Annotated in this window: 89 protein-coding genes and 3 tRNA genes (2 of these 92 cut by a window edge); 48 read left to right on the top strand and 44 right to left on the bottom strand. The window is 36.4% G+C overall.

What is annotated here, in order from left to right; genetic code table 11:
* Positions 1 to 636: the final stretch of a hypothetical protein gene (locus tag B2Z27_RS09215; protein WP_286813431.1), read on the top strand. It extends 795 nt beyond the left edge of the window; 636 of the gene's 1,431 nt are visible here — the last part of the coding sequence; its start codon lies beyond the left edge, outside the window; the stop codon is at positions 634 to 636.
* Positions 637 to 720: 84 nt separating this feature from the next.
* On the opposite strand, the gene B2Z27_RS09210 is transcribed toward B2Z27_RS09215, so the two are convergent.
* The 6 genes from B2Z27_RS09210 to tgt form a co-directional block, all read right to left on the bottom strand.
* Positions 721 to 1,983 carry an asparagine synthetase B gene (locus B2Z27_RS09210; RefSeq protein WP_071341715.1) on the bottom strand — a complete coding sequence of 421 codons (1,263 nt, stop codon included), beginning with the start codon at positions 1,981 to 1,983 and terminating at the stop codon, positions 721 to 723.
* A gap of 170 nt (positions 1,984 to 2,153) precedes the next feature.
* Positions 2,154 to 3,704, bottom strand: coding sequence for a replicative DNA helicase (gene dnaB, locus B2Z27_RS09205; protein ID WP_058103396.1), 1,551 nt, complete (start codon positions 3,702 to 3,704; stop codon positions 2,154 to 2,156).
* Between the two features lie 166 nt (positions 3,705 to 3,870).
* Entirely contained in the window at positions 3,871 to 4,824 is a 954-nt protein-coding gene (locus B2Z27_RS09200) for an acetyl-CoA carboxylase carboxyltransferase subunit alpha (RefSeq protein ID WP_058103397.1), read from the bottom strand.
* Positions 4,825 to 4,873: 49 nt separating this feature from the next.
* Positions 4,874 to 5,773 (bottom strand): DMT family transporter, encoded by a 900-nt coding sequence (locus B2Z27_RS09195; protein WP_058103398.1) that lies wholly within the window; start codon positions 5,771 to 5,773, stop codon positions 4,874 to 4,876.
* Positions 5,760 to 6,842 (bottom strand): LptF/LptG family permease, encoded by a 1,083-nt coding sequence (locus B2Z27_RS09190; protein WP_058103399.1) that lies wholly within the window; start codon positions 6,840 to 6,842, stop codon positions 5,760 to 5,762. The genes B2Z27_RS09195 and B2Z27_RS09190 overlap by 14 nt, the downstream gene beginning before the upstream one ends.
* Positions 6,842 to 7,972, bottom strand: coding sequence for a tRNA guanosine(34) transglycosylase Tgt (gene tgt / locus B2Z27_RS09185; protein WP_091609021.1), 1,131 nt, complete (start codon positions 7,970 to 7,972; stop codon positions 6,842 to 6,844). Before tgt ends, B2Z27_RS09190 begins: the two co-directional genes overlap by 1 nt.
* Before the next feature lie 238 nt (positions 7,973 to 8,210).
* On the opposite strand from tgt, the gene B2Z27_RS09180 reads away from it, so the two are divergent.
* Positions 8,211 to 8,801, top strand: a complete 591-nt coding sequence (locus B2Z27_RS09180) for a porin family protein (protein WP_058103400.1) — start codon at positions 8,211 to 8,213, stop codon at positions 8,799 to 8,801.
* A gap of 71 nt (positions 8,802 to 8,872) precedes the next feature.
* Here the strand turns inward: B2Z27_RS09180 and B2Z27_RS09175 are convergent, their stop codons facing one another.
* The gene (locus B2Z27_RS09175; RefSeq protein ID WP_099188916.1) at positions 8,873 to 9,832 is read right to left on the bottom strand and encodes an FKBP-type peptidyl-prolyl cis-trans isomerase; all 960 of its coding nucleotides are present in this window, start codon (positions 9,830 to 9,832) and stop codon (positions 8,873 to 8,875) included.
* Positions 9,833 to 9,910: 78 nt separating this feature from the next.
* Between B2Z27_RS09175 and B2Z27_RS09170 the strand changes: the two genes are divergently transcribed.
* The gene (locus tag B2Z27_RS09170) at positions 9,911 to 10,339 is read left to right on the top strand and encodes an RNA-binding S4 domain-containing protein (RefSeq protein WP_074674750.1); all 429 of its coding nucleotides are present in this window, start codon (positions 9,911 to 9,913) and stop codon (positions 10,337 to 10,339) included.
* Positions 10,340 to 10,387: 48 nt separating this feature from the next.
* Positions 10,388 to 10,885 carry a phosphoribosyltransferase family protein gene (locus B2Z27_RS09165; protein ID WP_058103403.1) on the top strand — a complete coding sequence of 166 codons (498 nt, stop codon included), beginning with the start codon at positions 10,388 to 10,390 and terminating at the stop codon, positions 10,883 to 10,885.
* Here B2Z27_RS09165 and B2Z27_RS09160 read toward each other — a convergent pair.
* On the bottom strand, positions 10,877 to 11,401 hold the full coding sequence (locus B2Z27_RS09160; RefSeq protein ID WP_339634410.1) for a shikimate kinase: 525 nt from the start codon (positions 11,399 to 11,401) through the stop codon (positions 10,877 to 10,879). The two genes, B2Z27_RS09165 and B2Z27_RS09160, sit on opposite strands and share 9 nt — an antisense overlap.
* Before the next feature lie 133 nt (positions 11,402 to 11,534).
* Here B2Z27_RS09160 and B2Z27_RS09155 point away from each other — a divergent pair.
* A tRNA-Lys gene (locus B2Z27_RS09155) sits at positions 11,535 to 11,607 on the top strand.
* Positions 11,608 to 11,706: 99 nt separating this feature from the next.
* Positions 11,707 to 11,779, top strand: a tRNA-Lys gene (locus tag B2Z27_RS09150).
* 160 nt (positions 11,780 to 11,939) lie between these two features.
* Here B2Z27_RS09150 and B2Z27_RS09145 read toward each other — a convergent pair.
* From B2Z27_RS09145 to B2Z27_RS09135, 3 genes are read right to left on the bottom strand one after another with little or no spacing between them, the layout of a single operon-like run.
* A complete protein-coding gene (locus B2Z27_RS09145) occupies positions 11,940 to 13,892 on the bottom strand; it encodes an OmpA family protein (protein ID WP_286813429.1) in 1,953 nt (650 codons plus the stop codon).
* A gap of 11 nt (positions 13,893 to 13,903) precedes the next feature.
* Positions 13,904 to 14,842 carry a PorP/SprF family type IX secretion system membrane protein gene (locus B2Z27_RS09140; protein ID WP_058103407.1) on the bottom strand — a complete coding sequence of 313 codons (939 nt, stop codon included), beginning with the start codon at positions 14,840 to 14,842 and terminating at the stop codon, positions 13,904 to 13,906.
* 29 nt (positions 14,843 to 14,871) lie between these two features.
* On the bottom strand, positions 14,872 to 28,665 hold the full coding sequence (locus tag B2Z27_RS09135) for an Ig-like domain-containing protein (RefSeq protein ID WP_286813428.1): 13,794 nt from the start codon (positions 28,663 to 28,665) through the stop codon (positions 14,872 to 14,874).
* Positions 28,666 to 29,054: 389 nt separating this feature from the next.
* On the opposite strand from B2Z27_RS09135, the gene B2Z27_RS09130 reads away from it, so the two are divergent.
* From B2Z27_RS09130 to B2Z27_RS09075, 12 genes are all read left to right on the top strand, one after another.
* A complete protein-coding gene (locus tag B2Z27_RS09130; protein ID WP_286813427.1) occupies positions 29,055 to 29,639 on the top strand; it encodes a TetR/AcrR family transcriptional regulator in 585 nt (194 codons plus the stop codon).
* A gap of 138 nt (positions 29,640 to 29,777) precedes the next feature.
* Positions 29,778 to 30,866, top strand: coding sequence for a sensor histidine kinase (locus tag B2Z27_RS09125; RefSeq protein ID WP_058103410.1), 1,089 nt, complete (start codon positions 29,778 to 29,780; stop codon positions 30,864 to 30,866).
* 2 nt (positions 30,867 to 30,868) lie between these two features.
* The gene (locus B2Z27_RS09120; protein ID WP_286813426.1) at positions 30,869 to 32,188 is read left to right on the top strand and encodes a sigma-54-dependent transcriptional regulator; all 1,320 of its coding nucleotides are present in this window, start codon (positions 30,869 to 30,871) and stop codon (positions 32,186 to 32,188) included.
* 310 nt (positions 32,189 to 32,498) lie between these two features.
* On the top strand, positions 32,499 to 32,927 hold the full coding sequence (locus B2Z27_RS09115; protein ID WP_074672936.1) for a GreA/GreB family elongation factor: 429 nt from the start codon (positions 32,499 to 32,501) through the stop codon (positions 32,925 to 32,927).
* A gap of 35 nt (positions 32,928 to 32,962) precedes the next feature.
* Entirely contained in the window at positions 32,963 to 33,322 is a 360-nt protein-coding gene (locus tag B2Z27_RS09110) for a hypothetical protein (RefSeq protein WP_058103413.1), read from the top strand.
* A 127-nt stretch (positions 33,323 to 33,449) separates the two neighbouring features.
* Positions 33,450 to 34,070 carry a hypothetical protein gene (locus B2Z27_RS09105; RefSeq protein WP_286813425.1) on the top strand — a complete coding sequence of 207 codons (621 nt, stop codon included), beginning with the start codon at positions 33,450 to 33,452 and terminating at the stop codon, positions 34,068 to 34,070.
* A 241-nt stretch (positions 34,071 to 34,311) separates the two neighbouring features.
* The gene (locus B2Z27_RS09100; protein ID WP_286813424.1) at positions 34,312 to 35,601 is read left to right on the top strand and encodes a Glu/Leu/Phe/Val family dehydrogenase; all 1,290 of its coding nucleotides are present in this window, start codon (positions 34,312 to 34,314) and stop codon (positions 35,599 to 35,601) included.
* Between the two features lie 164 nt (positions 35,602 to 35,765).
* The gene (locus B2Z27_RS09095) at positions 35,766 to 36,185 is read left to right on the top strand and encodes a GreA/GreB family elongation factor (RefSeq protein WP_286813423.1); all 420 of its coding nucleotides are present in this window, start codon (positions 35,766 to 35,768) and stop codon (positions 36,183 to 36,185) included.
* A gap of 120 nt (positions 36,186 to 36,305) precedes the next feature.
* Entirely contained in the window at positions 36,306 to 37,154 is an 849-nt protein-coding gene (locus B2Z27_RS09090) for a universal stress protein (RefSeq protein WP_286813422.1), read from the top strand.
* A gap of 72 nt (positions 37,155 to 37,226) precedes the next feature.
* Positions 37,227 to 38,477 (top strand): mechanosensitive ion channel family protein, encoded by a 1,251-nt coding sequence (locus tag B2Z27_RS09085; RefSeq protein ID WP_286813421.1) that lies wholly within the window; start codon positions 37,227 to 37,229, stop codon positions 38,475 to 38,477.
* Between the two features lie 179 nt (positions 38,478 to 38,656).
* A complete protein-coding gene (locus B2Z27_RS09080) occupies positions 38,657 to 39,685 on the top strand; it encodes a hypothetical protein (protein ID WP_286813420.1) in 1,029 nt (342 codons plus the stop codon).
* A 65-nt stretch (positions 39,686 to 39,750) separates the two neighbouring features.
* Positions 39,751 to 40,380 carry a chloramphenicol acetyltransferase gene (locus B2Z27_RS09075; RefSeq protein WP_286813419.1) on the top strand — a complete coding sequence of 210 codons (630 nt, stop codon included), beginning with the start codon at positions 39,751 to 39,753 and terminating at the stop codon, positions 40,378 to 40,380.
* Between the two features lie 29 nt (positions 40,381 to 40,409).
* Here B2Z27_RS09075 and B2Z27_RS09070 read toward each other — a convergent pair whose 3' ends face one another.
* Positions 40,410 to 42,635: an FUSC family protein gene (locus tag B2Z27_RS09070; RefSeq protein WP_286813418.1), complete on the bottom strand. Its 2,226-nt coding sequence runs from the start codon at positions 42,633 to 42,635 to the stop codon at positions 40,410 to 40,412.
* A gap of 233 nt (positions 42,636 to 42,868) precedes the next feature.
* Here B2Z27_RS09070 and B2Z27_RS09065 point away from each other — a divergent pair, with 233 nt between their 5' ends.
* Genes B2Z27_RS09065 through B2Z27_RS09055 form a run of 3 tightly spaced genes read left to right on the top strand, consistent with a single transcriptional unit; the run spans position 42,869 to position 48,738 of the window.
* Positions 42,869 to 45,958, top strand: a complete 3,090-nt coding sequence (locus B2Z27_RS09065; protein ID WP_286813417.1) for a hypothetical protein — start codon at positions 42,869 to 42,871, stop codon at positions 45,956 to 45,958.
* 1 nt (position 45,959) lies between these two features.
* Positions 45,960 to 47,207 (top strand): hypothetical protein, encoded by a 1,248-nt coding sequence (locus B2Z27_RS09060; protein WP_286813416.1) that lies wholly within the window; start codon positions 45,960 to 45,962, stop codon positions 47,205 to 47,207.
* A complete protein-coding gene (locus B2Z27_RS09055; RefSeq protein ID WP_286813415.1) occupies positions 47,188 to 48,738 on the top strand; it encodes a cellulase family glycosylhydrolase in 1,551 nt (516 codons plus the stop codon). The genes B2Z27_RS09060 and B2Z27_RS09055 overlap by 20 nt, the downstream gene beginning before the upstream one ends.
* A 97-nt stretch (positions 48,739 to 48,835) precedes the next feature.
* Here B2Z27_RS09055 and B2Z27_RS09050 read toward each other — a convergent pair whose 3' ends face one another.
* The 5 genes from B2Z27_RS09050 to B2Z27_RS09030 form a co-directional block, all read right to left on the bottom strand.
* Positions 48,836 to 50,065, bottom strand: a complete 1,230-nt coding sequence (locus tag B2Z27_RS09050; RefSeq protein WP_286813414.1) for a glycosyltransferase — start codon at positions 50,063 to 50,065, stop codon at positions 48,836 to 48,838.
* A gap of 63 nt (positions 50,066 to 50,128) precedes the next feature.
* On the bottom strand, positions 50,129 to 51,385 hold the full coding sequence (locus B2Z27_RS09045) for an oligosaccharide flippase family protein (protein WP_286813413.1): 1,257 nt from the start codon (positions 51,383 to 51,385) through the stop codon (positions 50,129 to 50,131).
* 39 nt (positions 51,386 to 51,424) lie between these two features.
* Entirely contained in the window at positions 51,425 to 52,564 is a 1,140-nt protein-coding gene (locus B2Z27_RS09040; RefSeq protein ID WP_058103430.1) for a response regulator, read from the bottom strand.
* Positions 52,565 to 52,824: 260 nt separating this feature from the next.
* The gene (locus tag B2Z27_RS09035; protein WP_286813412.1) at positions 52,825 to 54,054 is read right to left on the bottom strand and encodes a glycosyltransferase; all 1,230 of its coding nucleotides are present in this window, start codon (positions 54,052 to 54,054) and stop codon (positions 52,825 to 52,827) included.
* A 253-nt stretch (positions 54,055 to 54,307) separates the two neighbouring features.
* Complete coding sequence (locus B2Z27_RS09030; RefSeq protein WP_286813411.1) at positions 54,308 to 55,147, bottom strand: hypothetical protein; 840 nt, start codon at positions 55,145 to 55,147, stop codon at positions 54,308 to 54,310.
* Positions 55,148 to 55,372: 225 nt separating this feature from the next.
* Here B2Z27_RS09030 and B2Z27_RS09025 point away from each other — a divergent pair, with 225 nt between their 5' ends.
* From B2Z27_RS09025 to B2Z27_RS09015, 3 genes are all read left to right on the top strand, one after another.
* Complete coding sequence (locus B2Z27_RS09025) at positions 55,373 to 57,433, top strand: tetratricopeptide repeat protein (protein ID WP_286813410.1); 2,061 nt, start codon at positions 55,373 to 55,375, stop codon at positions 57,431 to 57,433.
* 258 nt (positions 57,434 to 57,691) lie between these two features.
* Positions 57,692 to 59,479, top strand: a complete 1,788-nt coding sequence (locus tag B2Z27_RS09020) for a sensor histidine kinase (protein ID WP_286813409.1) — start codon at positions 57,692 to 57,694, stop codon at positions 59,477 to 59,479.
* Between the two features lie 4 nt (positions 59,480 to 59,483).
* Positions 59,484 to 59,897, top strand: a complete 414-nt coding sequence (locus B2Z27_RS09015; RefSeq protein ID WP_071341684.1) for a response regulator — start codon at positions 59,484 to 59,486, stop codon at positions 59,895 to 59,897.
* Between the two features lie 22 nt (positions 59,898 to 59,919).
* Here B2Z27_RS09015 and B2Z27_RS09010 read toward each other — a convergent pair whose 3' ends face one another.
* From B2Z27_RS09010 to B2Z27_RS08960, 11 genes are all read right to left on the bottom strand, one after another.
* Complete coding sequence (locus tag B2Z27_RS09010; protein WP_099188961.1) at positions 59,920 to 60,630, bottom strand: LytR/AlgR family response regulator transcription factor; 711 nt, start codon at positions 60,628 to 60,630, stop codon at positions 59,920 to 59,922.
* A complete protein-coding gene (locus B2Z27_RS09005) occupies positions 60,631 to 60,951 on the bottom strand; it encodes a histidine kinase (protein ID WP_083365623.1) in 321 nt (106 codons plus the stop codon).
* A complete protein-coding gene (locus B2Z27_RS09000) occupies positions 60,948 to 62,012 on the bottom strand; it encodes a sensor histidine kinase (protein ID WP_286813408.1) in 1,065 nt (354 codons plus the stop codon). Before B2Z27_RS09000 ends, B2Z27_RS09005 begins: the two co-directional genes overlap by 4 nt.
* Entirely contained in the window at positions 62,012 to 63,142 is a 1,131-nt protein-coding gene (locus B2Z27_RS08995; RefSeq protein ID WP_058103439.1) for an FIST signal transduction protein, read from the bottom strand. Before B2Z27_RS08995 ends, B2Z27_RS09000 begins: the two co-directional genes overlap by 1 nt.
* 7 nt (positions 63,143 to 63,149) lie before the next feature.
* Positions 63,150 to 65,129, bottom strand: a complete 1,980-nt coding sequence (locus tag B2Z27_RS08990) for a PAS domain-containing sensor histidine kinase (protein ID WP_286813407.1) — start codon at positions 65,127 to 65,129, stop codon at positions 63,150 to 63,152.
* Positions 65,122 to 65,664, bottom strand: a complete 543-nt coding sequence (locus tag B2Z27_RS08985) for a heme NO-binding domain-containing protein (protein WP_286813406.1) — start codon at positions 65,662 to 65,664, stop codon at positions 65,122 to 65,124. The genes B2Z27_RS08990 and B2Z27_RS08985 overlap by 8 nt, the downstream gene beginning before the upstream one ends.
* An 81-nt stretch (positions 65,665 to 65,745) precedes the next feature.
* Positions 65,746 to 66,147: a response regulator gene (locus B2Z27_RS08980; protein WP_058103442.1), complete on the bottom strand. Its 402-nt coding sequence runs from the start codon at positions 66,145 to 66,147 to the stop codon at positions 65,746 to 65,748.
* 120 nt (positions 66,148 to 66,267) lie between these two features.
* Positions 66,268 to 67,518, bottom strand: a complete 1,251-nt coding sequence (locus B2Z27_RS08975; protein ID WP_286813405.1) for an NAD(P)/FAD-dependent oxidoreductase — start codon at positions 67,516 to 67,518, stop codon at positions 66,268 to 66,270.
* Between the two features lie 17 nt (positions 67,519 to 67,535).
* On the bottom strand, positions 67,536 to 68,543 hold the full coding sequence (locus B2Z27_RS08970; protein ID WP_286813404.1) for a 4-hydroxyproline epimerase: 1,008 nt from the start codon (positions 68,541 to 68,543) through the stop codon (positions 67,536 to 67,538).
* A 34-nt stretch (positions 68,544 to 68,577) separates the two neighbouring features.
* A complete protein-coding gene (locus B2Z27_RS08965; protein ID WP_286813403.1) occupies positions 68,578 to 70,161 on the bottom strand; it encodes an aldehyde dehydrogenase (NADP(+)) in 1,584 nt (527 codons plus the stop codon).
* Between the two features lie 117 nt (positions 70,162 to 70,278).
* Positions 70,279 to 71,196 carry a dihydrodipicolinate synthase family protein gene (locus B2Z27_RS08960; RefSeq protein WP_286813402.1) on the bottom strand — a complete coding sequence of 306 codons (918 nt, stop codon included), beginning with the start codon at positions 71,194 to 71,196 and terminating at the stop codon, positions 70,279 to 70,281.
* A 132-nt stretch (positions 71,197 to 71,328) separates the two neighbouring features.
* Between B2Z27_RS08960 and B2Z27_RS08955 the strand changes: the two genes are divergently transcribed.
* The 6 genes from B2Z27_RS08955 to B2Z27_RS08930 all read left to right on the top strand — a co-directional run bounded on the left by B2Z27_RS08955 (position 71,329) and on the right by B2Z27_RS08930 (position 76,113).
* Positions 71,329 to 72,174 (top strand): AraC family transcriptional regulator, encoded by an 846-nt coding sequence (locus B2Z27_RS08955; RefSeq protein WP_091605697.1) that lies wholly within the window; start codon positions 71,329 to 71,331, stop codon positions 72,172 to 72,174.
* Between the two features lie 84 nt (positions 72,175 to 72,258).
* Positions 72,259 to 72,342 (top strand) — tRNA-Leu (locus B2Z27_RS08950).
* 110 nt (positions 72,343 to 72,452) lie between these two features.
* On the top strand, positions 72,453 to 73,352 hold the full coding sequence (locus B2Z27_RS08945) for a MerR family transcriptional regulator (RefSeq protein ID WP_286813401.1): 900 nt from the start codon (positions 72,453 to 72,455) through the stop codon (positions 73,350 to 73,352).
* Positions 73,353 to 73,363: 11 nt separating this feature from the next.
* The gene (locus B2Z27_RS08940) at positions 73,364 to 74,821 is read left to right on the top strand and encodes a phytoene desaturase family protein (protein WP_286813400.1); all 1,458 of its coding nucleotides are present in this window, start codon (positions 73,364 to 73,366) and stop codon (positions 74,819 to 74,821) included.
* A gap of 6 nt (positions 74,822 to 74,827) precedes the next feature.
* Positions 74,828 to 75,667: a phytoene/squalene synthase family protein gene (locus B2Z27_RS08935; protein ID WP_058103450.1), complete on the top strand. Its 840-nt coding sequence runs from the start codon at positions 74,828 to 74,830 to the stop codon at positions 75,665 to 75,667.
* Positions 75,667 to 76,113, top strand: a complete 447-nt coding sequence (locus tag B2Z27_RS08930) for a sterol desaturase family protein (RefSeq protein WP_058103451.1) — start codon at positions 75,667 to 75,669, stop codon at positions 76,111 to 76,113. The genes B2Z27_RS08935 and B2Z27_RS08930 overlap by 1 nt, the downstream gene beginning before the upstream one ends.
* Positions 76,114 to 76,117: 4 nt before the next feature.
* On the opposite strand, the gene B2Z27_RS08925 is transcribed toward B2Z27_RS08930, so the two are convergent.
* The 6 genes from B2Z27_RS08925 to B2Z27_RS08900 form a co-directional block, all read right to left on the bottom strand.
* On the bottom strand, positions 76,118 to 76,672 hold the full coding sequence (locus tag B2Z27_RS08925) for a TlpA family protein disulfide reductase (RefSeq protein ID WP_074672861.1): 555 nt from the start codon (positions 76,670 to 76,672) through the stop codon (positions 76,118 to 76,120).
* Between the two features lie 78 nt (positions 76,673 to 76,750).
* Entirely contained in the window at positions 76,751 to 79,024 is a 2,274-nt protein-coding gene (locus B2Z27_RS08920) for an aconitate hydratase (RefSeq protein ID WP_071341671.1), read from the bottom strand.
* Positions 79,025 to 79,185: 161 nt separating this feature from the next.
* Entirely contained in the window at positions 79,186 to 81,960 is a 2,775-nt protein-coding gene (locus tag B2Z27_RS08915; protein ID WP_058103454.1) for a bifunctional aconitate hydratase 2/2-methylisocitrate dehydratase, read from the bottom strand.
* Positions 81,961 to 82,324: 364 nt separating this feature from the next.
* Entirely contained in the window at positions 82,325 to 83,278 is a 954-nt protein-coding gene (locus tag B2Z27_RS08910) for an AAA family ATPase (RefSeq protein ID WP_058103455.1), read from the bottom strand.
* 3 nt (positions 83,279 to 83,281) lie between these two features.
* On the bottom strand, positions 83,282 to 84,742 hold the full coding sequence (locus tag B2Z27_RS08905; RefSeq protein WP_286813398.1) for a peptidylprolyl isomerase: 1,461 nt from the start codon (positions 84,740 to 84,742) through the stop codon (positions 83,282 to 83,284).
* Positions 84,711 to 85,610, bottom strand: a complete 900-nt coding sequence (locus B2Z27_RS08900) for a peptidyl-prolyl cis-trans isomerase (RefSeq protein ID WP_286813397.1) — start codon at positions 85,608 to 85,610, stop codon at positions 84,711 to 84,713. The genes B2Z27_RS08905 and B2Z27_RS08900 overlap by 32 nt, the downstream gene beginning before the upstream one ends.
* A gap of 206 nt (positions 85,611 to 85,816) precedes the next feature.
* Here B2Z27_RS08900 and B2Z27_RS08895 point away from each other — a divergent pair, with 206 nt between their 5' ends.
* The 4 genes from B2Z27_RS08895 to B2Z27_RS08880 all read left to right on the top strand — a co-directional run bounded on the left by B2Z27_RS08895 (position 85,817) and on the right by B2Z27_RS08880 (position 89,385).
* The gene (locus tag B2Z27_RS08895) at positions 85,817 to 86,056 is read left to right on the top strand and encodes a hypothetical protein (protein ID WP_286813396.1); all 240 of its coding nucleotides are present in this window, start codon (positions 85,817 to 85,819) and stop codon (positions 86,054 to 86,056) included.
* 135 nt (positions 86,057 to 86,191) lie between these two features.
* Positions 86,192 to 87,202, top strand: a complete 1,011-nt coding sequence (locus B2Z27_RS08890) for a serine hydrolase (protein ID WP_286813395.1) — start codon at positions 86,192 to 86,194, stop codon at positions 87,200 to 87,202.
* Between the two features lie 19 nt (positions 87,203 to 87,221).
* Positions 87,222 to 87,965 (top strand): 23S rRNA pseudouridine(2604) synthase RluF, encoded by a 744-nt coding sequence (gene rluF / locus B2Z27_RS08885; protein WP_286813394.1) that lies wholly within the window; start codon positions 87,222 to 87,224, stop codon positions 87,963 to 87,965.
* 106 nt (positions 87,966 to 88,071) lie between these two features.
* Positions 88,072 to 89,385: a carboxypeptidase-like regulatory domain-containing protein gene (locus B2Z27_RS08880; protein WP_414673394.1), complete on the top strand. Its 1,314-nt coding sequence runs from the start codon at positions 88,072 to 88,074 to the stop codon at positions 89,383 to 89,385.
* 91 nt (positions 89,386 to 89,476) lie between these two features.
* Here the strand turns inward: B2Z27_RS08880 and recQ are convergent, their stop codons facing one another.
* Positions 89,477 to 91,687, bottom strand: coding sequence for a DNA helicase RecQ (recQ, locus tag B2Z27_RS08875; RefSeq protein ID WP_236973291.1), 2,211 nt, complete (start codon positions 91,685 to 91,687; stop codon positions 89,477 to 89,479).
* A gap of 174 nt (positions 91,688 to 91,861) precedes the next feature.
* On the opposite strand from recQ, the gene B2Z27_RS08870 reads away from it, so the two are divergent.
* From B2Z27_RS08870 to lptB, 4 genes are read left to right on the top strand one after another with little or no spacing between them, the layout of a single operon-like run.
* A complete protein-coding gene (locus B2Z27_RS08870) occupies positions 91,862 to 92,839 on the top strand; it encodes a KpsF/GutQ family sugar-phosphate isomerase (protein WP_071341663.1) in 978 nt (325 codons plus the stop codon).
* Entirely contained in the window at positions 92,839 to 93,699 is an 861-nt protein-coding gene (tatC, locus tag B2Z27_RS08865) for a twin-arginine translocase subunit TatC (protein WP_058103462.1), read from the top strand. The genes B2Z27_RS08870 and tatC overlap by 1 nt, the downstream gene beginning before the upstream one ends.
* Entirely contained in the window at positions 93,683 to 94,033 is a 351-nt protein-coding gene (locus B2Z27_RS08860) for a carboxymuconolactone decarboxylase family protein (RefSeq protein WP_071341661.1), read from the top strand. The genes tatC and B2Z27_RS08860 overlap by 17 nt, the downstream gene beginning before the upstream one ends.
* 51 nt (positions 94,034 to 94,084) lie before the next feature.
* Positions 94,085 to 94,825 (top strand): LPS export ABC transporter ATP-binding protein, encoded by a 741-nt coding sequence (lptB, locus tag B2Z27_RS08855; protein WP_058103464.1) that lies wholly within the window; start codon positions 94,085 to 94,087, stop codon positions 94,823 to 94,825.
* Between the two features lie 10 nt (positions 94,826 to 94,835).
* On the opposite strand, the gene B2Z27_RS08850 is transcribed toward lptB, so the two are convergent.
* Genes B2Z27_RS08850 through B2Z27_RS08840 form a run of 3 tightly spaced genes read right to left on the bottom strand, consistent with a single transcriptional unit; the run spans position 94,836 to position 96,989 of the window.
* On the bottom strand, positions 94,836 to 95,216 hold the full coding sequence (locus B2Z27_RS08850; protein WP_286813393.1) for a DUF4345 domain-containing protein: 381 nt from the start codon (positions 95,214 to 95,216) through the stop codon (positions 94,836 to 94,838).
* Positions 95,203 to 96,477, bottom strand: coding sequence for an MFS transporter (locus B2Z27_RS08845; protein ID WP_286813392.1), 1,275 nt, complete (start codon positions 96,475 to 96,477; stop codon positions 95,203 to 95,205). Before B2Z27_RS08845 ends, B2Z27_RS08850 begins: the two co-directional genes overlap by 14 nt.
* The gene (locus B2Z27_RS08840) at positions 96,474 to 96,989 is read right to left on the bottom strand and encodes a GyrI-like domain-containing protein (protein WP_286813391.1); all 516 of its coding nucleotides are present in this window, start codon (positions 96,987 to 96,989) and stop codon (positions 96,474 to 96,476) included. Before B2Z27_RS08840 ends, B2Z27_RS08845 begins: the two co-directional genes overlap by 4 nt.
* Before the next feature lie 130 nt (positions 96,990 to 97,119).
* Here B2Z27_RS08840 and B2Z27_RS08835 point away from each other — a divergent pair, with 130 nt between their 5' ends.
* Positions 97,120 to 98,817, top strand: a complete 1,698-nt coding sequence (locus B2Z27_RS08835) for an alkaline phosphatase D family protein (protein WP_286813390.1) — start codon at positions 97,120 to 97,122, stop codon at positions 98,815 to 98,817.
* Between the two features lie 50 nt (positions 98,818 to 98,867).
* Here the strand turns inward: B2Z27_RS08835 and B2Z27_RS08830 are convergent, their stop codons facing one another.
* Genes B2Z27_RS08830 through B2Z27_RS08805 form a run of 6 tightly spaced genes read right to left on the bottom strand, consistent with a single transcriptional unit; the run spans position 98,868 to position 104,978 of the window.
* On the bottom strand, positions 98,868 to 101,048 hold the full coding sequence (locus B2Z27_RS08830) for a B12-binding domain-containing radical SAM protein (RefSeq protein ID WP_286813389.1): 2,181 nt from the start codon (positions 101,046 to 101,048) through the stop codon (positions 98,868 to 98,870).
* Positions 101,049 to 101,107: 59 nt separating this feature from the next.
* Positions 101,108 to 101,617 (bottom strand): hypothetical protein, encoded by a 510-nt coding sequence (locus B2Z27_RS08825; RefSeq protein WP_286813388.1) that lies wholly within the window; start codon positions 101,615 to 101,617, stop codon positions 101,108 to 101,110.
* 39 nt (positions 101,618 to 101,656) lie between these two features.
* Positions 101,657 to 102,601, bottom strand: coding sequence for a tRNA dihydrouridine synthase (locus B2Z27_RS08820; RefSeq protein ID WP_286813387.1), 945 nt, complete (start codon positions 102,599 to 102,601; stop codon positions 101,657 to 101,659).
* Positions 102,602 to 102,611: 10 nt separating this feature from the next.
* The gene (locus tag B2Z27_RS08815) at positions 102,612 to 103,673 is read right to left on the bottom strand and encodes a flavin monoamine oxidase family protein (RefSeq protein WP_286813386.1); all 1,062 of its coding nucleotides are present in this window, start codon (positions 103,671 to 103,673) and stop codon (positions 102,612 to 102,614) included.
* A gap of 26 nt (positions 103,674 to 103,699) precedes the next feature.
* Positions 103,700 to 104,215: a DinB family protein gene (locus B2Z27_RS08810; RefSeq protein ID WP_286813385.1), complete on the bottom strand. Its 516-nt coding sequence runs from the start codon at positions 104,213 to 104,215 to the stop codon at positions 103,700 to 103,702.
* 25 nt (positions 104,216 to 104,240) lie between these two features.
* The gene (locus B2Z27_RS08805; protein WP_286813384.1) at positions 104,241 to 104,978 is read right to left on the bottom strand and encodes a CDP-alcohol phosphatidyltransferase family protein; all 738 of its coding nucleotides are present in this window, start codon (positions 104,976 to 104,978) and stop codon (positions 104,241 to 104,243) included.
* Positions 104,979 to 105,374: 396 nt separating this feature from the next.
* Here B2Z27_RS08805 and B2Z27_RS08800 point away from each other — a divergent pair, with 396 nt between their 5' ends.
* From B2Z27_RS08800 to secA, 9 genes are all read left to right on the top strand, one after another.
* Positions 105,375 to 108,827 carry a pyruvate carboxylase gene (locus tag B2Z27_RS08800; RefSeq protein WP_286813383.1) on the top strand — a complete coding sequence of 1,151 codons (3,453 nt, stop codon included), beginning with the start codon at positions 105,375 to 105,377 and terminating at the stop codon, positions 108,825 to 108,827.
* 168 nt (positions 108,828 to 108,995) lie between these two features.
* On the top strand, positions 108,996 to 110,180 hold the full coding sequence (locus B2Z27_RS08795; RefSeq protein WP_286813382.1) for a DUF4105 domain-containing protein: 1,185 nt from the start codon (positions 108,996 to 108,998) through the stop codon (positions 110,178 to 110,180).
* Positions 110,181 to 110,197: 17 nt separating this feature from the next.
* Positions 110,198 to 112,069: an ABC-F family ATP-binding cassette domain-containing protein gene (locus B2Z27_RS08790; RefSeq protein WP_286813381.1), complete on the top strand. Its 1,872-nt coding sequence runs from the start codon at positions 110,198 to 110,200 to the stop codon at positions 112,067 to 112,069.
* Between the two features lie 153 nt (positions 112,070 to 112,222).
* Positions 112,223 to 112,483 (top strand): hypothetical protein, encoded by a 261-nt coding sequence (locus tag B2Z27_RS08785; RefSeq protein WP_286813380.1) that lies wholly within the window; start codon positions 112,223 to 112,225, stop codon positions 112,481 to 112,483.
* Between the two features lie 144 nt (positions 112,484 to 112,627).
* Positions 112,628 to 113,122, top strand: a complete 495-nt coding sequence (locus B2Z27_RS08780; RefSeq protein ID WP_074672813.1) for a hypothetical protein — start codon at positions 112,628 to 112,630, stop codon at positions 113,120 to 113,122.
* 30 nt (positions 113,123 to 113,152) lie between these two features.
* Entirely contained in the window at positions 113,153 to 113,299 is a 147-nt protein-coding gene (locus B2Z27_RS08775; RefSeq protein ID WP_167342528.1) for a hypothetical protein, read from the top strand.
* A 77-nt stretch (positions 113,300 to 113,376) separates the two neighbouring features.
* Positions 113,377 to 113,952, top strand: a complete 576-nt coding sequence (locus B2Z27_RS08770; protein WP_071341645.1) for a cob(I)yrinic acid a,c-diamide adenosyltransferase — start codon at positions 113,377 to 113,379, stop codon at positions 113,950 to 113,952.
* Positions 113,953 to 114,086: 134 nt separating this feature from the next.
* Positions 114,087 to 114,311, top strand: coding sequence for a DUF2795 domain-containing protein (locus B2Z27_RS08765; protein WP_027064442.1), 225 nt, complete (start codon positions 114,087 to 114,089; stop codon positions 114,309 to 114,311).
* A gap of 215 nt (positions 114,312 to 114,526) precedes the next feature.
* A protein-coding gene (gene secA, locus B2Z27_RS08760; protein ID WP_286813379.1) for a preprotein translocase subunit SecA crosses the window boundary here: on the top strand, positions 114,527 to 115,343 show its start. The gene runs 2,543 nt beyond the window's last position; only the first 817 of its 3,360 coding nucleotides appear in the window; its start codon is at positions 114,527 to 114,529; its stop codon lies beyond the right edge, outside the window.

The raw sequence follows: 115,343 nt of genomic DNA, 5'->3' as shown, positions 1-115,343 counted from the left end.
AGAGATGAAGAAAATGCAGCTGATCTTGAAAGTGATAGCGATTATGAGATTTTAGGTTCTAAAACGATAGTAGTAGATTATCCTTCTTTGGAAAACCCTATAATAATCACTTCTACAGTAGGACATGGAAACACTAATGGTTACCGTAGCATTAACGCTTTTGAATACAATGGAAGTGTTTATCAAGCCAATCAAAGTGACCCAGAAGGTTCTCATATCCTAAAAATTGGAGCAGACAATTTATATGATGATTCTTATGATTTTAATCTAGATGCTGCTTTAGGTGTTACCGGTGCTTATGTTTTAGCCTGGAGACCTGCTGCCAATGGTAAAGCTGTTTTAGCTTACCGTCATGATGGGTCTGCAGAAGGTATTTCCGGTAGAGGGGAAAGCTTTTTTGCCTTAGTTGATTTGAACGCAAAGACAGCAACCTTAATCAACGATATTCCTTATGAAGTAGATTTTGAATTGTTTCAATACCAAGGGTATGCAGTTGATGGAACAGAAATCTATCTTACTCAAGCTCCAGTTGGTCAAAATGGAAACATTTACATTGTAGAAACTGAAACCGGTGAAGTAACTAAAGGTGCGGAATTAATCAATTCCACAGGTAGTCATTTCATTGGCGCTTGGTAATCTTTAAAATTAACAGTTTTAAAATACCATTATCGGCTATTACCGGTAATGGTATTTTTTTTTGGAAATCTCTTAAAATAAAAATCAGGTCTTTTGTTTTTTCTTTTTTGCTGCCGGAAACAAAACATTGTTCAGTATTAATCTATAACCAGGTGATGTAGGGTGCAACTCCAATTCCGTTTTTGGATCCCCTACCCTATGTTGATAATCTTCTGGATCGTGTCCGCCATAAAAAGTAAAGAATCCCTTTCCTTTAATGCCGTGAATGTATCTTGCTTCCTCGTTTATTTTATTCTCACCTAACACTAAAACAGTCGGCTTTATTTCAGAGCGTGTAAAGGCAGTTGTTTGCCCCATGAATCCTTTTACCAAAGAAGTATGGTTCTGACATAACATAGTAGGCACAGGGTCCCATTTTGCAGAAAAATCCATCAAAGAAAAATAATCTGACTCCTTAGGCACATTTCCCCTTTTACTGGTCATATCAATAGTAGAAAATTCATATTTAAGAGGGCTACGTTCCAATATAAAATCTGTGAACGCAAAAGTTTTACCATAATCTAAATTAGCCTGGTAATTTGGATCAGACGCATCGCCATCGAACATAGGTTCAACTATATCTATACCATCTGCCGCCAAAGCAATATCAAAACTATCTGTGGCGGAGCACATGGCAAACATAAAACCACCGCCGATCACATAATTTCTAATCTTTAATGCTACAGCTCTTTTTTCCTCTGAAACCTTATCGTAACCTAACTTTTTAGCCAATTTTTCGGCATTTTTCTTTCCTTCTATATACCATGGGGTTGCTCTATACGCGCCATAAAATTTACCATACTGGCCGGTAAAATCTTCATGATGCAAATGCAACCAATCATACAAAGCTAGTTTATCCCCAAGTACCTCTTCGTCATAAATGGTGGTATAAGGTATTTCTGCATAGGTCAAAGCCATTGTTACGGCATCATCCCAAGGTTGTTTATCCTTTGGGGAATACACCGCAATACGTGGCGCTTTTTCCAATATAACAGCATCTTGATTTTTTGATGGGCTACTAATTTCATCCAAAATAGCATTAGCCTGTCCATCAGAAATTATTTCAAAGCTTACTCCCCTTATTTGACATTCTTTTCTAATACTTTCCCCATCTGGCAATAAAAAAGAACCGCCTCTGTAATTCAGTAACCATTGTACTTTTTGCTGTTTGGACAAAACCCAATAGGTTATGCCGTATGCTTTTAAATGATTTTTTTGAGTATCGGCATCCATAGGTATTAAAATTGATGAAGCAAATACTTGTACCGATAGTAAAAGAAAGAAAATTGAACTTACAATTTTAGACATATTATTAATTTCATTCACTCAAAGATAGAGCAAATAATAAGGTAGAATAACCAAGAACTTGTTAAAGCCACTATAGTTAAGATAACGAACAGTAATGAAAAACAATTGCAACAAAATAAAAAAAGTCCTCTAAACGAGGACTTTTTTAAAAATATTAATTGAACCGAAACTTAGAACGGTACATCATTATCCTCTTCAAAATCTGGACTATTGTTCATACTACTGCCAAAAGCGTCATCTGCACTTGGTAAATTTTTAGTTGCGAACGGATTCTCTTCGTTTGCGTTCATTTTCGATTGAAATTCAAAAGGAGAGTCAAAATCATCAAGGTTGTCAAACTTACCTTGATTACCGATAAACTTAAGTCTAATGTTTTCTAGTCCACCATTACGGTGTTTAGCTACAATAAATTCTGCCTGACCTTGAGTTGGTGTATGCTCCTCATCATCCCACTCTTCAATCTTATAGTATTCTGGTCTATAAATAAATGATACAATATCCGCATCTTGCTCAATTGCACCAGATTCCCTCAAATCTGATAATACCGGTCTTTTACTACCTCCACGTGTTTCTACCGCACGAGACAATTGAGATAGTGCAATTACCGGAACGTTCAATTCCTTTGCAAGGGCTTTTAAGTTTCTAGAAATAGTAGAAATTTCCTGTTCCCTGTTTCCTCCTTTTTGACTACCACCAGCTGTCATTAATTGCAAGTAATCGATCATGATCATTTTAATGCCATGCTGAGAAGCCAATCTTCTTGCTTTGGCACGTAAATCGAAAATAGAAAGTGACGGGGTATCATCAATAAACAAAGGTGCCTTTTCCAATGATTTCACCTTTACGTTCAACTGCTCCCACTCGTGTTTTTCCAGTTTACCGGTTCTCAATTTTTCTGAAGACAACCCTGTTTCAGATGAAATTAACCTGGTAATAAGCTGTACCGATGACATTTCCAATGAAAAGAAGGCTACCGGCATATTTGAGTTTACCGCCATATTCCTTGCCATAGACAAGGTTAATGCCGTTTTACCCATACCAGGTCTTGCCGCTACAATGATCAAATCACTTGGCTGCCATCCTGAGGTAAGTTTATCTAGTTTGTCAAAACCAGAAGGTATACCACTCATCCCCTCTTTACCAGCAATCTCCTCTATTCGCTTTTTTGCTTGGATCACCAAATCCTGAGCGGTCTCTGCAGATCGTTTTAAGTTTCCTTGGGTAACATCATAAAGTTTAGCTTCAGCAGTATCCAATAAGTCAAAAACATCTGTAGCTTCATCGTAGGCCTCTTCAATTATTTCACCGGATATCTTAATAAGACTACGTTGAATATATTTTTGAAGTATAATACGGGCATGAAACTCAATATGCGCCGAAGATGCTACTTTTTGGGTCAGTTTTATAAGGTAAAAATCACCTCCACAAACTTCTAATTTGCCAGATTTCTTCAATTGGGAAGAAACGGTTAATAAATCTACAGGTTGTGATTCTTCAAACAAAATAAAGATGGCTTCATAGATGAACCTATGAGCATCTTTATAGAAAACATCGGGGTGCAAAATATCGATAACTTCATCGACACCCTTTTTATCTATCATCATAGCACCAAGCACAACCTCCTCTAAATCAACGGCTTGTGGTGGTATTTTACCTTTCTCAAGGTTTATAATAGTAGATTTGTCGATCTTTCGACCAACAAAAGGTTTTGTGTTCTCCATAATGCGAAAGTATACAATTAACCTTTAGTTAACGTGAAAAACATAGATTTCGATGTTCACAGTTGACTAACAATTGACTGTTAATAAATTACGATTTTCTGTTGATAACATAAAAAAACCGAGGAATAAAATCCTCGGTATATTTTTTTGAAGCCTAAAATGCAGATTAGCCGTTGAAAACACCCATTTGTGCATATTTTTCCATACGCTGATTTACCAATTCTTTTGGTGATAACTTTTGCAATTCTTCAAAATGGGCAGAAATTTTATTTTTTACCGTATCAAAAGTTTTTTCTCTATTGGCATGCGCCCCACCTGCAGGTTCGCGAATAATTTCATCAATTAGCTTTAATTTTTTCATATCGGTAGCAGTCAATTTCAACGCTTCTGCAGCTCTTTCCTTATACTCCCAGCTTCTCCATAAAATAGAAGAGCAAGACTCTGGTGAAATTACCGAATACCAAGTATTCTCTAACATTAACACCTTATCTCCAACACCTATACCCAAAGCTCCACCAGATGCACCTTCACCGATAATAACAACTATAACTGGCACTTTTAAACGTGTCATTTCAAGTATATTTCTTGCAATGGCTTCACCTTGTCCTCTTTCTTCTGCCTCAATACCTGGGTATGCACCCGGAGTATCTACCAAACAAACCACAGGAACCTGAAATTTTTCAGCAGATTTCATTAAACGCAATGCCTTTCTATACCCTTCTGGGTTGGCCATACCAAAATTTCTGTATTGACGAGTTTTGGTATTATACCCTTTTTGCTGACCAACGAACATATAACTCTGATCACCAATTTTACCTAAACCACCAATCATGGCCTTATCATCTTTTACGGTACGGTCACCGTGCAGCTCTAAGAAGGTATCGCCACATATAGCTTTGATATAATCTAAAGTGTAAGGTCTATTTGGGTGTCTTGACAACTGTACGCGCTGCCAAGCAGTTAAGTTCTTATAAATCTCCTTTCTGGTATCAGAAAGTTTTTTTTCTATCTGCTTACAGGTCTCAGTAACATCTACATCACTTTCTTCACCAATTACCATGCACTTGTCCAATTGCTCTTCCAATTCTTTAATAGGAAGTTCAAAATCCAAATATTCCATATTTCAATAAAGTTTCTTTAGTTGCGGCTCAAAGATAAAACTTTAATACCTAAATCTTGGGTACCCTTTTTTTAATATTTGCTCTTTGTTTCAAAATACCGTTCGCAATGACGGTACTGAGTATAATTAAGGCTCCCACATAAAACATAGGTTTCATTTTTTCTTCTGAGCCAAATATAAACCATGCTAGCAAAATACCGTACACAGGTTCTAAATTTGTGGTAAGCATAACTGTATATGGCGTTAAAATCTTCATCACCTTGACCGAAGCTATGAAAGCATAGGCAGTACATACAACAGCTAAAATGGACAAATAGATCCAATCCGAAGTAGGTAAAACAACCAAGGACATATTCCAATCTCCTTTAGCAATTAAAACGATGGACAAAAATAAAACCCCTACTCCCAATTCATAGAATGAAATAACAGAGGGTCTATGGTTCTGAACCAATTTACCATTGATCAACGAAAACACTGCGGCCAAAAAAGCAGATATCAATGCTATGGTCATACCAAATACATATTGCGCCTCAACTTTAAATATTAAATAAAGCCCTACTACCACCAAAAGCCCGAAAAAAATCTCGTACCCTATAATTTTACGTTTATACCAAAAGGGCTCCATTAATGCCGTAAAAAAAGCACCTGTAGACATCATGGCAAGAGCAACCGATACCGTAGAAACCTTTATTGCCAAAAAGAAAGTTACCCAATGTAATGCTACCACAACGCCACCACCCAGCAACCACCAAAATGTTTTTCTTGAAATTTTTATACTAAACTTTGCAAACAATAAATAAATCGCAATAAAAAGTGTTGCCAACCCCATTCTGATCCAAACCAATGGTAAGGAATCAATTGTAATCAACTTACCTAAAATAGCGGTAAAGCCCCAAATAAAGACAATGAAATGTAAATGCAGTAGATTTAATATTCTATCTTTTTGCATTTTGAAGTAGATAAAAAGCCAAACATCCAAATACTACATTAGGGATTATTACGGCGAGCAATGGAGAAAAACCAGACTGCTCTGCCAAAGTCCCAAATACCTTATCAAAAAAGATAAATATAAAAGCAATTAAAATACCAAAGGCTAAGTTTGCTCCCATACCACCACGTCTTTTTACAGATGAAACCGATACGGCTATTATCGTTAAAATAAAAGCAGTTAAAGGCAATGCCCATCTTTTATATTTAACCAGTACATATGTATTTATATTAGAAGCCCCTTTTCTTCTCTGATCCTTGATAAAAGTATCCAATTCAAAAAGATTTTTTGTCTCGGCCACATAAGAAACAGGCGTAAGATCACCTATATCAAAAGCAAATATGGTATCTAACCTACGTTTACTTTCTATAATTGCCGTATCACCTAAAACAGTTCGTTTTTTGTACGATGTTAAGCGATAGCTAGAATCTTTGTCTACCCAACGAATATTGGCTGCAGAAATCTTAAAATCCAGTTCATTATTCTCCTTAAAACGTTCAAAAGTAAAGTTGTGCCCCAATTGACGTGCCGGATCAAAACTACTCACATATATAAAATCCGTTTCGTTCAACTGATTAAATATGTTGTTGGTTACCCTATCTTGTTTTCCCTTCTTTAAGTATTTGTATTTAAATTCATTGAAACCTACACTGGCATTGGGTACAATGAACATGGTCATAAAGAACATGAGTACCGCAATCATAGAAGCCCCTATAATATAAGGTCTTAAAAACCGACCGTAAGACACCCCGGAACTTAATATGGCAACAATTTCTGTGTTATTAGCAAGTTTAGAAGTAAAAAATATAACCGAAAGAAACAGGAAAATAGGAAATAATAGATTGCCTATGTAAATGGTAAAGTTCACATAGTACATAACAATTTCATCCAGCGGGGCTTCATTATCGATCATTTTACCGATCTGCTCTGCCAAATTCACCATTATACCAATGGGAATGAACAACAAAAGCATCAACGAAAAAGTTGCCAGATACCGCTTTAGAATGTATTTATCTATTATTGATAGCATTATAGCCTTTTATCCATTTGTTTTACCATCATATCTTTCCAAGTTCTAAAATCACCTGCTATGATATGTTTACGAGCTTCGCGCACCAACCACATATAAAACCCTAAGTTATGAATTGTTGCTATTTGCTTACCTAAATACTCATTGGCGGCAAACAAATGTCTTAAATATGCCTTAGAATACTCATGATCCACAAATGTAGTGCCCATTTCATCAATTGGGGAGAAGTCATCTTCCCACTTTTTGTTCTTTATGTTGATCGTACCATGCGCTGTGAACAACATTCCGTTTCTAGCGTTTCTTGTAGGCATCACACAATCGAACATATCTATACCCAAGGCAATATTCTCCAATATATTAATAGGGGTACCTACTCCCATTAGATATCTTGGTTTGTCTTCTGGTAAAATTTCACAGACTACCTCTGTCATACCATACATTTCCTCCGCTGGTTCACCAACGGACAGTCCTCCAATTGCATTACCCTCAGCGCCTGCATTTGCAATATATTCAGCAGATTGTCTTCTAAGGTCTTTATAAGTTGACCCTTGCACAATAGGAAAAAAAGTTTGTGCATAATCATATTCAAATGGAGTTTTCTCCAAATGGTTTATACATCTATCTAGCCACCTATGCGTCATGTGCATAGAACGCTTGGCATAATTATACTCACAAGGATAAGGTGTACATTCATCAAAAGCCATGATAATATCTGCACCTATCACTCGCTGAATTTCCATGACATTCTCAGGTGTAAACAAATGCATAGATCCATCTATATGCGATTTAAATTTTACCCCTTCCTCCTTTATCTTTCTATTGCCTGATAAAGAATATACTTGATACCCTCCGCTATCGGTAAGAATATTTCTATCCCAGCCCATAAATTTATGTAATCCGCCCGCTTTTTTTAAAATCTCTGTTTTAGGACGTAGAAATAAATGATAGGTGTTGCCCAAAATAATATCTGGGTTTATTTCTTCTTTCAATTCTTTTTGGTGCACACCTTTAACCGAGGCAACCGTACCCACAGGCATAAAAATTGGGGTTTCAATTACGCCATGATCAGTAACGACAGTTCCTGCCCTAGCTTTTGATTGTGTATCTGTAGTGTGTAATGTAAATTTCAAACTTTCTAATTCTAGCTGCAAATATAATGAACTGTTGGTGGTAAAAACTTAATAAAAAGCAAAGATGTTCATCAACAAATTAAATTACATTACCCTCATTTTTGCTTTAAATGAATTGAAATTGACCCAATTGAATAGTAAAACAATAAAGATATTTTACCTCCGTTCTCATGGTATAACGAGAAATGAAACTTCTGGTATTGTATTTGATACGAGTTTCACATAAAACAACAACGATATGAAAAAAACAATTTTAGCAGCTTTTTTAGCTCTTTCTGGATTTTATGGGATTGCCCAAAGCGATTCTGGATTTGGAATTAAAGGAGGATTAAATTACAGTGCGAACGGAGATTATTTTGAATCTGTTGGAGATGCAGCAAGAAACCCGGATAGAAACATAGGATACCATCTTGGTGTTTTTGGGAAAATTGGAGCATCAAAAGTATACTTGAGACCAGAATTGGTATATACCAAAACAAAATCTGATTATGATGGAGCAGATTTTGATATGAGTAAATTAGATGTTCCGGTACTTTTAGGAATTAACGTTGTAGGCCCTTTACACGTTTTTGCCGGACCAGCTTTTCAGTACATTTTAGACACTGAATTTGACGGAATAACCATTGATGATGTAGAAAACGATTTTTCAGTTGGAATGAATATTGGTGCTGGGGTAAGTTTAGGAAAACTTGGAATTGATTTACGGTATGAAAGAGGGTTTAACGATAACGAAGCTTCCTTTATCAATACAAATATTACAAATGTAGGTCCAAGTAGAATAGACACCAGACCAGACCAGCTAATTTTGAGTTTGTCTTTAATGTTATAAAGAAAACAATAAATAACAAAAAACCTCTTAAGTACACTTAAGAGGTTTTTTTTATGTTTTAAATGATTTTTCTACAAATCATTATCCAGGTGATCAGGAATACCATCACCATCCGTATCTAGGAAGCCAACAAAATTACCATCGGCATCCAACTCAATTTCATCAATAGTCAATATACCATCACCGTCATCATCAACATCATTATGGTTAGCTGATCTGGCAAAAATAGACTCTAGATCAATATCTGTATTATCATCATTAAGGTTCCCATTTCCATTTAAATCCTCTAGGATCGAAGGAATACCATCACCATCTAAATCTGAATCTGGTTCATAAGAAAAGGCATCTACCTTAAAAATCAATGGTGAATATGTTGGCACGTCTGAATTTGGAGACGAATCAAAATAAGCCAATGCCGCAGGCATAAAAATAGCACCTATACCATAGCCTTCATAACTTACCGTGCCATCACCGTTTTCAATTGGACCATTTCCTGTCTGAAAATTTTTCATTCCATTACCAAAACCTTGCACAACCGAAGAAAGGTTAAAACGAATAGGTTGATTTGTAGAGGCGTCAAAAAGAGTACCATCTAGCAAAAGCCCCTCATATCTTAAAACAGAAAAATCACCAATGGTGGGTTTACCTTCCACAACACCTTGTCTAGCTACTAACGTATACAGTGTTTGATCAATAACTTCATTATCATCTTCTCTTCCCAAGTCTTCAGAATCAACCGTAATGGTTTGTGTAATTAAATTAGGACTATCATAAATTGATCGTTTAGTGCTATTTTCACCAGCAATAGTATCAAACCTTATTTTAAAATCGAATCCTTCAGGTGGAGTCTCAAACTCATCTTCATTGTAGAAATGCGTTTTTAAAAACTCAATTATCTCGGCATCATCCTCTTCGGTAACCTCACTTAATAACCTTGGCGGCACAATTTCACCAATAGCATCATCATCATTTTTACATGACCCCAGTATAAGCAAACCAGCTATTAACAAATAAGCATTTCTCAATTTCATCAATAATTTATTTTAAACGCGCAAGATACAATTTTCCCTTATTTTTGTTTGGAAGTTAACAAAGAAATGCCGGTCATAATGCGCATAGACAAATTCTTGTGGAGTACACGCTATTTTAAAACTAGAAACATTGCCACCAATGCCTGTAAGAAAGGTCACGTAAAAATAAATGGTATTACCGCCAAACCAGGTAGGGAAGTATATCCAATGGATGAAATTGTAGCACGAAAAAATCAAATTGACTACAAATTAACGGTACTTGACATTCCGCCCAGTCGTGTAGGTGCTAAATTGGTGAATATTTATAGAAAAGATACCACACCAAAAGAAGCCTTTGAACATAATGAGCTTTTGCAATATTCTAAAGATTATTATCGTAAAAAAGGTATTGGAAGACCTACAAAAAAAGACCGTCGTGATATTGACGACTTTTTAGACACTCCCTCAAACGAAAATAAAGAAGAAAACCAAACGCCCGATAATTCAAGTAAAGAATCTCACGATTAGCAAATACTTTTAAAAACATAACTATCTTTATTGTTTTAAGAAAAACCCATGCAACAAAATATACTTTCACATCAACAGATTCAACATAAAATTGAACGTATAGCCTATCAAATTTATGAAGCCAACGTTTATGAAGAAGAAATTATAATAGCGGGTATAGAAGGTGGCGGACTGCAGTTTGCAAAAAAAATCGTGGCAAAACTTAAGAAGATTACTGAAGCAAAAATTGTACTTTGCAAGTTATCAATGGATAAAAAAGACCCCCTAACAAGCGGTGTACGTACCTCAATTGCCGAAGAGGAATTCGTGAATAAATCCGTTGTATTAGTAGATGATGTCCTTAATTCTGGTACTACATTGATATATGGAGTTCATCATTTTCTTAAAACACCTTTAAAACAGCTTAAAACTGCAGTCTTGGTAAATAGAAACCATAAAAAATACCCTGTAAAAGCGGATTATAAAGGAATTTCACTATCCACCTCATTACAGGAGCATGTAAACGTTCATTTTGAAACCAAAAATGATAGGGTGTATTTAGACTAATTTATTTACGATCATCTCCGCGATTTCTGTTGGGGTATTCCTATTACTTTTAATTTTATGGTGCGCTTTGTTATAAAAGTAACTTCTTTCAAATAAGTGCATGCCAATAAACTCAGTTAACTTGTCATCTTCTAAATGAGAAATCATAGGTCTATGCTCTTTTTCCTTTGCCAAACGCTCTTCAAGTTCATTTATGCCAACGTTTAAATAAAAAGAATTAGGTGTCTTACTATTTATGAACTCCATATTATTTCCAAAACAAGGCGTACCTCCACCTAATGATAGCACAAAACTCTCATCTTTTAAAAATACTTTATTGAGATATTCTATTTCTTTTTTTCTGAAATAGACCTCTCCTTTTTCTTTAAAAATAGATGCTATGCTCATTTTCTCACCTTCCTCTATAAAAGCATCTAAATCTAAAAAATTAACATTCAAATGGTTAGCAACGATTCTACCCACAGTGGTTTTACCACTTCCCATGTAACCTACCAAAACTATTTTCACTTCTTTCATTTGTACAAAATTGGACTAAATAATAGGGTTTTCAAAAAAAAATAAATTTATCTCTAAAATGACTTGCAAAATAAAGTTATCGACGTATATTTGCACCCGCATTGAGGGAAACAAATTTCTAAAATGACTTATTGACCTGGTAGCTCAGTTGGTAGAGCATCTCCCTTTTAAGGAGAGGGTCCTGGGTTCGAGCCCCAGCCAGGTCACAACTAAATATTAGCCTCTTCAAAAAAAAGAGGCTTTTTTATTTAAACCTTTGAGTTGATTCAATCTCTCATTGACCTAGTACGTTCTTTTTAAATTTTGACCTGGTAGCTCAGTTGGTAGAGCATCTCCCTTTTAAGGAGAGGGTCCTGGGTTCGAGCCCCAGCCAGGTCACAAAAAACCTTTCAATTTTCTATTGAAAGGTTTTTTTGTTTAAAGTCGATACTTAAAATATATAATTTAAGAAGGTTTGCTAACAGCAAAAATTTTAATTAAAAAAAAGTGGAAAAGAACTGAGTTCTTTTCCACTTTTTTATTTTTTTTATTTTAATGTTTATTCTACAACTATAAACTCTGATCGCCTATTTAGTTGATGGCTTTCTTTGCTACAAGGCACATTGTTGCTACAGTTATTTACCAACGCTGTCTCACCATATCCTTCATACGTAATACGGTCACTGGATATGCCTTTTTTAATTAAATAATCTGCAGTTGCCTTAGCCCTCTTTGCTGAAAGGTTTTTATTGTACACATCATTCGCACGAGAATCTGTATGTGAGCGTACCTGTACCTTAACAGATGGAAATTCATTTAAATAAGCCAATACCTTATTAATACTGATACTTGCATCTTCTCGTATAAAATACTCGTCAAAGTCGAAGTAAATTGGATCTATGTTCAAGTATTTAGCAAGGTCTGTGCCCACTGGTGCAGATTTGTCAATCTGCGTTAAAATAATTTCTATATCATTGAAATCTTTACCTTTTTTCGTAACTACGATTTTTTCGCCTTCTTCGTAATCTTTTTTGAAAGCCAAAATCTTATAGTTGCCTTTTGCACAATTGCCTTCAGTGGTAAACATTCCAGTACCATTGGTATTTGAACTAGATACTAATTCATTCTTACTATTGTATACCTTAATATCCGCATCTTTTAAAGGTCCACCTGTTTTTTCATCTTTGACCACCCCTGTAAGTTCTGTACTACATTGTAGATCTAAAGGTCTTGTTTCTGTAAAACTATAGATATCATCACTACCAACACCACCCTCTCTACTAGATGCAAAATATCCTTTTTTTAACTTTTGGTCCATAATGAATGAAAAATCATCTTGCACACTATTTACAGGTTCCCCAACATTTAAAATATATAAGGCATCCATATCATCAATTTTGGTGGCAAATATATCTAGACCACCTAGTCCTGGATGCCCGTCAGATGCAAAATATAGTACCTCATCTTCGGTAATAAAGGGGAATGTTTCTCGACTTTCTGTATTTATTTCATTGCCTAAATTTTTGGGTGTTCCAAAAGTGCCGTCCTCGTTGATATCAACAACAAAAATATCCGATTGCCCATAAGTTCCTGGCATATCACTAGCAAAGTAAAGTTTTCTCTCATCATTGCTTAAAGTAGGGTGTGCTACCGAATAATTCTCGCTGTTGAAAGGAAGTTCCATAATATCTTCCCATTCGCCATCATTTAAAGTTGCCCTATAGATCTTTAATCTACTTAGACCTTCTTTATCCCTAAGAAAATTTCCATTTTTAGAATTGTTTCTTGTAAAGTAAACAGTTGAACCATCTTTTGTAAAAGCAGTAGAACTCTCATGGGTCTTTTTATTCAATTTTTTGGACAACCTTTCAGCAACACTAAATTCACCATTCTCGGTTACTTTGGTAGTATACAAATTTGTAAATGGCTTATTATTCCATTTATGAACACTTTTTAAAATTCTACCGGTATCTCTCGCCGTAGAAAAAATTAATTGCTCTCCGAAAAAGGACGGGGCAAAATCAGCAGAAGCAGAATTCACGGGAATATTCTTTATATCATATCTTTGACTATTTTCCTTTATTTTATCTAAATAGTCTTTATTTTCCTGGAATTTAATAGCTCTTATATCTCCTTTTTTTTGTTCTGCGAACTTTTGCATCCAAACGTGAGATAGTTCGTAGTTCCCACTTGATTTTAAGGTCTGAGCATATTTATACAAATATTCAGTATCCACATTTATCTGTGGCTCTGCAAATAATTGCTCATACCAGTATGCTGAGGCATTATAATTTCCTTTTTGATAATACGCATCTCCCAAATTCTTATGAATCTCTTCTGAAGTATAACCTTCTTTTACCAATTCCTCGTAAGATTCAATGGCTTCTGCATAAGCATAACTATTAAAATCCGCTTTGGCCCTTTTTGTTTTCTTATCCTGTGCATTAAGCATACTGCCAAATGATAATGCTATGACTAGTAAACACTTTATATTATTTATTCTATACTTCATAATTAATAGGTTTAAAAGAATCTTGGTGCCAATATATTTTTATAGCGGGTTAAAAATTCAAATCTTAGAAAGATTTCAAATGACCCATCGTTAAACGATGTACTTCCCAATTCGGTAATTTCACGGTCATATGCAAGACCTAACATTAATTTTTCGTTCAACTGAAATCCCACAAGTGCACTCATGGCTGCATCCCATCTATATGCCGCACCCAAGGAGAATGTATCATTAAGTAAAACGGTTGCAGAAAGATCAGCTTGCAATGGCGCACCTTCTACAGCCTTAAAAAGTAATGCCGGTTTTAATTTTAAATCAGGATTAATATCAAAAACATAGCCTGTTATCAAATACCAATTCATTCTTTCTTGAGCTATATAAGAATTACTATTTCCACCAGAATCAAAATGCTCCGTTTCTAGAAAATTGGGTATTGAAAGTCCTGCATAAAACTGTTCCGTATGGTAATAAACTCCGGCTCCAAAGTTAGGTGAGAACTTGTTATCTATATTGGTTTGCCCAACGGCCGCATTAGACGGATCATAATTTCTTAGTCTATTAAAGTCTATGTTCAAAAAATGACCGCCCGCCTTTAACCCAAAAGATAGTTTACCTTCTTCGGATGTAGGTACGGTATAAGAAAATACCGCATCAAAATAAGTATCTTGGTTTGTACCGTTTCCTATTTCATCGTTTACGATAGACAGTCCAAGTCCCACTCTATCCGAAATAGGGCTATTTATATTCAAGGTCTGCGTTGTTGGTGCACCGTCTAACCCTACCCATTGTGATCGATGTAAGGCTGCAATACTAAGAACTCCTCTTGACCCTGCATATGCCGGGTTCACAGCAACGGTATTATACATGTACTGTGTATATTGGGCATCTTGTTGCCCCCTTATCGTCCAAAAGGATGCTACAAGTAAAAATAAAGTTATAAATAGATTCTTCATAGTTAATTTATTGTTGGGGGTTCTTTTTTTTATCTGTTAATATATAAGTAACCGTTCATTGATTTAGACTGTTGGTCATTGGCGTAATCAATTATATAGTAGTATACACCAACTGGTAATTCATCATTCTTTTTCACCGTTACCCTACCATTGGAAATACCTCTAAATGCATTACCATTGTTATCATATCCGTTAGTTTCAAAAACCAGCACACCCCATCTATTATATATTCTCACTGTATTATTTGGGAATGATTCTATATTATTGATTGTAAAGACACCACCGTTAGTGTTTGGATTCACAAGGTCACTTTCAATGCTAATATCACACGCCGTACCTTGTGGTGGAGTACCGCCAATAGAGCTACACCCATCAAGTGGATCGGTACTGTCCTCTATTTCTTGGCCATCATTGATGCCATCACCATCAGTATCCTCATTTTCAGGATCAGTACCCAAAGAATTTTCTTCATCGGTAGTCAATCCATCATTATCACAATCAGAAGTTCCAATAGGGGTTCCATTTATAGAATCGCAAGCATCTAAAGGATCAGTATTATCCAAAACTTCTTGACCATCTGTAATTCCATCACCATCGGTATCGGGATTGTTTGGATCTGTACCCAAGTCTACTTCCTCACCATCGGTTAAACCATCATTATCAGTATCAGGGTTATTAGGATCGGTTCCTAATGTCACTTCTTCTTCTGTGGTCAATCCGTCATTATCACAATCACTTGCTCCCAAAGGCATACCATCAACATGGTCACAATCATTTAAAGGATCGGTATTATCAACCAAAACTTCTTCTCCATCAACAATACCATCACCATCAGAGTCAGGATTATTAGGATCTGTTCCCAAATCACTTTCCTCGTTATTGGTAAGTCCATCATTATCAGAATCCTCAGATATCGTAACCGTACCATTACCAGAATTACCAGAAGCATCGGTAACAATTATTTCTATAACATCCTCATCAGTAAGAACAGGGAAATTACCAGACGTAGGGGTTGCCATACCCGTATCTAAACTCCATTCGCCATTAGCATCCGCAATTACGCTATAGGTTACATCCGTTAATCCATCACCATCCGTATCTAGTTCAATAACAAGAGATTCATTGGCACTTGCATTACCTGTCAATACCGGATCAATATCGAATGTACTAAAGCTATCAGCTATTGGTGCGGTGTTATCAAGAATTACAGTTTCGGAATCAACAGCATTATTGCCCGGTATGTCAGACACTTCTGCATTTACTAAAATAGATCCATTTGTCAATGTCGAAATATCTGCATCGCTAGCAGTCCATACTCCAGATATTACAGTTGCGGTTGATGTAACTGTATTTACACCGTCACCAAAAGTAATTGTAACAATCTGATTATCTTCAACACCGGTGGTTGTACCTGTTATAACAACATCATTATCTTCAACTGCATTAACAATATCATCTATTTCTATAGGTGTATCAATATCGATTCCAATTACTACATCATGAACGATGTCTCTAGTAACCGCCACTGCAGGATTACCAGCTAGGTCACTCACATTGGCTGTAATAGTCTCATTTACATTCAAGGCCTGTGCATCTGTTGCCGGAATATCCAAGCTCCAAGTTCCTCCTGTTACGACTGCGGTGTACGACTGTCCGTTCAGGGATACTGTTACGATCTGTCCGTCTTCCGCATCCGTAGTACCGCTGATCGTTACATCGCTATCATCCTCAACTGCATTGATGGTATCATCGTTAGATACCACATCTATAGTAATGGTAGGTGCCGTTACATCATGCGTTATTTCACGTGTAGCTTGCGGTGCAGGGTTACCTGCTATATTAAATACATCAGCAGTAATGGTTTCATTTACATCCAATGCCTGGGCATCTGCTGCAGGTAGATCAAAACTCCAGGTACCTCCTGTTACGATTGCAGTGTAAGACTGTCCGTTCAAGGTCATTGTAGCAATCTGCCCGTCCTCGGCATCCGTAGTACCACTGATCGTTACATCGGTATCATCTTCAACCGCATTGATAATATCATCGGTAGATACCACATTTATAGTAATGGTAGGTGCCGTTACATCATGTTCAATGTCCCTTGTTGCCTGTGTGGCAGGATTACCAGCTACATCACTTACATCTGCAGTTATAGTTTCGGTTGGGTCCAAAGCCTGAGCATCGGCAGCTGGTAGATCAAAGGTCCATGTACCTCCCGTTACCGTTGTCGCATATGTCTGTCCGTTCAACACTACTGTCACAATTTGCCCGTCCTCTGCTCCAGTGGTCGTACCATTTATAGTAACGTCACTATCATCTTCTACAGCATTGATAATATCATCGGTAGAAACCACATCTATGGTTATCGTCGGTGCAGTTATGTCATGTTCGATATCCCTAGATGCCTGAGTGGCAGGGTTACCGGCTACATCGCTTACTTCTGCAGTGATCGTTTCGGTTGGATCCAATGCCTGAGCGTCTGTTGCAGGTAGATCAAAACTCCAAATACCGCCAGTTACACTTGCTGTGTAGGTCTGACCGTTTAAGATTACAGTCACAATTTGACCGTCCTCTGCATCGGTAGTACCACTGATCGTTACATCACTATCATCCTCTACCGCATTGATGATATCATCGTTAGATACCACATCTATGGTAATGATCGGTGCAATAACATCATGTTGAATTTCCCTAGTTGCCTGTGTGGCAGGGTTACCGGCAACATCAATTACGTCAGCAGTAATGATTTCCGTTGGGTCCAATGCCTGAACATCTACAACTGGTACATTCAGACTCCAAGTACCACCCGTTACCGTGGTCGTATATGTCTGTCCATTCAAGGTTACCGTCACGGTCTGTCCGTCTTCCGCATCTGTAGTTCCGTTAATGGTTACATCACTATTCTCTTCGAATGCATTTATGATGTCATCCGTAGACACTACATTTATAGCTATTGTAGGTGGAGCCACGTCGTGCTCGATATCCCTTGTTGCCTGAGTGGCAGGGTTACCTGCTACATCGCTTACATCCGCAGTGATAGTTTCGGTTGGGTCTAAAGCCTGTGCGTTTGCCGCAGGTAAATCAAAGCTCCAAGTACCGCTAGTCACTACAGCAGTGTAGGTTTGTCCGTTCAAGGTTACCGTTACGGTTTGCCCGTCCTCGGCTCCGGTGGTAGTACCACTAATAGTAACGTCACTATCATCTTCTACAGCATTGATAATATCATCGGTAGATACTACATCTATAGTAATGGTCGGCGCTGTAACATCATGTTCGATATCCCTGGTTGCCTGTGTGGCAGGATTACCTGCCACATCACTTACATCTGCAGTGATCGTTTCGGTTGGATCTAAAGCCTGAGCGTCTGCTGCAGGTAGATCAAAACTCCAAGTGCCGCCAGTTACACTTGTTGTGTATGTCTGTCCGTTCAACACTATTGTCACAATTTGTCCGTCTTCGGCATCTGTAGTTCCACTAATGGTCACATCGCTATCATCTTCAGCCGCATTTATGATGTCATCGGTAGATACCACATCAATACTAATGGTAGGTGCAGTTACGTCATGTTCTATATCCCTAGTTGCCTGAGTGGCAGGGTTGCCCCCTACATCGTTTACATCCGCAGTGATCGTTTCGGTTGGGTCTAAAGCCTGTGCGTCTGCCGCAGGAAGATCAAAGCTCCAAGTACCGCCAGTTACACTTGCTGTGTATGTCTGTCCGTTCAAGGTTACCGTCACAGTTTGCCCGTCCTCTGCATCTGTAGTGCCACTGATCGTTACATCGCTATCATCTTCAACCGCATTGATGATATCATCGGTAGATACCACATCTATAGCAATGGTAGGTGCAGTTACATCATGTTCAATATCCCTAGTTGCCTGAGTGGCAGGGTTGCCCGCTACATCGCTTACATCTGCAGTGATCGTTTCATTAGCTCCCAATGCCTGTGCATCTGTAGCAGGAAGATCAAAGCTCCAGGTACCTCCTGTTACGATTGCAGTGTATGTCTGACCGTTCAAGGTTACCGTCACAGTTTGCCCGTCCTCTGCATCTGTAGTACCACTGATCGTTACATCACTATCATCTTCCAATGCATTGATGATATCATCGGTAGATACCACATCTATGGTAATGGTCGGTGCAGTTACATCATGCTCTATATCCCTAGTTGCCTGTGTGGCAGGGTTACCTGCTACATCGCTTACATCTGCAGTTATCGTTTCGGTTGGATCCAATGCCTGGGCATCGGCTGCAGGTAGATCAAAGCTCCAAGTACCTCCTGTAACAGTAGACGTATAGGTTTGTCCGTTCAAAATTACGGTTACTGTCTGACCATTTTCGGCACCAGTGGTCGTACCACTTATAGTCACGTCACTATCATCTTCTACAGCATTGATAATATCATCGTTAGATACTACATCTATAGTAATGGTCGGCGCTGTAACATCATGCTCGATATCCCTAGTTGCCTGTGTGGCAGGGTTACCTGCTACATCGGTTACATCTGCAGTTATCGTTTCGGTTGGATCCAATGCCTGAGCATCCGCCGCAGGTAGATCAAAGCTCCATGTACCACTAGTTACACTTGCCGTGTATGTCTGACCGTTCAAGGTTACCGTTACGATCTGCCCATCCTCGGCACCTGTAGTAGTTCCACTGATCGTTACATCACTGTCATCCTCTACCGCATTGATAATATCATCTGCAGAAACAACATTTATAGCTATAGTTGGGGCAATAGCGTCATGCTCAATATCCCTGGTCGCCTGTATGGCAGGGTTACCAGCATCGTTGCTCACATCAGCCGTTATTGTATGTGTAGTACCCAATGCTTGAATATCCGCAGCAGGCACATCTAATGTCCAAACACCACCAGTTAACGTAGTTGTATATGTTTGCCCGTTCAGCACTACAGTTACTGTCTGCCCGTCTTCAACATCTGTTGTTGTTCCGTTTATGGTAACATCATTATCATCTTCAACTGCATTTATGATGTCATCTACAGCTACAACATTTATTGTTATCGTTGGTACCGTAACATCATGTTCAATATCTCTTGTTGCCTGTGTAGCCGGATTACCCGCAACATCATTTACATCTGCCGTAATGGTTTCCGTAGGATCCAATGCCTGTGCATCTGCCGCAGGCACATCTAAAGTCCATGTTCCACTAGTTACGGTAGTGGTATATGTTTCTCCGTTCAAGACTACTGTAACGGTTTGCCCGTCCTCGGCAGTTGTTGTACCGTTTATTGTTACATCGGTATCATCTTCCAAAGCATTAATAATATCATCATTAGCCACTACACCAATTGTAATGGTTGGCGGCGTAATATCATGAATAATATCATGATTAGCCTGAGTTGCCGGATTACCAGCAAAATCACTTACATCTGCAGTAATGGTTTCTGTAGGATCCAGTGCTTGTGCATCAGTTGCAGGCACGTCTAAAGACCATACACCACCAGTTACCGTAGTCGTATACGTTTCTCCGTTCAAAATTACTGTTACCGTTTGACCATCCTCAGCTCCAGTAGTCGTTCCACTTATAGTAACATCACTATCATCTTCAAGAGCATTAATGATATCATCGTTAGATACCACGTCTATGGTTATTGTAGGTGCGGTATCATCATGCTCAATATCCCTTGTTGCCTTTGTTGCCGGGTTTCCTGCCAGGTCACTAACATCTGCAGTGATTGTTTCCGTAGCATCTAAAGACTGTGCATCCACTGCCGGAATATCCAGCGACCATACACCACCCGTTACCGTGGTTGTATATGTTTGTCCGTTCAAGGTTACTGTTACCGTCTGACCGTCTTCAGCCCCTGTGGTTGTTCCACTAATGGTAACGTCACTATCATCTTCAACCGCATTGATAATATCATCGGTAGAAACTACATCTATAGTAATAGTCGGTGCAGTTACATCAATAGTCAGTAAAGCAACATCAGACGTTAACGGAGAACATACAAAAGTTAAATCTGTAATTATCACCCTATACTCAAATCCGTCTTGAGCTACGGTAGCACCGGTCAAGGTTAATGTCTCCGTTGTACTACCCGTGTAAATATCTGTTCCATTTGCATCATCTATAGCTTCAAAACCTCCACCTGATTGATCATCTACCTCCCATTGATATGCCAAGGAAATTCCAGATGCCGTTACGGTAAATGTTTCTGGTGAACTGCCATTGGTTAAAACATCTTGTGGTTGTTCAGCACTTGATGCAATTGTAGCCGTCTCCCCTGGTTGTTGAAAGTCGAAATCAGTATTAGTAGCACTATCCACATTATTTGGCGTAGTATATCCGTCAACCACATTGGTTCCGGTCACAACCCCATCAGTATCTACCACAAGCGCACCATCTCCTAAAACTCCGTCTGAATCATCATCTGTAAAACCTGCCTCTATAACATCATTACATAAATCTCCATCCGCATCCAACTCTAAGTAATCAGCAATACCATCTGGTGTTGCCTCAGAATCCAGCAGTGTATAATTCACTGAACCACTATCTTGTTGACCACTAGCCTGAACAGAATCTGGAATACCATCCGTACCCACAGCTCCGTCTAACCTTCCACTGGTAAAGGGTTGACCACTGCCAGATTCTACCACATCATAAATACCATCATTATCAGCATCCAAATCAAAATGGTTTGGAACACCGTCACCGTCGGTATCAAAACTATCAATAATACCGTCTCCATTATCATCTACACCTAAATCAGGATCAAGATAATTGAGTACCCCATCTGCATCTGCATCTGCACTTGGATCTAAACCGGACGGACTTTCTTCCGTATCCAGTAAACCATCATTATCATCATCTAAATCAACAGAATCCGCAATGCCATCCAAATCATTATCATCTATACCGTCTTCTCTGTAATCTACTTCTGAGGTGGTAATCACCGCGTTGTTCGGTAGATCAGATGCCCCATTGTCTTGATCATCATTAGAATCGAACGGTAAACCTGTAGTATCTACATCATCATAATCATCAAACAAACCATCATGATCATTATCCAAATTATTGGACGCCGTTGTAAAACCAGCTTCTTCAGTATCCGAAAGTCCGTCGCCATCGGTATCCAAATCCAGATAATCCGGAATTCCGTCACCGTCTGTATCTACCGGGGAAACACCTTCATCCCCTGCTCCTTCATATTCGTCACCTAAACCATCGCCATCAGTATCATCATTGCCATTGCCATCTGTATTTGCATTTCTTGCTACGTAACCACTTGTAGTTTGTGCTTCTACATTATCTGGAATACCATCGTTATCAGAGTCAATATCCAAATGATCTTCTATACCATCATGATCACTATCTATACCTTCATTTATAGTGTATACCGGTGCAGACCCAGGACCCGATTGCGTTCCCGAGGGAGAACCAGCAGAGTTAGCAGCCATAGTATTATTCGATGAAGTGAACAAACCGTTGATATCACAAGTTTGAAACAAAATGGAACCTAAATAATCATTTGATGAAAATCCTGGTTGTAGTTCACCCGAAAATGTTACTGTGAAATTGGTAGTTTCATAATAATTGAAATATACAGCCAATCTTGGTCCAAAATCTACACCTGACCATGTTTGTGGAGGTCCTTCAAATGTTGTGGTACCCGTTGCCAAATTCTCTGAAATATTCAACAAAGTATTACCATCAACAGCATATAAACCAGGTCTTGCAAGTGTAACGCTTTCTTCGGTATTAGCTCCATCAATATCATAAATAACACCTCCGAAACGAATAAGGTTTACCTGAAAATCCGTGCCGGTAGCCACCAACCTAATATTAAAGGTCATACTACCAACATCACCGACACCACCACCTACATCAAAACTAGGTTGCCAAGCGTCATTGCTGCCAAAACCACCATTATCAATAGAAGTTAAGGTTGCATTGTCAATATCGGTTATAGCTACAATTGCATCTAACACCCCAAGAGATGAAGTCACCACTGTAGAGAAACGATACTCGGCACCAACAGTACCCGGACCACTACCGGTAGAAGATATATAAGAACCACCTACAAAGGAACCGGGGGGAATACCACAATCATCTCCTTTGGTATCGGTAGGTTCAAAACCTAATGATTCCACATAATCTAAAATACCATCATTGTCATTATCCTTATCTACACTATTATTAACACCATCACCATCAGTATCTATAGGAGTCAAGTGCACATTGGCATCCCTAAAATCTACTTCACTAGTAAAAGGATCTTGATCATTAGGAAAATCATTTACATTTTGGTTGTTATTTGTTGCCCCGTTAGTATCTTCAATACCATTTGATCCCGTAATAACCAAATCAAAAGCATCATCTAGACCATCATTATCAGCATCTGTTCCTGAAGGTGTAGTATCCGCAATATTATCTCCATCTATATCATATGCTTCAACCGTATCACTAACACCATCATTATCTGAATCAGTATCCCTAAAATCTGGACTACCTTGACCATCGGAATTTTCAGGTTCATTAATGGATTGTCCAGAACCGGCTGGCGGAACTTCATAATTATCAGCTAAACCATTTCCGTCTGAATCTGTACCAGGTGATTGGTAACCAGACGTGGATTGCCATTCAATATTATCTATAATACCATCATTATCACTATCCAAATCTAAATAATCCAGATGAACATCTCCATCTGTGTTTACCGGTGAATTGGTAAAACTTCCTCCTTGATCAACATCAAATGCATCATCAATACCATCATTATCCGTATCATCACCAGAAGCTTGAACCAAACCAGCATCGGGCTGTGATTCTACTAAATCTTTTATACCATCATTATCTGAATCTATGTCCAAAAAGTTTGGACCGCCTTGATTATCGCTATTCAAAGGAGTGCCAGAAACACCTGCTCCATCAGTACCACCATCTTCAGCAACATCTGGAATACCATTAGAACCATGATTACTTTCACCAGGATCTATAGATCCGTTTCCGTCAAGATCTAAACTACCATTGCCTGTTTCCACAACGTCAGGTATACCATCATTGTCACTGTCCAGGTCTTCATTATTAGGAATGCCATCACCATCAAAATCACCGGTACCTTCTACAGCATCAAGTATACCGTCATTATCATCATCTTCATCGTTACTGTTACATATTCCGTCTCCATCAGTATCAATACCGTCATTTGCCGGATCAAAATTAGCCCCTGCAGAAAAATCATTGCTTGCCGTTGCCCCACAATCATCACAACCGTCACCATCCAAATCTTGACAAACCGAAGGATCTAATGGATCGGTATCCGAGCCATCAAGAACCCCATCATTATCATCGTCGGTATCACCAGAATCACACAAACCATCACCATCAGTATCCGTACCATCATTTGCAGGGTCAAAATTAGCACCTGCAGAAAAATCATTGCTTGCCGTAGCGGAACAATCATCACAACCATCGTTATCCAAATCTTGACAAATTGATGGGTTTAGTGGTGCATCATCATCAACATCTAAAACACCATCATTATCATCATCGTCATCACCAGAATCACATAAGCCATCACCATCTGTATCCGTACCGTCATTGGCAGGGTCAAAATTAGCTCCCGGAGAAAAATCGGTACTTGAGGTGCCGGAACAATCATCACAACCATCGTTGTCCAAATCTTGACAAATTGATGGGTTTAATGGTGCAGTATCTGAACCATCTGCCACACCGTCATTATCATCGTCTAAATCCGAAGAATCACAAATACCATCGCCATCAGTATCTACACCATCATTGGCAGGGTCAAAATTATTACCTGCAGCAAAATCATTGTTTGCAGTAGCTGAACAATCATCGCAACCATCACTGTCCAAATCTTGACAAATAGAAGGATCAAGAGGTGCAGTATCTGAACCATCTTCTACACCGTCATTATCATCATCAGGGTCACTAGAGTCACAAAGTCCGTCACCATCAGTATCTACACCATCATTGGCAGGGTCAAAGTTTGCTCCTGCAGTAAAATCATTGTTTGCCGTTGCAGAACAATCATCACAACCATCACCGTCCAAATCTTGACAACTGCTTGGATCTAACGGTGCATTATCATCACCATCTAGAACACCATCATTGTCATCATCAGTATCACCAGAATTACAAATTCCGTCACCATCGGTATCTATACCGTCATTTGATGGATCAAAATTATTGCCCACAGAAAAATCATTACTTGCCGTTGCCGAACAATCATCACAACCGTCACCGTCCAAATCTTGACAACTACTAGGATCTAATGGTGCATTATCATTTACATCAAGTACGCCATCATTATCATCATCGTCATCACCAGAATCACAAATTCCATCTCCATCAGTATCGGTACCGTCATTGGCAGTATCAAAATTAGGTCCCGCAGAAAAATTGTTATTTGCCGTGGCAGAACAATCATCACAACCATCGTTATCCAAATCTTGACAACTACTAGGATCTAATGGTGCATTATCATTTACATCAAGAACACCATCATTATCATCATCGTCATCACCAGAATCACAAGTACCATCTCCATCAGTATCGGTACCGTCATTGGCGGGATCAAAATTAGCACCTGCTGTAAAATCAGTGCTTGCCGTAGCCGAACAATCATCACAACCATCGTTATCCAAGTCTTGACAACTACTAGGATCTAAAGGTGCATTATCAGCTCCATCCAAAACGCCATCGTTATCATCATCATCATCACCAGAGTCACAAATTCCGTCACCATCAGTATCTATACCATCATTTGATGGATCAAAATTATTACCTACGGAAAAATCGGTATTTGATGTAGCGGAACAATCATCACAACCGTCACCATCTGCATCTTGACAAACACTTGGGTCTAAAGGTGCATTATCAGCTCCATCTAAAACACCGTCATTGTCATCATCAGGATCGCCAGCATCACATAATCCATCTCCATCTGTGTCAAGTCCATCATTTGATGGGTCAAAATTATTACCCGCAGAAAAGTCGGTACTTGACGTAGCGGAACAATCATCACAACCATCGCCGTCTGCATCTTGACAACTACTTGGGTCTAAGGGCGCATTATCATTTACATCTAAAACTCCGTCATTATCATCATCAGTATCACCAGTATCACAAATTCCGTCACCATCTGTATCAAGTCCATCGTTTGCAGGGTCAAAATTAGCACCGGCAGAAAAATCGGTATTAGCCGTTGCCGAACAATCATCACAACCATCACCATCCGCATCTTGACAACTACTAGGATCTAAAGGTGCATTATCATTTACATCTAAAACTCCGTCATTATCATCATCCGTATCACCGCTATCACACAATCCGTCACCATCGGTATCCGTTCCGTCATTGGCAGGATCAAAATTATTACCCGCAGAAAAATCCGTACTTGCGGTAGCGGAACAATCATCGCAGCCATCGCTATCCAAATCTTGACAACTACTTGGATCTAATGGTGCATTATCATCACCATCTAAAACTCCGTCATTATCATCATCTGGGTCACCAGCATCACATAATCCATCACCATCCGTATCCGTACCGTCATTTGCAGGATCAAAGTTAGCGCCTACAGAAAAATCATTATTAGCTGTAGCAGAACAATCATCACAACCATCATTATCCAAATCTTGACAACTGCTTGGATCAAAAGGTGCATTATCATCACCATCTAGGACACCATCGTTATCATCATCGTCATCACTAGAATCTGGCGTACCATCACCATCGGTATCCGGATCATTGGTTACCGTAATATTAACCGTTGCGGTTTCACAAACATCTGGGTCCGGATCGGTATTACAGACCTCGTAAATTACCGTCACTGTTGACCCATTCTCTGTCAATAAAGGGGTATATGCCAATTCACCAGTAAGAGCATCTAAAATAGCCGTACCGCCTGCAGTACCACCAACTCTGGTTATTGCAGTTGTTCCTTGATTATTAGCATCATTATTTGGCAAATAATCATCATTACTTAAAATATTAATATTTGTAGCTACGCCTAAGGTAGCATTGGCACTTTCATCTTGAGCCGTTGGTGCATACGGATTTGGATCCGTGGCATCTAAATGACCATCACCATCACTATCTATATCTAAATGATTAGGTAAACCATCATTATCCACATCGTAAGCGTCAGGAACTCCATTGCCATCTGCATCTGTATATATTGTAGTGGTACCATCACCGGTATTTCCTACATCTTGGCTTACATCCTTAAAGTTTAAGATTCCATCACCGTCTTCATCACCAAAAGGATCAAGACCTGCATATTCATCTACATCTAAAATGGTATCATTGTCATCATCCGTATCATTGTTATCCGTTGTACCATCACCGTCACTATCTCTTGGATCTCTCCAATCTCTTTCTCCACCAGCTGGGTCATCATCTGGAAAAGTATTTGGAGTTTGATTATTGTTCGTTGCTGCATCTGGGTCATCTATTCCGCCAGCATTCTGATCAAAATTATCATCAATACCGTCTAAATCTGTATCATTACCTGACAATGTTATCTCCGGAATATCATCTCCATTGGTATCATATGCTTCTACCGTATCTGGTATTCCGTCATTATCACTATCTGGATCTAAAAAATCTGGAACATTATCCGATGTTACAAAAGCAGCATCTGTATTAACAGGTATTAATCCTTGGTTACCTGTTCCTTCATAATTATCATCTAAACCATCGCCATCGGAATCGTTACCAGACGGTGCTACATAAGTACCTGTAGCTTGAGCTTCAATATTATCTGGAATACCATCATCGTCAGAATCCAAATCTAAATGATTTGGAAAGCTATCATTATCTTGACTAGCCTCATAAACGTCCGGTACACCATCAGAATTTGCATCTGTATAGTTGGTAACACTACCATCGGCATTAGCATTATATGTAGGAACCCCATCCCCAGAATTATCTAAAACATCTTGATAATTAGGTAGGCCGTCACCATCAGCATCTCCATTGGGATCATTACCATTAGATTCAACAATATCCAAAATTCCGTCATTATCATCATCAATATCAACATTATCAAACACACCATCGCCGTCAGAATCACCAACACAAACAGAGTACAAAAATGTATTGATCTGATATTCACTTTGGTTGAGATCAAATTCTTTTATAAATCCAGGGTTGGCATAAATATCAAATTCGATAAAATTTACATCATTAAACTCGAACATTAAATTACTTTCAGGACCATTTGCTTCAGATTCCGTACCTGCCGACAAAAGTGTTGGCGGCGTTGTGTCTATTGCAATATTCGTGGGAATATCAGTAGCCGTAAAACGTACGGAGTTACTACAGTCTGTACCCACCGCTTCATTTTCTATGGGTACATTAGGATCAGCAGGAGCCGGGGTACCATCAATATCATTTATAATTATCCTAAAATCATTTACAGGTATCAAGGTCGTCTGATCCGCTTGTAAAAAACTAATTCTTATTCTTGAAGGTGCATTGGTATTACTGTTCGAAGGATTCAAATAAAAGAAATTATCTACAGTATTAGAATATGCAATCTGTCCATTACCTGGCGCACCGCCAATTTTTTGAACTCTTACAAAAGCCAATGCCGGTATAGTAGGTGAAGTAGCATTAAAATAGGCATCTTCAACGGTACCACTTGAAACACCCGTTATAGATACGCTTTCAAAATTCTGTCCATTGGCATCAATTGCAAAAAACAGCACAATTGCAACCAGACAAGATTGTAAGTATGCAGGGCTTTTATATTTAGAATATGTATTTGTCTTTAACAGATTAGCACATAGACTTAAAAGTCTACTAAACAAAAAATTAAATCTGTTCATTTTCGTCTTCTGTGAATTTCTCTGTCTTGTGAAGTAAGCGTGCATTAGTTTCATATTCCGCGAATTCTTTACTTAAAAGATTATTGTCTTAATTTTTACATGAACAAGCGTTCATTAAAAAATTAATGATAAATCAAAAATAACAATGGTTTTATAAGGGTATTATTATTTGTTGTCAAATAGCCCTTTCTGTATGTGAATCTAAGATATAATGTATTTTCTTACAAAAGTATACAGACAATAATTATTGTTTTAGTGATCATTTCGTATGAAACGGATAAAAATCAAATAATTTCTTACATATTTAAATGTTAAAATGAAATAAAATTATATTTATACTGTTAATTAAAAGAATAACGTTTGTTAATTACTTTTATAATGTTTGTATTATGATGGCGAAGAGTGTAAAAAAGGATTTATTTTTCAAGGAAACCTTGAGATTGATTCATGAAAAAGGATTTAGAGCCACTACCATGCGAGATATTGCAGAACGCATGAACTTTGAGGTAGCTAATATTTATAATTATATAGACTCTAAAGATGCCCTCTTAGAAAATTATGTGATTGGGATTACCAAAGAATTTCAAACCTATATGGATAATATTATAGATTCAACTTTTTCACCAAAGGATAAGCTGAGAATGGTAATTTCCAAACACATACAATTCACATTTGAAAAACCATACCAGCTGGCACTTATGGCAAATGAATGGAGAAATTTAAAGGAGCCTGCACTTAGTGAATATGTAGCCAAAAGATCAGACTATATTTTTAAAATTGCCTCTATTTTGGAAGACGGTGTAGAGAAAGGAGAATTTAGACCTATGAACATTGAAATTGCCACAAATAGTATAGTGTCGTCATTGAGATGGTCTTATAACAAGTATGTAGACAATAGCAATACTAGTATTAACCCTATTGAACTTGAAAAGCAATTTATGGATTTCATTTTTAATGGTGTAAAAGCCTCTTAAACCTTCACATATCTTTTAAAATTTTTAATTATCTAGTTTACCATAATTTGAATGAAAATAGCAAGGTTTAACCTATTGCACATTTCATTTCTGCCAAATATTGTTGACCTTTATAAAGCAAATTGAACAACAATAGTTATGACATCGGCAGAGGCAAAATTAAAGGAACGCGTAAAAGAACTAACCTGTTTATATGAGGTAACTTCTATTATCGTAAATGCAGATTATGATCAAATTGATGCATCTTTAGAAGCCATTGTTTATTGCTTAAAACGGGCATGGCAATTTGAGCAAGTAACCGAAGTTTTTCTAAAAGTTGGTGAATACACTGTACAAACAGACGACTTTAAGCCAAATATGGTCTGTTTATCTTCAAAAATAAAAGTCTTTAATAAGTTAGAGGGTGAGGTAATGGTTGGCTATCCTTCAGAAAAATATAGTATTGATGACTTTTTAATAGAGGAACAAACGTTGTTGAACAACGTTGCCTTAGATGTTGGCAATCTTATAGAACGTAAACAAATTCGTGACAGTGAAGCTCTTACAAGACGAAAAATGGAGCGAACCGATCGTTTGCACATATTAGGTGAGATTACAGCTGGCATAGCTCACGAATTAAATACCCCATTGGCCAATATACTTGGCTTTGCCGAACTTCTTACCGATAAAATGACGGATAAGCAGTCTGTCAGAGATCTTGAAAAAATTATGGACAGTGCCATTTTTAGTAGAGAAATCGTTAAAAAACTTATGTTCTTTGCTTGCGAAATGCCGCAAGAAATGAAAAGGGTTCAATTAATTCCTATTGTAACAAGCGTTATAAAATTACTAGCACCATCATTACGTGATAAAAAAATTAAACTAGTAACAACTTATGAAAATGAAGATCTGGTTTTACAGGCAGATACAGTACAATTGACCCAAGTATTGTTCAACCTAATTATGAACGCCATTTATTATTCCCCAGAAAATGGTATTATTTCAGTAAAAGTCCTAGATACAGAAAATCATATTCTTTTAAAAATTGCCGATCAAGGAGAAGGTATACCAAAAGAATTGGAAGATAAGGTTTTTGAACCCTTTTTCACTACCAAACCTATAGGTGAAGGTACTGGTTTAGGCCTTAGTGTAGTTCATGGTATTATTACGAGCCATAAAGGTACCATAGAGCATGAACAGAATACGCCTAAAGGAACTATTTTTACGGTCAACTTTCCTAAATTGTAATTATGGATTTGCGCAAAGAGAACATACTCATAGTAGATGATGATATAGATATTCTAGAGCTTTTGCAAAGGCATTTACAAGCTATGGGATACCATACTTATAAGGCGGTGTCAGTTAAAGAGGCCTTGTTTATTTTGAAGGATACTTTTATAGATCTTATTATTACTGATATTCAAATGCCAGAAATTGATGGATTACAATTACTGAAGTTTGCAAATGAACATTACCCGGAGATTCCTAAATTGGTGGTAACCGGCTACCCTTCTGTAGAAGACTCCTTAGAAGTCATAAAATCTGGTGCCACAGATTATTTGACAAAACCTTTTACTAAATCCGAACTTAAAGACGCTATAGAGAAAGCATTTGAACAAAATGCCCACAGAAAAAACCATAATTTTACCACTGCCTCCCCTAACCTATATTCAGATATGGTAGGAGAATCAGTCGCTTTTAAAAAAGTGACGAATATTATAGAAAGGGTCAAAGACAACAAAGCTACCATTATAATTACCGGTGAAAGCGGAACCGGAAAAGAACTGGTTGCAAGGGCCATACATTATTCTGGTAAATTCTCTAGAGAACCTTTCATTGCAGTAAACTGTGGGGCTATTCCAGAAAACTTACAAGAAGCGGAACTGTTTGGATACATAAAAGGTGCCTTTACCGGTGCAAATGAAAATAGAAACGGTTTTTTTCAAGCTGCCAAGGGCGGTACACTCTTTTTAGACGAAATAGGCACTGCTTCACTGGCAGTACAGACCAAGTTATTGCGTGCCTTACAGGAAAAGGAAATTACACGGGTAGGATCTCAAAAAGTTGAAAAAGTAGATATAAGGATTATTGCCGCTACGAATGCTAATTTAAAAGATGAAATAAAAAACGGCTCATTTAGAGAAGACCTTTACTATAGGTTAACCGTTGTAGAGATCAACGTGCCACCACTTAGGGAAAGAAAATCCGATATTTCTATTTTAGCCGATAAGTTTATACGAAAATATGGCATAGAATTTAAGGACCGCCTTCTCCGTATTGCCCCTGAAGCGCTTCAAATTCTTGAAAGATATAATTGGCCCGGTAATATAAGGGAGCTTGAAAATATTATTCAACGCGCCGTAATAATGTCCGATGGTATTATTAAAGTAAAAGATTTGCCAGAAGCCTTAAAATATCAAATTGATTTTCCTGATAATGGGTTACGTCCACTTTATGAAATGGAAAAAGAATACATACAACGTGTATTGGTTCATACGAAAGGAAACAAAACCAAAGCCGCTCAAATTCTTCAGATTGATCGTAAAACTTTACGCGAAAAACTAAAATAAAACACCTCAGAGCATGCCCATGAGGCATTCAAAAGGAAACAAACTTTTAAATTCGAGACAAGCCTCAGCGTATTATACCCTTTGGCGGTGCCAATAAAATCGGGGAAATTCTACCCAATCGGGTAAATACTCCCCACTTCAGGTATTATCAAAAATTATTTTTAATATTGTAAATTATTGATAATCAATAATTTACAATACATATTTTCAAATAATCACTTTAAGGGCATACCCTTTGCATTTTCTATTGCGAACAATAAAGCTACTACCACTTGTTTGGTAATACGTAGTACAATTAAAAATGCAGTAGATGAAATACGGTAGTCTAGTTTTGGAAGAGAGCGAATTCATCGCTATTAAAAATCATCTAGAGAATAATCTTTCTATTGAAGATTATGCGCATAAAAACGCGTTAGAACTTCTAGCTCAAAATATGGGTATTGCCATGGTTTTGAATACTGCAGATATCCCTTTTGACATAGTAACTATTAATTCAACCATAAAAGTTACCGGAGCATCGGGCGTACATCAAACTTTTACCATAGTACCACCTGAGCAAAGCAATGCTAAACAGCACAAAGTTTCAGTAATCAGCAGTTTAGGTGCATCGGTAATAGGTCGCGCCGTAGGTGATAGAATTTCATTTGGGCTACCCGGTGAAATGATGTCCCTGGTCATAGAAAAAGTTATCCAACCAAACCAAGCCAACAAAATCACTCCTAAAGTTTCAACCATTTAAAAACAAATATTAATTAATTCTAAAATTATTCAGTTATGATAAAATATGCAATTGCCCTGTTATTTTCAGTAAGTATGTTAACCGCTCAAGACAACACTTCTACACAACCAGAGGTTCGTGTTGGTGATGTTTTTGAAATAGGAAAACCCGAATCGCACAAGTACAAACACATAGATTTTCCAAGAGAAAATTTTATAATCAAACGTGGTGGTATTGCCAACTATAGGCAGGCCCATGGCGAGAAAGTTGTAGTTACCTCAGTTAAGGAAAAAAAGGACGGTACTACACAAATTAAAATTAAAAGAAATGATGGTGGTCGTTTTTTTGGTAGTCATACAGTAGTAACTGCAGACTACAAAGACGCTATCAACTCAGGCGAATTACAAGTCCTTTAATTTTTTTTAGTTGGTTGATGTAATCCACTTGGCTTCTATAAATAGGTTGGCTGATTTATTAAGAAAACACCAAGTGGATTCCTATTAACGCAAAATGTACAATCATAATATAAACTCTATAACACTTATGTTCTCAAAATTAAAAACACAGCAAAGAATGCATGCCATCTTTATTTTAGGCATCACTTTTTTGTTGGTTTTGGGTTCAAATAGATTGTACCAAAGACATTTTACTACGTTGCAAACAACGGTAAATACCGTGTATGAAGATAGGGTTAAGGTTCAAGATTTTATTTATCAGCTAAATAACATCTTCCATGAAAAAGAACTAAGACTTACAGCTCATGATTTTATTTTAAACCAAGAAGAAAATAAAAAAGTAGAAAATCTATTGAATGAAGTGGCACTTACAGAACTGACCACTACCGAATATAATACCTTAAATACCCTGACCGACAAATTTAAAAAGCTAAGAATATTGGAAGATAAAGAGCTACAATCCAATAACGGTATTCAAAGCAGCATAAGGTCAACCTCATTAAAAACTCTTTCCGAAATAGATGATAATTTAAATATACTAGCAAAAATACAATTAGAAGAAAGCAAACAACTTACTCAACTTTCCAATAAAACTTTAGACAACAATATTCTAATGTCCAAACTGGCATTTGCCTTATTAGTACTTATTGGCATTACCCTTTTGGCGTTAATTTTTTATCCTTTTAAACCTCAGACGGTTTTAGAATAACAAACAACAGTAAGAACACTTTAATACATCATAATATGAGCTCGATGAAAAATTATATGCGCAGCATATGCTCCACTTGTACGCACCATTCTTATTGTTCGATCACAAAAGATAAATATAACATTCATTCGTGCAGTGAATATGTTCATTTTATGGATTTCACCAACAAACCCATTACCGTGATATCCAATGAAATGTCTAGCAGTGAATTAAATAATGAATTAGTATTAAACTACATATAATGATAGCAAAAGTAGCTCCAAAAAAAGCACCTAAACAAGGTATGCTAGAAAATGTAATGCGACAGTTTGATAATGCCGCAGACATTATTGACCTTAATAAGAACATTAGAAAAATTCTTGAGGTTACCAACAATGAATTTGTTGTTCATTTTCCTGTACGAATGGACAATGGTGAAGTTGAAATCTTTACCGGTTACAGAGTGCAGCATAACAACTCTCTTGGCCCATACAAAGGTGGGCTACGTTACCACCCAACAGTAGATATAGATGCTGCCAAGGCTTTAGCAATGTGGATGACCTGGAAAACTTCTTTAGCAGGTTTGCCCTATGGTGGAGCCAAAGGAGGAATACAGTTAGACCCCACGAAATATACAGATTCCGAATTGGAACGTATTACCAGAAGATTCACCTATGCCTTGGGCGACAATATTGGACCTGAGTTAGATATTCCTGCTCCAGACGTGAATACCAATTCGCAAACCATGGCATGGATACTTGATACCTACATGTCTACCAAATCACCGGCGGAACGCTCCACCAATATGCATGTAGTTACCGGTAAACCAATTGGTGCAGGCGGTTCTAAAGGAAGGGATAGAGCTACGGGCTACGGTGTTTTTCTAACTATAAAATTCTGGGCAAAAAATAACAACATTGACCTAAAGGACAAAAAATTCATTGTTCAAGGTTTTGGTAACGTAGGGTACTGGGCTGCCTATTTCTTAGAAAAAGAAGGCGCTATTTTAACTGCCGTACAAGACGCATATGGTTGTATTACCAATGAAGAAGGTATAAACGTAGACCAATTGCTGGCCTATAGTCAAGGTAATAAGGGAAGTATTTTAGGTTTCTCTAAAGCAAGAACCATTGATAGCGCAGACTTTTTCTCGTTAGATTGTGATATATGTATTCCTGCCGCATTGGGCAACCAGATAACGGCAAAGAACGCCAATAAGATTAAAGCGTATTTAATTGCTGAAGGTGCAAATGGACCGACCGATGTAGACGCCGAAAACATACTACTAAAAAAAGGGATTGAAATTATACCCGATATTCTTTGCAACTCTGGTGGTGTAATAGGTAGTTATTTTGAGTGGCTACAGAACCGTAATGGCGAAATATGGTCGTTAGACGAGGTTATGGAGAAATTAGAAAAGAAAATGTCAACCTCTTTCACCACGGTTGTCGAGACCTCTAAAAAGCGAAATGTGGATATGCGTACCGCCGCATTCATCATTGCTATTGAAAGATTGGAAGAAGCTTATGTACAACGAGGTATTTTTCCTTGATATACATAGTTGATCAACAAACAATAAAAAATTTTAATATGTAATACTGCCACAACGAGCGTGGTCGAAATTATTTGAAATAAGCTAGCCAATGTTCTCGGCTACGCTTAGAATGGCAATGGACAAGCTATTAAAATTAAATGTACAACCATAAAACACAGCATATGAAGTACGGAAATCTGGTTATAGAAAAAAAAGAGTTTGTAGTACTTAAAAGATTAATGAACCTATCTGGGTATTACAAAGATAACACCTTGCGTAAATCTGTTAAAAAGCTGGCATCAGAACTAGAAACTGCTATTATTTTAGACGCTAACGATATGCACGAAGATGTAATACGGTTAAATACTATGGTCACCATAGTTTCTGATAGCGGTTGGCACAAAAAGTTTAAACTGGTAATGCCTACGGACAGTGATATTAAAAACAATAAAATCTCAATTCTTACACCTATGGGTGCAGCAGTTATGGGATATAGTGAAGGTGATACCGTTCAATGGGAATTTCCGGTCGGGGAACAAAAACTTACTATTGAAAAAGTGGAGCAAGAAAACGAACATATTAACCTGAACATGGCATTATGACTACAACAAACCATTCTATGTTGATAAACAAAATTTAAACATTATGATTGCCTAAGACAAGTATACTAGTCATGGATTGAATTTAATAAAAGAATATTAACAATAACTAAAACGTACAGTATGGAAAGCAGTATATTAATACCCACAGATTTCTCAAAAAATTCATGGAATGCCATGCTTTACGCTATAAAGCTGTTTGAAGATAGAAAGTGTAGCTTTTACATATTGCATGCCTATGCCAAAGAAACATATGGTCTTGATAGTTTAAGCCTTCTTGATCCAGATGAAGCGTTCAATAAAACATCAGAAAACAATTCTAAAAAAGGTTTAAGAGAAACCATTGCCAGATTACATAGCTTAAACAAAAATACCAAGCATAGTTTCTATGCAGTATCTGAGTCTATGTCACTTTTAAGTGCAGTCAAAAACCTGAACAAGAAGATACAATTTGATTTACTTGTATTGGGAGCTAAAGGCTCGGCAAACAAAAACGAAGCAGCATATGGTCAACATACCTTGGAAATTTTAAAGAACGTAAAGGAAAATCCAATATTAATTGTTCCCGGCAATGTAGATTTCAATCAACCCAAAGAAATTGTATTGACCACTAATTTTAATACGAACATTAAAAAATCTGAAATTGAATATTTGGTTACTATTGCCAAACTAAGCAACGCAAGCATACAAGTACTTAGTTTAGAACAGCCGAGCAACCTAAGTTTTGGTCAAAAGAGGAACAAAGTAAAACTACGTAAACAGCTTAAAGACGTAGCCCATAGCTTTAACACCTTGCGCAATGTTAAAATGGCCATTGCATTAAATTGTTTTGTAGCTATAAGGCATTCAAATATGATCAGTTATGTAGACAAAAAACCGTCATTTTGGGAAAGATTTGGTTTTGGGAGACTATCATTGAACAACCTGGGCTATTATGCAGAAGTACCCGTACTGGCCATACATAGTAAATAATAAAATTACCTTAACAGTTTAACTTGTTGCTTTCACAAATAGTACCTTTGTATGGTTGAAAGAACATGATAAATGAACGACGATTTTCATAAAATACTCTTTAATTATCTTACAGAAGCTGGACTAAGCACTACTGCCGCATCATATCTTAATTTAGCCATATTATTAATAGTTGCATTAGTGTTGGCTTGGTTTTTAGATCTTTTGATCTGGAAAGTTCTACGTTCAGTTTCATTAAGGCTAGCAAGAAAATCAAAAACCAATTTCGATAATTTTTTGGTAGCCAATAGGGTGCCCAGATATTTGGCTCATATTGTTCCGTTAAGCATATTAATAGAATTTGTACCCTTTGCCTTTATTGGCTTTGACTATGCCGCAGAAATTGTTTTAAAATTTTTACATGTACTTTTTGTAGTGCTTGCATTGTATGTAGTTAAAAGTGTTTTTACCAGTATTAATGATTATTTAAAGACCAAGCCAAGGTTTAGAGATAAGCCTATGGGCAGTTACATACAGGTATTTATGATTTTTGCCTGGATCGTAGGCATCTTCACTATTTTCGCCATTATCACCGAAATTCAAGTTTGGAAGTTCTTTACCGCACTGGGTGCCGGCTCTGCCGTTATTCTACTTATTTTCAAAGATTCCATACTGGGGTTGGTGGCTAGTATACAAGTAAGTATCAATGATATGGTGCGTATAGGCGACTGGATCAGTTTTGATAAGTTTGGTGCAGATGGCGATGTTATTGAAATTTCATTGGCGACGGTAAAGGTTCAGAATTTTGATAAAACAATTACGACCATTCCTACCTATGCCTTAATATCAGATTCTTTCAAGAACTGGCGTGGTATGCAAGATTCTGGCGGAAGACGAATTAAGCGCGCATTGATCTTAAGTCAAAAAAGTATACATTTTCTTTCTGAAACAGATCTGGAGGAATTTGAAAAAATACAATTAATTGCGCCATACCTTAAAACCAGAAACGAGCAGATCAATTCTTACAACACCTCTAACAACATCAATAAAGACCTTGCCATTAACGGTAGAAATTTGACCAATATAGGAGTGTTCAGGAAATATGTAAACGATTATTTAGAAACCCACTCTGCCATAAATAAGGGAATGACCTTAATGGTTCGTCAATTACCACCTACGCCACAAGGCATACCCTTAGAAATATATGCATTTAGCTCAGATAAACGTTGGGAAAACTATGAGTATGTTATGGCAGATATCTTTGACCATTTACTGGCCGCACTACCCTATTTTCATTTACAGGTTTATGAAATTCCCGTTTCTCTTTCTGCCGTTGAAAATTAATTTTTCACTTTAATTGCCAAAATCAAATTGGTGAATTTTAATACTCTTTCTTTTTTTGAAATGGTTAGAAACCATCTGTATTTTTCTTTTAAATACGCTAAATAATAACTAGCAGTTCTTCTATTATTCTAAAAATACCGATAACTTTAAACAAGTTAAAATAACCAACACATTTAAAAATGAATATCAATCCTTTTAAAACCATCTTACCTTTTCTAGTTTTATTTTTAGTTTATAGTTGTGGAGAAAATAAACCAAAAAACAAAACCGATGAAAGCACAACCGTTTTAACGGCGAAAGCATATAAGGGCACCGCAAGCGTTACCCAAGGTATTGCCACTACCCTGCTAGAAGATATTTACGAATGTGATCGTGGTAGAAAAACAGATGTTGGTGAAATTACTTCTACAGATGGAAAAAAATGGACCGTGCCGGCAGAAACCAACTATACTAATGAAAATTTTCCGTTTGCCATAGATTTATACAACGCGTGCGAAGGAAAAAATTATAATACTGCTCAAGAAGCTATGTCTCATTACAATGATTTGGATATTGTTGAAATAGATAATGATGGGGAAGTTTTTACCGCATATATCTTTGCCGACAATTATTTTGAAATGTATGTCAATGGTAAACCCGTAGGCAAGGATAAAGTTCCGTTCACGCAATTCAATTCAAGCGTTATTAAATTTAAAGTAAATAGACCATTTACCATAGCCATGAAATTGGTAGATTGGGAAGAGCACCTTGGTATTGGTTGTGAAGAAAATAGGGGAAAACCTTTTCATGCAGGTGATGGCGGTATGGTGGCTGTCATTAAAAATAGAAAAGAAGAAACAATTGCCATTACGAACAAAGACTGGAAAGCACAAACATTTTATACGGCTCCTATCATAGATTTAAATTGTACTTCTGAAGATGGTGCATATAGATATTCTAAAAACTGTGATACCAATGGCAGAAAAGACGGCAGCAAATTTTACGCCTTACATTGGCAAATACCAGAAGGATGGATGCATACCAATTTCGATGACTCTGATTGGCAAGATGCATCAACATACACAAATGAGACCATTGGTGTGGACAACAAACCTTCGTATACTAATTTCACCACGCTATTTGATGACCCTATTAAGAATGCCCAATTTATTTGGACTACCAATGTCATTTTAGATAATGAAGTTCTTGTTAGACATACCGTTGAATAAACATTTTATTACTCAAAATAACCAATATCTTGCAGTTCAATATCTCATTGAGCAAAAATTATACTATGCGAAAAGAACTTAATATCCATGAATGGTCTAGAAAAGAACACTTTAATTTTTTTTCAAAATTCAGTGAACCGTTCTATGGCATTACCGCTAAAACAGATTGTTCAACTGCCTACAAAAAATCAAAAGAAAACGGATATTCCTTTTTCATGTATTATTTGCATAAATCATTAAAAGCCGCAAACAGTATTACAGCATTTAAATACCGTATTGAGGGTGATAAGGTTTATGAATACGATGTAATAAATGCATCGCCCACTATTAACAGATCAAATGGTACTTTTGGGTTTTCCTACCTTGATTATCATGAAGATTTTAATACTTTTTGCGACCTGGCAGCACCTAGAATTGAAGAAGTAAAAAACTCCAAAAGTCTAATGCCAGCTTTATCAGGTGAAAATGTAATTCATTTTTCATCATTACCTTGGATAGATTTCACATCACTTTCCCATGCTAGGCATTTTGATTTTCCGGACAGCTGCCCAAAAATTAGTTTTGGTAAAATGAATACGGTAGATGGCATTCAAAAAATGCCCGTATCGGTTCATGTTCATCATGGTTTGGCAGATGGTCTACATGTTGGGCAATTCTTTGAAAAACTACAGGAATTTATGGACTTTGATGATTAATATAAAAACCTATTTCCTAAATACACTGTTTATAAACTAGAGGTCAATTTCATCATATTGACACTTAAAGAATACAACCATCGTAACTGTTCCCAAATCAGTTGTTCTTCTTGATGGTTTCTTTTGTATTTATGTGAATCGTCTGCACTTAAATTCACCTCTTCAGATTGAAATTTGGGCAGTTGTTTCTCAAACGATATTACCTCATCTAAATTTATAACTTGTTTATCCGCAGCATCAATAGATAACATTTTCAATACCGATTCTAAGTTCTCATCGATCTTAGTAATAATATTGTTTAAACGTTCAGAAGCCTCTGTAGTTGTATGGTGCTGTATATAAATACTCCATGATGCCAAAGAGGATAAGAAATTATGGTTTAGCTCTACCAATTGATAAATTTCATTTAAGTTTTTCTGCTTGGAATGCGGTTCTTGCGTCATTCTTTGAAAAGCAGAACTAAGATTGGAAGTCTCTAAAAATGCATTTTTTCGTGCCAATCTATAACTTGTAGGTACATTGCCTTTATGAATATAAAAATTTGCAATCTCAGACAGATATGTTCTATTCGCCTCCACACTTTTGACAACATCTTTACGTATCTCTTGAAAACTCCAACTAGGCCATAAAAACAAAAAACCTAGGTACGAGAGCACAGCCCCCAAAAGGGTATCTAAAATACGGTATTGTATTACGGTCATTACATCTGGTTGAAGAATACCGTAAATAAAAACAATGCTGAGCGTTACGTATATTGCCGATGCCTTATAATTCTTTTGAAGCATAGATAACGCTATTACAAAAGAGATGAGCGCCAAAATCGCATATGCATAAACATCTTGTACCAAAAACACAATGACAGTGGCTATGAGTCCGCCAATGATAGTTCCTACAGTTCTATCTTTAGAGCGCGCTTTGGTTAAACCGTAATTAGGTCTCATTATTAAAATAATGGTCAATAAGATCCAATACGCATTCTGAAAAGAAAATAGGTTACCCAAAACAAAACCGATCATTAAGGTAATTGCCATGCGCAACGAATGCCTAAAAATGGTAGATCTAAAACTTAGGTTACGCAACAAAATACGCGGGCTATAATCTTGGGAAATTAAAAAGTGTTTTAATATTTCTTTATCTATAAACTCTTCAGACGCAACATCATGATCACTTAATAACCACTTGATTCTTTTAATTTTATCGAACTGTTTTTCTTGGTAATCCAGAAAATTCTGAAACATGATAAAAGCTTCATAGGCCTGTGCATCTTTTATGCCTCCTAATTCTTGAATCTTGTAATCCAAATCGTTAAACAGCGTTTTCAGCTTATTGTGCTTGGGAATTTTTGTTGGCTTATTTCCAATTACAGCGATCATCTGTAACTGTTCTGCCATTTCTGAAATAATATGTTGAAACAGTTTTGCAAACTCAGGATAACCTTGAAATTGCTCATCCATTTTTAAATAATTAACAGGGTTTGCACCAGCATTTTCCAACATTTCTATCAATTGAGCCAAAACCAAAACCCGCTTTCCGTTATATACCGATATACCAGAATTCTTACGTGAAAGAATAAGTATTTCACGTAACGTGTTGTGCTGTTCAGTTAATTCGCTCTGTAGTAAAAAAAGACTTTTTTTGAGTTTTTTCCTATTGGCTTTTTTACCTATTAATTTACCTCTCTTTTTTAATAGCTTACCGGTATTCCCAATAGTTTCATATAAAACTTCCTCGGTCTGCCCTTTTGGGTTTATCTTATACCATAAAAGGGACAGGGCCAGATACCACATACCTCCAAGACCTACCAATAAAGAGAATTCATAAATTTTTAACTGGTCTGGAGTATGCGCAAAACTGATGACCAATGCCAATAGACCGGAAAAACTAATAAGAGAAGCCCTAAATCCGTAGGCGGAAATCATGGAAATTGCAAAGCTGACCACACCTAAGATTACTACTGACAACCATGGAGAATAATGCAAGTAACCCCCTATAAAACTAACGACCATAACCAAAGCGGCAGAAAATAATATGCCATATACCTTGTGCTTAAAACTGCCATGAACATCACTTGGGTTACACCAAAAAGCACCAAAACAAATAGCCACACCTATTTCCGCATAACCCGTAGAAATACCTATACCCAGTGGTGTAATTACGGCAATTACAGTCAATACCGACTTGGTAAAATGAGTGCTGCCCAAATATTGGAATAGCTTTTTTAATGTATCTAAAATAAAAACTTGAATCTTGCTCAACACCTATTAAATCAAATACAAAGATAGACTATGAAAAGAAGTTTCTTTCAAAAACACCTTTAAGAAATACACATTTGGACATTGGTGACCATATTAAATATCATCACTACGATTAAGCTCATTATACAACCATGTAAGTATTATATTACTAATATTTTGAATTATCGCTTTCCTATGTAATCTTCAACTGCTATATTTAGTACTTTTAATTGACTTTGATGCTTATATAAACTTTGGAGAAAAAAACCAACACCCTCTTAATATTAGCTTTAATCGTAGGGCTAGCTTTTCATGGTTCTGCCATTTTTTTTACTCTAGAGTCTACCTACGATGCATTGATTCACCTATTTTTTGCTGACCATTATGCCAATAGCTGGTTTGATCCTTGGGAGTATAGATGGTATACCGGTTTTACAGTACAATCTTACCCACCGTTAGTACATCAATTAATTGGAATTCTCTCATACATTGGCGGACTCAAATTTGGCATGTATGCTGTGGCACTCATAGCCATCGTACTCTTTATAACTGGTGCCTATAGGTATACCCTTCTTATGACAGGCAGCAGAAGAATTGCCGGTTACGGTGCCGTAATGGCCGTATTTTCATCAACATTTGTAGAAACCTTGCACATTTTTGGGCAACTGCCAAGTGTTTCTGCATTGTCGATATTATTACATGCAATGACCGAAATTTACCTTTGGATAAAAACAGGTAAAACAAGATATTTTATAACCTCGGCCACCATGCTTGCGGTTACGGTAACCTCACATCATGTTACCCCTTTGTTCGGCATGGTGTTCTTTATAGCTCCATTAATGGGTATGGCTGTTATGGATGCTGCAAGAGAAAAAGTAAACTCTTATAAAGCGCTTACCTTTAAAGTCTTTTGGGGTACTACTTTACAGCATTTTTGGCGTATAGCCAAGTTTGGCGGTACCGCAATTTTTTTACTGGTTTTCTGTATTTTTCCCTATTGGTACAATTCTAAAAGAAACCCCATTACCCAAGTTGCCATACCACATGGATCTAGAGATAATTTCTTAGAGGTAACCTCATCTGGACTGGTATTTTTTATTATTCCTTGGGGTGTATTTCTATTTATACTCCCTTATTTCTTTTACAGATATTTTAGCAAAAGATATGTATTCTTCGGATTGTCATTTGCCCTTTTGACCATTCTGGGAACCGGTGGTACTACGCCTATTCCGTTAATGATGTTAGGTGAAACTGCATTTAATATTCTTACCCTAGATAGATTTACATTATGGGCTACCATTATGGCATTGCCCATATTTGCAGAATTTGCCTACCGTATGGTAGAAGGAGACCTTAAGGTACTTATACAATCTAAATTTGGTGGTGTATACCATAGGGTCTTAGGCGGTCTCATTGCAGGCGGAATGCTATTCATGGTGCTCTTTACCATGACCTTGGGGTATTTTAGACCATCGCAACCCGCTAAAATTAAAATGTTGCCCATTGTCAACTTTTTGGGTGCAGATTCGCATGACTCATGGCGATATCTACCACTGGGCTTTGGTGATCAAATGGCATGGTTATCTGCCCAGAGCGGAGCCATGACGGTAGATGGCAACTACCATTCCGCAAGGCGATTGCCCGAATTGACTACAAGGGCCATTGAAAGAATTGAGAACTCTAAATTTAGAGGTGTAGAAGGTATAGGTTCTTTACAACAGTTTTTGACCGTACCCGAGAAATACAACTTAAAGTATATTTTCTCCAATGATAAGTTCTATGACCCTATACTCTATTATTGCGGTTGGCAGCGCTTGCAACAATTAGAAAATGGAATCATGGTTTGGGAAAAACTTAATGTTGCACCCATACCCCAAATTATGCCCAAACAAGATGTACCTACCATTATGAAGATCATGTGGGGCGTAATACCGTTAACCACCGTGCTCATTGCTATATTTGTAAATATCCAAATGATATGGGTTAGACTGTTAAAATCCAGAAAGACACCGGTACATTCTTTCATGAAATTAGAATTGCCGTACAACAGATTTCCTCCTAAATTATTAACCTTTTCTCATTGGTGGGCATTGCTGATACTTATCTGCTTAGGATATGGTATGTATATATTCTACGTGAAAAATGTTGCTCAGTTGTCACCCACTAACGTAGTAGAATCCTATTATGATGCATTGGACTTTAAAGAATTCTCTACGGCACACTCTTATATTGACCCAGAAGACCATATTGATATAGCCCAGTATATGCTAGAAGTTTCAGTTACCGATGGTATACTAAGTTCTTATGCAAAACTGGATTCCTTAGGCATTGAAATTTACGATGAGACTGAAAATAGTGCAAAGGCCAAAGTAGCTACAAGATGGATTACCCCTTTGGAAAATGTTTTCAATAATGATTATCATGAATTGGTAAAACGTAAGAACAAATGGTACATTAAATCTGTTAAGGTGGATAATGATATTCCGCCAGACCAATTATTTACAGCTAACGGCACAACCTATTACAATCATGGTAGACGAAAGATTACCACACAAGAAACCTACCATGAAGATGTTCTAAAACAACCCGTATTAGAAATTTTATCTGCCAAATTGGTAAAATACAAGGGGCAATACAGTGTAATTGGAGAGCTACAAAATGTAGATAATACACCCGCAGATGTAGTAATAAAAGCAACATTATACAATGATAATGATAAAGAACTGGCTAATTATAACGCCAAACATCAAATTAAGCATAAGCTAATGCCAAAAGAAACTACTACCTTTAAAATTAACTTTGAGGGTATAGCATGGTCATCTACAAAAGACACCTTACCCCCTACTTTTGATCCAGACCAATTTACGCCGGTCAGTTTTGAAGAACAACCGACCAAGTTTAACTTACAGTCTGCTGGTAATACCGCAAATACCGATTTATATAAACACGTTGCATTACAAGATCTAAAATATACGGATCAGGGTTTTGAGGGTGTTTTGTTCAACTCCGGTGTACAAGAAGTTACCATACCACAATTGATCATTTCTTATTATGATGAAAATAGCGAGTTACTTTGGGTAGATCATAAATTTATAACAGAAGGGGTACGTATTCAACGTAAACAATTCTTTAATTACAAACCCCTGGCATTAGATAGTTTAGAAGTTATAAGTAGCAGTTTGGAAAATTGTTTTGTCAATGGGTTGCCCAATAAAGCTATTGCAGATAAAATTTTTCCGGACAGAAAATTGATTCATGGCAAACAGCAGAGCCAACCTTTTAAAGGCAAAGGTTATGACTATGTGAAATTTGAGATTAACAGTTATATAGGTAATCCAAAATAATATGCGCAGTACAGCCTTATACATATTAGCACTTATATTACTTGGTTGTTCAGGTAAAAAAGAAGAATACCTTACCGAATTCTCTCAACCTACCGTTGAAATAGTTTCTAATGTTACTCATAGCGTTGCGGGTGATGCTATTTCAATGGTATTCAAAACCGATATTGACATTGATAATTTTAAACTACACATTAAAAATGCCTTTGGAAGTGTGCTTTTGTCCCCTGAGATATCCGAAAAAGAAAACATGGTGTTCCATATTCCTAAAAACTATACCAGAGTTGCCGGTCCGTGTAGATGGGAACTTCTAATGGATGGACATATGATAAAACAGGGAAAATTTGATATTGCCACGAACGCCCCAAAAGACACTTATATAGAATCTTATTTTGGTCCTCGGAGTGTTACGGCTGGCTACAATGATTACTCTATGTTGACCGTTGCCCCCACAGACGCTTTTGACAACCCATTAGACGATGGCACTAAGGTCACCGTAAAATACCAGTTTCAGGATAATATCGATGAAGTAGAAATTGAAACTGAGAGTTTTTTCGCATTTTATAATGTTAGGTCAACTTTAAAATCAGGCAGAATATTAGTTACGGCCGAGTGTAACGGTACAACCTCTAAAGAACTTGCCACAATAGTTTACCCAAATAATGCAACAAATTTTTCCATTAGCAGTGCTAGCGCTCATAATTATGCAGATGGAAACCAGATCATCACTTTTACATCGGACATTATTAAAGACGAATATGGCAACATAGTAACCAATGGCACATTGGTAACCTTTGTAATAAAAACAGATCAAAATGCCTACCTGTATACTTTAGGCACAACCATAAACGGAATTGCAGAAGCAAAAACATTACACCCGGATAAAGCGGCCGAGTGGGAAATACAAGCATTTGTCACCGGAGCAGCAGAAAGTAACACCACCAACTTTACCTTTAACGCTGCCATTAAAGACTATCCTGTTCACTTTTCAAAAGGAAATAGAAATATAGATATTGGACCATTTGAAAGTTTTATGAAGCAGTTAATACCAGATGGTTTGCTAGTGCAATTAGACATCTATGATATGGATGATGTTTTTATTTCCTCTAAAAAAACCACTACCAAAAATGGTGTATGTAACATTTTTCTTGGTGAATATTTTTTAGCGGAAGGTAAATACAAACTTAAAATTAACGCTGCAGGTATAACCAAAGAATTTATAAAAAATATAGATGGCGATACAGTTGAATAAAACATTGTACAGAACAGTACTCATAATTACTTTTTTAGCTATCAACGGACTAGTTCTTTATGGTATTGGCGCTGCATGGGCATTTATGAATACGGGTGCAGATAAGACTTCCATGTTACATTTAGAAGTTCCCATGGAGGATGTCTACAAACCAAATCTTGATTGGGTCAGTTTAGACAATCCCGGTAGACCTATGGAAAAACAAGCTCTGGCAGAAATCACTAATGACTATATGAACGCATGGCACGTGAGAAACATAGCCTATAAGAAAAATGACCGATACGGAATAGAGGATTTTTATACCGATAGCGCAAGGGTAAGGCTTTATGATAATATAGACCTCAACAAAAAAAACAATCATTGGTACAAGCGCACTACACTAAACCACAACTCTGCTTTAGACTTTTATACGGCGGATGGTACCATGGTCGTTTTTAAAGACTATAACGTTGAAGAATACCAAGAAATCTATGAAGGAGAAACTTTATTGTTGACCGAAAGAGATACCACCAGCTATCAAGTAATGATGCTTTTGGAGGATGGTTTTTGGCGGATAAGACATTTAAAGGAAATTCCCTCACCAGTTGATACAATGCCTATTGAGCCAAGAAACATTGATGACCAATTAAAGAAAATCAACCAGATCAAAGGAATTAACTACTACCCTAAAGATTCGCCTTGGGATACGTTTGGCAAGAAATTTAATGATACAATTATAGAGCAAGATTTTAAGATCATACAAGATATGGGGCTCAACACCATTCGTATATTCATACAGTATGAAGACTTTGGCAAAAATAAAGTTGATCATAAAAAACTGCAGCTGTTAAAGACACTTTTAGACAGCGCTGAAGCCCACAATTTAGACGTTTTAATCACTTTATTCGATTTCTATGGGGATTATGATGTTTCTAACTGGACTTTAACACACAGGCACGCCCAGCAAATAGTCAATGCCGTTAAAGACCACCCCGCAGTACTAGGTTGGGATATTAAAAACGAACCAGACCTGGATTTTGAATCCCGCGGACGTTTACGGGTCCTAAACTGGTTAGAGCAAATGATTGCAAATATCAAAAAATGGGACAAAAAACATCCGGTCACTATAGGTTGGTCTACCCCAGAAGCCGGTATAGAACTTGCCGATAAAGTAGATTTTGTATCCTTTCATTATTATAAGGATATCGAAGATTTCAAAACAGCTTATGACACCTTGAATTCAGCTGTGCCCAACAAACCTAAATTACTTCAAGAGTACGGTATATCATCATACAAAGGTGCGTGGAATTTTTATAGAGGTGCAGACCAAGAAGGGCAAAAAGAATACTATAGTCAAATGCAACAGGTATTGAAAGAAAACGAAGTCCCATATATGTTTTGGACATTATATGATTTTGAAAAAGTACCAAGTGCCGTGGCAGGAAGCTTACCCTGGAAAACAAAAAAACAGCACTATTTTGGCTGTATAGATACATTGGGCAATAAAAAACCTTCGTATTTTGAATTGGTGGAACAGATTAAAAAGGAGTAATTATCTATTTCATTTTATCCTATTATATTAAGGTAAATGAAAACATAGAAAAAGGGCTGGTGACAAGTCAGCCCTTATAACACTAACCATATCGATTCTAATGAACCAATTTCTTCTCCATAGTCGAAATATCAATATTAAATCCGGTTTCCTTAGACTTCTGTATCGCCTTAAAGTAATCTATATACATTTGTGTAATATCGGACATCGGTAATGAGCATGCCGCTTTATAATTTTGTTTTGCCAATTGAATTCTATAACTATCATCGGTAATGATCTTTTCAATTGCATTGGCTAAAGATGATGTATCGTGCGCATCAAAAAACTCGCCTACATAACCTTCTTCTTTTACTAAAACACTTAAGTCTCCTAAATCTGGTAAAGCAACGGCATTACCATAACTACCAGCCTGGTGTAGAACACCTGAACTCCCTGTAGTAGATGTGTAAGGAAAAACGGTAACCGCACTTTCCCCAAATATTTTAGGCACGTCCTCTTCCGCTACATAACCAGTAAACCTGATCTGCGGCACATGGCTATATTTCTGTTTCATTTCATCAAGATAACCTGGTGTATTAGGACTATCCGTTCCTGCAATTACAATTTCAATATCGGCATTGCTTCTAGCGCGGATTTCTTCAACCGCCTCTATAAGAATCTCTACTTTTTTATACGTTCCAAACTTACCAAAAGCCATAACCTGTTTTGGTCCTTCAGGAAGTTTAAAATCTGGCTCTGGCGGAGTTTCAAAAGCACCATGTGGAATTAAGGCCACATTCTTAACCTTATATTTTTGCTCTAAGGTTGTTACATATTTACTTATGGTTACCGCAAGAATATCTGAAGCCAATACAAATTTGGTCAACGTAGTGCCAATAAAGTTGTATATACTTTGTAATAATTTATTTTTAGTAAAACCTGCATTTTCCAAATCTACTTGCTCAAGAATATTGTGTAACAATGATATGGTAGGTATTCCTTTAGATTTACAAATGAAGGGTAGCATTAACCCTAGTGCAGCAGGTATTTTTTTATCCCCGAACTTTAAAAATTGCAGATTAAAAAGTACGGCATCTGGCTTTGTTTGTGATATGGTCTTACTAATGCTAAATATGTTGCTGTAGTTATTAAAACTCCAACATTCTTTGACCGTAATCTTACAACCATCACCTTCAAAATTCAAGTCTTTTGGTTCATTTGTACGATCGGTAATCAGTATCAACTCAGTTACTTCTTTTTGAAGCCTAAAGTGTTTCACTAAATAATAACCATATTCTGTTAAGGTTACTTTACTGGGCGGATATGCGGTTACAATTGCTAATTTCATTGTGGTTAATTTTAATAGACTAGGTTATATAAAGTGACATGAGGTATATGAAAACCCTATTTTTTATTTCGTTATAATTTTTGTTTCAGTTTTGTTCTTAATGATGAAAAATAATAGTTGCGCAACCAATAATATGACCATTGCTATTATCTGCATATGTACCACAGTTTCAAGTCCACCATGGTAAAGCATGATCAATGCTACTTGTGAAAAGCCCAATAAGCCCGATAATATTACCGGCGAGTATTGGTTAAGTGATAAAAAGTAATAAGCAAAAATATTGGAGACGGCAAACAACGAAGTTGCCAACGCATATTTCCAAAGTAGCGGAGCAATACTTAAATAGGCATCTCCGAACATTAAAGTGATGATCAAATTGGGCAGTAAATAACATACCGCCACAATGAATGCAGATAATGTTCCAATAAAAAATACGTATTTAAAAAGTACGGGTGCCGTTGGTTCACCATCTTTTTGTTTTTGAATTACCGTAGGCATTAAAAGCATTACAAACATCCAGGCAACAAAGTATACTACCCTACCAATTAAGGCCAGTGATGAATATAGACCTGCTTGTTTATCATCAAAATAATGCTTCACCAATAAGATGTCGCTATTATTAATAATGATTTGAGTAAGTTCATAACCAGCGGTCAAACCAATAAAAATCCATACTTGTTTTAAATCCACTGCAGGTAATTTATCTTTTGAGAAAACCTTAACTCCTTTAAAATCTGAAGGAAAAAGTCCAAATACAAAAGAAAGAGAAATACCAACTGCAATTAAAATTCCAGATTCCAAGGGTACCAATATTAGTAGGGCGAACGTTAGTAATAACCTACTCCACATTTCTGTTTGATATGTACCCGCCAATTTTCCAAAATCATGACCTCCTTGAAACCTACCCCTGTTTACGCTCATAACAAAGTATAAGGGTATGGCAACGGCAAAAATCATGAACATATAATGGTTCTGCGTATTGAACAATGCTTGCAGATGTTTTGAGAAAATTAGTACTAGAATACCGGTAAACACCCCAAAAACAAGTGTATATCTATACATGGTATTCTTAAAGGCAACCCATGTTTGATCGGTAAATAAAACTGCAAATTTGGTGGTAGCCAATTGGAAGGTCATACCTACAAAAGACAAAACCAAGAGTAATGTCACCAATAAAGCCGCATCTGCAAAAGCTTCTGGACCTAATAACCTACCTAATAGCAAATTATAAAGGTAATTACCGCCATTTACCAGCAAAGCGCTAACCATAAACAATTGTTTAGGGGAAATTCGCTTAAGTGCTAACTTTATTGTTGACATAATGATAGGGTGGTTTAAGAGGGATTTGTGATATAGATATTATCTGTAAACGATAGCTATTTTTGCCAATTGGCCAACAATTTTTACGGAATCTTTCATAGAAAGTTTAGAACCATCTGCATGGATCCAACGTTTTAACGGCTGCTCACAAATAAGTTTTTTAGCCTCTACCTTACCATAATGCTTACGCATACGTATGAACATTTCAACATCAAACAACCATTTGGTAATAAACGGTTTATTAAAAAGCAATGGTACTACAGAGCGATCCATAACTTTAGCCCCACATTGGGTATCGTTAAAGGGCATTCTTAAAATAGTTCTGATAATAAGGTTGATGGTCATACTAATAACCTTACGTGCAGATTCCTTAGTAATATCTGCACCCATTCTGCTCATTCTAGAACCACTAACTATTTTAAAATTGGATTTATCCAGGGTTTCCACTAAATCATCAAAATCCCTAAAATCCGTAGAAAGATCGGCATCTAAAAAGCCTATATAGTCTAATTGCGGATCTTTGGCCATATGAAGCATTCCTAAACGTACCGCTTCTGCCTTACCGCCATTTTTTTCACAATCGTAGATACTGATATTACTCTCGTTCCCTTTTCTGAGTTCCTCTAAAACTTTTAAGGTGTTATCCGTACTACCGTCATTAACAAAACAAAGGTGATAGCCAAGGTTGCTATGTGCAAAATCTTTAAACTCGGTGCCAGAAAGACGTTCTTCTTCATTATAACAAGGAATAACAACACCAACACAGTTTTTTTGGAGCATTCTACCGCCAGTAGAAATTTCAGTTTTTAGTTCAACAACCGGTGCTCCAATTAGTCTTTTAATACGTGCAGACATTTCTGATAAGCTCACTGGCTTTTTCATATAGTCATCTATGCCCAGCGTAAAGCCATCCATAATAATAGCTTCTTCCGTGTTGCCCGACATTACTAAAACAGGCGTAGCATTTCTTTCGCCCCCTTTAATATGTTTCACAACTTCTAAACCAGAAATATCTGGCATGTTTATATCAACAAGGACCAAATCTGGTTGAAAAGAGTCATACAACTCAATTCCCTTCTGGCCAGAATCAGCAGTCATCACATCATAGCCAAGTTCAGTTAGTCTTTTTTCAACAGATAAGAGTATCAACTGTTGATCATCTATGGTTAGTATTTTCATGATTTAAAAAGTAAGATTTAACCTACATATAACGCAGTATTTTTAAAAAATTGTAAGTATTTAAGAAAATTTTAGTATTTAAAAAAATCATACACCAGCTAAATCACTGGTTTTAAGTTGTAAGCGTTTCTTTCTTAATAGTCATTTAAGTAAGAATCTAATTGATCTTGATTATTTAATTTCAACCATTGTAGTCCCTATTAATAAAAAGGAGTAGCTAACCACACTACTCCTCTTTGCACTTAACCTAACCAAAAAGTTTAAAACACTATATTCTTTTCTACCAACGGAACATCTAAGGTGAAACCTTTAGATTTGGCCACTTGTATTACCTTAAAGTATTCTATATACATTTTCACCACTTTTGACATGGGTATAGCGCTTGCCGCTCTGTAATTAGCTTTGGCCAAATACTCGCGGTAAGAATCATGAGCCAATATATTTTCTATGGCATCTGCCAATGATGATACACTTTTTGAATTATAAAATTCACCCTTATACCCTTCTTCTTTAATTAACGTACTTAAATCACCAAGCTCAGGCAAGACAACAGCTTTACCATAACTACCTGCCTGATGTAGTACACCAGAGCTACCTGTGGTAGAAGTATATGGAAATACCACAACTGCACTTTCTTCAAATATTGTAGGCACGGTGTCTTCTTCAACATAACCGGTAAAGCATAATTGATCAACATGTGCATATTTCTTATTAACGCTTTCTAAATACACAGGAGTATTAGGGCTATCTGCACCAGCTATGACAATCTCCAAATTTTGATTAGTACGCCTTCTGATCAACTCTATGGCTTCGATCATTATTTCCACCTTTTTATATGTACCAAATTTTCCAAAAGTCAATATCTTTTTTGGTCCGGCAGGTAAAGTAAAATCAGGTTCTTCTGGCGTTTCAAAAGATCCGTGAGGAATTAAGGCCACGTTTCTAGATTGATATTTGTTTTCCAGAATAGTTTGATATTTACCCATAGTTACTGCAACAACATCTGAAGTCAGCACCAGTTTTGTTAATAGATTACCTATACCGCTATAAATTTTTTGAAAAAATTTATTTGAAGTAATACCTGCAGTATTTAAATCTACCTGCTCTATAATATTATGCATTAATGATATGGTAGGTATACCTTTCATCTTACACAATAATGGTAACATTAAGCCTAACGCTGCCGGTATTTTTTTATCTCCGAACTTTAAAAATTGTAAGTTAAAAAGTACAGCATCTGGTTTGGTAGAAGCAATGACTTTATCGACCTTAAATACATTGGTGTAGTCATTAAAATTCCAGCATTCTTTAACTGTGACTTTACATCCTTTTTCTTCAAAATTCAAATCTTTTTCACCTTTGGTCTTATCGGTAATAAGAATAATTTCTGTGACCTCTTTTTGTAATCTAAAGTGTTTTACCAAGTGATATCCATACTCGGTCAAGGTTACTTTACTAGGGGGGTATGCGGTTACAATAGCAAGTTTCATAAGGTTAAGTTTTAAAATCTATTGGGTTATTTCTGGTACAAATATCCAGCAAATACAAAGCTTTAAAGATGGATTTTAGGTGGATGAAGCATTACTGTAGACGAACGGGAGCTATTATAGGTTAAGCAAAAACACAGAACACAAACAACACAAAATCAACCAGTTAAAAACAATCTTCAATCACTACAACAAACTAACTGAGCCATATAAGCAGGAACTTAAGAGCTATTTGCCCACTTCTAAAAGCTAAATTTCAACTAACCTTTTTTAGTATTAGATTATGGCTTACATAAAGAAGTTGCGCAACAAGAAGCGCTACCATGGCTATAACATAAACTTGAATTATAACTACCAAGCTGTTATGAAAAAATGCCAATAATATAATCTGTGAAAGACCTACCACACCCGATATTATTACGGGAAGATACTTACCCAATGATAAATAGTAATAGGTAAACACACTAGAGATAGCAAACAATAGTGTACCCAAAACATATTGAAATAACAATGGTGAAAAGTCAACAATATTTAAAAGAGTTTCTGAAAATGAAACGCATACCATTGCAATAATGGAACTGACCATTACAGCATACAAAGAATATTTTAAGGCTTTTGAAATGGTAATCTTAAACTTTCTATCGTTTTCGGTTACATTGGAAATCAAAATTACCGAGACTACCCAAAAAACGAAATAAACAAAATGTCCGATCAAAGCCATTGATGCATACACCTTTGCTTCTATAACACCTAAGTAGTGCTTAACTAAAAATAAATGTATATAACTGATTGTTACATGTATGAGCTCATAACATGCTATCAACACTATAAAGTTTTTAAATCTATTAAATGCCATAGCGTTATTGACACCAATAGTTGAATCTTTTGATATTATTTGGTGATACGAAAAGCCAAACAAAACCAACATCAGTACTAAGCTTATGAGCAGGAAGGGCATACCATATGCCGTACCTGCTAAGAACCCACTTAAAAATTGATTGGCAATATAATTACCCCCAATGACAAAGACAGATACGCTCGTCATTAATAATTGTTCTGGAGATAATTCTGTAAGTACTACTTTATTTGTTCCCATTATTATCATTTTAGTGTCTGTGTAAATAATTTCATTTGACATCAAATTTCTGAACAACTGCCCTTTATTTTGTGGTGGTTTAGGTGGTTTACGCATTACTGTAGACCAATGGCAATTATCTTACTTCTAGAATAATAGGAGACCTTTTAACTTTACATTATTCTTCTAAACAAATAAATCGCAATAATTACCGTTAGGTATTTGTAGTATTAATCTGACTTTTAAATGATCCGAAAAATAATATTTCTATTTCTGGTAACCACATCTGTGTTAACCGCGCAATCTGATATGACCAAAGGCTTTGGTTTACTTGAGCAAGGTAACTTTCAAGAGGCCGAACTATTTTTTGGAGAATACCTTAAAGAAGATCCCAACAATAAAACCGCAAAGTTATGTTATGGCAGGGCCGTTGGCCTAAGCGGTGAGCCTAAAAAAGCCACAAATTTGTTCTCTGAGCTATTAAAAGAATACCCGGGCGACTTTGAAATTTTAATTAATTATAATGAGTCTTTTCTATGGGCAAGAGAATATGAACAGGCCAAGCCTTTATATGCTGACTTAGTGGAACAATTTCCTGAAAAATTTGGTGCCGTTTTAGGTTACGCAAATACGTTAAGTAACTTAAAAGAGTACAAATCAGCTTTAAGTTGGGTAGAAAAAGCTATTGCCCTTCAGCCAGAAAATGAAAGTGCCAAAATTTCCAGAAAGTTTATGAGACTGGGCTATGCCAATAGTTTTGTAAACAATCAACAATATAAACAGGGAGAGCAAACGCTTAAAAAAGTCTTTGAGGATTTTCCTAATGATAAAGATGTATTACTTAATCTAGCCAATCTCTATTTAATAATAAAACAAGGAGATAAGGCTAAGAACATGTACGCACGTTACGCAACAAATCAAAAAGATTCTATTACCGCCTTAAATGGCATAGCTTTGGCAGAACATATAAATGAGAACGATAAAGAAGCTTTAAGAATCTCAAAAACTGCAACGGTTAAGGTAGATCAAATTGATGATGTTCCCTTAACAGAAAGTACTTATGACCGATATGTACAAGCGCTGATCTGGAATAGAAAATTTATTACGGCAAAGAAAAAAATAGATAGCTTAGAAGTGCATTATCAAAACAGAAATTGGATACATGCGTTGAGGGCAACCTTAGGTTTATATACCGGTGATGCAAAATCTAGCGTTAAAAGCTACGACAGGATCTTGGCCAATGACAGTGCGTCATTTGATGGTAACTTAGGTAAGGCAAATGCGCTTTTTGCATCTGATAGAATTATTCCTGCATACAAAATGGCCAATCAAACTTTAAAGTTTTATAAGAATCAAAAAGATGCTAAAGGCTTTATAGAAAAGCTAAATTTGATGCACACCACCACCGTAGAAGAACATGCTGCCTACACTTTTGATAATGGTAACAATACCGCTTTCTTTACCAATACCACTGTAGACGTCCCTTTTTCAACCAAGTTTAAAACAACATTATCATACCTTTATAGAACTACCGAAAATACTGTAACTGTCAATAAGGCAAACTCTCATGTGGTAGTAGCCGGGCTTCATTACAAATTGTTTCCAAAGGGGCTTTTAAAAGCTAATGTAGGTATCAACAACTCTAGATTTTTAGATGATTCTTACACCCAACCCGTAATTGATTTAAAGTTAGACCTACAGCCGTTTAAAATGCAGAACCTAACTTTAGGATATCAACGTGAAGTGCAAAACTTTAATGCCGAACTAATTGAGCGTGAAATTATTCAGAATCATTATGGGTTGAATTACAACCTTGGTACCAATGTTAATTTTGGGTGGTACACACAATTAATGCATACCCAGCAAAGCGATGAAAATGTAAGAAACCTTCTATTTACCTCATTATATTACAATGTGCTTAGAAAACCTGCTTTGAAAATGGGATTGAATTATCAATATATCACCTTTAAAGATCAGGTGCCAACTATTTATTTTAGTCCAGAAAAATACCAAGCCGTAGAAATATTTGCAGATGTTAGAGGAAAGATTTCGGAGAAAACCACCTATGCTGTTAGTGCCGCAACAGGGATACAAAAAGTAGAGGAAGACCCAAATACTAATATCTTTAGAGCAGAAGCCTCTGTTAAACATCAATTTTCAAAAAGATTTAGTTTAAGTGTATATGCCAAATACAGTAATATTGCATCTGCTACAGCCGCTGGTTTTGAGTTTACAGAAATTGGCTTAAAAGCGAAATGGTTGTTTCTTAAAAAACCACTATTCCATAAAAAATTAAACTTTGACTAGTTCACTTGGATACCAAATAAATTTCGCATTTGAACATTTTATTTAAACGCAAAATAAACATAATTGTAGGGTTATAAAATTTACATTTCTCTTTTCCTACAAAATACATTGCCAATCCATTAAAAAATCAACATTATTTTTGAAATACGATAATAACATAGTAATAAATGTAAGAATTTTACTTACTTTAGCGTAAGATATACATACACTTCCATAGCCAAGAATTACTAATTAAAATGAAACTCTAATTGATATTTTATGTGGAAGAGAGTTTTAAAAATGTTTTTAGGATTATACCTACCGTTGTTGGCCCTTACGCTATATGTCTTTTACGCTCAAAAAGAAAAACAGATTGCAGGATTATCTGAATACCAAAAGCGCGATGCTAAAATAAAAAAAGAGTACTTTCTTGAGCAATGTAATACGTTACTTCACGATACCAAGTATTGGTCCAACTTAGCATACCCCGTTAATTTTGACCCCATGAACAAGCATACTGCATTCATGGATCGTTATATAGAACTAATAAAAGAAATTACCGATTATGACCAATTTCGTTTCATTGATTTAAACGGAAAAGAGTTTTTTAGAGCTGTAAGAAATGGTGCAGACTCCGTTACCATTGGTAATCTACAGAATAAAGAAAATCATTTATACGTAAAAGAAGGGCTGGCACTACAAAAGAATCAACTATACCTTTCACATATTAGTCTTAACAGAGAAAATGGTGCAATTGAGAAACCACATAAACCCGTCATTAGAGCGGTAGCACCCATATTTGACACCACTGAAACTAAAATAGGCTTGGTAGTCATAAACTTTAAAATGAAAAGGGTTCTTGACCAACTTAAAAACAAAATAGCCGATACCGAACTATACCTCTTAGATGAAAGCCAACGTGTAATTAGCAGTAGCCTACACAAAGAAGACTTACCCTATGAATCTGGTAAAGTAGATGATCTTTTACCTAAAAATCTAATATCCATAGCTGTAGGTATTACCCGTGACAGTACTATAATAGAAAAAGAACACATTTGGCGCTTACAGCCCATTATACTGAATGGAACGTCCAATTCTTTTGGATCAGCAACCAATATAGCATCTGAAATAGTTACGCCTACCAATTGGTTTATGATCGTGGAAATTCCTCCAAGGCTCATAGCTGCAAATACAAAACCTTTATACGACAGCCTAATAACGTTTAATGCAATTTCAATTGTAAGTCTATTGACATTGTGTTATGTTTTTCAAAAAAAGAAATTAGAGAAAGAACTTTTTTACAAAGAGCTAGAAAGCAAAAATATATTGTTGACCAGAAATAAAAATAAATTAGAAGAAAACAATATCAAGGTCATCAAAATGAACAATAGGTTGGAAATTAGAAACAAGCAGCTAAGCGATTTTAACTATTTAATTTCCCATAATCTGCGTTCTCCTGTTACCAGTATGTCTGTTATTGTTGAAATGATACAGAAAGAAAAAAATCCAGAAATACTAAATCAATTACTTCCAAAGTTAGATCAAGTTGCAAAAAGTATTACCAACTTAACCAAAGACATTAATGAATATGTGTCTATTTTGGATAATAAAGAAATTAAACAGTCAAATATTGACCTAGCGGAACTTATTGAGGAAGTAAAGCATGAGTTTACCGAAACGCTTTTAGATGATAGCGATTTTAATGTATTGGTGAAATTAGATGTGTGGAACCAAATAACCTTTTCAAAGTTCTATTTACAAAGTGTAATACAAAATTTAGTTTCTAATGCTATTAAATATAAGAGGGACAATGTTGCTTCACATATTGAATTTGAATCGGCTATAGAAAATAAACATAAAGTGTTATATGTACGTGATAACGGTATGGGACTAAACCTAGAGAAACATGGAGAAAATATTTTTAAATTATATAAGAGATTTCATAGAAACATCTCTGGAAAGGGGATGGGACTCTTTTTGATAAAATCTCAATTAGAGGCTTTAAATGCGACTATAACAATTGACAGTAAAGTAGGAGAAGGAACAACGTTCAAAATAAAATTTTAAGATTATGGATACAAAACCGAATATATTGCTAGTAGATGATGATGAGCTCTACTTATATTTAATGGAAAAGACAATTCAGCAATTATCAAAAGAACTGATCGTCACTACATTTACTGATGGTGAACAGGCCGTGGAATACATTGCTGAATGTACTGCGCAAAAAATGGAACTCCCTGAAGTCATCTTTTTGGATATCAATATGCCATTTTTAGATGGTTGGGGCTTTTTGAACGAGTTTAAAAAACTTAAACCAAAAATTATAAATAACATAAATATTTATATGGTAAGTTCATCTATGCGAGATAGCGATATTAAAAGAGCATCTCACTTTGAAGAGCTAACCGGCTATGTTGTAAAACCGGTTAACAAAACACAATTAGCAGAGATATTCAAAAAGATTTACCACGAAAATTGGTAAAACACTGACCTGAAATCATATCTTATAATAAGTTTAACCTGCGCATTAGCTCGGGGCGGTTAGAGCGGCTTATAGGTACAACGTTCTTGGCTATCAATACACTATTATCTTCAATATCAATAATTTTAGTGAAATTTATAATATAGGAACGGTGAATTTGCAAAAACAGCCTTTCAGGTAATTTTTCTTTTATTTTCTTTAATGTAGTGTGAACCCTGTAATCTTCCTTCTCTGTTTTAACGTCAATATAATCACCCTTAGCTTCAATGACTAAAATCTCCTTTAACTTTAATTTAATAAGCCTTCTATCTATATTGATATAAAGATCTTCGCCCTCTTCCTTTTCTTTACCTGGTGCTACTGTTTGCATAGGTTTATGAGCTGGTAAGCTTGAAATCTTATCAATACACTTTTCAAACCGCTCTTGGGTAATTGGTTTAACTAAATAATCAACAATACTTTCATATTCGTAGGCAGCAATAGCAAAATCGGTATCAGAGGTAGTTAATACAATTTTTGGTGGATCTTTTAAGGTCTGTACAAAGTCAACACCACTAAAGCCAGGCATGTGTATATCTAAAAATATAACATCTATAGTTTGTTGGTTTAAAAACTTAATGGCCGATATGGCATTATCAAACTCTTCAATAACATCTAAATCCGGAATCTTTGAACACAATTGTCTAACAATTGCCCTAGCCATAGCTTCGTCATCAATAATAATACAGTTCATTTATATTGTTTTAATATATTCATCAATAGTTTGGAGAACTTTTATGAATTTTGACTTACTATCTTCTTTTCCTTCTAACAATTCCATTTCATAGGCTACCGCAAGTTTGTATGATTCTTGCATTCCTAAAATATTGAACTTGTGCTTTAACTTATGTACAATTTCTGCTGTTTCCTTAAATCTTGTATTGGTTACATGACCAAAATACTCTTCTTTCTCTAATGGAAACTCTGTTTTTATAATATCTATGAACTGACCTCTAAAGGCAACATCATCACCTGCAAGTTCATCAACATAATTTAGGTTTGGTTGCTCTATCATGTATTCTTTTTTAAAGTTATAAAAAATGTGGTACCCACATTTTCTTCTGACTCTAACCAAACACTACCTTCATAAAGAACTGTAATTTTCTTAACAATTGCAAGTCCTATACCCGTAGCATTATTGGTAGTTTCTAATTTTTTAAACATTTGAAAAATTCCTTCTTGGTGATTAGTTGGAATTCCTTTACCATTGTCACTAACACTAAATTTCCAGAACAAATCGTCTGGCTCATAACCAACTTCCACAATCCCATTTTCCAGATGTTCCGTTGCCGTAATCGCGTTTAGAAATAGGTTCATGAACAATTGTTCTAACCGCTCTCTTTCAAACTCCATCTTAGGCAAATCATTTGCATATTTGAACGTAACGTTTTCTGGAACATAGATAGTCTTCTCTATATCCCTTAAACTTTCTTCTAGGCTAAAGAGAACTCTATGCTCCTTGGTCTCACCCATTGTAGCATGGTTTAGAATACCAGTAACTAGCTTATCCATTTTTATAAGATTCTCAGATACCAATGAGCAGTTATCTTTACTGGTCTGTGAGAAATTATCTTTCTCATCTTCCATTATCCAGTTCATTAATGCACTAATATTTCTTATCGGTGATCTTAGATCATGAGAAACCATATGCGCATAATTGTTCAAAGACTCGTTCTGGTTTTCTAAATGGGCCACCAATTTATCTTTCTCCAAGGTCATATTAGACACCTTAGATGCCAAATTACTTATATATGATGCCAAGTGTTCCGCGTTAAATTCGTTCTGAATATCAAAATCAAATTCTTGTTCATCATTTAAATTCTCCCTTAAACTTGCTATGGCCTTTTCTAATGAAACAAGAATATTCTTTTGTTGTAAAGCCTCTTTCTGCAATTTTTTATTTGCCTCAAAAAGTTCATCTGAACTAATAGTAGACGCTCTATGGAGCATAGAAAATTTATCGTCAAAATTTTCATATGACTTGCCAATGGCTTCCAAAAAGCTTTCCATTTCTGGGTGCGCTTTTAATTCGTCCGGTAGATATTTTCGTACTTGTCTTTTTAAGAGAGAATGCATTATTCACTAAATAAAGTTAGGGTCATGGTCTGGTTGTGCAATTTACAACTATCTTGACCACTAAATGGCGCCATTTCCCCATAAGAGTAAAACCCACTTATAACTGTATTATCTCCAATTACCGCTTTCACCTCTTCAATTTCCTCTTCGGTACGTTGGTCCATAACCAGTTTTCTTCCAATACAACTGATCAATAAAGCCAATTCAGGAGAACTTTTTCTATTTTCCATTGCCAACTCTGCTGCGTGAAAAGCCCCATTTGCTATATCATCTACAGATGACATCATTAATTGTACCCTGGCACCTTCTGGAATATCACCTGCAAGGGTCATTGTATTTTCAACCTCATCTATATTTAAAATTGTACGTACCAAAGGTTCTGAATTTTCAGTTGTCTTTACACTCAACGGATATAATAATGCCGACTTTGGCAATTCTTTGGCTTTTTCACCTAAATATGTTTTATAAAGATCCAAAGCAGGTTTACCATCAAGTTCATAAAGTATATTACCTTGAGATTTTGTTATGATTCTTTCAGGACCAAAGGTTGTCCACCCTCCATAGTTTGCACTTGAAATCTCTAAAGTATCACCATAAAAACCAATAGCAACTATCTCTCCTTCTTTTGGGCTTTCATTATAAGAAGCCAAAGTTTTTTCAAAACGGTCATCATCTCCACATAAACCTCCAGAAAGACCACAACCATTATTGTTTAAATGCTCTATGCCTTCAATTAAAGCACTACCGTTTACACTACTACCTTCAGAAATAACGAACAAATGCTTTAAATGCTCTTTAGGAAATTGGGCAGCCAATTTCGTTCCCATTTTCTTGTCATCATGTTGATAGTCCTTCACATTACATCTTTTCACCAAGATTTTACTCTTTTCAAACTCTATGGCCGTTAAAACTACCGTACCCTCTAAAACCTTATCATCTATGATTTCGCCTGAGGTGGTACCAAAAACAATATGACCTTCTGGGAAAAGAGCTCTAACCTCATTAAATATATGCTCACTTTCCAACATATACCTGTTACCGAACACCAAAACCAAAGGTTCCTTTAATTGATTTGAATTTTGAAAAACAAAAGGCTCATCGCCCTTTTTTATCGCTTGAACTATTTTCATAATTTCCTTATTCGTTATGGTCTTTCTTTATGGTAAAATGAAACTGGGTACCCTCGCCTACTACACTGTCTACCCAGACTTTTCCTTGATAACGATCAATTATTTTTTTAACGATCGATAAACCTATACCCGTTGACCTTTCATTATTACCAATAGATTGAAAGATGTCAAATATTTTCTTGTGATACTCTTCTGGAATTCCTACCCCATTATCACTAATGGTAAATTGCCAGTAATCTCCAGTATCTTTATAAAGTACTTCTACTAAACCAACTTCTCTTTCAATATGAACTACCGCATTACCAATTATATTTTGAAAAACCTGATGAACCTTAATTCGATCTGCCATTATGGTAGGCAATGATTTTGGTACTTTCAATTGAACGTGATCAGGTATATAAATAGTTTCACCAATATCTGCGATGACACTGTTCAAGTCTACTTTAGAATTATCCAAGGCAGAGCTGTTCGCCGTAGAATACTCTAGTATGCCATGGATTAACTTGTCCATAGAAGCTACTTTCTCTTGCATAAGTTCTAAATTCTGCTTACCACCTTCATCCAAAACATCTTTGTAATCATCGCTTAGCCAAGTTGCAAGAGCACTAATACTCCTAAGAGGCGATTTAAGGTCATGAGAAACAATATGTGCGTATTCTTGTAAACCTTGATTACTGTTCTCAAGATCCTTTACCAATTTCTCTTTTTGAAGTTCTAATTCCTTTTGTTTGGTTACATCTAAAGAAATACCAATAGAACCAATTACTTCATGGTGTTTATTGTACCTGGGTGCCACACTCGCCAACCAATGTCTTTTTTCGCCACATTTGGTAACAACCTCTAATTCATAAGAATCAGATTTACCAGATTTACGTGTTTCAATTTTATCTGAGACCTTACTTTTATCATCAAAACTTACAATATCCTTGGCATCAATACCAAGCAATTCATTTTCTTCATAACCGATCATTTCACAAAAGCTCTGGTTTACCAACTGTATTACACCCTGCTTGTTGGCCTCTATTAAACCAAGGTTCATGTTGGCGATAATACTGCTATACTTTTCCCTTTCAGATTTTAAACGCTCTTCTGCTTCTAATTGTTGGGTAATATCTTCAACCATCATTACGATATAGCTGATTTCCCTATATATATTTCTTACCGCGTTAACAGATAATTTAACTTGTAGTTTTTCTCCATCATTCTTTATGAACTTCTGATGAATGGTATAATTATCAATTTCACCATTGTTCAGTTTAGTGGTGAATTCATTGGCTAGTGCTATACTTTCCTTATCCGTAAAATCCTTAACATTCATTTTCATGAAGCTATTAAGAGTATAACCTAATAAGGAGGTCATTGTATAATTGACCTTTAAAATTTTATTGGAATCTGCTAGAATAATACCTAGCGGTGAGCTATTTACAATTACATCTAATTGCCTTTTCTGTTCTGACAACAACTCCCTCACCTCCATTTCTTGGGTAATATCCCTTACAATACCTTGAGCTGCAACAGGTTGTTTTTCCTTGTTGAATACTAAGCTAGCATTGATTTCCACCCATTTTTCAACGTTGTCCTTCACCAATATTTTAGCTCTATAATTTTTAAGCTGCCCAACTTCTTTTAAACTACTAAAAGATTCTATGGTATACTCCATGTAATCTTTATGTACCATTTTCCAGAGGTTGATCTCCTCTTTATTATGATCGTAGCCCAAAAAGTTTTTTGCAGATTGATTCATGCTTACCACATTGAAGGATAAGTCCATAACAACATAAGGATCTATGATGTTAATGAATACGCCATCTAGTTCAGACGTTTTTTCGCTCAATAAATTTTCAAGCTTGGCATTAGACTCCCTTAAATGACTAGCCACTTCGTAAAGCTCATTAGATTTTTCCTCTAAAATCCTTTCAGCTTGTTGGCGGGCTTTCTTTTGTCTTTCAAGGGCCTTCTTTAAAAGAACAACTTCTTTACTATCCATGTTGTACTACGTCAAATTTTACTTCTGTACCATCATCTTTTAAAAGTTCGTAGGTGATATTGGCCTTACCATTAAAATGCTCAAATGCTTTTTCAATTAAGCCATGAGCCAGCCTATACAATCCTCTAGAAGAACTATAGATCATAGAAATGGAATTATCCGTTTTTTCAAGAATTTTGAATGTAGGTAATTCCGCTTCCGGATATAATTTTTTAACATGTACATGTATATGGTCTTCTATAGAGTACAAAAGACCAATGGGTGACAAATAACTTTGTATTACCTCTGGATGAGCATTTTTTAAACTTGAGAATAAATAAAGTCCAAATGCGTATATTAAGTCACCAGCAGGTAGATCTACCTCTTCACTTAACTGGGTAACTAAAGCTACCATCTCATTAAATTCGTAGGTAGCTACAGAGGTATATATGCCCTGAGAAGGCAAATCTGCTTTTTCTACAATATTATCAACGGTCTCTAATCCAAATTCAGATTCGACCATTTCTAAAAACTCGGTAAATACAATTCCCTTCATTTCCTATTTTTAATAACGTTCCTCAAACGTAGGAAAATTAATACGAAAATGCAGGAAAATGTTGTGAAATGAGCTTTTTTGTTAGCCTTTCACTAGTTGGTTAACACTCCAGTACTCTAAAACAGCATTAAGTTTGTACTCATAATCCTCATATTTCAGTGGTTTTATAACATAACCGGCTATACCAACCTCGTAGCATTTTAATAAATCTGCTCTATTTTCTGAAGTAGTTAAAATTATGGTAGGTAAGTATCTTAGATGCTCATCTTCTTTTAAAATGGATAAGAACTCTATACCATTCATTCTTGGCATGTTCAAATCCAATAGAATGATATCTGGAAGTTTTTCTCCAGATCTTAAATACGTTAGAGCAGATTCTCCATTTTTTGCCTCAACGATCGAATGCTTTAAATTAAGTTTAGAAACAGTTCGTTTCAACTTCATTACTTCTATTAAATCGTCTTCTATTAGTAAAATATCCATTGTTGTTCATTTTGATACTACAAATGTCAGAGATAAGTCACAAATAAATTGACCAGTGTAGGTGAATGACGCTTAAGTGTCGGTGAATGGTATTTATCTAACGTTAAACTTTTTAAGCAATCATGTAAAACTACGTTGTATATCAAAGGAAGAAATGTCCATAGAAGTCTTATTACCAGACAGTAACTCTGTAATTAACTTCCCAGTAGCAGGTCCCAAACTCCACCCCATCATGGCATGACCAGTACCAATTGTTAAGTTCTTAATACTTGCCGATCTGCCTATATATGGCAACCCATCTGGAGAAACTGGTCGTAGACCTGTTTTAACACTTTTAATTTCGGCCTCATTAATCGTCAGGTCAGGGTAAAAAGAACTTGCCCCATTAACAATTGCCGCAACCCTTTCTTTCCTTATAATATTGTTGTTCCCTGAAAACTCCATAGTGCCCGCAAATCTTGTAAAACCGCTCATTGGTGTTACTGCCATTTTAGATTCCATTAATATGGCCGGAACAGAAATACCCGTTTCCCTAGCTACATTAATACTGTAGCCTTTACCTCCTTGTAAAGACAACTTTAAATGTAAACGCTTTGCAAGATCACCGCTCCATGAGCCTGCCGCCAATACGACCTCATCAGGTGTATAAGATTGTTTATTGGTAATAATTTCTTTTATTCTATTGTCTGATGTCTTTAGATCAACGACCTCTTCTTGGGTTTTTATGATTACACCACTTAGCTTTAAATACGCCAAAAGTTTAGGCATTATCTCATTTGGTGTGGTATGAGCGTCACACTCATAATGTATAGCACCTTCTGCATCGATATTTACATGAGGCTCAATATCTCTTAATTCGTCTTTGTTTAAGTCGGTAACCTCTAAACCTTCTTGTGCCACTCTATAGGCCACCTTTTTTTCATGAAGATAACTCTCTTCCGTTTTGTATAACATTAATAGTCCTTTTCGCTCTAACTGAAAATTGCCAAGATCACCTGAATTTTTAATATCCGTAAATAATTCCCTGCTTAATAAATTTATATCCTTAATTACCCCTATGGCCTTTTCAACCTTTGCCTCAGTAGAAGATTTATGAAAATACCATGACCATTTTAAAAAATCTATATCTAACCTAGGTTTCATATAAAATGGGCTCGCAGAATTGAACATCATTTTAATTCCCTTTGCTATCATACCAGGGGATGCCAAAGGAATAATATGACTTGGAGTTATGTAACCTGCATTTACAAATGAAGCACCAGCGCTAATATTGCCTTTATCTATTACTGTAACCTCAAAACCTTCTTTATTCAAATAGTAAGCTGTACTTAAACCAACAATGCCACCGCCAATTATTATTACATTCTTCATCTACTATTTTCTATAATTTATATGACCTGAAATCCGTGAGCATAGGGATCATCATCATCTATGGTAATGGTATTCTTTCCGTAAATTTTTGCCCAACCTTTTATGCTGGGTATAATCGCAAGCTTGCCGGCTAGGGTGGTCTCCTCTTCTACTTTACCAATAAATTGTGAGCCTATATAACTTTCATGAACAAAATCTTCACCCACATTTAATTTCCCCTTTGCATGCCATTGTGCCATTCTAGCAGAAGTACCTGTACCGCAAGGCGACCTATCTATTGCTTTATCACCGTAAAATACCGCATTTCTGGCGTTAGCCTTTTCAGAGATAGTATTTCCAGTCCATAATATATGGGTTACATTCTTTATGGTAGCATCTTCTGGGTGAATAAACATTTGGGGATATTTAGCATTTATGTTTTCCCTGAGTTCTTGACTATATTGAATTAACTGGCTTGCGGAAAAATCTTGTATTCCACTAAAATTCTTTTGTGGGTCCACAATGGCATAAAAATTACCCCCATAACTAACATCAAAAGTCAATTCGCCCAAGTGTGAAGATTCTATAGTTAAATCTGTAGCAGCTAAATATGATTTTACATTGGTCAGTTTTACCCAGTCTACTTTAGTACCATTTTGCTTGTATGTTATATGTACCAATCCTGCAGGAGTCTCCATACGAACAATACCAGGTGTTTTTGGCACAATAAGCCCTTCTTCAATACCTATAGTAATTGCCCCGATGGTCCCGTGCCCGCACATGGGTAGACAACCACTGGTTTCAATAAACAAAATACCAAAATCATTATTGGGATTACTTGGAGGGTAAAATATACTACCACTCATCATATCATGACCGCGCGGTTCATACATAAGCCCTTTTCTGATCCAATCATATTCCTTTAAAAAGTGCTGTCGCTTTTCGCTCATTGTAGCACCAACCAAATTTGGTCCGCCATGTTTTATCACCCTAACGGGATTACCACAGGTGTGGGCATCAATACAAACAAAAGTACTACTGGCCATAATTACTAAAATCTTAAACTACATATAGCTGAACCTAAATTTCCGTATTTGTATAAACACCTTCAACAAGACGCGTTATACCCAGGGGATTTTCATTTTTCAGTGCATCTGGCAAAAGTCTATTAGGCCAATCTTGGTATGACAACGGGCGTACCCATCTTCGTATGGCAGATGTACCAACCGATGTAAAACGAGAATCTGTAGAAGCCGGGTATGGTCCGCCATGCACCATAGAAGAATTTACCTCTACACCTGTGGGTACACCATTGAACAGTATGCGACCTACCCTTCCCTTTAATGCATCCACAACTCCAGCGTTCAATTCCAGTTCTTCTTCACTGCCCAAAATTGTTCCCGTTAATTGACCTTCCAAATGGTTAATGATATCTTCCATCTCAGCGCCATCTTTACACATAACCACTATAGAGAAAGGTCCAAATACCTCTTTATGCAATTTTGTATTCGCTAAAAAATCCGAACCACTTACTTTTAAAATTAAAGGCTGACCACTATTAACCTTGACATCATTCTTATACTCGGCAGTAATTACCACTCCATCTTGCTCCGAAAGTTCCTTTTTACCTTCCACATATTTAGCATATATATTAGGATGAAGCATGGTTGTTGGCTCCAATTTTAGAATCTCCTTAGACAAAGTATCTATGAATTCATTGAGATGTTCACCTTGTACTCCTAAAATCAATCCCGGATTTGTACAAAATTGACCAGCTCCTAAAGTAATTGACGAAGCGTATTTAGTTGCCCAAGTATCACCTTCTTGTTCTAATGCCGATGGTAGCAAAACCACTGGGTTTATACTTCCCATTTCTGCAAATACCGGTATTGGCTCATCTCTTTCGTTAGCCAATTTATAAAGTGCGGTTCCACCATGTATACTTCCGGTAAAACCTACGGCCTTTACTTTTGGGTGTTTTATCAACTGCTGGCCAACTTCAATACCACTGCTATTTAAATTAGAAAATACACCATTGGGCATACCTGTCCTCTTCGCGGCTTTAATGATCGCCGAAGAAACCAGCTCACCTGTACCTGCATGCATAGGGTGACTTTTTACTATTACGGGGCATCCTGCGGCTAGAGCACTTGCCGTGTCTCCACCCGCCGTAGAAAATGCCAAAGGAAAATTACTGGCACCAAATACCACTACTGGACCTAACGGAAATAGCATTTTTCTTATGTCAGATTTTCGCAATGGCTCTCTATCTGGCTGTGCTTTTTCAATAACGGCTTCTACCCATGACCCTTGTTTAATCAAGGTTGCAAAAGCTCGCAATTGTCCCATAGTTCTGCCACGCTCGCCCACCGCTCTTCCTTGGGGCAGACCAGACTCTCTGCAATACGTGTTTATCAGCTCATCCCCTAAAGCTTCTATTTCATCTGCAATAGCTTCTAAAAACTCAGCTTTTTTTTCTCCTGAATAATCTTTATAAACTGCATAAGCATCCGTTGCCAAAGCAACCGCTTCATTGATTTCATTAGTTGTAGCCTCATAGAATGTCCATTCTGTGTTCTCATTATTTTTAGGATCAAAAGTCTTGAACGTTCTCTCTCCTTGTTTAGAAGCTTTATTCCCTATTGCATTTGTACCGCTGATCATTTTTTATTTTTATCGTGTTACCCAAAAGTAAAGAAAGTACCCGTAACAAATTTCTACATTCTGTTTACATTTCACTAAAGTTTCAGGCGCAACATATTTTAGTATGAGTTTTAAAATTTAAGCCAAGTTCTTATAATCTGGTAATGTAGGCCTTGTAGCTATACCCTGTTTTATTATAGCGGCTACTCTTTCTCTTTCAGCTCCTACTAAAGGTAACCTAGGTGCCCTAACATTTTCTGTGCCTATACCCGTAGCAACTTCTGCCATTTTAATGTTCTGTACCAATTGCGGACTTATATCCAACTCTAACAATGGCAAAAACCATCGGTAAATTTCCAATGCCTCTTTTATACGGCCTGCCTTTGCCAATTCAAATACGGCACAAGTCTCGGCAGGAAATGCACAAACCAATCCGGCAACCCAACCATCGGCACCCATTAATGTGCTTTCCAGCCCAAGCGTATCAACCCCGGTCAGTACATTTAACCTATCCCCAAATTTTGTCTTTATACGGGTAATATTTGATATATCTCTTGTTGATTCTTTAACAGCCTGTATGTTACTGCATACCATTAACTCGTCCAACATTTCCAATGTGACCATTATACCGTAATCCACAGGATTGTTATATATCATAATGGGCAATTTTGTGCTATTTGCAGTTTCCTTAAAATAGGTTACCGTTTCATAATCATTAGCTTTATACCGCATTGGTGGCAACATCATTAATCCAGTAGCACCACATTCTTCCGCTACTTCTGCCGCATGTTTGGCATCTTTAGTAGTTTGCTCTGCAATATTGATAATAACCGGTACCTTACCTTCTACCAACTGCACGGTTTCTTTCATTAAAACCTTTTTTTCATCATATGTAAGTGTGCTTGCTTCTCCCAAAGTACCTCCAAGTATTATTCCACTCACTCCTGCCTCTAACTGGGCTTTTATATTGACCGAAAACATGTCTAGATCCAATTCATCCTTATCGGTAAATTTTGTTGTTACTGCCGGCATAACGCCTGTCCATGATATACTCATTTTATATTCTTTTGATGATACCCAAAAATAAGATGGGCTTTACCAATCAAGTGTATTCATATTACCTAAACCTGATACTATATTACCATGTAATTATTCCATATAAAATATATAATGTTAACTTAGATGCACATGAAAGTGTATCCTTTTAAAATACCAAAACCTATAAATGAACATTTAATCGTTCAGGTCGATAAAGAGCCTATTTTCTATAATAGACTTCATCAACATGAAGAAATTCAAATAAGTCATATTATAAATGGTAGTGGTAAGTTATTGGTAGGCGATAGTGTCCATCAATTTTCAAAAGGAGATATTTTCGTAATAGGCGGTAACTTACCTCACGTATTTAAAAGTGTTCTCAATGAACAAGACGCGCATATGATTACCGTGTTCTTTACTTCCCGGTCTTTTGGTGCAGATTTTTTTAAACTCCCCTATTTTAATGAGTTTAAAACCTTTTTTAGTAATGCCACTGCAGGATTTAAAGTAGAAACAAACCAAAAGAAAATTGCTCAGCAACTTGTAAAATTGAGCTCTCAAAATAAACTTAAGCGCTTTATTTTATTTTTAGAATTATTAGATGAACTAGGGCGAGCAAATACGCAAACATTGAGTCGGTTTGTTTATTCCAAGTCATTAAGTAGTAATGAAGGTGAACGTTTACAGATTGTGTTCGATTTTGTGTTGAAGAACTTCCATCAGCCTATTTCGTTAGAGCAAATTGCTAAAATGGCCTATATGACACCAAATGCATTTTGCCGCTTTTTTAAACAACGTACCAACAAAACATTTTTTCAATACCTGATCGAGTTACGTGTAGCACATGCTTGTCAACTGCTAAGTTCAAACAAAGAATTGAACATTAATGAGGTAGCAGACCTTTCTGGCTTCAATTCCATATCTAACTTTAATAAAAAATTCAAAAAAATTAAAGGTGTTACCCCAACCCATTACCAACAGTCTCTTTCATTTTAAAACTATTAGCATATTAATTATGGTTAATATATTTTAATTTGAACTATAGGTTTCTATATTTGCCATCCAACAAACTTCACATTTGCCCACGTGGTGAAATTGGTAGACACGCTACCTTGAGGGGGTAGTGTTCGCAAGGACGTGCTAGTTCGAATCTAGTCGTGGGCACAAAAGGTTAGACCAAGGTCTAACCTTTTTTTATTTTGATAATTTTAACTTTTTGGTACTGCTAGGCGTTTTAATAAATTGTAGATTTGTTTAATCCTTTTTCAAAAAACATGAACAATGTAAAAAAACAATTTAGTATTAGAGACTTGGAGAACCTCTCTGGTATTAAGGCACACACCATTAGAATTTGGGAAAAAAGATATAATCTTTTATCTCCTGAACGAACAGATACTAATATTAGAACGTATAGTCTAGCTAGCTTACAGAAATTGCTCAATGTGACGTTACTTTACAACAATGGTCACAAAATATCTAAAATTGCTAAAATTTCAGATAAAGAAATACCATATGTTGTTCGTGAAATTGTAGCAAAACATAGTCACAAAAGCCAAGCGATAAACGCATTTAAATTAGCCATGGTCAATTTTGACCAAACCATGTTTTTCAATACTTATAATGCCCTTCTAAGTGAAAATTCCTTTAGGGAAATATTCAAGGAAACCTTTGTACCCCTGTTGAACGAACTTGGTCTTTTATGGCAGACAGATACGATCAGTCCTGCTCATGAGCATTTTATGAGCAGTCTTATCAAACAAAAGATACTGCTGAATATTGAAAAATTACAACACTTGGAACCATCAAAGACAGATAAGGTTTTTGTAGCTTTCTTACCAGAAAACGAAATTCATGATATTGGATTGCTCTATATTAACTATGAAATTATATTGAAAGGTTATAAGTGTATTTACTTAGGTCCAACAATACCTTTAGAAAATTTAGAAGATGTACTTAAGTATTTTGATGACATTTATTTTGTCTCATACTTTACCATTTTCCCAGAAAAGGATCGTGTAAATAAATATTTGGAAGAATTCAGCAAGTTGGTTGCAGACTATCAAAATCCAAATTTCTGGATTTTGGGCAGACAGATCAATTTTATTGACGACGCCGTTAAGCCAAATTACTGTAGAACTTTTACCTCTATAGATAGCTTGGTCAGTAATTTATAATCTGTAGAATAATGAAGAAAAGTTGTGTAATAATAGGTTCGGGATTTTCATCTTTATCTGCAGCTTGCTATTTAGCAAAAAATGGATGGAATGTTTCCATTTTTGAAAAAAATGAATCTGTTGGCGGTAGGGCTTCACAGTTTGTAAAAGATGGATTTACTTTTGATATGGGTCCAAGTTGGTATTGGATGCCCGATATTTTTGATAAATTTTTTGCCGATTTCAATAAACAAACCTCGGATTATTATCAACTGGACAAACTTAGTCCTGCCTATAAAATTTTCTTCAGTGACGATATAATTACCATTGGTGATTCTATGTCCAAAATTTGTGATGAATTTGAACGAATAGAGCCGGGAAGCTCAAGAGCACTAAAAAAATTCATTGATAAAGCACAGGAAAATTACGACATTGCCATTAACAAAGTAGTTCTAAGACCAGGTCTTTCACCTTTAGAATTGGTTACGAAAGAAACTATTCTAAAAATTGATCAATTTTTTAAAACCATTAGCTCACAAGTTCGTAAGTCTTTTAAAAATCCGAAATTGGTTTCTACTTTAGAATTTCCTGTTTTGTTTCTTGGTGCAAAGCCAAGCAATACGCCTTCTTTCTACAATTTTATGAATTTTGCTGATTTTGGCTTAGGTACTTGGCATCCAAAAGGTGGTATGTACGAAGTTATAAAAGCAATGAAAAATTTGGCAGAAGAATTAGGAGTCGTTATACACACCAATGCAACGGTAGAACAAATACAAGTAACTAATGGCAAGGCCACCGGTATTATTTGTAAGGGCAAAGTTCATCACGCAGACAAAGTACTGAGCGGTGCAGATTATCAACACTCTGAAAGTTTGCTAGAAGACAAATATCAGCAGTATAGTAAGACGTACTGGGAGAAAAAGGTTTTCGCACCATCTTCTTTACTATTTTATATAGGGTTCAATACAAAATTGAAAAATGTAGAACATCACAATCTGTTTTTTGATACCGATTTTGAACTACATGCCAAAGAAATATATGACAAACCACAATGGCCTACAAATCCTTTGTTCTATGCAAATTTCCCATCAGTAACAGATGGTAGCATGGCCCCAAAGGGTTGTGAAACAGGTTTTTTTCTAGTGCCCATTGCCACTGACCTAGAAGATACCGAGGCTTTAAGAAATCAGTATTTTGATTTAATTATGGATCGTTTTGAAAAAAGAACAGGCCAAGACATTAGAAATAATATTATATTCAAGGAAACTTTCTGTGTCAATGATTTTATTGATCGGTACAATTCTTATAAAGGTAATGCCTACGGCATGGCAAATACCTTGACCCAAACGGCATTTTTAAGACCTAATCTTAGAAGTAAAAAAGTAGGTGATTTATATTTTACAGGGCAACTGACTGTACCTGGACCAGGAGTACCCCCAGCCTTAATCTCCGGTAAACTAGTGTCAGAATTAATTATAAAGGATATTTAGTAATTTATGAAAGATACTTTTGACCAAGTTTCGTACCAATGTAGTAAAATCGTAACCAAACGATATAGTACCTCTTTTGCTCTCGCCACAAAGATGCTACACCCTTCTATACGCAGTCATATCTATAATATATATGGCTTTGTACGTTTTGCAGATGAAATAGTAGACACTTTTCATGACTATGATAAAGAAGTCCTGTTTAATAAATTTGAGCAAGAACTGGAGGCGTCTTTACAAGACAGAATTAGTCTTAACCCAATTTTAAACTCATTTCAACATACGTACCATACATACAATATTCCCAAACACCTTGTAGATTCTTTCATGAAAAGTATGCGTATGGATCTTTTTAAGAATGTATACCGAACAGATGCTGAATACAAAGAATATATTTATGGGTCGGCAGATGTTGTAGGTCTCATGTGCCTGCAAGTTTTTGTTAAAGGTGATGTAGAAGCTTATAACAAGTTAAAAGAATCTGCCATGGCTCTAGGTTCAGCTTTTCAAAAAGTGAATTTCTTAAGGGATGTAAAAGCCGACTTCGAAGAATTGAATAGATCCTATTTTCCTAATACCAATTTGAAGGAATTGGACGAAGCCTCTAAAAAACGCATTGTTGAAGAAATAAAAGAAGACTTTAAATTAGGATACCAAGGTATTGTAGGGCTGCCAGCTGAAGCAAAATTTGGTGTTTATACCGCTTACAAATATTATTTTAAGCTACTCAAAAAACTACAGGGCACTCCCTCTCTAGAAATAAAGAATGCACGTATTAGGGTGCCTAATTACCAGAAATTTGGACTATTGGCCCGTTCATACGTTAAATTTAAAATGAACTTAGTGTAATGGATATTGTTATTTGGATATTGATTTTTTTAGGCACTTTTCTATTTATGGAATTCATGGCGTGGTTTACCCACAAATATGTAATGCACGGATTTCTTTGGAGTTTACATAAAGATCATCATAAAAAAGATCATGACTCTTGGTTCGAGAGAAATGACCTGTTCTTTATTTTCTATGCCATTGTAAGTATGTCATTGTTTTATTCAGGCACTACAGGTTTTTGGTATGGCTACCCATTGGGGTTTGGAATTCTGGCCTATGGTATTGCTTACTTTTTAGTGCATGACATTTTTATACATCAACGTTTTAAGTTGTTTAGAAATGCCAATAACTGGTACAGTAGAGGTGTTAGAAGAGCACATAAAATGCATCATAAACACTTAGGCAAAGGTGATGGTGAATGTTTTGGAATGCTATTTGTTCCCTTTAAGTACTTTAAAAAGTAATTGGTTATTCCTCAATTAACTTATTTAATAACTTATCTATCTTATCATTATCCCAATCTGCAATTGCATTTTGATGTATAACGATAGCTCCATTTTTATCAATTAGATATGACCCGGGTGGCTTTAATAAGCCTATAGGACTAGGCTCACCAATAATTTGGTAGGTTACCGGAAATGTATAACCTTGTTCTTCCATAAATAAATCTACAGGGGCTCTTTCCTCATTCGTAATCACGTAGAATTTCATCTTATCGCCATACGTATCATACAAGTATTGCACATCTTTTAATTGTGCTTGAGAAGGCATGTGCCACGATGTCCAGAATGTAATAAATACTACTTTTCCTTTTGCCTCATCAAAATTAAAAAACTTCCAATTTTCATCTTTAAGCTTCCAGTCATAGTCAGTAATCTTACCTCTTTTTTCTGGTTTAATTATGGTTGGTGAAGTGGCAAAAAACCTGTTGAGCATAATTTTGCTATAATCACCCAAGGGTGTCACAAAAAAAGAAAGCACGAATGCAATGATCAATAAGGTAAAAACCGTTTGTCTCTTCATAAAAGTAAGCTAGGGGTCAAAACTAAAAAACTCCTGAATAATATCAGGAGTTTTCCTTATAAATTTTAAAAGGTTGTATTAAGAGGCGTTTTCTCTCTTAATCACATTTAAAGCTGAACCTTCTCTATACCAACCAATCTGTGCGTCATTATACGTATGGTTTACTTTAATTACATCTTTACTACCATCAGCATGCACTATTTCCACTGTTAAAGGCTTATCTGGCGCAAAATCCGCAATATCAATAAAATTGAAAGTATCGTCTTCTTGAATTAGGTCGTAATCATTTTCATTTGCAAATGTTAAGCCTAGCATACCTTGTTTTTTAAGGTTTGTTTCATGAATACGTGCAAATGATTTCACGATTACCGCAGCTACACCTAAATGGCGAGGCTCCATAGCAGCGTGTTCACGTGAAGATCCTTCTCCATAATTATGATCACCAACTACAATACTTCTTACACCTGCCGCTTTGTATGCTCGTGCCGTATCTGGAACACCTCCATACTCACCGGTCAATTGATTTTTGACCATATTGGTTTTCTTTCCAAACGCGTTAACGGCACCAATTAAACAGTTGTTAGAGATATTATCTAAATGACCACGGAAACGCAACCACGGTCCTGCCATAGATATATGGTCTGTAGTACATTTCCCAAAAGCTTTGATCAACAATTTTGCACCCATTAAGCTTTCATCCTTAATAGGAGTAAACGGTTCCAATAATTGCAATCTTTCTGAATCTGAAGCGACTTTTACGGTAACACTAGATCCATCTTCTTTTGGAGCCAGATAACCAGCGTCCTCTACCTCAAAACCTTTTGGAGGAAGTTCCCAACCAGTTGGCTCATCGAACATCACCTCTTCACCTTTTTCGTTGATCAACTTATCGGTCATTGGATTAAAATCCAACCTACCGGAAATAGCTATTGCAGCAGTTACCTCAGGCGATGCAACAAAGGCATGCGTGTTAGGGTTACCATCCGCTCTTTTGGCAAAGTTTCTATTAAATGAGTGTACAATACTGTTCTTTGGTGCATTTTTAGGATCGCTATAACGCGCCCACTGTCCAATACATGGTCCACAAGCGTTCGTGAAAATTTTAGCATCCAATTTCTCGAAAATTCCAAGAATACCATCTCTATCTGCCGTATATCTTACTTGCTCAGAACCAGGATTGATCCCTAATTCCGCTTTCATTTTTAATCCTTTGTCAATAGCTTGTTGCGCAATTGAAGAAGCTCTGGACAAATCTTCATAAGAGGAGTTGGTACAAGAACCAATAAGCCCCCACTCCACAGCCAACGGCCATTCATTAGATGTAGCCTTTTCTGTCATATCACTACCCACTTTTGTAGAAAGATCAGGTGTAAATGGTCCATTCAATAACGGAGTCAATTCAGAAAGGTTAATTTCGATTACCTCATCAAAATATTGTTCTGGATTTGCATACACCTCAGCATCTGCAGTTAAATGTTCTTTTACCTTATTAGCGGCATCTGCAATATCAGCTCTATCCGTAGCCCTTAAATAGCGCTCCATAGACTCATCATAGCCAAAAGTAGACGTGGTAGCACCTATTTCAGCCCCCATATTACAAATGGTACCTTTACCGGTACAGGAAAGATTTTTGGCTCCTTCACCAAAATATTCAACTATAGCTCCGGTACCACCTTTTACGGTTAGTATTTCGGCAACTTTTAAAATAACATCTTTAGGAGCGGTCCAACCAGAAATATTACCGGTCAATTTTACACCGATCAATTTTGGGAATTTAAGTTCCCAAGCCATACCCGCCATAACGTCAACAGCATCTGCTCCACCTACACCAATAGCGACCATACCTAAACCACCTGCGTTCACGGTGTGAGAATCGGTACCGATCATCATACCACCAGGGAAAGCATAATTTTCCAAAACCACTTGGTGAATAATACCTGCACCCGGTTTCCAGAAACCTATTCCATATTTATTTGAAACAGACTCAAGAAAGTCAAAAACTTCGGCACTTGTGGAATTGGCAGATTTTAAATCTGCAGTTGCCCCACTTTTAGCCTGGATCAAGTGATCACAGTGCACTGTAGTAGGCACTGCAACTTTTGGCTTCCCAGCTTGCATAAATTGCAATAACGCCATTTGTGCCGTAGCATCTTGACAAGCAATACGATCAGGAGCAAAATCTACATAGTCCTTTCCTCTGGTAAATGCTTCAGTAGGGCTACCATCCCATAAATGAGAATACAAAATCTTTTCTGAAAGAGTAAGTGGTTTTCCCACTACCTCTCTTGCTTTGTCTACACGTTCCGCCATGGAAGCATAAACCTTCTTAATCATATCTATGTCAAAAGCCATAAAATTTATTTATAAAATTGTTAATCTATCTTATCCGTACAAGATACGAAATGTACGTTGAATTTAAGAGCGCATATGAAATTAAGAATGATTATAAAAAATGGAAGAAAAAAAGCCCGAGCAAACATGCCCAGGCTTTCCATTGTGCTATATACAATGTATTATCTCACCAACTGTTTTGTTGATGGCTTAAACTTCGTTAATACAATACCGTCTACTGCTGCTTCATATTCTGCCATGGTTGGCGTTCTTCCTAAAATGGTAGATAGCACCACTACAGGGGTAGAAGACAATAAAGATTCTCCTTTTTTCTCACCAGAATCTTTTACGACCCTTCCTTGGAACAAACGAGTTGATGTAGCCATAACCGTGTCTCCTGGCTCTGCTTTTTCTTGGTTACCCATACAAAGGTTACAGCCTGGTCTTTCTAGATAAAGCATGTTTTCATACTTAGTACGTGCCAAACCTTTAGGCGCACTATCATCAAATTCAAATCCTGAATACTTTTGAAGTACTTCCCAATCACCTTCTTCTTTTAACTCGTCTACAATATTATATGTTGGTGGTGCTACAACTAATGGCGCCTGGAAGGTTACTTTGCCTTGTTGTGCCTCAATATTTTTCAACATTTGAGCCAAAATTTTCATATCGCCCTTATGCACCATACAAGACCCTACAAAACCTAGGTCCACCTTTTTGGTTCCACCATAGTAAGATAAAGGTCTAATAGTATCATGCGTATAACGCTTGGAAACATCTTCGTTATTTACATCTGGATCAGCAATCATTGGTTCAGCTATCTCATCTAAATCGATAATAACTTCTGCATGATACTTAGCATTGGCATCTGGTCGTAATGATGGTCTAATACCGGTTTTAAGCTCAGTAATTCTGGTTTCCGCTTTTTCTACAAGTCCTTTTAAAACTTGCTTAGCATTATCCATGCCTTTATCAATCATAATCTGAATACGGCCTTTGGCAATTTCAAGAGATTCTATCAATGTCTCATCTTCAGAGATACAGATAGATGCCTTAGCCTTCATCTCTGCTGTCCAATCAGTAAAGGTAAATGCTTGATCAGCTGTTAAAGTACCAATATGAACCTCGATTACACGACCTTGAAATACGTTTTCACCACCAAACTGCTTTAACATTTGTTGTTGTGTCGCATGAACTACATCACGAAAATCCATGTAAGACTTCATTTGCCCTTTAAAGGTAACTTTTACCGACTCAGGAATAGGCATGGAAGCCTCACCAGTAGCCAATGCCAAAGCAACGGTACCAGAATCAGCACCAAAAGCTACACCTTTAGACATACGGGTGTGAGAATCTCCACCAATAATAATATCCCAATCACCCACGGTGATATCATTTAATACTTTATGAATTACATCCGTCATTGGAAAATACACCCCTTTTGGATCACGACCTGTAATTAAGCCAAAGTCGTTCATAAACTTCATAAGCCTAGGAATGTTGGCTTTTGATTTATCATCCCAAACAGATGCCGTATGGCAACCTGATTGATATGCACCATCAACAATTGGAGAAATTACGGTGGCAGCCATCATTTCCAATTCTTGCGATGTCATTAAACCAGTGGTATCTTGAGAACCTACGATATTTACTTCTGCACGAACATATGATCCCGCATGCAAAGTAGCTCCAGAAGTACCCACTGCATTCTTATTGAATATTTTCTCTACCGCGGTCAATCCTTGTCCTTCAATAGAAACCTCTTTTGAAGGTGCATATACTTGAGGTACATCTATACCCAATACCTTACAGGCAAAAGTTTGTAGTTTCTTTCCAAAAACTACAGCATAAGAACCACCTGCTTTCATGAACTCCATCTTCTGTGGTGTAAATGCTGCAGAAATATCCTTCAACTCAACTTTACCATGATACAATTTTTTCTCTTTTGTATTTATGGTCAAGACAGTACCCGTGGCAACAGAATACATCTGTTTTAAAATTGGTTCACCGTCTTCATCAACAATAGTGTTACCATTTTCATCTTTTTGCTGTACCCAGTTTTTAAGATCCAATCCTATACCTCCGGTTACACCAACGGTTGTTAAGAAAATTGGAGCAATACCATTAGTTCCCGCAATTACCGGGGCAATATTGATAAATGGTACATATGGGCTTGAGGAAATACCAGTCCACAATGCAACATTGTTTACACCGGACATTCTTGAAGAACCAACACCCATTGTTCCTTTTTCAGCAATAAGCATTACACGTTTGTCAGGGTGCTTTTCTTTTAGTTCAAGCACCTCTTTTTGCATTTCTTTGTTATGCTCAAAAATACATTGACCATGCAATTCTCGATCAGATCTTGAATGTGCATCACCCCCTGGAGAAAGCAAATCGGTTGAAATATCACCAACACCGGCAATGTAGGTCACCACCTCTATTTCTTCTTCAATCTCCGGTAGTTTCGTAAAAAACTCGGCTTGTGCATAGCTTTCAATAATATCTTTAGCTATTTCACTTCCGTTTTTAAGTGCTTCTTCTAGACGATCAGTATCCGCCTCATATAAAAACACCTGTGTCTTTAAAACTTTTGCGGCTTGCAACGCCAATTCTTTGTTATCACCTAAAGCAACATCTAACAATACCTTAATAGACGGACCGCCTTTCATATGCGACAACTGCTCCAATGCAAAAGCCGGCGTAATTTCCTTCACGACAGACTCACCAACGACAATCTCTTTAAGAAATTCTGCCTTTACACCTGCAGCACTAGTAGTACCAGGTAACACATTATAAATAAAGAAATTTAGAGAATCTTCTCTATACTCATTATCTACATCTTTAATTTGTTCAATAATCTTGCTAAGTAAATCAGCGCCATCTATCGGCTTTGGATGAAGACCTTGACTTTTACGTTCTTCAATCTCCTTAAGGTAATCTTTATAAATGCTCATTAATAAGTGATTTGTATATTTAATTGGATATAATAGTGAAATAGCGACTTCATAATTTTCTCTGAAGATTTGTGGAAAATAAGAACACTATTACTACAAATGGACAGATTAATTGATTGTTGAATGTTTTATTCGATTAGAATATTACTTGGTCTTCTAATGGTATCAAAATCAAATGTCATCTGCTAGTTCATTTAAGTTAACGCAATTTCGTAAAATTACGTAATAAAGAACGCATTTAAAACTAAATAAGTATGATTGCCTACTTTTTCTCAAATCCTTTAAAAAGTAGATAGATATCAAACATTTTTCATATCAAAAATGTTCATATCCTTGAAAAAGTGCAGAAAAAGGTGGATTTTTTTTAAAGCAGCTTATCAATAATATCCTCTTCAGTGATACCTTCTGCCTCTGCTTTATAATTTTTAATGATACGATGGCGTAAAATTCCTTTAACAACGGCATGCACATCTTCTATATCTGGTGAGAATTTACCATGAATGGCCGCATTGGCCTTAGCTCCAAGAATAAGGTTTTGAGAGGCTCTTGGCCCTGCACCCCAATCTAAATATTGTTTTACATATTCTGATGCTGTTTCCAGATTAGGCCTTGTACTATTTACCAACTTTACAGCATATTCCACTACATTATCCGCAACAGGAATTCTGCGCACCAATTCTTGAATAGCAATGATATCTTTAGCGTTAAAAAGCGCATTGATCACCTGCTTAGTGTTCGAAGTAGTATTTTTCACCACTTTAATTTCCTCTGCTATAGAAGGGTATTTTAATTCTATCGCGAACATAAAACGGTCTAACTGTGCTTCCGGCAAAGGGTAGGTACCTTCTTGTTCAATTGGGTTTTGCGTAGCTAAAACAAAATATGGCAGTTCCAATTTATGCTGATGACCGGCAATGGTCACAGCTCTCTCTTGCATTGCCTCTAAAAGTGCTGCTTGGGTCTTTGGTGGAGTTCTGTTGATTTCATCCGCCAAAATAATATTGGAAAAAATAGGGCCTTTAAGAAATTTAAAACTTCTGTTCTGATCTAGAACCTCACTACCAAGAATGTCACTTGGCATTAAATCTGGCGTAAATTGTATTCTTTTAAAGTCTAGTCCTAATGCTTGGGCAATGGTATTCACCATTAAAGTTTTGGCCAGCCCTGGCACTCCTATCAGCAATGAATGCCCTCCTGTGTAAATTGAAAGCAGAATTTGTTCAATAACCTCATCTTGACCAATAATGACCTTGGCTATTTCTTTTTTAAGCTCAGCATGTTTTACTACTAGGCGTTCAATTGCTGCAACGTCTGACATATATTACTTTTTTACCCAATTATTAGCGAAATCACAATCTTTGTTCTCGTCATTAACGCTGATGTAGGTATCTTTAATATGCTCGTCCATCCATTTTTTAATGGCATTGTACTTTTTCTCGGTAAGTGCCAGCTCTTGAATCTTTGTATAATCCTTTGAGAAATCCGCTACGTGCTCATCAAACCTATTGGTAATCTTTAAGATTTTATATTTAGGTGCACCTCCTCTTGGATCTTCTTCCAATACCGGATACGTTATTTCATTATCCTTTAAATTTTGAACCTGATTGTACAAGGTAGGATCCATTTTTGTAAGCTCAAACTTAGAATCGAAATTTATAGGATTACGTAAAAGTCCGCCATCAAATTTTGTTTCCTTTTCGTCAGAAAAATTCAATGCAGCTTCAGCAAATGTAAATTCCCCATCCATAATCTTTTTACGAATAGTGTCTAATTCAGCCTTAGCTTCATCCAACACATTTTGAGATATTTCTGGCTGGATCAATATATGTCTCAAATCCAATTCTTGACCTCTAATTTTTTCTATGTAAATAATATGATAGCCAAAAACCGTTTCAAAAGGCTCAGAAACTTCACCTTCTTTTAAACTAAAGGCCACATCCTTAAACTTCTTGTCAAAACCGGTATCTTTTGTAATACTGTAGAAACCACCTTTTGATTTAGACCCTGGATCTTGAGAATATAGAATAGCTTTTACACTAAAGCTAGCATCATTATCCTCCACATCTGCCTTAATCTGGTTTAGCTTATCAATCACCTTTTGCTTCTCTTCCTCAGAAGGCTCTGGCTCTTTGGTAATTTGTGCAATTTCTAACTCAGCGCCAAATACAGGTCGTTCATCTTCAGGAATTTTATTAAAGAATTGACGAACTTCTTCCGGTGTAATTTCAATTTCCTTAATGATATCTTGCTGCATACGCTCAGATAACATACGCAACTTATTGATCTTATAAAGCTCTTCCCTAAAACTAGCCTCGTCCGTTTTCTTGTAGTATTTTAATACCTTGTCCATAGATCCGATCTGCTGCACCAACGATTGTAATTGGCGGTCGCCAGTAGCATTTACTTCATCATCAGAGACCAGAATACTATCTTGAACGGCTTGGTTGGCATACAACCTATCTTCCATTAACTTACCTAAAAGTCCGCAGTGGGTAATATCTTCAGTGGAAGCACCTTGACTTTTAAGATCGATCAGCGTTTTTTCAATATCAGAATCCAATATTACATAGTCACCCACAACAGCGGCAATACCATCTAATTTAATTCTCTTAAAATTGTTTGACGAATCTTTTTTTACTGTAACGGCTTCCGCAGCAGCTTCCATTGCTTGGGCTTGATCTGCCTCTGCATTTGGTATTGAATCTTGCGCGATAGCAAAACCGGAAAGCAGCAATGCCCCTATGTAAATACTATTTTTTGTTTTCGAAAACTTCAAATTCATTATCCTTGATTGCTTCATCTAATAATTCAGTTTCTAGTTTGCGTAGGTAGTCCATCTTTCTACGGCTTAATAAAACTTGTTCTATGGTAGGCTTAATAAATGACAACGGAGCAATTTCATTAATATCCTTTGTCTCTACTATTTTTCCCAAATATACCCCGATTGAATCCTCTAATTCAAAAAATTGTGAATTTTTTAAGTACCTATTGGCATTCTCTGCGGTAATTGGAGGTATTTCTTCGAATATTCTTGTATTTCTAACCCAAATTGAATCGTTAAAATTCAGTTTATTAAACTGAACCCCAATAGAATCTAAATAACGTAGGTCATCTTCTTTAAATCTTTTTAAACGCTTACCAACTTCATCTTTATCCAAAAATCCTTTGGGCAAGGCTACAAATCTAATTCTGGCAATAGGTTCCTTTAGTTTAAAATTCTCTTTGGCGCGCTCGTAAAAAGCTTGAAGTTGTTCCGATGTTATTAGCGAATCCGTTGCTTGGGCTACCAAAGCTTCTTTATACACACTAGTATAGAGCTCGGTTCTATAGTCATCTACCAGAGCATTGTATTCCGCAAGTTTTTCTTCGGATAAATTTATTTTGGCCTTGGACAGCAGTAATTGTTTAGACGCCCAGTTATTAATATAATTTGTAGCGAATGATGCGCTATCTGCCTTTGACATATTTTCCGTAATCAGTGGAGCAAGGTCTTCTTTATATAAAAAGGACTCGCCTACTCTAGCAATAGCCTTTCTTTCTTCCTCTTTTTTAAACATACCTTCACATGAGGTATAGACAATAGCAATAAGACCTATACCAAGTAAAAGGCAAAACCTGCTGAACAATAATTTAGATTTCTTAGAAAACATCGAGCAAAAATAGCAATTACCAAATCGTGTGCAAGTGCTTAATGATTTACTTAACACCTTTTTTTGGGAGTTACAATATAAACAAATACCTAATAATCAATTAGCACAGCTATTTTAAAAATTGCAATCCACCTTTAAATAGTAAACGGGCTAAGGTTTTTTCGGTAAATTTGCTTACTTATTTTATAAACCAATACAAGACATTTTTGAACCGACAAATAAAACTAATTTGGGATTTCAGAGGTCCTACGGCACTTAAGACCGCAGAGCACCATGTTAAGCACCTCAATGAATTTATAGCACTAGAAAAGACCGCACTTAACATTACCGGTTTTAAAGAAATCAATGACATGTACAGCATAGCCTTCATGGTCGTTGAAGAAAACGAAATGATCAAGGTAAGAGATTTATTAAAACCGCACAGAGGTGAAGTCTACACACCTTAACCTGACAATTATTACATGAAACATTGTTTACTTTTCATTTGCTGCTTCATACTAGTTTCTTGCACCACCGAGCAACAAAATCCAAATTTTCTTGAGACGGCCTTAGGTTCAAAAGACATTAGTATTAAAAGGGTGATGGACAGTATTAAGAAATATCAGGTTCAAATTAGGTACACCCAAATTGATAGAAGAAATGACAGTGTGCTATTTACGGACTATGATTTTCAGGTAAGTGACAGTGTATACTTTTATCCGGCCAGTACGGTAAAATTTCCAACCGCAGTTTTGGCAATGGAAAAAATAAACCAGACCGACACCCTTACCATACACACCAAATATTACATAGAAGGTGACACTATTGAAAGTACCGTTGCAGATGATGTCAATGAGATATTTGCCGTCAGTGATAATTTAGCCAATAATAGGTTAATAGAATTTTTAGGTTTTGAAACCATCAACCAAAGTTTAAAAAATAAAGACATAGCTCCTGTTAGGCTCTCACATAGACTTGGTTTTCATTCAGAAGATTTAAGAACAAAACCCATCATTATTTACCTTAATGATTCTACCACCGGTATAACACAACCCATTTTAAACAAAACGCCAAAACCTTTAGCATTGTTTGAAATAGAAAAGGGAAGAGGATATTATGAAAATGATGAATATATTAACGAGCCATTTAGCTTTAAGCAAAAAAACTATTATCCTTTATCTGCTCAGCATAACCTATTAAAGCGAATTATTTTTCCAGAGAATTTTAATTTAAATGAACAATTTCGTTTAAACAAAGAGCAGCGCAATCACCTGTTAAATGCTATGCACACAGTACCAAAAGAAATGGGTTATGACAAAAAAGAATATTACGATAGCTACTGTAAGTTTTTTCTTTTTGGCGACTCTAAAGATGATATACCAGAACATATCAAAATATATAACAAAGTTGGGTTTGCCTATGGAACATTAACCGATTGCGCTTACATTAAGGACTCAAAAAATAATATAGATTTTCTATTGACAGCCACTATATTGGTCAATAAAGATGGTATATTCAATGATGATGTATATGAGTATGATGAAATAGGCATTCCATTTTTAGCGCAATTAGGGCGCGAAATATATCAACAAGAACTACAGAGAAAAAAATAATAGAAACAAGAAGTTGATTATGCAAGATAATGCCGGTAAAACCAGAATTAACAAATACTTAAGTGAAGCGGGTTTTTGTTCACGAAGGGCTGCAGATAAACTTATAGAACAAGGTAGGGTGACCATTAACGGTCAAGTACCGGAAATGGGAACCAAAATTTCTGTTGGAGATATCGTAAAAGTAGATGGGGAACTGATCAAGGAACCCAAAGGCAAGTCAACCTATTTAGCATTCAACAAACCTGTAGGTATTGTTTGCACTACCGACACCGGTGTAGAAAAGGACAACATAATTGATTTTATAAATTACCCTAAGCGTATATTCCCAATAGGTAGATTGGACAAACCCAGTGAAGGACTTATTTTTCTAACCGATGACGGCGACATTGTAAATAAGATTTTACGTGCCCGTAACAATCACGAAAAAGAGTATTTGGTAACGGTAGACAAACCGATAACGATCGATTTTCTGAACAGAATGCGAAAAGGCATTCCTATTCTTGACCAAGTAACCAGAGAGTGTGAGGTGTATGAAGTTAGCACTTATCAATTCAGGATCATATTGACCCAAGGTCTTAATAGACAAATTAGGCGTATGTGCGAATATTTGGATTATCGGGTAAAAAAGCTGAAACGTATTAGGATCATGAATGTTCAACTAGATGTACCCGTTGGAAAGTGGAGAGATTTAACCGAAGAGGAATTAAAAGAGATCAATAGATTGGTAAGCACTTCTTCAAAAACGTTTGATGGAAAAAAATAAAGTCTGTTCCCATAACTCCAAAAATTCCACATCAACAAAATGAATAATGGTTAAATAATTAGCTTAATTCACTAAAAATCATTATTTTAAGTAAAAAATTTGCACCATGTCAACTTACAACTTCAATATTAAAAAGCCTCTTAGCGTTTACTATGTTTTAATTCTTTTATGCTGCTTGGGATTAGGAACCGAATCAATGGCGGCCCAAAACACTAATTTCACTGAGTATACAGGAGAAGTCTTAGACGCTGACAGCAAGAAAGCGTTGGTATTTGCCACGCTAACGGTTGACAATACCAATGTCACCACCATTACAAATTCAGAGGGTCAATTTTCTTTAAAAGTACCCAATGAATTTAAAGGAAACAGCTTAACTATTGCCTTCTTAGGTTACAAGACCAAGCAATTGAATATAGCCGATCTACAACCGGAGAAGAACAAAATCTTTATGGAAGAGTTTGTTATGGCATTATCCGAAGCACAAATAGATGCCCCTAACGATGCCGAAGCCTTAGTAAAAGAGACCTTAGACAAAAAAGGGAGCAATTACTTAGATGAAAATACGGTGATGACAGCATTCTATAGGGAAACCATAAAAAAAAGAAGAACAAATGTAAGTCTTTCAGAAGCTGTTGTAAACGTTTACAAAACACCATACTCCTCTAATAGAACAGATGCCCTTGAATTATACAAGGCTCGTAAAAGCACTGATTATTCAAAACTTGATACCGTTGCCTTAAAATTACAAGGTGGACCGTTCAATACTTTGTTCGTGGACATGGTCAAATACCCTAAATATATATTTACCCCAGAAACATTAAACTATTATGATTTCTCTTTTGATACTTCTACGCGAGTAAACGACCAACTTATTTATGTAATAGACTTTAAGCAAAAGCCAGAAATTATTGATCCGTTATATGAAGGGAAATTATATATAGATGCCGAAAATAAAATTCTAACCAGTGCCATTTACTCTTTGAACATTACCGATAAGCGCCTTGCTTCTCAAATGTTTGTTCGTAAGAAACCAAAAAATGCAGAGGTCTGGCCAACAGAAGTATCTTACCGCGTAGATTACAGGGAAAAGAACGGAAAATGGTATTATGGTTACAGCAATGTTCTTCTTGAATTTAAAGTCAACTGGGATAAAAGACTATTCAATTCAGTGTATAGTATGAGTTGTGAAATGGCCGTGACGGATTGGGAACAAAACTTGACCAACGCCATACCCAGGTCAAAGGATAGAATGAAATCTTCTATCATATTAAGTGACGAAGCACTAGGTTTTGCCGATCCAGACTTTTGGGGCGAATACAATATTATAGAACCAGAAAAATCTATTGAATCTGCCATTAGAAAAATACAACGACAATTACGTAGAGGAAAAATAGACAACGGCGCGGCTGCCGCCCGTTAAAAGTCGTTTCAAGTGGGTTTGAAAAAAATTCCCTTTAGTTTTTCAATAAAGAAAATCAAAGGGAATTTTAATTTTATAAGCGACAATTACATTAATTAGCCACTTCACTAATAAACTTCAATCTATACAAACGTAGTTCTTCTTCCTCATACTCGCCATCAAACTCTGTCATGGCTTCTTCAAGATTATCACTATCGGCCTCTAAGAAATAATCATGTATTTCTTCTTGTTGATCTTCGTCTAAAATCTCATCGATCCAATAGTTTAAATTCAACTTTGTTCCGCTATAGACGATCTGCTCCATTTCCTTGATCAACTCAGGTATTTCAAGTCCTTTTGCCGATGCAATATCTGATAAAGGCAATTTTCTATCAACATTCTGTATCACATACAATTTTAGAGCAGAATTTGCACCGGTACTCTTTACCACAAGATCATCTGGCCTTATAATTTCATTTTCAGAAACGTATGTATTAATAAAAGCGATAAAAGGCTTTCCATATTTTTTGGCCTTACCTTCACCTACACCATGAACATTAAGCAACTCTTCATGGGAAATAGGATATTTAAGGGCCATATCTTCTAGAGAAGGATCTTGAAAGACCACAAACGGCGGTACTCCCAATTTCTTTGCTTGACCTTTTCTAAGATCTTTTAATTGTTTTAAAAGTTTCTCATCTGCAATTCCGCCAGATTTAGCAGCTCCTACAATAGCATTATCATTTTCGGCATTGTACACATGATCTTTGGTCATCATGAAAGAAGAAGGTTTCTTTAAAAACTCCTTACCACTATCAGTTACATGAAGTACACCGTATTGCTCTATTTCTTTTCTCAAAAGTCCCGCAACCAATGTTTGGCGTATTAAGGCCATCCAATACCCCTTATCTTTATCAGAACCAATACCAAAAAATTCCTTTTCATTGGTTTTGTGAGATGATATTATTGCATTGGTCTTACCCCTTAAGGTATTTACAATTTCCTTTGATTTAAACTTTTCACTAGTTCCGGTCACCACTTTTAATAGCTTTTCTACACCATCCTTAGCCTCTTCTTTTTCTTTTGGGTTTCTGGTGTTGTCATCCATATCTGCCCCTTCACCGTTAACCTCGTCGAATTCCTCACCAAAATAATGAAGCATAAACTTACGTCTAGACATAGAGGTTTCTGCATAGGCTACAACTTCTTGCAACAGCGCATTTCCTATCTCTTGCTCTGCTACCGGTTTACCGGACATAAATTTCTCAAGTTTCTCTATATCCTTATAAGAGTAATATGCCAAACAATGACCTTCGCCACCATCACGGCCCGCCCTACCCGTTTCTTGGTAATAACTCTCTATACTTTTTGGAATATCATGATGAATAACAAAACGAACATCTGGCTTATCTATACCCATACCAAAAGCAATAGTGGCCACAACCACGTCTACATCTTCCATCAAGAACATATCTTGGTATTTAGATCTAGTTTTAGCATCAAAACCAGCGTGATACGGCACGGCACTTACACCATTTACTTGTAAAACCTGAGCCAATTCTTCTACCTTTTTTCGGCTTAGACAATATATAATACCGGATTTACCTGAATTTTGTTTTACAAAACGAATGATATCCGCCTCAATATTCTCGGTTTTGGTACGTACCTCATAAAACAAATTGGGTCTATTGAAAGATGCCTTGAACAAAGTGGCTCCACCAATTCCTAAATTCTTTATGATGTCTTCCTGCACTTTAGGTGTAGCCGTTGCGGTAAGTCCTATAATAGGAATATTATCGCCCAAACGTTCAACAATAGATTTTAGGTTTCTATACTCAGGTCTAAAATCATGCCCCCATTCAGAGATACAATGTGCTTCGTCTACCGCTACAAAAGAAATAGTAACCGAGCGTAAAAACTCTACATTCTCTTCTTTTGTCAATGACTCTGGAGCAACATATAAAAGTTTGGTAACGCCGTTGGTGATATCTTGCTTTACCTGTTTTATTTCACCTTTGTTCAATGATGAGTTGAGCACATGTGCTATTCCGTTCTCAGAAGATACACCACGTATGGCATCTACTTGATTCTTCATTAAAGCAATAAGTGGAGATACAATAATTGCGGTACCTTCTTGCATTAACGCAGGTAATTGGTAGCAAAGCGATTTACCACCGCCGGTAGGCATAATTACAAACGTATTATTCTGTCTTAAAACATTTTTAATTACCTCTTCTTGAAGTCCTTTAAACTGAGAAAACCCAAAATATTTTTTTAATGAGGAATGTAAATCGATATTGTCAAATTCTTTACTGTCTGTCACATTTTACATTTAAGGGGACACTACTTACTTTAAAAATCTATAAGCGAACAAAATTAATCTTTTGCCAAGCTTGGCGTTTCTAAATTATTATGCGATAATCGGCATTTAAAATTAAGTTTGTTTAATTTTGTCATCTTAAAGATAATACATTCTTTTAGGAATACAATCCATAATTTGAATAATAGATTGATTGCAACGGACACCATTATTGGCTTAGCGAAAAAAACCATTGAAACTGAGCGTGATGCTATAGCACAACTTTCATCTCTTTTGACCGACGATTTTGCCAGTATCGTAAACTGCATTATCCAGGCAAAAGGCCGTGTTATAATCTCTGGTATTGGCAAGAGTGCCATCATTGCCACTAAAATTGTAGCTACCTTGAATTCTACAGGTACTCCCGCAATTTTTATGCATGCTGGCGACGCCATTCATGGAGATTTGGGAACCGTACAGGATAATGACGTAGTCATCTGCATTTCTAACAGTGGAAACACACCCGAAATCAAGATGTTGGTACCGCTCATAAAAAGAGGTACAAACAAATTAATTGCAATGACCGGTAATACCGATTCTTTTTTAGCAAAGCAGGCAGATTATATTTTAAATACCCATGTAGAAAAAGAGGCTTGCCCAAATGGTTTGGCTCCTACAACAAGCACTACCGCACAATTGGTAATGGGAGATGCCTTGGCCATAGTTCTATTGGAAATTAAGGGATTTACCAGTTCTGACTTTGCAAAATATCACCCTGGCGGGTCATTGGGAAAAAGACTTTACCTAAGAGTTTCTGACCTTGTGAGCAAAAATCAAGTGCCAAGCGTACAACAAGACGAAGATGTCAAAAAGGTTATTGTTGAAATTTCTAAAAAAATGTTAGGGGTCACTGCCGTACTTGATAGAGAAAAAGTTGTTGGTATTGTTACCGATGGCGACATAAGACGAATGCTAAACAAGTATGATAATATAAAAGGATTGACCGCCAAAGATATCATGACCACCAACCCTAAAACAATATCTGCCAATACTTTAGCCATAAAAGCATTAGAGCAAATGCAGAAAAAGGGAATCTCACAACTGTTGGCCATGGATAATGATACCTACATTGGTGTTATACATTTACATAATTTAATAAACGAAGGTATTTTATAATGAGTTCCAAAGCTACTACCTCTCCTAACGAGATGTCATTTCTAGACCATTTAGAAGAATTAAGATGGCATTTAATAAGATCAGTTTTGGCAGTTGTCATTATTGGAAGTGTTGCCTTTTTAATGAAAGATTTCATTTTTGACACGGTTATTTTCGGACCTAAAAAAATGGATTTCCCCACCTACAAATTATTTTGTGATATCGCAACGTATTTTGGATTTGACTCGGCTTTTTGTGCCGATAAACTTCCATTTACCATACAAAGTAGATTAATGTCCGGGCAATTTTCCGCACATATTTGGACATCGATCTGGGCCGGTTTCATTATTGGCTTTCCCTATGTTCTTTATGAAATGTGGAAATTCATTAGTCCGGGACTTTACGAAAAAGAACGAAGAAATTCTAGAGGCTTTATTTTCATAGCATCTTTCTTATTTTTTCTAGGTGTATTGTTCGGGTACTATGTGGTATCACCATTATCCATTAACTTTTTAGGAACCTACCAAGTAAGTTCAGAGGTTACCAATGAATTTGACCTTGCGTCTTACATATCTACCGTTAGAGCATCTGTAATTGCCTGTGGTGTTTTATTTGAACTACCGATCATTATTTTCTTTTTGACCAAAATTGGCCTGGTAACCCCAGAAATAATGAGAAAATATAGAAAAATAGCATTGGTGGTCGTTTTGATCTTATCTGCCGTAATAACTCCGCCAGACGTTGCCAGCCAAATTATAGTGGCCATACCGGTATTGATCTTATATCAAGTAAGTATCTATATTTCTGCTATGGTATTGAGAAAAGAACGAAGAAAAGCTGAAAAAGAAAAAAAAGCAAATAGAAATGTCAAATCAAATTGAAGAATTTAACGCGTATCGTTCTAAGATGAACGATAAGTTATTGGCCGATAATAATAAAATAGTAAAACGTATATTCAATTTAGACACCAATGCTTTTGCCGCTGGTGCCTTAGATGTGAAAACCAAAGAGTTATTAGGTCTTGTGGCTTCTACGGTGTTACGATGTGATGATTGTGTAAAATATCATTTAGAAAGTTCATACAAAGAAGGTGTTTCTAAAGAAGAGGTCATGGAAACTTTAAGTATAGCTACTTTGGTAGGCGGTACTATTGTTATACCACACTTAAGAAGAGCTTATGAATACTGGGAAGAATTAGAAAACCAAGAAGGTTAAAAAATCCCTAATTACTTTTCTAACAGACCAATAACCAATAGATTTGAAAACATGAAGTTACGTGCCGACAATATTATGAAATCCTACAGAGGCCGTAGGGTGGTTAAAGGAATTTCCCTTGAGGTAAACCAAGGAGAGATCGTAGGGCTACTTGGACCAAACGGTGCGGGTAAAACCACATCCTTTTACATGATTGTTGGCCTTATAAAACCTAACGGCGGAAGTATCTATTTAGACGACATGGAGATTACTAAATTCCCCATGTACAAAAGAGCACAAAACGGTATTGGGTACTTGGCACAAGAAGCGTCGGTATTTAGAAAACTAAGTATAGAAAAGAACATTCTCAGCGTACTACAACTAACCAAATTAAGCAAGAAAGAGCAGCACATGAAAATGGAATCGCTCATTGAGGAATTTGGTCTGGGGCATATTCGAAAAAACCGTGGCGATTTGTTATCTGGTGGGGAACGAAGAAGAACTGAGATTGCAAGAGCTTTGGCTACCGATCCAAAGTTTATTCTTCTTGACGAGCCTTTTGCAGGAGTAGACCCCGTGGCCGTAGAAGACATACAACGTATTGTAGCGCAACTAAAGAACAAAAACATCGGTATACTCATTACCGATCACAATGTTCAGGAAACACTTGCCATTACAGAACGTTCTTACCTAATGTTCGAAGGCGGAATTTTAAAATCCGGTATTCCAGAAGATCTGGCTGCAGATGAAATGGTACGTAAAGTATATCTTGGGCAGAATTTTGAGCTACGTAAGAAGAAGCTGGATTTTTAAAAAATAAGTACTATTCCTTATACTTTTTAAGGTTATATAATCCCCAGCCAAAGAACAACAATTCTAATACTAATGCGGGAGTAAACAAAGGGGATACACCGTCAAACAATGTACTTACTATTCTTCCTAATGATATTCCTCCCATAAAAAGCACATTGCAGACCGTTGCCCCGTACCAAAATTTAGGATTTAAAGCACCAAATAACCAATATAGGCCAACTCCCATATAAATTCCCATTACGGCACGCAGCATGTTCTTCAATTCTAAATCTACCACCTGAAAACCCAAAAGTTCTGGCATAACATAGGTAGGATAGGCGCCATACACCAAACCTGCAATAATGACGATTACAGCTGAAAGTAAAAGATTAAGATTTTTAGGAATTACCATAAAACCTTTTACCATAAAGTTGCAAATATCTAAAAGCTGCCAATCCGCCCACAAAAGAAAATACAGCCAACATCCAAAATACATGTTGATGCCCTTTTAAACCCGGTGATGCATCTAATAAGTACCCCATTGCGGGTCCGGCAAAAATATCTGGAGTATAGCCTATCAATGAAATAATACCCACAGCGGTACCCGTTAAAACCAAAGGGATTCTACCACTTTGCATAACCGCGAAATACAGTGAACGTATGGCGTAAACACCAAGCGCCACAATCATAATCGAAAATATGAACATAGCATAAGAAACATTTTCAACTACTCCTAGAGCAAAAATCAAAGAACCAATGAAGGCCATTACAAAACCTATGAACAAAAACAAACTAGGTCTAGATCGATCTGCAACAATACCGATCAACACCCCTACTGCCGGTCTTGCAAATAACAAAACAGTACCAACTTCCGCTGAGGCAACTTCATTAAGCAACATTACATCTTGAGCATACAGCGAAAAAATATCCGTAATCTTATAACCCACATAGGCACATAGAATAATGACCATTAACAATTGAACCGATGGCAACCGCAGCACCTCTTTAATCTGCGAAGCTGTAATACGATCAATGACAATTTCTTTTTCCTGATCTGCAGGTAATTTCATGAACAACCATACCAAAATACCCACTACAGCTACAATACCTGCAGAAGTTAAAATAACATATCTAAAAGCAAAACGGCTCTCTTCCAAACTAGCGACTTCCAAATCCGTCGTCATAAAATAAGAAAATACCACTACCCCAAGTGTACCGAACAAGGCTCCTACCAAGCCCCTACCACCATCTAAAAACCCGAATGCCCTGCCTTGAGAATTTATACCGCCCCAAACACGGGTAGCTTTTATCATGGGAGACCAAAAGAGAAATATGGTAGTAAAGCCCCAAAAACCGTAAAGAACCTGTAACGTAATATAGTTGGGAAAAGTAGCGAATACCAAACCGCCCATTGCAGTCATCCAAAGTGCAATGGCTATTAACTTTCTTGGTTGATATTTATCTGCTAACGGACCACCAAGCACATATGAGACCAACGCTACAAAACCGTATACCGAAAAGCACAGACCTAAAGAAACATTATCGAGTTCAAAAACCTTTAAAACTGTAGGTCTAAAAACACGTTGTAGCACAAACGGCAAAATAAAAACACTTTCCCCAGCCAATATTAATAATAAGAGATAATACCAGGGCGCTTTTTCAGGTTGTTTCATTTTGCTTTTATAGGAATCCATACTTCTTCTTCTGAGTTGGGATCGTTGTTTTTGTATGTAGCCCCAAGTACTTCAAAATGTGGGCGATCATCTAATTGATATTCTGAGTTAGGAATCCATTCCCCATAAATATATTGAAAGAAAGTAGGTGCGTTTTGTGCACTTCCTGTATAATGAAATACAGCATATAAGCCAGTTTCCAATAGTAACATGTTCATGCCTTCGGGAATATTGTCCACTTCATCAACCTCAACACAAGCCCACTTTACAAATTCGCTACCAGCGCTAAATCGTTCAAAATAATGGCTAGGATATTGTTGCAGTGATATAAAATCTTCAGACGCCCTATGATCCACTTCCTTACTACGTTGCCTAAACGTTTTCCAAAGTTGAGGGGTTTTATTATCTAACAAACTCATTTCAACAGATAATCCTATCAACTTTTTTTCTTTAAGGGTAATAATCTTAGGAGTCATATTTCTACAGCTATTCTCCAAACTTAAGAAATTCATATAGAACGGTTATAAAACCAACTGACCTTAGGTCATTATTGTTACCGATAGTTTCAATAACACAAACATAAAGTTCAACTAACATAGATTGATCGGAATTAAAACAATTTTGAGGAAACTAATTTACCAGATGAAAAAGACGAAAAGCACCAGAAGAAATTTTATTCAAAAAACCTTAATGGCTTCCGGGGGAATAATTTTAGCCCCAAACATTATAAGCTGTAGCGAAGATGACAATGTACAAGTTGAATATGACGAATCGCAATTAACTGTACAAAACTTTAGTTACGGGGTTGCCAGTTTTGACCCAAGTAATTCTGGTGTAATTATATGGACACGTTATACCACGGCAAATGTTGAAATTATCTGGGAAGTCTCTACACAATCGGATTTTAGCAGCATATTAAGAACCGGAAAAATAACAACTGAAACCTCTAGGGACAATACTTTGGCCATTGAATTGACCGAGCTGGAAGCTGATCAAAAATTATATTATAGATTTATAAGTACTTCTGATAATTCCATTTCCGTGGTTGGTGAAACCATTACACTACCCACCGATGCTACGCAAGCCAAGTTAGCAGTTTGTTCATGTTCTAACTACCAAGCAGGTTTGTTCAATGCGTACGATGCAATGGCAAATTCCGATGCAGATATCATTGTTCATTTAGGAGACTACTTTTATGAGTATGGTGCCAGAGGATATGGCTCAACAGCAGAAAATGCATTTTTAAATCGTTCTCATGAACCAGAGGGAGAGATTATTTCATTGGATGACTACCGCACCCGATACAAACAATATAGATCGGATACATCCTTACAATTGGCGCACCAAAAAAAGCCTTTTATCTGTGTTTGGGACGATCACGAAATTGCCAATGACACCTATAAAGAAGGTGCTGAAAACCATGATGAAGCTACCGAAGGTAGTTTTGAAGTAAGAAAGCAAAATGCCTTACAAGCGTACAGCGAGTTTTTACCATTCTCAAGAATTTCTGCAGATGACAATAGTCTTATCTACAGATCTGTAAATATTGGAAATCTGGTAAATCTGGTGTTGATGGATACTCGTTTAATTGGCAGGGACAAACAATTAAGCATCACAGATTATTTTACTGCAACCGGTTTTGACGCTGTTGCATTCCAAACAGCATTATCAGACCCCAACCGTTCTATTTTAGGTGCCGAACAAAGAGATTGGGTTATTTCCGAAATTAACGGTAGTACTGCAAAGTGGCAGGTATTAGGACAGCAAGTACTTATGGGTAAAATGTATGTACCTATAGAACTGTTAACGGCTTTTGAGTCTGATAATTTCGCAACTATACTTACAGAGTTGGTAACTATAAAACTTAGAGTATTAAATAATGACCCTACGTTAACAGACGAAGAAATTGCTAGGGTAACGTCTGTTATTCCATATAACTTAGATGCTTGGGACGGTTACCCAATAGACCGTGAAACTATTTACAATGCCTTAAATGGTAAAAAAATTGTAACACTTGCTGGTGACACTCACAATGCTTGGCAAAACACCTTAACCGCAGAAAACGGTACAGAAGTAGGCATAGAACTAGCAACTTCATCAGTTAGTTCTCCTGGTTTTGAAACTTACTTAGGTACGAATGTCTCCCCAGAATTGATTGCTGGTTTTCAAGATGCGATGGTTGCCTTAGTAGATGGTCTTAACTATTTTGATGCCTCTAGAAGAGGATTTATGATGACTACTTTCACTACTACCGAGGTAACTTCTGAATGGATTTTTGTAGACACTCTTTTATCAGCGTCTTATAGTACAGAGGTAGGCTACACGTATAGCTATTCGTAATTTAACTTTTAAGGATAAAAAAGCCACTTTGTTATTCATTGTGGCTTTTTTTATAATACCAAAAGCCCGTGTTCACGTAATCCCAATAATTGTTTTGAATACCAAAACAGTTCAAAATCCTCAAATTGCATTTCAAAATCTTTCTTTAATTGGGCAAAAGTAATTGGTGTATTGGCTGGACTTATTTTCTCTACATTATCCAGTAGCCACTCACCCTGTTGTTTATCGACCGTAATTTCGTATACATCTGTGGTGGAATGAAAATATAACTGTAATTGCTCCCATGACCTACCCTTTTTCTTTTTCACCTGTTCTTGCACTAGTGGCATTTGCCCTATAAAAACAATCTTAGCGGTAGGTTTTGTTTTTAAAACCACTTCTTGTTGCAGGCAATCATAAATATAATCGGGTGATATGGTAGACTGCGGAATATCAAAATCGAACCATTCTTGTAAGCTCATATCAAAACCGATACCGTGCATAAAATTAAAAAGTGATTTCTTTAATCCGAAGCTGAATATACCGTGATCTATACCGGTTTTATCCTTAAAATCTATATCGTTGTTCGCAAAACTGATATCTTTTAAATTTGGCATTACCCCATATTCTTCAGGATCTAAACCAACCGGACTGTGCGCCGTTAATGCAAATTGATGCCAAAAGCCCGATTGTATAATTCCCAACTCAAATAACTGCCTTACCATTTCTAAACTATCTACCGTTTCTTGAACGGTTTGCGTTGGGTAGCCGTACATTAAATACGAATGCACCATGATGTTCGCTTCGGTGAAATTTCTAGTAACCTGTGCAACTTGCGCTACCGTTACGCCTTTATCTATCAGTTTTAAAAGTCGGTCAGATGCAACTTCCAAACCACCAGAGACCGCAATGCAGCCCGATGCTTTTAATAGATAACATAAATCTTGAGTGAAATTCTTTTCAAAACGAATGTTCGTCCACCAAGTAATGGTCAAATTTCGTTTTAACACCTCTAAGGCAAAAGCTTTCATTAACGAAGGTGGCGCCGCTTCATCAACAAAATGAAAACCTGACTCACCAGTTTGGGCAATTAAAGTTTCTACACGATCTACCAGCATACTTGCAGCAACCGGTTCGTAGATTTTTATATAATCTAAAGAAATATCGCAAAAGGTACATTTACCCCAATAACAACCATGAGCCATGGTAAGCTTATTCCAACGACCATCGCTCCACAGACTATGCATTGGGTTAGCAATTTCAATGACCGAAATATAATTCTCTAATTGCAGATCAGCATAATCTGGTGTACCTACATCTTGTTGCTTATAATCTTGCCTTAAACTATCATTCTTATATACAACTTTACCATCCTCTAAGACAAAAGCACGCTTTAACTCCCCTTCTCCATGAACTATATATTGATGCACCAATTCTAACGGAAGTTCACCATCATCCAAAGTTATAAAATCAAAAAATTCAAACACCCGAACATCGGTAAGGCTGCGCAATTCTGTATTTGGAAATCCGCCACCCATGGCAATTTTCACATCAGGATAATTAGTCTTTATAAATTGGGCACAACGAAAGGCGCTATATAAGTTCCCTGGAAAGGGTACCGAAAAACAAACCAGTTTGGGTGTATGTTCCTCTAATTGCTTTTTTAAAATATTTAGGGTTAATTCATCAATGAAAGTTGGGTCATTACCTAAATGACCATATAACTCATCAAAAGAATTGGCACTGCGTCCAAGCCGTTCTGCATATCTACTAAAACCAAAGTTGGGATCTATACATTCTACTATAAAATCTGAAAGATCCTCTAGATACAGAGTTGCCAAGTGCTTGGCTTTATCCTGCATACCCATATTCCCAAATGCCCATTCCAAATCATCCAATTGTTGAAATCTAGAAGCTTTTGGCAAAAAACTATCAGTACATAACTGCCTTGCCAAAGTATCATTTTTACCTTGTAGAAAAAGAATAACCGCATCTAAGGTTTTTAAATATTCATGACGAAGTGCATATATTCTTTGGGTATTTTCAGTTACAATGGCATCTGCCTCATAAGCCATTGCAAACAGCTGCCGAAATGTATTTTTATTGAAGAGTGATAAAATAACCTCAATCCCTAAATCTGACTGGTAAGAAGAAATATCCTTTGTATTCAAAAAACCCTTTATGTATGCCGTTGCCGGATACGGAGTATTTAATTGAGTAAAGGGCGGTGTTATTAAAAGAAGGTCTTTCACTAGCGATATTTAGAACAAGGTAGCAAAGATAATGGTTACGCTACTCATAATTCAATATCTCACGTACCGCTTGTTTGTATGCTCTGGGTTTGCTGGCTACTTTTTGCTATCTTTTGTATAGTTCGGTAATTATCTGCACGATCAGGTAAAAAGGAAAAGAACTTTTTTTCAATACTAACTATAATAGCATCTGACGTTCTATGTACCGTTAGAATTGAATCTGAATATCTTCGTTCTATTTGGAACTTCAGCTTAACCTCTGTTTTTTCTATAATTTCTGATTCTACTAAAGGATTTTCAATTAATTCATTAAGTTGACGCCAGTTTTCTTCGCTATTTTCCAAACATAAACTATGCTTAGATTCAAGAAAATCTTCATATGAAATCGCACTATATTTTTCATAATCAAATAGTTGCCAAAAAGTTATACCAAATGCCGCAACAAACCCTACAATAATTTGAAATTCCCAGTCATTAAAATCAAACTTATCAAACCATAGCATTACTCCAAAACAAATTGGAAAAAACATTACTACTTTTAATAAAAATTTGGTGGTTTTAGTTTTCATATAAGGCTGTTAGTAATAACCAACAATATAAGAAAAATCTCACTCATTATTCAATATCTCACGTACCGCCTGCTGATATGCTCTGGGATTGTTGGCTTTTTTTATCTTTTTGAATGCTTTGTGTGGATTAGAGGTAGACAGTGCAAAATACTCCCAAAAACCACGCATCTTCATTTTTATAGGTGTTGGTCCTGATAACGCCTCATCATATTGCTGATAGATTGTATCGTGAAATTCTGAAAAAATCTTCCAACGGTCTTTTGGGTATTCGGTGGTATTGTTCTTAATCATACTAGGTAGAAATGGGTCGGCAATCAGCCCTCTGCCCATCATAAAATGGTCTATGCTAGGAAAGCGCTCTTTCATTTCTTTAAACTTAGCTACAGTGGTAATATCTCCATTATAATATAATTTATGTTTAGTACCGTCTATACATTTTTGAAAAGCATCTAAATCTACACTGCCTTTGTACAGCTGCTTTCCAATACGCGCATGAATAGCAATATTCTTTAACGGATATTTATCTAAAATTGGAAAAACATCTAAAATCTCTTCTGCGTGCTCATAGCCCATTCTCATTTTCATGGAAACCACTACATCTGTTTCTTCATGCGCACGTTTTAAAATATGGTCAATTTTCTCAGGATTACAAATGAGTCCGCTTCCCATACCTTGCTTTGTTACCATTGGGTAAGGGCAACCTAAGTTCCAGTTAAGTTCCTTGTAACCTAAACTTTGAATATACTTAATGACAAATAAAAACTCATCGGCATCGCCCGTCATTACCTGCGGTATTACCTCTAGTGTGGTATTATTATCTGGCTGCAAGTCTTTCTGATACGAATTTTTTATAACCATTTTACCATTCAGTCGAATGTAGGGCGCATAAAAAGTATCTATACCTCCAAAATATTTATGAAACGCATTTCGGAATCTAAAATCGGTAAAACCTTGTAACGGAGAAGATAGTAAGGTGACTGACATTTATAATTGACTACTTGTTGTGCAGTTTCTTGAGTTTTGCCACAACAGATTCAGCTGCAAAAATAGCGCCTTCCATGTAACCAGCATGATGATTTGAAGTTTCTGCACCAGAAATAAACAATTTATTACCATTTAGAGGTTTAGAAAATACAGCGTGACCTCCATTTTGATGTGGAAACAAATGATCTGCCTGCATGTCCGATTTTGTAAATTCTTCATTAAACCAAGCCGTTTCATGATACGCCTCATAGTGTAAAGCATCATCACCAAAAACCATTTTTAATTGCGCTTCAATTTTTTCTATACGTTGTTCTTTAGTAAAACGGGCACAACTACCTGATGCAAAACCAACCAGGGCAAATGAATTGTTTTCTACATTAGACTGATCATAAAACTCAGTCAAAGGACCAATATTACTAAATATTGTGCCCGATTTTCCCTGCGCTCTCCAAAATGGTTTTTTATAGGTCAATGCTACTTTAATGGAATCTTGCATCCATGTATGCGTGTGCTCTGCAATGGTTTGCAACTCATTTGGCAGTGACGGAGAAAAATCAATTTGATCAATTAAAACTGCAGGGGGCAATGTTGAAATAACGACATTGGTAACCAATGTATGAGATTTAGTAACCACTTTGACCCTATCTTCCTCAAAAATAACTTTATCTACTTTTTCGTTCAACAAAACCGTTTCTGGCGCAAGTTTAGAGAAAATTGCATTTATTAAATCTACCGTACCATTTTTAAAACGATAACTAGGACTATTACTAGGGACAGCAATTTCTTGAGGTGGCACATTTGAAAATGTTTGAAAATAAGATATACCGGTCATGAATTGTTCAAAATAGGGAACCTTGAACTCTTCTATAACATCCAATAAATGATAATGGCTGTCATTAAACCAAGTGGCACCCATTTCAACTTTGGTTTTATTGGATTCCACGGTATATATTCTTCCTCCAATACGACTTCTAGCTTCTAATACCTTTACATTAAAACCAAGTTCTTGTAGACGGTACGCAGTTAACAAACCAGATAATCCTGCACCGATAATTACTATCGTTTTATTCATGCTGATAAAAAATGGAATTTAAAAGTTTATGAAATATCGGCTTGTAATATGCTTACAGTAACCAATAACTGACCAATATGTCTTTGGCTATGCTCTGCAGCATGAAACAATAAACCTATAACGGTTGTCGGTAATTTTTTTCTACCAACAGTTCTATCTTCGGTAAGTGAATTTTCTGGAACGGTTTTAAAATACCCTATAGCCTCTTCTACTTTAGCAGAAAATTGCTCTTGCAAATAGATTACGTCTGTATTTAGATTAAAAGTACCTTCTTGTTTCAAAAAAGTAAATTGTTCATCTGATAACGATTCACCTTTAGCGTAGGTCAACATGCGATCTAATACGCCCGTCACATGGTTCATATGAAAACCTACGGAAGCCCTACCTGCCGTTTTAGCCCAAAATAATTCTTTAGGGAAATCAGCAGTGTACTTCTTTAACTCACGTTCTGATTGTAAAAGTGCATGCGCGGCGGGCTGTAACAAATCTGGCACACCATCAATTGGTCCACTTAACCAAAACTCATATTCTTCATTCTCCATAGTTATCTTTCCTAAATGTACAGTATTAAAGTCTCTCTTGTACTACTGAACTTACTACATAGAATATAATAATTAAAGGGATGGCCATAAATTTCATGGTTACAATAAGCACCAGGCTAATAATTAAAAAGATATAACGCATGGCATTATCCTTAAAACTGGTATTCTTAAATTTTAATGCGAACAAGGGCAAATTGGCATTCAACAAATAGGCGCTTACCAATGTCAAAATTATTAAGAACCATTGATTGAGAATAATACCGTTTAACAATTCATTGTTTTGATATATTAATATAAGCGGTAACGAAAGAATTAACAAAGCATTGGCCGGAGTAGGCAAACCAATAAAGGAAGAGGTCTGGTTTTCATCAATATTGAACTTAGCCAATCTATAACCTGAAGCCATTGTAATTACAAATCCGAAAAAGGGCAATAAATGCTGAAATGTAATAGTACCACTTTCAAGAAAAAAGTGAGAACCATCTCCCCAACCACTTGTCTGCGACATTGCCAACAACTGAAACATTACAATACCCGGTACCAAACCACTTGTGATCATATCGGCCAAAGAATCTAACTGAAGGCCTAATTCACTTTTTACATCAAGAACACGAGCTGCCAATCCGTCAAAAAAATCGAAGAATATACCCAGAGCTACAAAAATTGCGGCAATTTCCAATTTATTCAAAACGGCAAATACCGATGCCACACAACCGCAGAAAACGTTTAAAAGAGTAATAAAATTTGGAATATGTCTTTTCATAATACTTCGCCTAAGGTCAAAAAAGGAGCAAGATTGGCATGCCCCTTTAACAATATTTGCTCTAAAATAATATAATTAAATGGTGGTAAAGATTTTCAACATAAAAATACTATAGCAACATCAGCATTCTTTGTTTTCACTAAACCTAAAACCAGTTCAAATGAACACCTAAATAACTGTTTTACTTTTATTTACACCCACCCCATCAGAATAAAAACTAACTTTCACTATAACATATCACAAAATAATAGGGATATGAAAAATATTATGCACGCATAGTATTGTTTAGTTAAGATATTAAGTTTAAATTATGACCAATGTAACAATAATCAACAAAAAATAGATTTTTATAACAAGAATATATCACAACACTAACCATAAAAATATTGTCAAAAAATGAAAATTAAAAAGGTTTTAGTAGCTAACCGAAGTGAGATAGCCATACGTGTATTACGTGCCTGTACCGAGCTGAACATTAAAACGGTTGCCATTTACACTTATGAAGATCGCTATTCTCAACACCGTAACAAAGCCGATGAATCTTACCAGATCGGTGAGGACAATCAGCCATTAAAACCTTATTTGGACATTCCTCAAATTATAGCATTGGCAAAGGCTAAAAATGTAGATGCCATACACCCAGGCTACGGATTCCTTTCTGAAAACTCTGAATTTGCAAGACAATGTGCCGCAAATGACATCATCTTTATAGGTCCTGACCCAAAAGTGATGGATGCTTTGGGCGATAAGATTACCGCCAAGAAAGTAGCCGTAAAATGTAACGTTCCTATCATTGAAAGCAATAAAAAGAAATTGACTTCTTTAAAAATTGCCTTGTCAGAAGCCGCTACTATTGGCTACCCTGTTATGCTTAAGGCTGCATCTGGTGGTGGCGGTCGTGGTATGCGCATTATTAGAAAAGATGAAGATCTAGAAATGAATTTTGATTCTGCCAGAAATGAAGCTCTCAATGCATTTGGAGACGACACCATGTTTCTTGAGAAATATGTGGAAGACCCTAAACATATAGAGGTACAGATCGTAGCAGATAACCATGGAAATATTCGCCACTTACATGAACGCGATTGTTCCGTTCAACGCCGTCACCAAAAAGTGGTAGAGATCGCACCTTCCCATAACGTTAGCGAAGAAGTAAAACAAAACCTTTATAAATATGCCGTTGACATTGCCAAAGAAGTTAACTATAACAATATTGGAACCGTAGAGTTTTTGGTAGATCCCAATGACAATATCTATTTTATTGAGGTAAACCCAAGAATTCAGGTAGAACATACGGTTACAGAAATGGTAACCGGTATAGATTTGGTAAAAACACAAATTTTCGTTGCCGGCAATTATAAATTAGATAGTCAGCAAATCAAAATATACGGTCAAGAAACCATTGCCACTTATGGCTTTGCCTTACAGTGTAGATTGACCACCGAAGATCCGGGCAACAATTTTACCCCAGATTATGGTACGGTAACCACGTACCGTAGTGCCTCTGGTATGGGAATTCGTTTAGATGCCGGTAGTATTTATCAAGGATATCAAGTGAGTCCATTTTTTGATTCCATGCTGGTGAAAGTTTCCTCGCACGGTAGAACACTTGACGGTGCCACCCGTAAAATGGTTCGTGCGTTAAAAGAATTTAGAATTAGAGGCGTAGAGACCAACATACATTTCCTTCAGAACGTAATACAGCATCCTATTTTCAAAGAAGGTAAGGTAACCGTTAATTTTATACAGAACACTCCTGCCCTATTTGATATTAAACTACCACAGGATAGAACCTCAAAGGTGGTGAACTTTTTGGCGGAAGTTATTGTGAACGGTAATTCTGATGTAAAGTATATTGATGAGAACAAGGTCTTTAGAAATGCAAAGGTTCCAAAATTCAACCCTTTAGAAGCGCATCCAAAGGGAACAAAAGATATGCTGACCGAAATGGGTCCCGAAAAATTTTGTGCTTGGTTAATGGATGAAAAGAAAATTCATTATACGGATACCACTATGCGCGATGCGCATCAATCACTATTGGCAACTAGAATGCGTACGTATGACATGTTGCGCGTTGCCGAGAGTTATGCAAAGAACCACCCAAACACCTTTAGTATGGAAGTTTGGGGCGGTGCAACTTTTGATGTTAGTATGCGATTCTTGCATGAGAGTCCGTGGACACGATTACGAGAGCTTAGGAAAGCTGTACCCAATATTTTATTTCAAATGCTTCTTCGAGGATCAAACGGAGTTGGTTACAAGGCATACCCGGACAACCTTATTGAAAAATTCGTAGAGAAATCTTGGGAAAACGGAGTTGATATTTTCCGAATATTCGATTCGCTCAATTGGGTAAAAGCCATGGAGCCAAGTATTAATTATGTTCGTAATAAAACCGGTGGTATTGCCGAGGCCGCATTAAGTTATACGGGTGATATTTTAGATATCAACGAAACCAAGTACAACCTAAAATATTACACACAGCTGGCAAAAGACCTGGAAAATGCCGGTGCGCATATGATTGCCATCAAGGATATGGCGGGTCTTTTAAAACCCTATGCAGCTACAGAATTGGTAACCGCGTTAAAAGACACTGTAAACGTGCCTATTCATTTACATACGCACGATACTTCTTCATTACAGACAACAACGTATTTAAAAGCAATTGAAGCTGGCGTAGATGTGGTCGATGTTGCCTTGGGTGGCTTATCTGGATTGACATCACAGCCCAACTTTAATTCGGTAGTTGAAATGATGAAGGGTCAACCAAGGGCTCATGAATTCGATATGCCGAAGCTGAACCAGTTTTCTAATTATTGGGAAGATACAAGAGAGTTGTATTACCCGTTTGAATCTGGACTAAAATCTGGTACTGCAGAAGTATATGGTCATGAAATTCCAGGTGGTCAATACTCAAACTTACGTCCACAGGCAACAGCATTAGGATTAGGTGACAGATTTGATGAAGTAAAGAAAATGTATGCTGATGTCAATAAACTTTTTGGGAACCTAATCAAAGTAACACCTAGCTCAAAAGTTGTTGGCGACATGGCCATTTTCATGGTAACCAATGAACTTACTACAGAAGATGTTATGACACGGGGCGAAGAAATATCTTTCCCAGATTCTGTTATCAGTTTCTTTATGGGAGATCTCGGTCAGCCCGTTGGCGGATTCCCTAAAAAGCTTCAAAAGATTATTCTGAAAAACAAAAAGCCATACACAAACAGACCAAATGTCCATTTGGCGCCAACGGATTTTGATAAAGAATTCAAAGCCTTTAAGAAGAAGTTTCAAAAAGGTTTTACAAGAGCCATAGAAATGGAGGATTTTCTATCGTACACCCTATATCCAAAAGTGTTTGAAAAAGCACATGAGAACTACAAGCTGTATGGCAATCTAGCATTGGTACCTACAAAGCATTTCTTCTATGGTATGAAATTGCGTGAAGAAACATTGATAGAATTAGAGCCGGGCAAAACTGTAATTATTAGATTATTATCTGTAGGTATACCAAACGAGTTAGGTATGAGAACCGTGTTCTTTCAAGTAAACGGTGAAAATAGGTTCGTAGATGTTTTAGACACCTCTTTAAACCTTAAAATTGAAGAAAATGAAAAAATTGATCCGGCAAACGATGATCAAATAGGGGCACCGTTGCAAGGCTCTTTATACAAAGTTTTGGTTAAAAAAGGTCAAGAAGTAAAAGAGAACGATCCCTTGTTCGTTATTGAAGCCATGAAAATGGAAACTACGGTTACCGCATTTAAATCCGGCAAAGTACAATCAGTAAGCCTAAAAGAAGGCAGTATGGTAAAGCAAGATGATTTGGTCGTTACCATTTCTTAATCGCCAACTGAATATAATTAAAGTAAAAGCCACCCCATTGAGGTGGCTTTTATGCATTACAATCTTAAAACCTGTATACAGATAATTTTACAAAAAATTATAAAAAAGCAATATCTGCGAAGTCTGTTATTATTCGCATCTTTGTAAACGCTATGTACCAATAGGGTTATGTTCAAAAAAATCGTTTTATTTCTCTTTTTATGTATTGTTGCTTTTTGGGGTCAAGCTCAAGATGCCCAGTTATCGCCTTTATCTAAAATTAGCTTATTAACAGTGGGCACGGGTGAAGATTTAGCCGCTAAATTTGGACATAGTGCCATTCGTTTACAAGATCCTACTTTGGGTATAGATGAAGTATATGGTTACGGCACCTATGATTTTGAGGATCCAAATTTCTACTTAAATTTCACTCGCGGTAAATTATCCTATACCATTTCACGAATACCGTTTAAGTATTTTAAATACAGCTATCAACAAGAAAAACGTTGGGTTAAGGAGCAAGTATTAGATGTTGACCTTGAACAACGAAACGCTATTGTATCCTTCTTGGAACATAACTTGCTACCACAAAACAAAAAATACAAATATGACTTTTTGTTTGACAACTGTGCCACCAGAATACCAATGGTGTTTGAAAAAACTTTGGGCAACACATTTAAATTCGATTACAATCATCTAAAAGAACAACTAACATTTAGGGAGCTGATACGTTTAAAATTGAACCCTAATTCGTGGTCAAATTTTGGTATTGACCTAGCTTTAGGTTCTGTAATTGACAGAGCAGCGACACCTTACGAGCATTTGTTTCTTCCCATATATGTGTATGAGCAAATGAAGCATACTACCTTAAACGGTAAACCTATAGTTAAAAAAGAATCAATACTACTAGACATACCAGAGCAAGAAGATAAATCGCTATTCATTGCAACCCCTTTATTTTGGCTTTGCGTTCTTTTGGTAATCGTAGGTTATTTTACGTACCGTGATTATAAAAACCTACGCCGAAATAGATGGTTAGACTTTACATTATTTACAATCACAGGTTTAGCGGGCGTACTTTTACTGTTCCTTTGGTTTGCTACAGACCACTTAGCTACCAAAGCAAATTTTAATTCACTTTGGGCATTTGCTCCTAACCTTTTTATCTCATTTATTCTCTTAAGGAAAACAGTTCCCAAGTGGGTACTTACCTACTCCGTTTTCTTGACAATACTTTTAGGTATTACCAGTATTTTATGGTTATTTAAAATTCAGGTATTCTCTATACTATTAATAATAGTTTTATTGACATTGGCAATTCGCTATCTATATTTGATCTATTATTTTAAGACCAAGCAATTACGCAAAAAATAAAATTCAGTTACCCTTATATGAATCTACTTACCGTTGAAAATATTTCAAAATCCTATGGCGAATTGGTGCTTTTTGACAATCTCTCATTTGGGATCAACAAAGACCAAAAAATAGCCCTAATCGCTAAAAACGGTACAGGAAAAACATCTATACTTAATATTCTTTCAGGAGCGGACACTCCAGATAGTGGTCAAGTGAACTATCGTAAATCTACCCGTGTATCTTTTCTTGCTCAGGAACCCAATATGGACCCGAACTTGACCATTGAGGAAACCATTTTTGCTTCTGACAACGAAGTGCTTGAAGTCATTAAAAATTATGAAAAGGCGCTTCAAAACCCAGAAGATGCAGATGCATACCAAAAAGCATTTGAAGCAATGGACCGTTTTGAAGCTTGGGATTTTGAAACTCAGTATAAGCAGATTCTATCAAAACTGAAGTTAGATGACCTAAGTGCCAAGGTCGATAAATTATCGGGTGGACAAAAAAAACGATTGGCTTTGGCCAACGCCTTGATCAACAAGCCAGATCTTTTGGTTTTGGATGAACCTACCAACCACCTAGATCTAGAAATGATCGAGTGGCTAGAAGAGTTTTTTGCCAAAGAAAACATGACTTTGTTCATGGTAACACACGACCGGTACTTTTTAGAACGTGTTTGCAATGAAATCATAGAGCTCGAAAATGGAAAGTTATATCCCTACAAAGGAAACTATTCCTATTACTTAGAGAAAAAAGAGGCCCGTATAGAGCAAGAAGCGGTAGAGCATCACAAAACAGAACTCCTTTTTAAAAAGGAACTTGCATGGATGCGTAGACAACCTAAAGCACGTACAACAAAATCGAAATCCAGAATAGATGATTTTGCTGTAATTAAAGATAAAGCAAGTCAAAGAAGAAAAGACCATCAAATTCAATTAGAACTGAACATGGAGCGTATGGGAAGTAAAATTCTTGAGCTTCATAAGATTTCTAAATCTTTTCCTAACAAACCTATTTTAGATAAGTTTGAATATGTTTTCCAAAAGGGAGAGCGTATTGGTATTATAGGTAAAAATGGTACTGGCAAATCTACCTTTTTAAATATTCTAAGTGGGCGCGATCAACCAGACAGCGGTAAAGTAGTAGTAGGTGACACTATAAAGTTTGGTTACTACACCCAAAAAGGGATAAAAATAAAAGAAGGCCAAAAGGTTATAGACGTCATTCGTGAATTTGGTGACTACATACCTTTAATGAAGGGAAAACAAATTTCTGCGCAGCAGTTATTGGAACGCTTTCTGTTCGACAGGAAAAAGCAATATGATTTTGTAGATAAACTAAGTGGTGGAGAACGTAAGCGCTTGTACTTATGTACCATATTGATACAAAACCCTAATTTTCTAATTTTAGATGAGCCAACCAACGATTTGGATATTGTTACCTTGAACGTACTGGAAAGTTTCTTAATGGATTTTCAAGGCTGTTTAATGGTAGTATCGCACGATCGTTACTTTATGGATAAGATCGTAGATCATTTATTTGTATTTAGGGGCGATGCTGTCATAGAGGATTTCCCTGGCAACTATTCTGACTATCGTGCATACGAAGACAGTCAAATACAAGAAAAAAGAGAGCAGAAAGAATCACAGCCTACCAATAAGACCAATTGGAAAGAAGCCGATACAGGTACAAAAATCTCATATGCTGAACAGCAAGAATTTAAAAAGCTAGAAAGAGAGATTCAGAAATTGGAAAAATCTAAAGTAGCGCTTCAAGAAAAATTCACCGATGGATCATTGAGTGGTGATGACATTAAGAACTTATCTATTGAGTTGAACGACATTACCGATGCCATAGACAGAAAGACCGAAAGATGGTTTGAGCTTTCTGCACTAATGGAAGGCTAACCTTTGTTTTAGCAATAAAACTCACATTTATTTTATTGATAAAAATAATAGACGAATGGTTTTTACCATTCGTCTATAGTTAAATGTCGCCCGACTATGAGCGGCAAAATATGTTTGTGCTTGCCTGTACTTTAGCAGTGTAAAACAAATATTATGAAATCAATTATTCTTTTAACCGCTCTTTTTTTCACATGTTTCTTCGCTCAGGCTCAAGCTAACAATGAAAATGTTTCTTTGGAAATTGAAACTATACAAGTAGAGATGGTTCAAACAATTGAAATCAATGATATTACCGTACCAACTATTGTAACTGAAAACACGATTGAAGTTGCAAGATTATACAAGAACAAAAATAACAGAGTAATCAAGGCTTTGAAATTTACTACTAAATTGAATAGAGCTAAACTTTCTTAATACATCATTAATTTTCCTTTTCGCCCCGATCTTATACCTACCCCATTTCTTACCATAACCTACTTTCAACACATATTATTCTTACCGTATAAATTATAAGTTGCATCACTATTCTTACTTTTGGCAAAATTGAAAAAGTAATACGTGTACCGCTTAATTTCTTATTTAAAGTTTCTTTGTTCTGCTACCAATCAGCATGGTGTGCATTCTCCATTTGTATATAATTATGTCACCAAATGTCTGTACAAGAAAACTAAAATCAAACTTCCTATAACACTAAAAGTATTAGTTAAAAGTCTTCACTATTTTGATTATAGAACTATTCATTTATTGAATACCAGTAAATCATCCAAAGAAAAAATAATTACGAATTGTCCAAATATATCTATTGTTGATAGCAATGCAGCTGTTGTCTTTGGCGATATAACCGATATAAATAAGCCCAATTTTAAAGTGAATGACCTTTCCAATGATACCATGCTACTTTTAGACGGAATTCATAAAAACCCACAAAATTTAAAAAAGTGGAAACAACTCAAAGAAATGGAGCATGTTCGCGTTACACTAGACCTCTTTTATTGTGGCATTGTTTTCTTTAGAAAGGAACAAGTAAAGGAACATTTTAAAATACGGATTTAAACAAGTAATTTTAAACTAAAGTAAATTTCAATGCAAAGTAATACCATATATATAGTTTTAGGAGTTGTATTTGCTATTTATATAGCCATACGTATAACTAACAAAGGCAAATCTAGCGCCCGTAAGTCAAGAAAATTTATGGGAGATTATGAGCGTAAAACCAAAAAAGAAGAATAGCTAACTAATCTTAAACCCTTTGCTTAATCTTAGCTTACAAATTAACTCATCTATACCCTAATTCCATAAACTACAAAATGAAAGTATATACTAAAACAGGTGATGACGGTACTACGGGTCTTTTTGGTGGCACTCGTGTACCAAAGCACCACATTAGAATTGACAGTTATGGTACGGTAGATGAACTAAACTCATGGCTTGGACTCATTAGAGATCAACAAATAGATGAAGTTCACCAGCAGCAGCTAATAGTCATACAAGAACATTTATTCACCGTAGGTGCCATTTTGGCCACAGATCCAGAAAAAGAATTGCTTAAAAACGGCGAAGAAAGATTAAAAATCACCAAAGTTGGGCACACTGAAATCAATTATTTAGAACAAGCTATTGATGAAATGGATGGGCAACTTCCACAAATGACACATTTTATTCTTCCTGGTGGCCATACAACAGTGTCATACTGTCATATAGCAAGAACCGTTTGTAGAAGAGCTGAAAGAATAGCTACATTATTATTTCAAACAGAACCATTTGATATCAATGTGCTATCATTTTTAAATAGACTTTCTGATTATCTATTTGTATTGGCACGAAAATTGTCATATAATCTACAAGCGAATGAAATAAAATGGATCCCAAATAAAAAGGACTAATAATTCCGTAATTTATTCGTTATCAATAAACAAATGCGAAAAAAATATTGCGATTACTTGAAATTTACACGTAATTTCTTTGCTGTCTCAATTTAAAAATTACTTTTGCAAAAAATTAAAATCAAACAATTACTATGTATTGGACATTAGAATTAGCATCTTATTTAAGTGATGCACCTTGGCCGGCAAGTAAAGATGAGTTAATAGATTACTCCATCAGAACTGGAGCCCCATTAGAAGTCGTAGAAAATTTACAGTCTATGGAAGAAGAAGGTGGCGAGATATACGAATCTATAGAAGAAATTTGGCCGGACTATCCTACGGAAGAAGACTACCTCTGGAACGAGGACGAATATTAATATTCGATATCATAATTACTACTAAAAAGTCTCCTTGGAGGCTTTTTTTTTATGTAATTTTGACATGTTTTTAGGTAAATCCGTTCAAAAATCAAGACTGGAATACCTTTTGTTCTTTTATAGGGTCGAAAATATTTATCGGCTCTAAAACATTTTGAAATATATTCTTGCTTAATAACAAGTAAGAAAGTTTCAATTCTAATAGTTTAAAATATATGAGTTTCATTAATTCCATCCTAAAGGCTTTTGTAGGTGATAAATCACAGAAAGACGTAAAAGAATTACAGCCTTTAGTAGATAAGATAAAATCATTTGAATCGCAGCTTGAAAATCTTAGTCATGATGAGCTAAGGCAAAAAACCATAGAGTTCAAAAGGGCCATACAAGATGCCATCAAAGAAAAGACGGATCAAATCAGCACTTTAGAGGAAGAGGTTAAAAACTCTACCGATATCGATAAAAATGAAGATATCTATACTGAAATAGATAAGTTAAAAGAAGAAGCTTACACTATTTCAGAAGAAACACTCAATAAAATATTACCAGAAGCCTTTGCCGTGGTTAAAGAGACCGCAAAGCGTTTTGCAAATAACGAAACTTTAAAGGTAACCGCTTCTGAATATGACAGAACCCTGTCAGGCTCCAAAGATTATGTTACTCTTGATGGCACAGATGCTATTTGGAAAAATTCTTGGGATGCCGCCGGAAAAGAGGTAACCTGGGACATGGTTCATTATGATGTTCAATTAATTGGTGGTATTGCCATGCACCAAGGAAAAATTGCAGAAATGCAAACAGGTGAAGGTAAAACCTTGGTTGCCACACTACCTTTATATTTAAATGCATTAAGCGGTAACGGTGCCCACTTGGTTACCGTAAACGATTATTTGGCAAAAAGGGATAGTGCTTGGATGGCGCCCATATTTCAGTTTCACGGTTTATCGGTAGACTGTATTGATCACCACAGACCAAATTCAGATGGTAGACGTGCAGCTTATAATGCAGATATTACCTATGGTACCAATAATGAAT

The sequence above is a fragment of the Maribacter sp. UBA3344 genome (assembly GCF_002362375.1).
Taxonomy (GTDB): domain Bacteria; phylum Bacteroidota; class Bacteroidia; order Flavobacteriales; family Flavobacteriaceae; genus Maribacter; species Maribacter dokdonensis.
This window is presented reverse-complemented; position numbering and strand designations above follow the sequence as displayed.

Coding starts and splice junctions, on each gene's coding strand:
- B2Z27_RS09210 (WP_071341715.1), bottom strand. CDS start 1,983: ATGTCTAAAATTGTAAGTTCAATTTTCTTTCTTTTACTATCGGTACAA.
- dnaB (WP_058103396.1), bottom strand. CDS start 3,704: ATGGAGAACACAAAACCTTTTGTTGGTCGAAAGATCGACAAATCTACT.
- B2Z27_RS09200 (WP_058103397.1), bottom strand. CDS start 4,824: ATGGAATATTTGGATTTTGAACTTCCTATTAAAGAATTGGAAGAGCAA.
- B2Z27_RS09195 (WP_058103398.1), bottom strand. CDS start 5,773: ATGCAAAAAGATAGAATATTAAATCTACTGCATTTACATTTCATTGTC.
- B2Z27_RS09190 (WP_058103399.1), bottom strand. CDS start 6,842: ATGCTATCAATAATAGATAAATACATTCTAAAGCGGTATCTGGCAACT.
- B2Z27_RS09180 (WP_058103400.1), top strand. CDS start 8,211: ATGAAAAAAACAATTTTAGCAGCTTTTTTAGCTCTTTCTGGATTTTAT.
- B2Z27_RS09175 (WP_099188916.1), bottom strand. CDS start 9,832: ATGAAATTGAGAAATGCTTATTTGTTAATAGCTGGTTTGCTTATACTG.
- B2Z27_RS09170 (WP_074674750.1), top strand. CDS start 9,911: ATGCGCATAGACAAATTCTTGTGGAGTACACGCTATTTTAAAACTAGA.
- B2Z27_RS09165 (WP_058103403.1), top strand. CDS start 10,388: ATGCAACAAAATATACTTTCACATCAACAGATTCAACATAAAATTGAA.
- B2Z27_RS09160 (WP_339634410.1), bottom strand. CDS start 11,401: ATGAAAGAAGTGAAAATAGTTTTGGTAGGTTACATGGGAAGTGGTAAA.
- B2Z27_RS09145 (WP_286813429.1), bottom strand. CDS start 13,892: ATGAAGTATAGAATAAATAATATAAAGTGTTTACTAGTCATAGCATTA.
- B2Z27_RS09140 (WP_058103407.1), bottom strand. CDS start 14,842: ATGAAGAATCTATTTATAACTTTATTTTTACTTGTAGCATCCTTTTGG.
- B2Z27_RS09135 (WP_286813428.1), bottom strand. CDS start 28,665: ATGAACAGATTTAATTTTTTGTTTAGTAGACTTTTAAGTCTATGTGCT.
- B2Z27_RS09130 (WP_286813427.1), top strand. CDS start 29,055: ATGATGGCGAAGAGTGTAAAAAAGGATTTATTTTTCAAGGAAACCTTG.
- B2Z27_RS09125 (WP_058103410.1), top strand. CDS start 29,778: ATGACATCGGCAGAGGCAAAATTAAAGGAACGCGTAAAAGAACTAACC.
- B2Z27_RS09120 (WP_286813426.1), top strand. CDS start 30,869: ATGGATTTGCGCAAAGAGAACATACTCATAGTAGATGATGATATAGAT.
- B2Z27_RS09115 (WP_074672936.1), top strand. CDS start 32,499: ATGAAATACGGTAGTCTAGTTTTGGAAGAGAGCGAATTCATCGCTATT.
- B2Z27_RS09110 (WP_058103413.1), top strand. CDS start 32,963: ATGATAAAATATGCAATTGCCCTGTTATTTTCAGTAAGTATGTTAACC.
- B2Z27_RS09105 (WP_286813425.1), top strand. CDS start 33,450: ATGTTCTCAAAATTAAAAACACAGCAAAGAATGCATGCCATCTTTATT.
- B2Z27_RS09100 (WP_286813424.1), top strand. CDS start 34,312: ATGATAGCAAAAGTAGCTCCAAAAAAAGCACCTAAACAAGGTATGCTA.
- B2Z27_RS09095 (WP_286813423.1), top strand. CDS start 35,766: ATGAAGTACGGAAATCTGGTTATAGAAAAAAAAGAGTTTGTAGTACTT.
- B2Z27_RS09090 (WP_286813422.1), top strand. CDS start 36,306: ATGGAAAGCAGTATATTAATACCCACAGATTTCTCAAAAAATTCATGG.
- B2Z27_RS09085 (WP_286813421.1), top strand. CDS start 37,227: ATGAACGACGATTTTCATAAAATACTCTTTAATTATCTTACAGAAGCT.
- B2Z27_RS09080 (WP_286813420.1), top strand. CDS start 38,657: ATGAATATCAATCCTTTTAAAACCATCTTACCTTTTCTAGTTTTATTT.
- B2Z27_RS09075 (WP_286813419.1), top strand. CDS start 39,751: ATGCGAAAAGAACTTAATATCCATGAATGGTCTAGAAAAGAACACTTT.
- B2Z27_RS09060 (WP_286813416.1), top strand. CDS start 45,960: ATGCGCAGTACAGCCTTATACATATTAGCACTTATATTACTTGGTTGT.
- B2Z27_RS09055 (WP_286813415.1), top strand. CDS start 47,188: ATGGCGATACAGTTGAATAAAACATTGTACAGAACAGTACTCATAATT.
- B2Z27_RS09050 (WP_286813414.1), bottom strand. CDS start 50,065: ATGAAATTAGCAATTGTAACCGCATATCCGCCCAGTAAAGTAACCTTA.
- B2Z27_RS09045 (WP_286813413.1), bottom strand. CDS start 51,385: ATGTCAACAATAAAGTTAGCACTTAAGCGAATTTCCCCTAAACAATTG.
- B2Z27_RS09040 (WP_058103430.1), bottom strand. CDS start 52,564: ATGAAAATACTAACCATAGATGATCAACAGTTGATACTCTTATCTGTT.
- B2Z27_RS09035 (WP_286813412.1), bottom strand. CDS start 54,054: ATGAAACTTGCTATTGTAACCGCATACCCCCCTAGTAAAGTAACCTTG.
- B2Z27_RS09030 (WP_286813411.1), bottom strand. CDS start 55,147: ATGGGAACAAATAAAGTAGTACTTACAGAATTATCTCCAGAACAATTA.
- B2Z27_RS09025 (WP_286813410.1), top strand. CDS start 55,373: ATGATCCGAAAAATAATATTTCTATTTCTGGTAACCACATCTGTGTTA.
- B2Z27_RS09020 (WP_286813409.1), top strand. CDS start 57,692: ATGTGGAAGAGAGTTTTAAAAATGTTTTTAGGATTATACCTACCGTTG.
- B2Z27_RS09015 (WP_071341684.1), top strand. CDS start 59,484: ATGGATACAAAACCGAATATATTGCTAGTAGATGATGATGAGCTCTAC.
- B2Z27_RS09010 (WP_099188961.1), bottom strand. CDS start 60,630: ATGAACTGTATTATTATTGATGACGAAGCTATGGCTAGGGCAATTGTT.
- B2Z27_RS09005 (WP_083365623.1), bottom strand. CDS start 60,951: ATGATAGAGCAACCAAACCTAAATTATGTTGATGAACTTGCAGGTGAT.
- B2Z27_RS09000 (WP_286813408.1), bottom strand. CDS start 62,012: ATGCATTCTCTCTTAAAAAGACAAGTACGAAAATATCTACCGGACGAA.
- B2Z27_RS08995 (WP_058103439.1), bottom strand. CDS start 63,142: ATGAAAATAGTTCAAGCGATAAAAAAGGGCGATGAGCCTTTTGTTTTT.
- B2Z27_RS08990 (WP_286813407.1), bottom strand. CDS start 65,129: ATGGATAGTAAAGAAGTTGTTCTTTTAAAGAAGGCCCTTGAAAGACAA.
- B2Z27_RS08985 (WP_286813406.1), bottom strand. CDS start 65,664: ATGAAGGGAATTGTATTTACCGAGTTTTTAGAAATGGTCGAATCTGAA.
- B2Z27_RS08980 (WP_058103442.1), bottom strand. CDS start 66,147: ATGGATATTTTACTAATAGAAGACGATTTAATAGAAGTAATGAAGTTG.
- B2Z27_RS08975 (WP_286813405.1), bottom strand. CDS start 67,518: ATGAAGAATGTAATAATAATTGGCGGTGGCATTGTTGGTTTAAGTACA.
- B2Z27_RS08970 (WP_286813404.1), bottom strand. CDS start 68,543: ATGGCCAGTAGTACTTTTGTTTGTATTGATGCCCACACCTGTGGTAAT.
- B2Z27_RS08965 (WP_286813403.1), bottom strand. CDS start 70,161: ATGATCAGCGGTACAAATGCAATAGGGAATAAAGCTTCTAAACAAGGA.
- B2Z27_RS08960 (WP_286813402.1), bottom strand. CDS start 71,196: ATGAGTATATCATGGACAGGCGTTATGCCGGCAGTAACAACAAAATTT.
- B2Z27_RS08955 (WP_091605697.1), top strand. CDS start 71,329: ATGAAAGTGTATCCTTTTAAAATACCAAAACCTATAAATGAACATTTA.
- B2Z27_RS08945 (WP_286813401.1), top strand. CDS start 72,453: ATGAACAATGTAAAAAAACAATTTAGTATTAGAGACTTGGAGAACCTC.
- B2Z27_RS08940 (WP_286813400.1), top strand. CDS start 73,364: ATGAAGAAAAGTTGTGTAATAATAGGTTCGGGATTTTCATCTTTATCT.
- B2Z27_RS08935 (WP_058103450.1), top strand. CDS start 74,828: ATGAAAGATACTTTTGACCAAGTTTCGTACCAATGTAGTAAAATCGTA.
- B2Z27_RS08930 (WP_058103451.1), top strand. CDS start 75,667: ATGGATATTGTTATTTGGATATTGATTTTTTTAGGCACTTTTCTATTT.
- B2Z27_RS08925 (WP_074672861.1), bottom strand. CDS start 76,672: ATGAAGAGACAAACGGTTTTTACCTTATTGATCATTGCATTCGTGCTT.
- B2Z27_RS08920 (WP_071341671.1), bottom strand. CDS start 79,024: ATGGCTTTTGACATAGATATGATTAAGAAGGTTTATGCTTCCATGGCG.
- B2Z27_RS08915 (WP_058103454.1), bottom strand. CDS start 81,960: ATGAGCATTTATAAAGATTACCTTAAGGAGATTGAAGAACGTAAAAGT.
- B2Z27_RS08910 (WP_058103455.1), bottom strand. CDS start 83,278: ATGTCAGACGTTGCAGCAATTGAACGCCTAGTAGTAAAACATGCTGAG.
- B2Z27_RS08905 (WP_286813398.1), bottom strand. CDS start 84,742: ATGAATTTGAAGTTTTCGAAAACAAAAAATAGTATTTACATAGGGGCA.
- B2Z27_RS08900 (WP_286813397.1), bottom strand. CDS start 85,610: ATGTTTTCTAAGAAATCTAAATTATTGTTCAGCAGGTTTTGCCTTTTA.
- B2Z27_RS08890 (WP_286813395.1), top strand. CDS start 86,192: ATGGACAGTATTAAGAAATATCAGGTTCAAATTAGGTACACCCAAATT.
- rluF (WP_286813394.1), top strand. CDS start 87,222: ATGCAAGATAATGCCGGTAAAACCAGAATTAACAAATACTTAAGTGAA.
- B2Z27_RS08880 (WP_414673394.1), top strand. CDS start 88,072: ATGTCAACTTACAACTTCAATATTAAAAAGCCTCTTAGCGTTTACTAT.
- tatC (WP_058103462.1), top strand. CDS start 92,839: ATGAGTTCCAAAGCTACTACCTCTCCTAACGAGATGTCATTTCTAGAC.
- B2Z27_RS08860 (WP_071341661.1), top strand. CDS start 93,683: ATGTCAAATCAAATTGAAGAATTTAACGCGTATCGTTCTAAGATGAAC.
- lptB (WP_058103464.1), top strand. CDS start 94,085: ATGAAGTTACGTGCCGACAATATTATGAAATCCTACAGAGGCCGTAGG.
- B2Z27_RS08850 (WP_286813393.1), bottom strand. CDS start 95,216: ATGGTAATTCCTAAAAATCTTAATCTTTTACTTTCAGCTGTAATCGTC.
- B2Z27_RS08845 (WP_286813392.1), bottom strand. CDS start 96,477: ATGAAACAACCTGAAAAAGCGCCCTGGTATTATCTCTTATTATTAATA.
- B2Z27_RS08840 (WP_286813391.1), bottom strand. CDS start 96,989: ATGAATTTCTTAAGTTTGGAGAATAGCTGTAGAAATATGACTCCTAAG.
- B2Z27_RS08835 (WP_286813390.1), top strand. CDS start 97,120: ATGAAAAAGACGAAAAGCACCAGAAGAAATTTTATTCAAAAAACCTTA.
- B2Z27_RS08825 (WP_286813388.1), bottom strand. CDS start 101,617: ATGAAAACTAAAACCACCAAATTTTTATTAAAAGTAGTAATGTTTTTT.
- B2Z27_RS08820 (WP_286813387.1), bottom strand. CDS start 102,601: ATGTCAGTCACCTTACTATCTTCTCCGTTACAAGGTTTTACCGATTTT.
- B2Z27_RS08815 (WP_286813386.1), bottom strand. CDS start 103,673: ATGAATAAAACGATAGTAATTATCGGTGCAGGATTATCTGGTTTGTTA.
- B2Z27_RS08810 (WP_286813385.1), bottom strand. CDS start 104,215: ATGGAGAATGAAGAATATGAGTTTTGGTTAAGTGGACCAATTGATGGT.
- B2Z27_RS08805 (WP_286813384.1), bottom strand. CDS start 104,978: ATGAAAAGACATATTCCAAATTTTATTACTCTTTTAAACGTTTTCTGC.
- B2Z27_RS08800 (WP_286813383.1), top strand. CDS start 105,375: ATGAAAATTAAAAAGGTTTTAGTAGCTAACCGAAGTGAGATAGCCATA.
- B2Z27_RS08795 (WP_286813382.1), top strand. CDS start 108,996: ATGTTCAAAAAAATCGTTTTATTTCTCTTTTTATGTATTGTTGCTTTT.
- B2Z27_RS08790 (WP_286813381.1), top strand. CDS start 110,198: ATGAATCTACTTACCGTTGAAAATATTTCAAAATCCTATGGCGAATTG.
- B2Z27_RS08785 (WP_286813380.1), top strand. CDS start 112,223: ATGAAATCAATTATTCTTTTAACCGCTCTTTTTTTCACATGTTTCTTC.
- B2Z27_RS08775 (WP_167342528.1), top strand. CDS start 113,153: ATGCAAAGTAATACCATATATATAGTTTTAGGAGTTGTATTTGCTATT.
- B2Z27_RS08770 (WP_071341645.1), top strand. CDS start 113,377: ATGAAAGTATATACTAAAACAGGTGATGACGGTACTACGGGTCTTTTT.
- B2Z27_RS08765 (WP_027064442.1), top strand. CDS start 114,087: ATGTATTGGACATTAGAATTAGCATCTTATTTAAGTGATGCACCTTGG.